107 protein-coding genes and 2 pseudogenes are annotated in these 107,531 nt (G+C 71.9%); 42 read left to right on the top strand and 67 right to left on the bottom strand.

Annotated elements, in window-relative coordinates; translation table 11 throughout:
- Positions 1-40: 40 nt before the first annotated feature.
- The 3 genes from ACFZAX_RS29560 (at position 41) to ACFZAX_RS29550 (ending at position 1,157) form a co-directional block, all read left to right on the top strand.
- The gene (locus ACFZAX_RS29560; RefSeq protein WP_390965396.1) at positions 41-244 is read left to right on the top strand and encodes a DUF397 domain-containing protein; all 204 of its coding nucleotides are present in this window, start codon (positions 41-43) and stop codon (positions 242-244) included.
- The gene (locus ACFZAX_RS29555) at positions 241-438 is read left to right on the top strand and encodes a DUF397 domain-containing protein (RefSeq protein WP_390965355.1); all 198 of its coding nucleotides are present in this window, start codon (positions 241-243) and stop codon (positions 436-438) included. The genes ACFZAX_RS29560 and ACFZAX_RS29555 overlap by 4 nt, the downstream gene beginning before the upstream one ends.
- Before the next feature lie 203 nt (positions 439-641).
- On the top strand, positions 642-1,157 hold the full coding sequence (locus ACFZAX_RS29550) for a DUF664 domain-containing protein (RefSeq protein WP_390965354.1): 516 nt from the start codon (positions 642-644) through the stop codon (positions 1,155-1,157).
- 217 nt (positions 1,158-1,374) lie between these two features.
- Here the strand turns inward: ACFZAX_RS29550 and ACFZAX_RS29545 are convergent, their stop codons facing one another.
- The 6 genes and pseudogenes from ACFZAX_RS29545 to ACFZAX_RS29520 form a co-directional block, all read right to left on the bottom strand.
- On the bottom strand, positions 1,375-2,376 hold the full coding sequence (locus tag ACFZAX_RS29545; protein WP_390965353.1) for a GDSL-type esterase/lipase family protein: 1,002 nt from the start codon (positions 2,374-2,376) through the stop codon (positions 1,375-1,377).
- Positions 2,377-3,326: 950 nt separating this feature from the next.
- Positions 3,327-3,719, bottom strand: a complete 393-nt coding sequence (locus tag ACFZAX_RS29540) for a peptidase inhibitor family I36 protein (protein WP_390965352.1) — start codon at positions 3,717-3,719, stop codon at positions 3,327-3,329.
- Between the two features lie 151 nt (positions 3,720-3,870).
- Positions 3,871-4,224 carry an anti-sigma factor antagonist gene (locus ACFZAX_RS29535; protein ID WP_390965351.1) on the bottom strand — a complete coding sequence of 118 codons (354 nt, stop codon included), beginning with the start codon at positions 4,222-4,224 and terminating at the stop codon, positions 3,871-3,873.
- The gene (locus ACFZAX_RS29530; RefSeq protein WP_390965395.1) at positions 4,221-5,582 is read right to left on the bottom strand and encodes a SpoIIE family protein phosphatase; all 1,362 of its coding nucleotides are present in this window, start codon (positions 5,580-5,582) and stop codon (positions 4,221-4,223) included. Before ACFZAX_RS29530 ends, ACFZAX_RS29535 begins: the two co-directional genes overlap by 4 nt.
- Positions 5,582-6,385 (bottom strand): alpha/beta fold hydrolase, encoded by an 804-nt coding sequence (locus ACFZAX_RS29525; protein ID WP_390965350.1) that lies wholly within the window; start codon positions 6,383-6,385, stop codon positions 5,582-5,584. Before ACFZAX_RS29525 ends, ACFZAX_RS29530 begins: the two co-directional genes overlap by 1 nt.
- 79 nt (positions 6,386-6,464) lie before the next feature.
- A pseudogene (locus ACFZAX_RS29520) lies at positions 6,465-7,491 on the bottom strand (alkene reductase).
- 186 nt (positions 7,492-7,677) lie between these two features.
- On the opposite strand from ACFZAX_RS29520, the gene ACFZAX_RS29515 reads away from it, so the two are divergent.
- Positions 7,678-8,070: a MerR family DNA-binding transcriptional regulator gene (locus ACFZAX_RS29515; RefSeq protein ID WP_390965349.1), complete on the top strand. Its 393-nt coding sequence runs from the start codon at positions 7,678-7,680 to the stop codon at positions 8,068-8,070.
- A gap of 8 nt (positions 8,071-8,078) precedes the next feature.
- Here the strand turns inward: ACFZAX_RS29515 and ACFZAX_RS29510 are convergent, their stop codons facing one another.
- Together ACFZAX_RS29510 and ACFZAX_RS29505 are read right to left on the bottom strand one after the other, a co-directional pair.
- Complete coding sequence (locus ACFZAX_RS29510) at positions 8,079-8,276, bottom strand: hypothetical protein (protein ID WP_390965348.1); 198 nt, start codon at positions 8,274-8,276, stop codon at positions 8,079-8,081.
- 186 nt (positions 8,277-8,462) lie between these two features.
- Positions 8,463-9,359 (bottom strand): helix-turn-helix domain-containing protein, encoded by an 897-nt coding sequence (locus ACFZAX_RS29505; RefSeq protein WP_390965347.1) that lies wholly within the window; start codon positions 9,357-9,359, stop codon positions 8,463-8,465.
- 101 nt (positions 9,360-9,460) lie between these two features.
- Between ACFZAX_RS29505 and ACFZAX_RS29500 the strand changes: the two genes are divergently transcribed.
- Complete coding sequence (locus ACFZAX_RS29500) at positions 9,461-11,026, top strand: MFS transporter (protein ID WP_390965346.1); 1,566 nt, start codon at positions 9,461-9,463, stop codon at positions 11,024-11,026.
- A gap of 101 nt (positions 11,027-11,127) precedes the next feature.
- Here ACFZAX_RS29500 and ACFZAX_RS29495 read toward each other — a convergent pair whose 3' ends face one another.
- From ACFZAX_RS29495 to ACFZAX_RS29485, 3 genes are all read right to left on the bottom strand, one after another.
- Positions 11,128-11,367 (bottom strand): hypothetical protein, encoded by a 240-nt coding sequence (locus tag ACFZAX_RS29495; protein WP_390965345.1) that lies wholly within the window; start codon positions 11,365-11,367, stop codon positions 11,128-11,130.
- A gap of 42 nt (positions 11,368-11,409) precedes the next feature.
- Positions 11,410-12,414, bottom strand: a complete 1,005-nt coding sequence (locus tag ACFZAX_RS29490; protein ID WP_390965344.1) for a zinc-binding dehydrogenase — start codon at positions 12,412-12,414, stop codon at positions 11,410-11,412.
- 127 nt (positions 12,415-12,541) lie between these two features.
- A complete protein-coding gene (locus ACFZAX_RS29485; RefSeq protein ID WP_390965343.1) occupies positions 12,542-13,252 on the bottom strand; it encodes an SDR family oxidoreductase in 711 nt (236 codons plus the stop codon).
- A gap of 118 nt (positions 13,253-13,370) precedes the next feature.
- Here ACFZAX_RS29485 and ACFZAX_RS29480 point away from each other — a divergent pair, with 118 nt between their 5' ends.
- Together ACFZAX_RS29480 and ACFZAX_RS29475 are read left to right on the top strand one after the other, a co-directional pair.
- Entirely contained in the window at positions 13,371-13,931 is a 561-nt protein-coding gene (locus ACFZAX_RS29480; protein WP_390965342.1) for a TetR family transcriptional regulator, read from the top strand.
- Between the two features lie 193 nt (positions 13,932-14,124).
- Positions 14,125-15,384 (top strand): aminotransferase class I/II-fold pyridoxal phosphate-dependent enzyme, encoded by a 1,260-nt coding sequence (locus ACFZAX_RS29475; protein WP_390965341.1) that lies wholly within the window; start codon positions 14,125-14,127, stop codon positions 15,382-15,384.
- Positions 15,385-15,441: 57 nt separating this feature from the next.
- Here the strand turns inward: ACFZAX_RS29475 and ACFZAX_RS29470 are convergent, their stop codons facing one another.
- Complete coding sequence (locus ACFZAX_RS29470; protein WP_390965340.1) at positions 15,442-18,036, bottom strand: bifunctional FO biosynthesis protein CofGH; 2,595 nt, start codon at positions 18,034-18,036, stop codon at positions 15,442-15,444.
- Between the two features lie 171 nt (positions 18,037-18,207).
- On the opposite strand from ACFZAX_RS29470, the gene ACFZAX_RS29465 reads away from it, so the two are divergent.
- Positions 18,208-18,972, top strand: coding sequence for an HAD-IA family hydrolase (locus tag ACFZAX_RS29465; protein ID WP_390965394.1), 765 nt, complete (start codon positions 18,208-18,210; stop codon positions 18,970-18,972).
- 145 nt (positions 18,973-19,117) lie between these two features.
- Here ACFZAX_RS29465 and ACFZAX_RS29460 read toward each other — a convergent pair whose 3' ends face one another.
- Entirely contained in the window at positions 19,118-20,548 is a 1,431-nt protein-coding gene (locus tag ACFZAX_RS29460) for an MFS transporter (RefSeq protein WP_390965339.1), read from the bottom strand.
- 63 nt (positions 20,549-20,611) lie between these two features.
- Positions 20,612-21,808 carry an amidohydrolase gene (locus tag ACFZAX_RS29455; protein ID WP_390965338.1) on the bottom strand — a complete coding sequence of 399 codons (1,197 nt, stop codon included), beginning with the start codon at positions 21,806-21,808 and terminating at the stop codon, positions 20,612-20,614.
- Positions 21,809-21,867: 59 nt separating this feature from the next.
- Between ACFZAX_RS29455 and ACFZAX_RS29450 the strand changes: the two genes are divergently transcribed.
- Positions 21,868-23,013, top strand: coding sequence for an AsnC family transcriptional regulator (locus tag ACFZAX_RS29450; RefSeq protein WP_390965337.1), 1,146 nt, complete (start codon positions 21,868-21,870; stop codon positions 23,011-23,013).
- A 114-nt stretch (positions 23,014-23,127) separates the two neighbouring features.
- Here ACFZAX_RS29450 and ACFZAX_RS29445 read toward each other — a convergent pair whose 3' ends face one another.
- The gene (locus ACFZAX_RS29445; RefSeq protein ID WP_390965336.1) at positions 23,128-23,511 is read right to left on the bottom strand and encodes a hypothetical protein; all 384 of its coding nucleotides are present in this window, start codon (positions 23,509-23,511) and stop codon (positions 23,128-23,130) included.
- A gap of 411 nt (positions 23,512-23,922) precedes the next feature.
- On the opposite strand from ACFZAX_RS29445, the gene ACFZAX_RS29440 reads away from it, so the two are divergent.
- The gene (locus ACFZAX_RS29440) at positions 23,923-24,369 is read left to right on the top strand and encodes a sel1 repeat family protein (RefSeq protein ID WP_390965335.1); all 447 of its coding nucleotides are present in this window, start codon (positions 23,923-23,925) and stop codon (positions 24,367-24,369) included.
- Between the two features lie 34 nt (positions 24,370-24,403).
- Positions 24,404-24,856: a hypothetical protein gene (locus ACFZAX_RS29435; RefSeq protein ID WP_390965334.1), complete on the top strand. Its 453-nt coding sequence runs from the start codon at positions 24,404-24,406 to the stop codon at positions 24,854-24,856.
- 31 nt (positions 24,857-24,887) lie between these two features.
- Here the strand turns inward: ACFZAX_RS29435 and ACFZAX_RS29430 are convergent, their stop codons facing one another.
- Together ACFZAX_RS29430 and ACFZAX_RS29425 are read right to left on the bottom strand one after the other, a co-directional pair.
- Positions 24,888-26,825: an AMP-binding protein gene (locus ACFZAX_RS29430; protein WP_390965333.1), complete on the bottom strand. Its 1,938-nt coding sequence runs from the start codon at positions 26,823-26,825 to the stop codon at positions 24,888-24,890.
- Between the two features lie 73 nt (positions 26,826-26,898).
- Positions 26,899-28,161 (bottom strand): acetyl-CoA C-acetyltransferase, encoded by a 1,263-nt coding sequence (locus ACFZAX_RS29425; RefSeq protein ID WP_390965331.1) that lies wholly within the window; start codon positions 28,159-28,161, stop codon positions 26,899-26,901.
- Between the two features lie 184 nt (positions 28,162-28,345).
- Here ACFZAX_RS29425 and ACFZAX_RS29420 point away from each other — a divergent pair, with 184 nt between their 5' ends.
- The 3 genes from ACFZAX_RS29420 (at position 28,346) to ACFZAX_RS29410 (ending at position 31,019) form a co-directional block, all read left to right on the top strand.
- Complete coding sequence (locus tag ACFZAX_RS29420) at positions 28,346-29,665, top strand: 3-oxoacyl-ACP reductase (protein ID WP_390965330.1); 1,320 nt, start codon at positions 28,346-28,348, stop codon at positions 29,663-29,665.
- Between the two features lie 4 nt (positions 29,666-29,669).
- On the top strand, positions 29,670-30,515 hold the full coding sequence (locus ACFZAX_RS29415) for a MaoC/PaaZ C-terminal domain-containing protein (protein WP_390965328.1): 846 nt from the start codon (positions 29,670-29,672) through the stop codon (positions 30,513-30,515).
- A gap of 78 nt (positions 30,516-30,593) precedes the next feature.
- Positions 30,594-31,019 (top strand): nuclear transport factor 2 family protein, encoded by a 426-nt coding sequence (locus ACFZAX_RS29410; protein ID WP_390965327.1) that lies wholly within the window; start codon positions 30,594-30,596, stop codon positions 31,017-31,019.
- A 39-nt stretch (positions 31,020-31,058) separates the two neighbouring features.
- Here ACFZAX_RS29410 and ACFZAX_RS29405 read toward each other — a convergent pair whose 3' ends face one another.
- The 7 genes from ACFZAX_RS29405 to ACFZAX_RS29375 all read right to left on the bottom strand — a co-directional run bounded on the left by ACFZAX_RS29405 (position 31,059) and on the right by ACFZAX_RS29375 (position 37,434).
- The gene (locus ACFZAX_RS29405; RefSeq protein WP_390965326.1) at positions 31,059-31,700 is read right to left on the bottom strand and encodes a TetR family transcriptional regulator; all 642 of its coding nucleotides are present in this window, start codon (positions 31,698-31,700) and stop codon (positions 31,059-31,061) included.
- 161 nt (positions 31,701-31,861) lie between these two features.
- Entirely contained in the window at positions 31,862-33,211 is a 1,350-nt protein-coding gene (locus tag ACFZAX_RS29400) for a cation:dicarboxylate symporter family transporter (RefSeq protein ID WP_390965325.1), read from the bottom strand.
- Positions 33,212-33,646: 435 nt separating this feature from the next.
- Complete coding sequence (locus ACFZAX_RS29395; RefSeq protein ID WP_390965324.1) at positions 33,647-33,940, bottom strand: DUF4229 domain-containing protein; 294 nt, start codon at positions 33,938-33,940, stop codon at positions 33,647-33,649.
- Between the two features lie 149 nt (positions 33,941-34,089).
- Entirely contained in the window at positions 34,090-34,614 is a 525-nt protein-coding gene (locus ACFZAX_RS29390) for a GNAT family N-acetyltransferase (RefSeq protein WP_390965323.1), read from the bottom strand.
- 153 nt (positions 34,615-34,767) lie between these two features.
- Positions 34,768-35,931 carry an aminofutalosine synthase MqnE gene (gene mqnE / locus ACFZAX_RS29385; protein ID WP_390965393.1) on the bottom strand — a complete coding sequence of 388 codons (1,164 nt, stop codon included), beginning with the start codon at positions 35,929-35,931 and terminating at the stop codon, positions 34,768-34,770.
- A gap of 83 nt (positions 35,932-36,014) precedes the next feature.
- Positions 36,015-36,470 (bottom strand): Lrp/AsnC ligand binding domain-containing protein, encoded by a 456-nt coding sequence (locus ACFZAX_RS29380; RefSeq protein WP_390965322.1) that lies wholly within the window; start codon positions 36,468-36,470, stop codon positions 36,015-36,017.
- A gap of 295 nt (positions 36,471-36,765) precedes the next feature.
- A complete protein-coding gene (locus ACFZAX_RS29375; RefSeq protein WP_390965392.1) occupies positions 36,766-37,434 on the bottom strand; it encodes a UbiX family flavin prenyltransferase in 669 nt (222 codons plus the stop codon).
- 133 nt (positions 37,435-37,567) lie between these two features.
- On the opposite strand from ACFZAX_RS29375, the pseudogene ACFZAX_RS29370 reads away from it, so the two are divergent.
- Positions 37,568-37,666: pseudogene (locus tag ACFZAX_RS29370) on the top strand (rhomboid family intramembrane serine protease); the annotation flags it as partial.
- A gap of 29 nt (positions 37,667-37,695) precedes the next feature.
- Here the strand turns inward: ACFZAX_RS29370 and mqnP are convergent.
- Both mqnP and ACFZAX_RS29360 read right to left on the bottom strand, forming a co-directional pair.
- On the bottom strand, positions 37,696-38,613 hold the full coding sequence (gene mqnP / locus ACFZAX_RS29365; RefSeq protein WP_390965320.1) for a menaquinone biosynthesis prenyltransferase MqnP: 918 nt from the start codon (positions 38,611-38,613) through the stop codon (positions 37,696-37,698).
- Entirely contained in the window at positions 38,610-40,067 is a 1,458-nt protein-coding gene (locus ACFZAX_RS29360; RefSeq protein ID WP_390965319.1) for a menaquinone biosynthesis decarboxylase, read from the bottom strand. The genes mqnP and ACFZAX_RS29360 overlap by 4 nt, the downstream gene beginning before the upstream one ends.
- A 147-nt stretch (positions 40,068-40,214) precedes the next feature.
- On the opposite strand from ACFZAX_RS29360, the gene ACFZAX_RS29355 reads away from it, so the two are divergent.
- Together ACFZAX_RS29355 and ACFZAX_RS29350 are read left to right on the top strand one after the other, a co-directional pair.
- Positions 40,215-41,027 carry a methyltransferase domain-containing protein gene (locus ACFZAX_RS29355; RefSeq protein WP_390965318.1) on the top strand — a complete coding sequence of 271 codons (813 nt, stop codon included), beginning with the start codon at positions 40,215-40,217 and terminating at the stop codon, positions 41,025-41,027.
- Positions 41,028-41,094: 67 nt separating this feature from the next.
- Positions 41,095-41,511, top strand: a complete 417-nt coding sequence (locus ACFZAX_RS29350; RefSeq protein ID WP_390965317.1) for a PLDc N-terminal domain-containing protein — start codon at positions 41,095-41,097, stop codon at positions 41,509-41,511.
- Positions 41,512-41,573: 62 nt separating this feature from the next.
- Here ACFZAX_RS29350 and ACFZAX_RS29345 read toward each other — a convergent pair whose 3' ends face one another.
- Positions 41,574-42,023 carry a MarR family transcriptional regulator gene (locus ACFZAX_RS29345; protein WP_390965316.1) on the bottom strand — a complete coding sequence of 150 codons (450 nt, stop codon included), beginning with the start codon at positions 42,021-42,023 and terminating at the stop codon, positions 41,574-41,576.
- 196 nt (positions 42,024-42,219) lie between these two features.
- On the opposite strand from ACFZAX_RS29345, the gene ACFZAX_RS29340 reads away from it, so the two are divergent.
- A complete protein-coding gene (locus ACFZAX_RS29340) occupies positions 42,220-43,536 on the top strand; it encodes an aldehyde dehydrogenase family protein (RefSeq protein WP_390965315.1) in 1,317 nt (438 codons plus the stop codon).
- An 87-nt stretch (positions 43,537-43,623) separates the two neighbouring features.
- Here ACFZAX_RS29340 and ccsB read toward each other — a convergent pair whose 3' ends face one another.
- The 5 genes from ccsB to ACFZAX_RS29315 form a co-directional block, all read right to left on the bottom strand.
- A complete protein-coding gene (ccsB, locus tag ACFZAX_RS29335; RefSeq protein ID WP_390965314.1) occupies positions 43,624-44,706 on the bottom strand; it encodes a c-type cytochrome biogenesis protein CcsB in 1,083 nt (360 codons plus the stop codon).
- A complete protein-coding gene (locus tag ACFZAX_RS29330) occupies positions 44,703-46,487 on the bottom strand; it encodes a cytochrome c biogenesis protein ResB (protein ID WP_390965313.1) in 1,785 nt (594 codons plus the stop codon). Before ACFZAX_RS29330 ends, ccsB begins: the two co-directional genes overlap by 4 nt.
- A 6-nt stretch (positions 46,488-46,493) precedes the next feature.
- Positions 46,494-47,255, bottom strand: a complete 762-nt coding sequence (locus ACFZAX_RS29325) for a cytochrome c biogenesis protein CcdA (RefSeq protein ID WP_390965312.1) — start codon at positions 47,253-47,255, stop codon at positions 46,494-46,496.
- A gap of 4 nt (positions 47,256-47,259) precedes the next feature.
- A complete protein-coding gene (locus ACFZAX_RS29320; protein WP_390965311.1) occupies positions 47,260-47,871 on the bottom strand; it encodes a redoxin domain-containing protein in 612 nt (203 codons plus the stop codon).
- A 67-nt stretch (positions 47,872-47,938) separates the two neighbouring features.
- Positions 47,939-49,240 carry a hypothetical protein gene (locus ACFZAX_RS29315; RefSeq protein ID WP_390965310.1) on the bottom strand — a complete coding sequence of 434 codons (1,302 nt, stop codon included), beginning with the start codon at positions 49,238-49,240 and terminating at the stop codon, positions 47,939-47,941.
- Between the two features lie 234 nt (positions 49,241-49,474).
- Between ACFZAX_RS29315 and ACFZAX_RS29310 the strand changes: the two genes are divergently transcribed.
- From ACFZAX_RS29310 to ACFZAX_RS29300, 3 genes are all read left to right on the top strand, one after another.
- Positions 49,475-49,978 carry a MarR family transcriptional regulator gene (locus tag ACFZAX_RS29310; RefSeq protein WP_390965309.1) on the top strand — a complete coding sequence of 168 codons (504 nt, stop codon included), beginning with the start codon at positions 49,475-49,477 and terminating at the stop codon, positions 49,976-49,978.
- A gap of 233 nt (positions 49,979-50,211) precedes the next feature.
- Entirely contained in the window at positions 50,212-51,519 is a 1,308-nt protein-coding gene (locus ACFZAX_RS29305; RefSeq protein ID WP_390965308.1) for a SpoIIE family protein phosphatase, read from the top strand.
- 192 nt (positions 51,520-51,711) lie between these two features.
- A complete protein-coding gene (locus tag ACFZAX_RS29300; protein WP_390965307.1) occupies positions 51,712-52,893 on the top strand; it encodes a SpoIIE family protein phosphatase in 1,182 nt (393 codons plus the stop codon).
- Positions 52,894-52,980: 87 nt separating this feature from the next.
- Here ACFZAX_RS29300 and ACFZAX_RS29295 read toward each other — a convergent pair whose 3' ends face one another.
- Complete coding sequence (locus tag ACFZAX_RS29295) at positions 52,981-53,673, bottom strand: histidine phosphatase family protein (RefSeq protein WP_390965306.1); 693 nt, start codon at positions 53,671-53,673, stop codon at positions 52,981-52,983.
- Entirely contained in the window at positions 53,670-54,977 is a 1,308-nt protein-coding gene (gene hemL / locus ACFZAX_RS29290; protein WP_390965305.1) for a glutamate-1-semialdehyde 2,1-aminomutase, read from the bottom strand. The genes ACFZAX_RS29295 and hemL overlap by 4 nt, the downstream gene beginning before the upstream one ends.
- A gap of 273 nt (positions 54,978-55,250) precedes the next feature.
- Here hemL and ACFZAX_RS29285 point away from each other — a divergent pair, with 273 nt between their 5' ends.
- From ACFZAX_RS29285 to ACFZAX_RS29265, 5 genes are all read left to right on the top strand, one after another.
- A complete protein-coding gene (locus ACFZAX_RS29285; protein ID WP_390965399.1) occupies positions 55,251-55,424 on the top strand; it encodes a hypothetical protein in 174 nt (57 codons plus the stop codon).
- Positions 55,397-55,852, top strand: coding sequence for a hypothetical protein (locus tag ACFZAX_RS29280; RefSeq protein ID WP_390965391.1), 456 nt, complete (start codon positions 55,397-55,399; stop codon positions 55,850-55,852). Before ACFZAX_RS29285 ends, ACFZAX_RS29280 begins: the two co-directional genes overlap by 28 nt.
- A 310-nt stretch (positions 55,853-56,162) precedes the next feature.
- Positions 56,163-56,459: a hypothetical protein gene (locus ACFZAX_RS29275; protein ID WP_390965304.1), complete on the top strand. Its 297-nt coding sequence runs from the start codon at positions 56,163-56,165 to the stop codon at positions 56,457-56,459.
- A gap of 60 nt (positions 56,460-56,519) precedes the next feature.
- Complete coding sequence (locus ACFZAX_RS29270; protein WP_390965303.1) at positions 56,520-57,287, top strand: Mut7-C RNAse domain-containing protein; 768 nt, start codon at positions 56,520-56,522, stop codon at positions 57,285-57,287.
- Positions 57,288-57,445: 158 nt separating this feature from the next.
- Positions 57,446-58,204 (top strand): SDR family NAD(P)-dependent oxidoreductase, encoded by a 759-nt coding sequence (locus ACFZAX_RS29265; RefSeq protein WP_390965301.1) that lies wholly within the window; start codon positions 57,446-57,448, stop codon positions 58,202-58,204.
- A gap of 53 nt (positions 58,205-58,257) precedes the next feature.
- Here ACFZAX_RS29265 and ACFZAX_RS29260 read toward each other — a convergent pair whose 3' ends face one another.
- Entirely contained in the window at positions 58,258-59,451 is a 1,194-nt protein-coding gene (locus ACFZAX_RS29260) for an RtcB family protein (protein ID WP_390965300.1), read from the bottom strand.
- Between the two features lie 279 nt (positions 59,452-59,730).
- On the opposite strand from ACFZAX_RS29260, the gene ACFZAX_RS29255 reads away from it, so the two are divergent.
- Both ACFZAX_RS29255 and ACFZAX_RS29250 read left to right on the top strand, forming a co-directional pair.
- Positions 59,731-60,612, top strand: a complete 882-nt coding sequence (locus ACFZAX_RS29255) for a DUF3558 domain-containing protein (RefSeq protein ID WP_390965299.1) — start codon at positions 59,731-59,733, stop codon at positions 60,610-60,612.
- A 250-nt stretch (positions 60,613-60,862) separates the two neighbouring features.
- Positions 60,863-61,792 (top strand): DUF3558 domain-containing protein, encoded by a 930-nt coding sequence (locus ACFZAX_RS29250; RefSeq protein ID WP_390965298.1) that lies wholly within the window; start codon positions 60,863-60,865, stop codon positions 61,790-61,792.
- A gap of 37 nt (positions 61,793-61,829) precedes the next feature.
- On the opposite strand, the gene ACFZAX_RS29245 is transcribed toward ACFZAX_RS29250, so the two are convergent.
- Positions 61,830-62,363 (bottom strand): hypothetical protein, encoded by a 534-nt coding sequence (locus tag ACFZAX_RS29245; protein WP_390965297.1) that lies wholly within the window; start codon positions 62,361-62,363, stop codon positions 61,830-61,832.
- Positions 62,364-62,685: 322 nt separating this feature from the next.
- On the opposite strand from ACFZAX_RS29245, the gene ACFZAX_RS29240 reads away from it, so the two are divergent.
- Positions 62,686-64,371 carry a DUF2637 domain-containing protein gene (locus tag ACFZAX_RS29240; protein WP_390965296.1) on the top strand — a complete coding sequence of 562 codons (1,686 nt, stop codon included), beginning with the start codon at positions 62,686-62,688 and terminating at the stop codon, positions 64,369-64,371.
- Positions 64,372-64,617: 246 nt separating this feature from the next.
- On the opposite strand, the gene lysS is transcribed toward ACFZAX_RS29240, so the two are convergent.
- Positions 64,618-66,372 carry a lysine--tRNA ligase gene (gene lysS / locus ACFZAX_RS29235; protein WP_390965295.1) on the bottom strand — a complete coding sequence of 585 codons (1,755 nt, stop codon included), beginning with the start codon at positions 66,370-66,372 and terminating at the stop codon, positions 64,618-64,620.
- A gap of 169 nt (positions 66,373-66,541) precedes the next feature.
- Between lysS and argS the strand changes: the two genes are divergently transcribed.
- Positions 66,542-68,320 carry an arginine--tRNA ligase gene (gene argS / locus ACFZAX_RS29230; RefSeq protein ID WP_390965294.1) on the top strand — a complete coding sequence of 593 codons (1,779 nt, stop codon included), beginning with the start codon at positions 66,542-66,544 and terminating at the stop codon, positions 68,318-68,320.
- A gap of 97 nt (positions 68,321-68,417) precedes the next feature.
- Here the strand turns inward: argS and ACFZAX_RS29225 are convergent, their stop codons facing one another.
- The 3 genes from ACFZAX_RS29225 to ACFZAX_RS29215 all read right to left on the bottom strand — a co-directional run bounded on the left by ACFZAX_RS29225 (position 68,418) and on the right by ACFZAX_RS29215 (position 70,720).
- Positions 68,418-68,849: a hypothetical protein gene (locus ACFZAX_RS29225; RefSeq protein WP_390965293.1), complete on the bottom strand. Its 432-nt coding sequence runs from the start codon at positions 68,847-68,849 to the stop codon at positions 68,418-68,420.
- A gap of 127 nt (positions 68,850-68,976) precedes the next feature.
- Complete coding sequence (locus ACFZAX_RS29220; RefSeq protein WP_390965292.1) at positions 68,977-70,212, bottom strand: phospholipase D-like domain-containing protein; 1,236 nt, start codon at positions 70,210-70,212, stop codon at positions 68,977-68,979.
- Positions 70,213-70,369: 157 nt separating this feature from the next.
- Positions 70,370-70,720 carry a DoxX family protein gene (locus tag ACFZAX_RS29215; protein ID WP_390965291.1) on the bottom strand — a complete coding sequence of 117 codons (351 nt, stop codon included), beginning with the start codon at positions 70,718-70,720 and terminating at the stop codon, positions 70,370-70,372.
- A gap of 147 nt (positions 70,721-70,867) precedes the next feature.
- Here ACFZAX_RS29215 and ACFZAX_RS29210 point away from each other — a divergent pair, with 147 nt between their 5' ends.
- Positions 70,868-71,179 carry a winged helix-turn-helix transcriptional regulator gene (locus ACFZAX_RS29210; RefSeq protein WP_390965390.1) on the top strand — a complete coding sequence of 104 codons (312 nt, stop codon included), beginning with the start codon at positions 70,868-70,870 and terminating at the stop codon, positions 71,177-71,179.
- Positions 71,180-71,294: 115 nt separating this feature from the next.
- Here the strand turns inward: ACFZAX_RS29210 and ACFZAX_RS29205 are convergent, their stop codons facing one another.
- From ACFZAX_RS29205 to ACFZAX_RS29190, 4 genes are all read right to left on the bottom strand, one after another.
- The gene (locus tag ACFZAX_RS29205; protein WP_390965290.1) at positions 71,295-72,116 is read right to left on the bottom strand and encodes an inositol monophosphatase family protein; all 822 of its coding nucleotides are present in this window, start codon (positions 72,114-72,116) and stop codon (positions 71,295-71,297) included.
- 72 nt (positions 72,117-72,188) lie between these two features.
- On the bottom strand, positions 72,189-73,100 hold the full coding sequence (locus ACFZAX_RS29200; RefSeq protein ID WP_390965389.1) for an RNA polymerase sigma-70 factor: 912 nt from the start codon (positions 73,098-73,100) through the stop codon (positions 72,189-72,191).
- 62 nt (positions 73,101-73,162) lie between these two features.
- Entirely contained in the window at positions 73,163-74,356 is a 1,194-nt protein-coding gene (locus ACFZAX_RS29195; RefSeq protein ID WP_390965289.1) for an FAD-dependent oxidoreductase, read from the bottom strand.
- Between the two features lie 154 nt (positions 74,357-74,510).
- Positions 74,511-76,067 (bottom strand): helix-turn-helix domain-containing protein, encoded by a 1,557-nt coding sequence (locus ACFZAX_RS29190; protein ID WP_390965288.1) that lies wholly within the window; start codon positions 76,065-76,067, stop codon positions 74,511-74,513.
- Positions 76,068-76,464: 397 nt separating this feature from the next.
- Here ACFZAX_RS29190 and ACFZAX_RS29185 point away from each other — a divergent pair, with 397 nt between their 5' ends.
- Positions 76,465-77,268 (top strand): DUF4232 domain-containing protein, encoded by an 804-nt coding sequence (locus ACFZAX_RS29185; protein WP_390965287.1) that lies wholly within the window; start codon positions 76,465-76,467, stop codon positions 77,266-77,268.
- Positions 77,269-77,391: 123 nt separating this feature from the next.
- Here the strand turns inward: ACFZAX_RS29185 and ACFZAX_RS29180 are convergent, their stop codons facing one another.
- The gene (locus ACFZAX_RS29180; RefSeq protein ID WP_390965286.1) at positions 77,392-77,832 is read right to left on the bottom strand and encodes an ATP-binding protein; all 441 of its coding nucleotides are present in this window, start codon (positions 77,830-77,832) and stop codon (positions 77,392-77,394) included.
- Between the two features lie 202 nt (positions 77,833-78,034).
- On the opposite strand from ACFZAX_RS29180, the gene ACFZAX_RS29175 reads away from it, so the two are divergent.
- Both ACFZAX_RS29175 and ACFZAX_RS29170 read left to right on the top strand, forming a co-directional pair.
- Complete coding sequence (locus ACFZAX_RS29175; protein WP_390965388.1) at positions 78,035-78,820, top strand: Scr1 family TA system antitoxin-like transcriptional regulator; 786 nt, start codon at positions 78,035-78,037, stop codon at positions 78,818-78,820.
- Complete coding sequence (locus ACFZAX_RS29170; RefSeq protein WP_390965285.1) at positions 78,817-79,059, top strand: DUF397 domain-containing protein; 243 nt, start codon at positions 78,817-78,819, stop codon at positions 79,057-79,059. The genes ACFZAX_RS29175 and ACFZAX_RS29170 overlap by 4 nt, the downstream gene beginning before the upstream one ends.
- A gap of 127 nt (positions 79,060-79,186) precedes the next feature.
- On the opposite strand, the gene ACFZAX_RS29165 is transcribed toward ACFZAX_RS29170, so the two are convergent.
- The 5 genes from ACFZAX_RS29165 to ACFZAX_RS29145 form a co-directional block, all read right to left on the bottom strand.
- Positions 79,187-80,284 carry a methyltransferase domain-containing protein gene (locus ACFZAX_RS29165; RefSeq protein ID WP_390965387.1) on the bottom strand — a complete coding sequence of 366 codons (1,098 nt, stop codon included), beginning with the start codon at positions 80,282-80,284 and terminating at the stop codon, positions 79,187-79,189.
- 63 nt (positions 80,285-80,347) lie between these two features.
- A complete protein-coding gene (locus ACFZAX_RS29160; protein WP_390965284.1) occupies positions 80,348-80,935 on the bottom strand; it encodes a 2'-5' RNA ligase family protein in 588 nt (195 codons plus the stop codon).
- Between the two features lie 17 nt (positions 80,936-80,952).
- On the bottom strand, positions 80,953-81,534 hold the full coding sequence (locus tag ACFZAX_RS29155; RefSeq protein ID WP_390965283.1) for a dihydrofolate reductase family protein: 582 nt from the start codon (positions 81,532-81,534) through the stop codon (positions 80,953-80,955).
- A gap of 145 nt (positions 81,535-81,679) precedes the next feature.
- Positions 81,680-82,294 carry a DUF4865 family protein gene (locus tag ACFZAX_RS29150; protein ID WP_390965282.1) on the bottom strand — a complete coding sequence of 205 codons (615 nt, stop codon included), beginning with the start codon at positions 82,292-82,294 and terminating at the stop codon, positions 81,680-81,682.
- A gap of 93 nt (positions 82,295-82,387) precedes the next feature.
- Positions 82,388-82,777, bottom strand: a complete 390-nt coding sequence (locus tag ACFZAX_RS29145; RefSeq protein ID WP_390965281.1) for a MerR family transcriptional regulator — start codon at positions 82,775-82,777, stop codon at positions 82,388-82,390.
- Between the two features lie 85 nt (positions 82,778-82,862).
- Here ACFZAX_RS29145 and ACFZAX_RS29140 point away from each other — a divergent pair, with 85 nt between their 5' ends.
- Together ACFZAX_RS29140 and ACFZAX_RS29135 are read left to right on the top strand one after the other, a co-directional pair.
- A complete protein-coding gene (locus ACFZAX_RS29140; protein WP_390965280.1) occupies positions 82,863-84,047 on the top strand; it encodes an MFS transporter in 1,185 nt (394 codons plus the stop codon).
- A gap of 236 nt (positions 84,048-84,283) precedes the next feature.
- A complete protein-coding gene (locus ACFZAX_RS29135; RefSeq protein ID WP_390965279.1) occupies positions 84,284-84,829 on the top strand; it encodes a hypothetical protein in 546 nt (181 codons plus the stop codon).
- A gap of 22 nt (positions 84,830-84,851) precedes the next feature.
- Here ACFZAX_RS29135 and ACFZAX_RS29130 read toward each other — a convergent pair whose 3' ends face one another.
- Positions 84,852-85,241: a hypothetical protein gene (locus tag ACFZAX_RS29130; protein WP_390965278.1), complete on the bottom strand. Its 390-nt coding sequence runs from the start codon at positions 85,239-85,241 to the stop codon at positions 84,852-84,854.
- 175 nt (positions 85,242-85,416) lie between these two features.
- Between ACFZAX_RS29130 and ACFZAX_RS29125 the strand changes: the two genes are divergently transcribed.
- Positions 85,417-86,319, top strand: a complete 903-nt coding sequence (locus tag ACFZAX_RS29125) for a DUF4253 domain-containing protein (protein WP_390965277.1) — start codon at positions 85,417-85,419, stop codon at positions 86,317-86,319.
- A gap of 279 nt (positions 86,320-86,598) precedes the next feature.
- Positions 86,599-87,129: a HEAT repeat domain-containing protein gene (locus tag ACFZAX_RS29120; protein ID WP_390965276.1), complete on the top strand. Its 531-nt coding sequence runs from the start codon at positions 86,599-86,601 to the stop codon at positions 87,127-87,129.
- Positions 87,130-87,165: 36 nt separating this feature from the next.
- Here ACFZAX_RS29120 and ACFZAX_RS29115 read toward each other — a convergent pair whose 3' ends face one another.
- Positions 87,166-88,137 (bottom strand): oxidoreductase, encoded by a 972-nt coding sequence (locus ACFZAX_RS29115; protein WP_390965275.1) that lies wholly within the window; start codon positions 88,135-88,137, stop codon positions 87,166-87,168.
- A 77-nt stretch (positions 88,138-88,214) separates the two neighbouring features.
- On the opposite strand from ACFZAX_RS29115, the gene ACFZAX_RS29110 reads away from it, so the two are divergent.
- Positions 88,215-88,640 (top strand): MerR family transcriptional regulator, encoded by a 426-nt coding sequence (locus tag ACFZAX_RS29110; protein ID WP_390965274.1) that lies wholly within the window; start codon positions 88,215-88,217, stop codon positions 88,638-88,640.
- 15 nt (positions 88,641-88,655) lie between these two features.
- Here the strand turns inward: ACFZAX_RS29110 and ACFZAX_RS29105 are convergent, their stop codons facing one another.
- The 7 genes from ACFZAX_RS29105 to ACFZAX_RS29075 all read right to left on the bottom strand — a co-directional run bounded on the left by ACFZAX_RS29105 (position 88,656) and on the right by ACFZAX_RS29075 (position 96,094).
- Complete coding sequence (locus ACFZAX_RS29105) at positions 88,656-89,198, bottom strand: hypothetical protein (RefSeq protein WP_390965273.1); 543 nt, start codon at positions 89,196-89,198, stop codon at positions 88,656-88,658.
- A gap of 193 nt (positions 89,199-89,391) precedes the next feature.
- The gene (gene hemB, locus ACFZAX_RS29100; RefSeq protein WP_390965272.1) at positions 89,392-90,396 is read right to left on the bottom strand and encodes a porphobilinogen synthase; all 1,005 of its coding nucleotides are present in this window, start codon (positions 90,394-90,396) and stop codon (positions 89,392-89,394) included.
- A 162-nt stretch (positions 90,397-90,558) separates the two neighbouring features.
- The gene (locus ACFZAX_RS29095) at positions 90,559-92,229 is read right to left on the bottom strand and encodes a uroporphyrinogen-III synthase (RefSeq protein WP_390965271.1); all 1,671 of its coding nucleotides are present in this window, start codon (positions 92,227-92,229) and stop codon (positions 90,559-90,561) included.
- Positions 92,226-93,212, bottom strand: a complete 987-nt coding sequence (gene hemC / locus ACFZAX_RS29090; protein WP_390965270.1) for a hydroxymethylbilane synthase — start codon at positions 93,210-93,212, stop codon at positions 92,226-92,228. The genes ACFZAX_RS29095 and hemC overlap by 4 nt, the downstream gene beginning before the upstream one ends.
- A complete protein-coding gene (locus ACFZAX_RS29085) occupies positions 93,209-94,723 on the bottom strand; it encodes a glutamyl-tRNA reductase (RefSeq protein WP_390965269.1) in 1,515 nt (504 codons plus the stop codon). Before ACFZAX_RS29085 ends, hemC begins: the two co-directional genes overlap by 4 nt.
- Entirely contained in the window at positions 94,720-95,487 is a 768-nt protein-coding gene (locus ACFZAX_RS29080) for a redox-sensing transcriptional repressor Rex (RefSeq protein WP_390965268.1), read from the bottom strand. Before ACFZAX_RS29080 ends, ACFZAX_RS29085 begins: the two co-directional genes overlap by 4 nt.
- Positions 95,488-95,818: 331 nt before the next feature.
- Positions 95,819-96,094, bottom strand: a complete 276-nt coding sequence (locus ACFZAX_RS29075; RefSeq protein ID WP_390965267.1) for a glutaredoxin family protein — start codon at positions 96,092-96,094, stop codon at positions 95,819-95,821.
- Between the two features lie 223 nt (positions 96,095-96,317).
- On the opposite strand from ACFZAX_RS29075, the gene ACFZAX_RS29070 reads away from it, so the two are divergent.
- From ACFZAX_RS29070 to ACFZAX_RS29060, 3 genes are all read left to right on the top strand, one after another.
- Positions 96,318-97,262 carry an HAD-IB family hydrolase gene (locus ACFZAX_RS29070; RefSeq protein WP_390965266.1) on the top strand — a complete coding sequence of 315 codons (945 nt, stop codon included), beginning with the start codon at positions 96,318-96,320 and terminating at the stop codon, positions 97,260-97,262.
- 694 nt (positions 97,263-97,956) lie between these two features.
- Positions 97,957-98,799: an ECF subfamily RNA polymerase sigma factor, BldN family gene (locus ACFZAX_RS29065; protein ID WP_390965265.1), complete on the top strand. Its 843-nt coding sequence runs from the start codon at positions 97,957-97,959 to the stop codon at positions 98,797-98,799.
- 251 nt (positions 98,800-99,050) lie between these two features.
- Positions 99,051-100,271: a DUF5667 domain-containing protein gene (locus tag ACFZAX_RS29060; RefSeq protein WP_390965264.1), complete on the top strand. Its 1,221-nt coding sequence runs from the start codon at positions 99,051-99,053 to the stop codon at positions 100,269-100,271.
- 128 nt (positions 100,272-100,399) lie between these two features.
- Here ACFZAX_RS29060 and ACFZAX_RS29055 read toward each other — a convergent pair whose 3' ends face one another.
- The 8 genes from ACFZAX_RS29055 to ACFZAX_RS29020 all read right to left on the bottom strand — a co-directional run bounded on the left by ACFZAX_RS29055 (position 100,400) and on the right by ACFZAX_RS29020 (position 107,416).
- A complete protein-coding gene (locus ACFZAX_RS29055; RefSeq protein ID WP_390965263.1) occupies positions 100,400-101,509 on the bottom strand; it encodes a 1-acyl-sn-glycerol-3-phosphate acyltransferase in 1,110 nt (369 codons plus the stop codon).
- A 15-nt stretch (positions 101,510-101,524) separates the two neighbouring features.
- Positions 101,525-102,631: an NAD-dependent epimerase/dehydratase family protein gene (locus ACFZAX_RS29050; protein ID WP_390965262.1), complete on the bottom strand. Its 1,107-nt coding sequence runs from the start codon at positions 102,629-102,631 to the stop codon at positions 101,525-101,527.
- A 253-nt stretch (positions 102,632-102,884) separates the two neighbouring features.
- Positions 102,885-102,983, bottom strand: a complete 99-nt coding sequence (locus ACFZAX_RS29045) for a 30S ribosomal protein bS22 (RefSeq protein WP_003948845.1) — start codon at positions 102,981-102,983, stop codon at positions 102,885-102,887.
- Between the two features lie 110 nt (positions 102,984-103,093).
- Complete coding sequence (locus ACFZAX_RS29040) at positions 103,094-103,306, bottom strand: helix-turn-helix domain-containing protein (protein ID WP_014046653.1); 213 nt, start codon at positions 103,304-103,306, stop codon at positions 103,094-103,096.
- A gap of 128 nt (positions 103,307-103,434) precedes the next feature.
- Positions 103,435-104,250, bottom strand: coding sequence for a phosphatase (locus ACFZAX_RS29035; RefSeq protein ID WP_390965386.1), 816 nt, complete (start codon positions 104,248-104,250; stop codon positions 103,435-103,437).
- 124 nt (positions 104,251-104,374) lie between these two features.
- Positions 104,375-105,547, bottom strand: coding sequence for an acetoin utilization protein AcuC (locus tag ACFZAX_RS29030; protein ID WP_390965261.1), 1,173 nt, complete (start codon positions 105,545-105,547; stop codon positions 104,375-104,377).
- The gene (locus tag ACFZAX_RS29025) at positions 105,516-106,730 is read right to left on the bottom strand and encodes an MFS transporter (protein ID WP_390965260.1); all 1,215 of its coding nucleotides are present in this window, start codon (positions 106,728-106,730) and stop codon (positions 105,516-105,518) included. Before ACFZAX_RS29025 ends, ACFZAX_RS29030 begins: the two co-directional genes overlap by 32 nt.
- A gap of 41 nt (positions 106,731-106,771) precedes the next feature.
- Positions 106,772-107,416 carry an HAD-IA family hydrolase gene (locus tag ACFZAX_RS29020; protein ID WP_390965259.1) on the bottom strand — a complete coding sequence of 215 codons (645 nt, stop codon included), beginning with the start codon at positions 107,414-107,416 and terminating at the stop codon, positions 106,772-106,774.
- Between the last annotated feature and the right edge of the window lie 115 nt (positions 107,417-107,531).

Genomic DNA, 107,531 nt, shown 5'->3' with positions numbered 1-107,531 from the left:
CGTGGGCCGCCTTCATCAACAGCGTCCGACGGAGCGACCGGTGATCACGGTCGATCTCCGCCGTGCTGTCTGGCGCAAGTCCACCTACAGCGACGGTGGTGACAATAACTGCCTCGAAGTCGCCGACAACTTCCCCGGCCTCGTCCCCGTCCGCGACAGCAAGAACCCCACCGGGCCCGCGCTCGTCATCAACGCCCCTGCGTGGGCCGCCTTCATCAACAGCGTCCGACGGAGCGACCGGTGATCACGGTCGATCTCCGCCGTGCTGTCTGGCGCAAGTCCACCTACAGCGACGGCGGGGCCAACAACTGCCTCGAAGTCGCCGACGACATCCCCGGCCTCGTCCCCGTCCGCGACAGCAAGAACCCCACCGGGCCCGCGCTCCTCATCAGCGCCACCGCCTGGACCGAGTTCGTCGCCTTCGCTGCCCGACGATGAGGCGCCGGGGCGCAGGACATGGCCTCGTACTCGTCTCTCCGCATGCGGCCCCGGGCCATGGACCGGCTCGGGGCTGCGGTTGTCCGGGAGGCTCGGGGCGTTCCACGACCCGGGGCCGACCCGCGCAGGCGTCACCGTGTGCGCGCACCCCGGAGCCGGAAATCCGATTGCGCTTCCCAGCCGCCCCGGTAGCGTGCGCCGTCATGACACGGGAACTGAAGCGCCCCCCGCTCCAAGCGGACGAACGAACCTCGCTGGTCGGCTGGTTGGACCTGCAGCGGCAGATTCTGCGCTGGAAGTGCGAGGGGATCGGCGAGGAGGACGCGCACCGTTCGGTCGTCCCGACCTCACCGCTCATGACGATGGCCGGTCTCGTCTCCCACATGCGCTGGACCGAGCACATGTGGCTGGAGGTGCTGTTCCTCGGCGGGGACGAGAAGCAGAACCCGGCGTTCGACGAGTCGGTCGAGGCCGCCGACTGGGCCACCGAAGGCCGCTCCCTCGCTGAACTCCTCGCGGAGTACGAGGCCCAGTGCGCGCGCAGCAACGAGATCGTCGCCGCGGCCTCCCTGGACGACGTCGGCCGGCACTCCGGCTTCTACTCCGGCGGCGCCAACCTCCGCTGGATGCTGATCCACCTCGTCGAGGAGACCGGGCGCCACGCGGGGCACGCGGACATCGTCCGGGAGCTCCTCGACGGCACCAAGGGCTATTACTGAGACGCATGAGGGCTTCCCTCGCGCGTGGACCCGGCTCCGACTCACCGAAGCACGCAGTGCGTGCGCCCGGCGCGGCGCGCACGCCGTCGGCCAGGTCCAGCAGCGCTCTCTCCTCAGCCCCGCTCAACTGTCACCTGTCCGAACCAACCCCCAGTCGCTTCCGGCGCCCCCGCACAGGTTCACCGGGTTCGACGGCCGGGGGGCGATCGAGCCCCGCTCACCATCCCGTCGGCAGGCTCCTGAGGAACGAGGCAAGTCGGTCGGCGATCACCCGGTCGTCGCGAGCGGAGGTGTGCCCGTCGCATCCGAGGAAGTCCAGGCCCGTCTGATCGAGGAACCAGTAGTGGACCCCGCTGTCGCCGGCGTCGTTGCACGTCTCGACGACCTGCCGCACATGCTCGGCGTTTCTGTCGAAGCCGACGGCCACGAGGGTGGTGCCGGGACCGTAGCGTGTCCGCAGTTTCCGCAGGAACACGCCGTAGGCGGTGCGGTAGGCGGCCGCGAGGCTGTCGGGCGTCCACGGTTCACCGGGGGTGAGGTCGGTGAAGTCGTTGGAGCCGAGGTTGACCACCACGATCTGGGGGCGCCACGTCCCCGGGTTCTGCCAGACATCGCCCTCCACGTTCAGCAGGGCGCGGTCGTAGTAGGTCCGGTACGTGAGGTCCGGGCAGATGCCGGCGACGTTGCGCACCATGCCGAGGCCGGAAAGGCCGTTGATCTGGTAATCGGCGTCCAGCTGCTGAGCGGTGAGGGCGCCGTGGCTCACGTCGGTGTTGGTGTTCCGCTTGAGCTGCTCCGGATCGCAGTCGAGAGTGCCCGAGACATTGCCGTAGCCCACCGTGATGGAGTCTCCGATGAACTCGATCTGGCGGTCCCGGGGCGCCGGCTTGCTCAGTACGGCACCCCCGGGGGCGGCGAGGAAGCCTCCGAACGTGCTGGTGTCCCCCGGGGTGTCGTTGCGTTTGACGACCCGGACCGTGTGTTCGCCTTCCCGCAGGCCGTCGATCCAGTGCGTGGTGTCGCCGGGTGCGACGAGGGTGGCGACGGTGGCCCCGTCGACCTGGACGTCATAGTCGGCGGCCGCGCAGTCGAGTACCACCCCGAGGCCTGTCCCGCGGAAGCGGGCCTCGAAGTACACCCCGGGCCAACTGAACTGCAGCGTCTCCCCCAAATCCTTGACCCGACCCGCCGTGTGCACCTGCTCCGAGACGCTCTTCACGGGGAGCAGTTGCCTCAGCTCGTGCCGCGAGCCTGCGTCCGTCGCCGCAGGCTCCGCCGGACGCCTCCCGCACTCTCGCTCCGTGTCTCCTCCTCTGAAGGCCATCTGCGTGCCATCTCTCCGTCCGTGTGGCGCATCGGTGGGTCACAGTTGAACGTCCGATGTTCCACCCTTGACTCCCTTGACCGTCAACCGATTTGAAGGGTGGGAACGGATCAACAGGCGCCCCGTGCACAAGACGTGTGGGGCTGTCATTGATCGGTGCGCATGCGGGGCACCGCCCGACAGGCGGTACTTTCGAAACGGCCTGGCGGTCGGAGCGGCGAGGACCGGCCTCCTGACTTCGCCGAACAACTGGATCGTGAGGGCGGCGAGGACGCCGTCCCTGCCGATGGCCCGCCCGTCTCCCGTAAGGGTGGACAGAGCCAGGACGGACTCCGGCACCGACTCCGGCACGGACTCCGAAATGGACGAGCGCGGGTCGGACGGCTTGACCGGCGTCATCGGCGCGACCGCACCGAACCGTTTGTTCCCGCCCTCCCGGACGGCCATGGCCGCGTCCCGGGAAAGATCCGTCAGGAACACACTCGCGGTCCCGTCCAGCTCACGGACCAACGCCGGGACGGCTACCGGACCCCGTTCGCGCAGCCGACTCCCACCTCCAGCTCGAACACCGCTGTGGCGAGGGATGGTTCGAGCTCCGGTACGTCCATGTCCGCGACGTGCACTGTTCCTCGCTCAGAAAGTTCGCGGGCACCGTCCGCTCCTTGGTCGTCGGCGTGCTTCGCGCGCGACAGTGCCGGGCTGTCCGGCGGAGCGGGCGGTGGTTCCCCGAGTGCAGCACGGAACATCGTCCCTGAGGCGCGCGTACGGCGGGCCGTGCAGCAGCCGAACGGCCGCCGTCCTCCCTCGTACGGCGGGAGGACGGCGGGACCGGTCGACCCGTCGGCTCAGCCCCCGCAGCCGTAGCCGGAGTGGGCCTCGATGCTGGTCACCGAATTGTCGTAGAGAGCCCAGAGTTCCTGCTTGTTACCCGGCTCGATGATCCAGTTGAGGCCGCGGAAGTCGGCATCGGTCCAGATGCACACGTTGAGGCTGCTGCGGTTCCACACCGAGCCCGCCCGGTCGTTCCACGCCGAGCCGATGTTGCGGTTGTCCACCGGATCGAGCTGCAGGACGTCCCCGGTGAGGCTGGGGCCGTCGAAGAGGCAGACCTTCCCGTCCGAACAGCGGGCCACGCCCCCGTCCTTGGGGTCATCGGCCAATGCGGTTCCCGGAGCCACCAGTACCGCGGTGGCCGCGATGACCGCCCCCAGAGCCGCGGTCCTGAATGCCAGTTTCATGAATGTCCATTCCCGTCGTTCCGGTGGATGCGGACAGGGTCGCCGCGTCCGGCCTTCACCACGTGGAGGTCATCCGACCGGGAGACGGTTCCCCCACGCTCTCGCGGGTCGGGTTTCCAGCGGCCCGGAACCGGTCCGTCGGGGCCGGGACTCAGCCCGCGAGCGGATCACGCTCGGCGGCCTCCCCGCCGTCCGAGCCGATCGCGAAGACCTGGTTGAGGCCCAGGACGCCCAGGATGCGCGCGGTGTTGGCGGGGACCGCGATCAGCGCTACGCGGCCGCCCCGGTCGGCGGCCAGGCTTCTGGCCGACAGCAGGGCACTGATCCCGCTGGAGTCGCAGAAGGCCAGGCCGGCCAGATCCAGGACCAGCAGTTGCCCCACTGCGAGGGCGAGGCCGTCCAGGGCCTCGCGCAGTTCGGGCGCGGTGGCGTAGTCGAGGTCACCGATGATCCCCAGTACCGGGCCGGTGGCTGCGTCGCGGGTGGTGATCGTCAGTGGGCTCATGTCAGGTGGTCACTCGCGGTGGTGGGAAGCGGGACGGGGGCGCCGGGGGCGGGGACACCGAGGGCGAGGAGCGCGGTGTCGTCGTCGAGACCGTCGCCGAAGGAGTCGAGCAGCCCTCCCAGGGCGGCGATCAGGGCTTTCGGGCCCTGGGCGGGCTGGGCGGCGGTGAAGGCGCGCAGGGCTTCGTCGCCGTACAGCCGGCGGTCGGGTCCGATACGGGCCTCGGTCAGACCGTCGGTGTACAGGAGCAGAGTGTCGCCGGGGAGCAGCCGGGTGCGGGCGGCGGTGAACGGGGCCTGGGGCATGACGCCCACGAGCAGCCCGCCAGGGGTGGGGAGGTAGTCGGCGCTGCCGTCGGCGCGCTGGATCAGGGCGGAGGGGTGGCCGCCCGAGGCCAGGTGCACGTCGACGTGGCCGTCGCCGGGTTCCAGGGTGCCGAACACGACGGTGCAGAAACGCCCTTCGCCGCTGGCGTACCGCTCGTGCAGGACCGTGTTCAGAGTGGTGAGCGCGGTGACGGGGTCGGCGTCGTGGAGGGCGGCGGCGCGCAGGGTGTAGCGGGCCAGCGACGTGACCGCGGCGGCCTGGGGGCCCTTGCCGCACACGTCGCCGAGGAAGAACGCCCACCGGTCGCAGTCCAGGGGGAAGAGGTCGTAGAAGTCTCCGCCCAGGAGGTCCGGGGAGGCCGTGTGGTAGTACGAGTCGGCCTCCAGACCCGGAATCTCGGGCAACTGGGAGGGCAGCAGGCTCTGCTGGAGGGCGGCGAGTGCCTCCTGGAGCCGGACGCGGTCGGCCTCGGACTGCCTTCGGGCTTCCTCGGCCGCCTGGCGGGCTTCCTCGGACTGCCGACGGGCCTCCTCGGCCACTCGGCGGGCTTCCTCGGCCGCCTGGCGGCCACGGAGCAGCTCCGTCTCGTAGGCACGGCGGTCGCGGGCGTCGAAGACGGTGGTACGGATCAGTAGCGGCTCGTCGTTCTCGCTGGTCTTCACCTTGGAGGTGACCAGCACCGGCATCCGCCGGCCGGTAGCGGCCTTTATGTCGATGGCGACGCCGCTGACCTCGCCCTTCATCTGCAGCATCGGCGCGAAGTGCGTCTCGTGGTACAGCTTGCCGCCCACGGTCAGCAGGTCGGCGAACCGCATCCGTCCCACCACCCGGGACCGTTCCAGGCCCAGCCAGTCCAACAGGGTGCTGTTGATCTTCGCGATGGTGCCGTCCATCAGCGTCGACAGGTAGCCGCACGGGGCCTGCTCGTAGAGTTCCTCGGCACTGTCCTCCAGCAGCGAGGTGAACACCGTGTTCGTGGCGTCCACGTCCTGCCCGTCGCCCGGTTCCGGGGACTGACCGGTGCGGCACATCATGAGGCGGCTCCGAGGAAGTCGGCGATCGCTCCGGCCGTGGCCTGCGGTGCGCTCAGCTGCGGACAGTGCCCTGTCGCCTCCAGGGTGACCAGCCGGCTGCCGGGTATCGCGTCGCGGACGTAGGCGCCGACCTCGCGGGGGGCGATCACGTCGTGCCTGCACTCGATGATCAGGGTCGGTGCCGTGACCGTCCGGAGGTCCTCCCGGCTGTCGGACAGGAACGTCGTGCGGGCGAAGACGCGGGCCATGTCCGGGTCGGTCGCGCAGAACGAGGCGGTCAGCTCCTGGCCGAGTTCGGGCCGGTCGTCGTTGCCCATGATGACGGGGGCCATCGCCGCCGACCAGCCCAGATAGTTCGATTCGAGCGACTCCAGCAGCTCGTCGATGTCCTCCGCGCTGAACCCGCCGCGGTAGCCGTCCTCGTCGATGTAGCGGGGTGAGGGAGCGACCATCACCAGCCGGGAGATGCGCTCCGGTGCCTTCGCCGCCGCGAGTACCCCCACCATCGCGCTGACCGAGTGCCCCACGAACGTCACCTCCCGCAGGTCCAGCTCCTCGACCACGTCCAGCACGTCCCTCGCGTAGCCGTCCAGAGAGCTGTAGCGCTGCTCGTCCCAGGCCGCGGGGACCGCCCGGCCCGAGCCCACGTAGTCGAAGAGCACGACTTGGTGGCTCTCCGCCAGCGCCGGCACGACCAGGCGCCACATGTTCTGATCGCAGCCGAATCCGTGCGCCAGCAGAAGCACCGGTCCATCGGCACGGCCGGTGACGGTCACGTTGTTCCTGCGGCGCACATCCATACCGGCCAGTCTGCCACTGCCCCGGTCCCACCTGGGAAAGGGTCCGGGCACCCCGGTGTCCCACCGGCTCCCGGCTGCCTCAACCGCCGGTCCGCACGGCCGGGTAGTCCGTGTAGCCCGTCGCCCCGCCGACGTACATCATGTACGCGTCCCGCACCTGGTTCACCGGCGCTCCGGTACGCAGACGGTGGACGAGGTCCGGGTTGGCGAGGAACGGGCGGCCGAGGGCGACGAGGTCGGCTCCGGCGGCGAGGAGGCGCTCGCTCGCGGCGAGGCCGCCCGTCCTCGGGGATGCGGTCCTTCGGAAGGACCGGGTTGGCGATCAGGGTGCCGGGCCAGTCCTTGCGGATGCGCTGGAAGACGGGCTGGTCCGGGTCCGCGTACCCGATGTGCAGGTAGGCGATCCGGCTGCCCGCCAGGGCGGCGACGAGGGCGGGGTAGATCTCCTCGGTGTCGCCCTCCTCGATGCTGTTGACCGTGTTGCCGGGAGAGACCCGCAGCCCCACCCGCTCGGGGCCGATCCCGTCGGCGACGGCCCGGACCACTTCGGCGACGAACCGGACCCGGTTGCCGACCGGGCCGCCGTAGGCGTCGGTGCGGCGGTTGGTGTTCTGCGACAGGAACTGGTGGAGCAAGTGGCCGTTGGCGCTGTGCACTTCCACCCCTTCGAAGCCCGCCTCGATCGCGCGGCGCGCGGCGGAGGCGAAGTCGGCGACGTGGTCCTCGATGTCCTGGAGGTTCATCTCGCGTGGCACGGGTGCCTGTTGCTTTCCCATGGGCGTGTGCAGCGTCTCCGGGAGCGCCACCGGCGAGGGGGCGACCGGGGTCAGGCCGCTGGTGTCGGGGTGGCCGACGCGTCCGCCGTGCTGGAGCTGGAGGAACATCCGCCCGCCGGCCGCGCGTACCGCGTCGGTGACCAGGCGCCATCCGGCGACGTGGTCGGATCGGTGGATGGCGGTGATGTTGGGGTAGGTCTGGCCGACCGCGTTGGGGGTGGACGCCTCGGCGATGATCAGGCCGGCCGTGGCGCGCTGGGCGTAGTAGGTGGCCATGAGCGGGGTGGGGACGCCGTCGGCGGTGGCGCGGTTACGGGTCAGCGGAGCCATCACGAGACGGTTCGGGAGGCGGAGCGGGCCGAGGTCCGCGGGGTCGAAGACCGTACGGGGGGCGGGTCCGGCAGGCCGGGACACAGCGGGTCCGGACGGCTGGGCGGAGGCGGGTGCGTTCGTCATGCCGGGAGGGTAGGAATTGACACCGGTGTCAGGTTCAAGTCGCAAAGGAGCTGGAGCGTCATGCGCATCGGTGAACTGGCCCGGCGTACGGGCGTGAGCGAGCGTTCCCTGCGCTACTACGAGCAGCAGGGCCTGCTGGCCTCGGACCGTACGCCCGGCGGGCACCGCGAGTACCCCGAGGGCGCGGTCGACCGGGTCATCCGTATCCAGGAGTTCTACGCGGCGGGCCTGCGCAGCTCGAAGATCTACGAACTCCTGCCCTGTGTACGGGACTCGGACGGCGGACCATCCGCCGTCGCCACGCCCCGGCTGGTCGGCGACCTCGGCGCGGAACGCGACCGGATCGACCGGAAGATCGCCGAACTCCTGCGTTCCCGCGAGGTGTTGGACGAGGTGATCGCCACGGCGAAGGAGCAGTCGCCGCCGTCGGCCGCCGGTGACGCCGTCGCGTAGAGCTCTCGTCAGGGCGGGGCGAGTACCAGCCGGGCCGCGAGTCCGACGATCACCGCGCCGGAGATCAGCGAGGTGATCGACCGGCCGAGCGGGCCCGTGAGTACGCGCCCCAGCAGCACGAGGGCCACCAGGTAGGTCGCGACCGCCCCGACCGGTACGGCGATGCCGTAACCGGCCAGCAGCCCCGCGACCCACGCCGCGCTCACGCGCGGTGCGGAGTAGGCCTCCCCGGACCGCCGGTCCGCTGCTGGAGGCCCAGTGTCATGGCGGCGGGGGACGACAGCGGCAGCGCGGAGGGAGTCATGGTCATGGGCGGATTCTCGAAGGGCACCGCTACCCGGGCAACCCGTTTCCGGCGCGGCCCGCCCTCCGCGGACTGCGGCAGCCCGCGCTCAGGCCCCCGCGACCGACCCGTCCGCGGCGGCGCCGTCTCCCAGGGAGGTCCACGCCGGTGCGGCACCGACCAGCGAGTCGAGGCGATCCAGGCGCTGGGCGGTGGCGGCGTCGTCGGGGGTCATGACGATGATCCGCTCGCCCCGCGCCCGGTCCAGCCACAGGCTCTGGAACTGGACGTCGAGGGCGCCGACGCGCGGGGAACGGTAGTGGCGCAACTGGGTCCGGTCGGCGCCGACCTCGTACGACTCCCAGTGCCGCACGAAGTCCGGCGACTCCTGGCGCAGCCGGGTGATCAGCGCGTTCCAGCGGGGGTCGTCGCGGTGTTCCGGCTGGCGGGCGCGGAGCCTCGCGGTGATGTCGCGGAGGACGGTGTCCTCGTCCACCAGGCTGTCGCGCCAGCTCGGTTCGGTGAACATCAGCCACGCGCAGTTGCGTTCCTCGACCGGGTACGCGTCGAGGTCGGCGAAGAGATAACGGTAGGTGCGGTTGGCCGCGACCAGGTCGTAGCAGTCGGTTTGCACGGCGGCCGGGTAGGGCAGCAACTTCGCCAGGACGGCGGTGTGTTCGGGGCGCAGGTCCATCGGCGGTCCCGGCTCGGCGGGTGCCCCCCGGCCCGCGAGCACCATCAGGTGCCGGTGCTCGGCGGCGTCCAGGCGCAGGACGCGCGCCACCGCGTCCAGGACCTGGTCGGAGGCGTTCCTGGCCCTCCCCTGTTCCAGCCACGTGTACCAGGTGACCCCGACACCGGCGAGCTGCGCGACCTCCTCGCGCCGCAGACCGGGCGTGCGGCGCCGGCCGCCCGCGGGCAGTCCCACGTCGGCGGGGGCCACGCGGGCGCGGCGGGCGCGCAGGAAGGCGCCGAGGGCGTCGCGGTCGGGCGTCGAAGAGGTCACCACCCCAGTGTCGGGCCTCCGGGCCGGTGGATCCAGGTAGTACTGGTACCCCTATAAGTTGGCTCCTGGTACCAGGATGACGCCAGGCGCACAGTCCGGTCATGACCCTCACGACCGCACCGCCCGTACCCGGCACCTCCACCCCACCGGCCGTTCCCGGCACCTCCACCCCACCGGCCGTTCCCGGCACCCCCACCCCGCCGGCCGTCCCCGTCCCCGCCGCCGCCGCCGTCCCGCACCCTGTGGCTCCGGCCCCGTCGCGTGCTCTCACCGGCGCCGGGCTCGCCGCCCTGCTCGTCGCCTTCCTGCCCGTGAACATGACGTTCGGTTCGGTCAACCTGCTGGAGCCCGCGATCACCGGAGATCTCGGTGTGACCGCTTCGGGCGGACAGCTCGTACTGTCCGCGTACACCACGGCGTTCGCCGCGACGCTCGTCGTCGCGGGGCGCCTGGGCGACCGGTTCGGACGGCGCCGGCTGCTCGCGTCCGGCGTCGGCGCCTTCGGCGTGGCCTCCGTCCTCGCCGCCCTCGCGCCGAACCTGGTCACCCTCGTCGTACTGCGGGCCGTGCTGGGCGTGGCCGCCGGCCTGTTCACCCCGCAGGTCCTCTCCACCATCCAGTCCACCGCGCCCGCGAAGCTGCGGGCGCTGGGCGTCACGCTCTTCGCCGCCGTCGGCGGCATCGCGACCGTCGCCGGGCAGCTCCTCGCGGGAGCCGTGTCCCAGGCCGCCGGTGACCACTGGGGCTGGCGGCTCGTGCAGATACTCACCGGAGCGATCGGCGCGACCGCGCTGCTCGCGCTGCGCACCGTGCCCGAGTCGCGCTCGACGGCACCGCTCACGCTCGACCTGCGCGGCGCCGCACTCCTCGGCACCGGACTGCTCCTGATCGTGGTGCCCCTGACCCTCGGCACCTCGGCGGGCGGCCCGGTCCCGGTGCTCGCGATGCTGGCCGCGGCCGGCGCGGTGCTCACCGCCTTCGCCCGCTCGCAGCGTGCCGCCGAACGCCGCGGCGAACTGCCCGTCGTCCCGCCGAGCGTGCTGCGCACCCCGGCCGTGCGTCAGGGCCTGATCATGTCGCTGCTGTTCTTCACCGGTTACGGCGCGTTCCTCTACGAGTTCTCGGCGCTCGCCCAGGGCGCGTTCGGCGTGGACGCCTGGGGCACCGTCGTGCTGCTGCTCGGGTTCGGCGCGGGGTTCGTCGTCGTCGCCCTCGCCCTGCCGGCCGTGGAACGCCGCACCGGACGCTGGACGATGACCGGCGCGGCCATCGCGCAGGCGGCGGTGCTCGTGGCTCTCGCCGTCACCGTCAGCGGCACCCGCGGCGAAGCCCCGTGGGCCCTGCAGCCGCTGCTGATCCTGCTCGGTGTCACCCAGGCCCTGATGTACGGGCCGGTCCTGCGCACGGTCCTCTCCCGCACCCCGACCTGGGCGGCGGGTGTCGCCGGCGGGCTCTTCACCACCTTGCAGCAGCTCGGTCTCGGCCTGGGCGTGGCACTCCTGGGCGGCCTCTTCCACGCCGTGGCCGACGCGACGGCGGACGGTTCCGCCGCCGCCGGGCTGCCCCGCGGTTTCGCCGCAGCCGTGGCCGTACAGGCCGCTCTGGCCCTGGCCTTCGCCTTCTTCGCCACCCGTATCGCCCGCGCCGGGGCGCCGGAACCGCGCTGATCGGTGCTACGGCCGCCCGGCGCCCAGTGCGAACCGCGCCCGCTCCCCCGCCACGACCCGGTCCAGGTCGCCCAGCATTCCCTCCGCCGCGCGGGCGGCGGTCAGACCACGGCGGCGGCGGTGGCCGTGTTGGCCTCCACGTCCCCGGCCACGGCCCGCGCCTGCGCGGCACCCGGAGCGGGCTCGACGGGACGGGATACGTACGGGGCGGGGCGGTGCGTGCGGCGTCTGCGCTGCTTGCGGTCACGGAAGCCCAGGATACCGGTGGGTTCCCAGGCGATCGGACCGAGCAGGCAGCGCCGCCGGAGCCCCGGGACCGGGCGCCCCGGGACGGACGGCACGTCGAACAGCGGGAGAAGCCCGGTGTCCGGTCGCGCCTGCCCTCAGGCCATGTCGACGACGACCTTGCCGACCCTCGCCCGCCCCTTCTCGACGTACTCGATGGCTTCCAGGGTCTCGTCGAACGGAAAGACCCGGTCGACGACCGGGCGGATCTTCCCGGCGTCGATGAGGGGGGTGAGCCGGCGCAGTTGGTCGCCACTCGCCTTCATGAACAGGAACGAGTAGGTCACGCCGTGGCGCTCGGCAACGCGCCGGGTCCTGAAGCTCAGCGCGGTCATGGCGAGGCGGAGGAGGGGGTTGACGCCGAGTTCGCGCGCGAAGGCGGGGTCGGGCGGGCCCGCGACGCTGACGGCCACGCCGCCGCGCTTGAGCACGCGCAGGGACTTGGCGAGGTTCACGCCGCCGAGACTGTCGAGGACGACGTCGTACCCGTCGAGCAGTTCTTCGAAGTCCTGCGTGCGGTAGTCGATCACGACGTCCGCACCGAGTTCCTTCGCCGACTCGGCCTTCGCGGTGCTGACGGTGGTGGCCACGTGCGCGCCCAACGCCTTGGCCAACTGGACGGCGACGGAACCGAGGCCACCGGCGCCCGCGTGAATGAGGACCTTCTGGCCCGGCCGCACCTGGGCCCGCTCGACCAGTGCCTGCCACGCGGTCAGGGCGACCAGCGGCAGGGAGGCGGCCTCGGTCATGGTGAGGGTGGCCGGTTTGGGTGCCAGGTCGTCCTGGTGGACGGCGAGGAGTTCGGCGAAGGTGCCGATGCGGCCCTTGTCGGGCCGGCCGTAGACACGGTCGCCCACCGCGAACCGGGTGACGGACGGGCCGGTGCGGACGACCGTCCCCGCGAGGTCGTTGCCGAGGACGAGCGGGAGACGGTAGGGCAGGAACGCCTTGAAGTCGCCGTTGCGGATCCTGACGTCCAGCGGATTGACGCCGGCCGCGTCGATCCTGACCAGTACGTCCTCGGCGCCCACCTCGGGGTCGGGCACCTCGGCGGCCCGCGTGCCGGCTCGGTCACCGTACTTCTCCACCACGAAGGCCTTCATCGTCTTCTCCGTTCCGCGCGTCGCCCGTGGGAGGGCAGGGGCTTGGTTCGCCCCAGCCTCGTGCCGGGGTAGAGATGGTTCGGGTGGGGCGTGGCACCAGCGCCCAGGGGTCGGCCCGCAGCGCTGTTCACGCGGTCGATCGGGGGCCGGCCCATGAGGGCGATGGGGCGGCGGCCAGGTTCCGCTTGACCTGCCGGGTCACCTCGTCGGCGAGGATCTCGGGCAGGCCCGCCTCGATGCCGTCGAGGGCGAGTGCGGCGACGTCGGCGGCGGCGGTCTTCCGGTCGGCGGGTACGGCCGCGGCCATGTCGGTGTCCATATAACCGACGTGCAGCGCGGAGACGGCGATACCGCGAGGTGCCAGCTCGTCCCGGGCCGCACCGGTCAGGGCCCAGGCGGCCGCCTTGGAAGCGGCGTACGAGCCCGCTCCACCCGGGTGCGTCCAGGACAGGACGGACAGGACGTTGAGTACGGCACCGCCGCCGTTGCCCTCGATGACCGGAGCGAACGCCCGGGTCGTGAACAGCGGGCCGAAGAAGTTGGTCTCCATCTCCCGGCGCACCTCGTCCAGGTCGCCCCCGACGAGGGTCGCACCGGTGGCCACACCCGCGTTGTTGACGAGCAGCGTTGCGTCGGACGCGATGCGGGCGGCCTCCCGGACCGACGTGTGGTCCGTGACGTCCAGCCGCAAGCGGGTGACACCGGGTAGGTCGATCAGCTCGGGGCGCCGGGCCGCCGCGTACACCTTCGCGCCGCGCTCCACGAGCTGGGCGGCCAGGTGCCGACCCAGGCCCCGGTTGGCGCCGGTGACGACCGCGACCGCGTTCTTGAGTTCCATGTGTCCGCTCCCGGCCCTTGCGGGCGCCTTCCGGCCACCCACCCCATTTGGATTATGGCCATAATCTAAACACCGTTCTATGATAGATGCCAGTCGACATCCAAAAAGGGAGGCAGTCATGGGCCGCGTGTCGCAGGCGCAGGCGGAGGAGAACCGCAGCCGGGTGGTGGACACCGCCTCCCGGCTCTTCCGGGAGCAGGGCACGCAGGTCAGCGTCGCCGACCTGATGAAGGCGGCCGGTCTCACCCACGGCGCTTTCTACAAGCAGTTCGCCTCCAAGGAGGCGCTCGTCGACGAGGCCACCGCCCATGCCTTCACCCGACTCGCCGGCCACCACGCCGCCGGGCTCGAAGAGCACGACGGTCAGCGCGACGCCACCCAGCGGGCGCTGATCGACACCTATCTCTCCGTCGACCACCGCGACAACCCGGCGGACGGCTGCCCGGTCGCCGCGCTCGCCACCGACATCGCGCGGGAAGGCGGCGGGAGTGGAGCCAGGCGCGTCTACACCGAGGGTGTCTCCGACTTTGCGGATTTCCTCGCCAACGACGACCAGGACGGCATCGCCCGGCTGTGCACACTGTTCGGCGCACTGGTCCTGTCACGGGCCACCAAGGGCTCCCCGCTCTCCGAAAAGATCCTCACCACCGCACACGCGGCCCTGACGGAGAACGGCTGATCCACGGTGTGGCAGGGCACTACGGCCGGTCTCCCTGCCCGGCGACGGAGCGCCCACAGCCCGGTACAACTGCCAGGCGCCGCAGGGCACACCGCCACGGCCGCCCGGTTACGCCCGGCAAATTCTGCCCTCTTGATGCTTTACCCCCGACGACGCCTTCAAGAGAAGGCGCAGTTGTCCGTAGGCTTCGCGCATGACGACCCGAGCCGCCACCCCCGCCCTCGCCGCACGCGCTTCCGCGGTCGACGCCTCGCCCGTACGCGAGATCCTCGCGCTGACCGCGCGCCCCGAGATAATCTCGTTCGCGGGCGGACTCCCGGCGCCGGAGTTGTTCGACACCGAGGGGATCCGGGCCGCCTACGACCACGTGCTGGCCGAGGACGCGGCGCGGGCGCTCCAGTACTCGGTGACCGACGGCGATCCAAGGCTGCGGGCGGCCGTCGCCGCCCGGTACTCCGCCCGGGGGCTGCCGACCGGGGCCGAGGACCTGCTGGTGACCACCGGATCGCAGCAGGCGCTGACCCTGCTCACCACCGCACTGCTGGAGCCCGGCGACACCGTCCTCGTCGAAGACCCCACGTATCTCGCGGCGTTGCAGTGCTTCGGCTTCGCGGGGGCGCGGGTCCTGCCGGTGCCGTGCGACGAGGAGGGCATCGACCCGGTGGCGCTCGCGGAACTCGTCGAGCGGGAGCGGCCCAAGCTGCTCTACACGATCCCCACCTTCCAGAACCCGACCGGACGCACCCTCCCGCTCGCGCGCCGGCAGGCCGTCGCCGAGGTCGCGCAGCGGCTCGGCCTGTGGATCGTCGAGGACGACCCGTACGGCGAGCTGCGCTACGAGGGCGAGCGCGTGCCGTGGATCGCCTCGCTGGACGCCGCCGCCGACCGCACGGTCCTGCTCGGCACCTTCTCCAAGGTGATGTCCCCCGGTATGCGCCTCGGTCATCTCCGTGCGCCCGCCGCGCTGCGCCGGGCCTGCGTGATCGTCAAGCAGGCCGCCGACCTGCACTGCTCCGCCGTGGACCAGGCTGCCGCCGCGCGCTATCTGGAGGTCTCGGACCTCGACGCCCATGTGGGCCGGGTCCGCGCCGCGTACGGCGAGCGCCGGAACGCCCTGCTCGACGGCCTGCCCGCCGCCCTCCCGCAGGGCAGCACCTGGAACCGGCCCGACGGCGGGATGTTCGTCTGGGTCCGGCTGCCCGACGGCCACGACGCGACCGCCCTGCTGCCGAAGGCGATCGCCCACGAGGTGGCGTACGTGCCCGGCGCCCCCTTCTACACCGGGACCGCCGACCCGGCGGCCCTGCGGATGTCCTTCACCACCCACACCCCCGAGGAGATCACCGAGGGGCTGCTGCGGCTGGGCAAGGCGCTGGCCTCGACGGGATCACCGGCGACCACGGCATCAACAACGGCAACGGCAACGGCAACGCAGCCCGTCACGCGCGCCTGAGCGGGCCGCCGTCCCCGTCCGCCGACGTGGAGGTACGGGGACGGCGGGGCGCACCGGTCACCCCGGCAGGACCGGCAGCAGCTCCGGAAGGTGGCCGTCCGAGGCGGTCGCGGCGGTGACGCGCTCCTCGGGGACCTCGCCGTACAGGGTGGTGCGCGGCTTCGCCGGGCGGCCCGCGAGTTCGGCGATGGCGACCAGGTCCTGGATGGAGCGGTACGAGCCGTAACTCGACCCGGCCATCCGGGAGATGGTCTCCTCCATCAGGGTGCCGCCGAGGTCGTTGGCGCCCGAGCGGAGCATCTCGGCGGCGCCCTCGGTGCCGAGCTTCACCCAGCTGGTCTGGATGTTGGTGATGTGCGGGTGGAGCAGCAGCCGGGCCATGGCGGTGACGGCCCTGTTGTCGCGGTCGGTGGGACCGGGGCGGGCGATACCGGCCAGGTAGACCGGGGCGTTGGTGTGGATGAAGGGAAGGGTCACGAACTCGGTGAACCCGCCCGTCTCCTGCTGGAGTCGGGCGAGCGTGCGGAGGTGGCCCAGCCAGTGGCGGGGCTGGTCGACATGGCCGTACATCATGGTGGACGAGGACCGCAGGCCGACCTCGTGGGCGGTCTTCACGACCTCCAGCCAGGTGGCGGTGGGGAGTTTTCCCTTGGTGAGGACCCAGCGGACCTCGTCGTCCAGGATCTCCGCCGCCGTGCCGGGAATGGAGCCGAGGCCGGCCTCCTTCGCGGCGATCAGCCAGTCACGGATCGAAAGCCCGGTACGGGTAGCCCCGTTGACGACCTCCATCGGCGAGAAGGCGTGCACGTGCATGCCGGGGACGCGGTCCTTCACGGCCCGCGCGATGTCGAAGTAGGCGGTGCCGGGCAGGTCCGGGTGGATGCCGCCCTGCATGCAGACCTCCACCGCGCCGACGTCCCACGCCTGGGCCGCCCGGTCGGCGACCTGGTCGAGGGAGAGGGTGTACGCGTCGGCGTCGGTACGGCGCTGCGCGAAGGCGCAGAACCGGCAGCCGGTGTAGCAGACGTTGGTGAAGTTGATGTTCCGGGTGACGATGTAGGTGACCTCGTCGCCGACCGTGTCGCGGCGCAGCGTGTCCGCGATCCGGCAGAGCTCGTCGAGTGCCGGGCCCTCCGCGTGGAGCAGGGCGAGGGCCTGGGCGTCGGTGAGCTTCGTCGGGTCGTCGGCGGCCTGGCTCAGCGCCTCGCGCACGTCGGTGTCGATGCGGGACGGGACCATGCCGGGGGCGGCGGCCTCGCGGAGCGCCTCCCAGTCCCCGTACACCTCGTCGAAGTCCTCGCGGCGGTCGCCGGTGCGGCCCTCGGTGTCGATGGTGCGGTGCAGGTCGGTGCGCCCGCTCGCGCCGAACTGCTCGTCCGGTTCCTGCCAGGGCAGACCGACGGGGATCGCGCCCTCCTTCGCCATGCCCGTCTCCGGGTCGGCGAGCGCGCGCACGTGCGGGAGCAGCCGCGGGTCGAGCCACGGTTCGCCGCGCCGGATGAACTCCGGGTAGATGGTCAGGCGTTCACGCAAGGAGAAGCCCGACTCGGCGGTACGGGCGGCGAGTTCGTCGATGTGCGGCCAGGGGCGTTCGGGGTTCACGTGGTCGGGGGTGAGCGGCGAGACCCCGCCCCAGTCGTCGATGCCCGCGCCGACGATCAGCGCGTACTCCGAGTCCACCAGGTTCGGCGGGGCCTGGATGCGGGCTGAGGGGCCGAGGATGTGCCGGGCGACGGCGATCGTCGCGGCCAGTTCCTCCAGCTCCGCGTCGGGCATCGCACGCATCGCGGTGTCCGGTTTGGCGCGGAAGTTCTGGATGATGACTTCCTGGATGCCGTGGTAGGCGCGGGCGGTGCGGCGGATCTCGAAGAGGGAGTCGGCGCGCTCCTCGTAGTTCTCGCCGATGCCGATCAGGATGCCGGTGGTGAAGGGGACGTTGGAGCGGCCGGCGTCCTCCAGGACGCGCAGCCGGACGGCCGGTTCCTTGTCCGGGGAGCCGTGGTGCGGGCCGCCCTTCTCGGACCACAGGCGGGTCGCGGTGGTCTCCAGCATCATCCCCATCGACGGGGCGACCGGCTTGAGGCGCTGGAGGTCGGTCCAGCCGAGCACTCCGGGGTTGAGGTGCGGGAGCAGGCCCGTCTCCTCCAGGACCCGGATCGCCATGGCGCGTACGTACGCCAGGGTGTCGTCGTACCCCTCGGCCTCCAGCCACTCCCGCGCCTCGGGCCAGCGGTCCTCGGGGCGGTCGCCGAGCGTGAAGAGCGCTTCCTTGCAGCCGAGCGCCGCGCCCTCGCGGGCGATGCCGAGGACCTCGTCGGGGGAGAGGAACATCCCGTGACCCTCGCGGCGGAGCTTGCCGGGGACGGTGACGAAGGTGCAGTAGTGACAGATGTCGCGGCAGAGGCGGGTGAGCGGGATGAACACCTTGCGGGAGTACGTGATGACGCCCGGCCGTCCCGCCGCCTCCAGGCCCGCGTCGCGCACCCGGGCGGCGGACGCGGTGAGATCCGTCAGATCGTCACCGCGCGCCTGGAGGAGTACGGCGGCCTCGGTCGCGTCGAGGGCCACACCGTCACGTGCCCGTTTGAGTGCGCGCCGCATGGCGTTGGTCGTGGGGCGTCCGCTCTGAGGATCGGTCATGGGATCGAGCATACGAGCGGCACCGGGGCCCGGGTCGGCCGGTCGCCACACGTTCGCGCACACCTCGTCGCACGATCGCGCACACCTCACCGCACCCGACCGCACCCGGCGGAACCCGCCCCGCGCGTCCGGGCGCGGATGTCGGCGGTGCGGCGGGGTCCGCCCCGTAGGGTCGGCACGGTGATGGAAACGATCGTGTTCGACATCGGTGAGACCCTCGTACGCGACGACCGCCACTGGGCGTCCTGGGCCGACTGGCTGGGTGTGCCCGTGCACACGGTGAGCGCTCTGGTCGGCGCCGCCGTCGTCGGGGGCCAGAACGCCACGGACGCGCTGGCGCTGCTCCGCCCCGGCATGGACGTGGCGGAGGCGGAGCTGGCCCGCGAGGCGGCGGGGCGCGGCGAGCACCTGGGCGAGCGGGACCTCTACCCGGACGTACGCCCGGCGCTCGCCGGACTCCGCTCGCTCGGGTTCCGGGTGGTGGTGGCGGGGCACCGGTCGGCACGCGCCACCGAGCAGTTGCGGGCCCTGGACCTCCCGGCGGACCTCGTCGTCAGCTCGGCGGAGTGGGGCGTCACCAAGCCGGACCCGGAGTTCTACGCGCGGGTGCTCAAGGCGTCGGACGCCGACCCGCGCACCACGGTCTACGTCGGCGACCACCCGGCCGAGGACCTCTTCCCGGCGAAGGCCGCCGGTCTGCGCACCGCCCACCTGCGGCGGGGCCCGTTCGGGCACTGGTGGGCGGATCACCCGGACGTGGTGGAGTCGGCCGACTGGCGTGTGGACGCGCTCACCGAGGTGGCCACGCTGCCGGGACTGGTACGGGAGCGGGGGGCCGGCGACGGCGGGGCGGGCGGTGGCGGGGCGGGGCCCGTACGGGAGGACCCGGAACGGCCGGCGGAACGGGGCGCGACGCCCACGCTCCGCGCGCTGCGGTCGGTGCGGTGACCGGAGTGTCCGGGCCGGACGGCACGGTGACCGGAGTGTCCGGGCCGGACAGCGCGGCCGGGCAGGTCGTCGACGGGCGCACATCGTGGAGGCGGCCCGCCGACTGGTGCCCCTTGAGGCGGACTGACCCTTCGCGGGGCGCGCCTCACTCCTCCCCGCGCCGGGACAGCGCGCTCATCGCGACCGCCGCGAGGGCAGCCGCCGCGCCGACCAGCCACACCGCCGTGTAGCCGCCCTCGCCCGGCTCGCCGGTGAGGTCCGGGCGGAACGCGCCGAGCAGGGAGGCGAACACCCCGCCCGCCACGGCCCCGCCGAGCGTCTTCACGTTGTTGTAGAGGGCGGCGGCGATCCCCGTACGGGCGGGCTCGGTCGCCTCCACGATGACGGTGGGCATGGCGCCCAGCGCCAGTCCGACACCGAGGCCGAGGAAGGCCGATCCGGCCGCCATCTGCCACATCTCCGCGTGGAAGAACGCGAATTGGGTGAAGGTGAGCGCGACCAGACCGAAGGCGGCCATCAGCGTCGACCGGTAGCCGATCCGCTTCGCCAGCGCGGCCGTGGAGAGGGAGCCGACGACGCTGCCGACCGCGCCGGGCAGCGACACCAGCGAGATGGCGAGGGCGCCGAGCCCGAAGCCGTACCCGTCGGTCGCCGGATCGGCCGCGTAGAAAGTCGAGTTGGGGGTCTGACTGCCGAAGTAGAAGACCCCGAAGAGGAAGGCCGCGCAGAAGAAGGGGGCGGTGGTCCGTGCCGCCAACGCGCGTATGTCCACGAGCGGTTCGCCGCTGCGCAGCTCGACCCGCACCCAGAGGGCGAGCAGCGCGAGCCCCAGGGTCACCGGACCGAGCACCCGCACCGAGCCCCAGGAGCCGTCCTCCGCGCCCGACACCCCGGCGAGCAGGGCGATCATCGCGGCGCCGAGGAGCACCACCCCGGCCCGGTCGACGCGCCCGCCGGCCCTGGTGCGCGACTCCGGTACGGCGACGAAGGAGACCGGTACGCAGGCCACCGCGAGAACGGCCGGGACCAGCAGGGTCAGCCGCAGCGAGCCGAACGCGGAGTCGACCAGCCCCATCACCACCCCGCCCGCCATCGCGCCGAGCGTCAGCGCCCCGACGAGCCGGGCGATGGCCCGGCGCGCTTCGGCGACCGGCAGCCGGTCCCGTACGAGGGCGATCTCCAGCGGCAGCAGCGCCGCGATCGGCCCCTGGAGCACCCGTCCGGCCAGCAGCACCGGGTAGTCGGGCGCGAGGGCGACGGTCAGCGTTCCGGCGGCGATCAGCGCGAGCGCGATCCGGAGCATCCGGCGGTGGCCGTGCAGATCGCCGAGCCGCCCGAACAGCGGGACGCACACCGCCGCCGCCAGCAGCTGCACGGAGACCACCCAGTTGAGGGAGGCCGAACCGATCGAGAGGTGGTCGGCGAGGTCGGGCAGCAGCGGGGCCAGCCCGACCTGGAGAAAGCCGCTGGTCGCCTCGAAGAACACGAGGAGTCCCACGACCGCCGTCACGGACGCGGCGGGTGGTGGTCCGGCCGGGGGCCGGGCGGACGGGGTGGGCGGGGCGGTGGCGGTCATGGGCGGGCTCCAGCGGGTTCGGGACGGCGGTGGCACCGGAAGGCCGAGCGGGAGGGCGGGCCCCTACACGTCGTGGCCGAGGCGGCGCAGGGCCAGCCCGGCGAGCAGCGCGGCGGCGAGCGGCAGGGCGCCGTCGTCGTACACCGCCTGGGCGGAGTGGTTCATCGGGGCGGTTGCGGGATCGACGCCGGGCGGGCAGGCGCCGAGTCCGACGAACGCGCCGGGCACCTCGCGCAGCACGAAGGAGAAGTCCTCCGCCCCGGCCATCGGCTTGGGCGCCTCGAAGGCGTGCTCCGGGCCGAGGATCCGCCGCGCGGTCTCCAGCGCGAACGACGCCTCCTCGGCGTGGTTGACGGTCGGCGGGTACTGGTCGGCGTGGTCGACGGTCGCGGTGACCCCGTGGGCGGCGGCCACCCCGTGCACGGTCCGCTCGAAGCCGGCGCGGACGGTGGCGCGGGCGGCGTCGGAGAACGTCCGTACGGTGGCGGAGAAGCGCGCGTCCTCCGGGATGACATTGGGCGCCGTTCCGGCCTCGATCCGGCCCACGGTGACGACCGCCGGATCGAAGATGTCCGCCTCACGGGTGACCAGGGTCTGGAGCGCGGTGACCATCGCGCACATCGCGGGTACCGGATCGGCCGCGAGGTGCGGGGACGAACCGTGCCCGCCCCGGCCGTGCACGGTGACGTGGACCTCGTCCGAGGCGGCGAGCATCGGGCCGGGCCGGGTGGCGGCGAAGCCGGTCGGCGCCCCGGTGGAGACCACGTGCAGGGCGTACGCGGCGACGACCCGCTCCCCCGCCGCGTCGAGCACCCCCTCCTCGATCATGATCTTCGCGCCGCCCCGGCCCTCCTCGCCGGGCTGGAACATGAGGACCACGTCCCCGGCCAGCTCCGCGCGCCGCTCCGCGAGCAGCCGGGCCGCGCCGACCAGCCCGGTGACGTGCAGATCGTGGCCGCAGGCGTGCATCCGGCCGTCGAGCACGGAGGCGTACGGGAGGCCGGTGTCCTCCTGGACGGGGAGCCCGTCCATGTCGCCGCGGAGCAGCACCGCGGGACCGGGCAGCCCGCCGCGCAGCACGGCGGTGACGGAGCTGAGCCCCTTTCCCAGGGTGATCTCCAGCCCGAGGCCCGCCAGGGCCTCCACGATCCTGCGCTGGGTGAGCGGGAGGTCGAGGCCGAGTTCGGGTTCCCGGTGCAGGGCGTGGCGGAGTTCGGTCAGCGCGGGGGCGAGGGCGTGGGCATCCTGGAGCAGAGACATGGGCGTATGGTGCGGACCCGAGCACTCCACTGATGATCATCCGCAGGAAAGCGGCGCCGATGAGGTCCTCCACGCAGAAATCCGCCACAGCCCCGGCGCCTGCCCGCGGTCCCCGGACCACCGCCCCCGACGACGCCCCTCTCGACGAGCTGGACTATCTCCTGATCACCGCGTTGCAGACCTCGCCCCGGGCGGAGTGGGCGCAGATCGGCAAGGCGCTCGGGGTGGACGCCTCGACGGCCGCGCGCCGCTGGAACCGCCTCACCGAGGCCGGACACGCCTGGCTGAGCTGCTACACGGTGGCGTCCGGGGTGACGCTGCCGATCATCGCGTTCATCGAGGTGGACTGCGCGGCGGGCGCCCTGCACGAGGTGGCGGCCCGGATCGCGGACGACCCGCACCTGATCACCATCGAGCACGTCACCGGCTCCCGGGACCTGGTCCTCACCGCCGCCTTCCCCGACCAGGCGATGCTGGCCCGGTACGTCGGTTTCCGGCTCGGCACCCTGCCCGGTGTCGCCGCCACCCGCTCGCAGATCGCCACCGCCGTCCACACCGAGGGCAGCCGCTGGCGGCTGGACCGGCTCGCCCCGGACAGCCAGGACACCCTCACCAGGGACCGGGGCCCTTCCCTGCCGCGCCGGGGCCTGACCACCCCGGACGACCTGGACAACCGGCTCTACCTGCTGCTCAGCGAGGACTTCCGCCAGCCCGCCGCCCGGCTCGCGGAGCGCCTGGGCGTGAGTCCCAGCACCGTACGCCGACGGCTGGGCCGGATGCACCGCGAGGACGCCCTCGTCTACCGCTGCGAAGTGGCGCGTTGCCTCTCCGGCTGGCCGATCTCGGTGACCCTGTGGGGCGTCGCCCCGGCAGCCGACACCGCACGGATCGCTGCCCAGCTCATCGGGATGCGCGAAACCCGCCTCTGCGCCTCGCTGTCGGGGCCGCACAACCTGATGCTCGCGGTCTGGCTGCGCTCGGCCGAGGAAATCGGCGCCTTCGAGGCCCGGTTGGCCGCCCGGTTCCCCGAACTGGTCGTCGCCGACCGGGCGGTGACCCTCTGGCCGCTCAAGCTGGCCGGCCACCTCCTGGACCCGCACGGCCGCCACCTCCGGGGCGTCCCCGTCACCTTCTGGGAGGACCCGGGCGCCCACCGGGCCGAGAGCGCGCTGCTGGAACGACTGCGGGGCGGACGCACGGGGTGAGCGGGGCGGGCCGAGAGGACCGGCGGGTTGAGCGGGGAGGCGCGGGCTGGACGGGGAGGCGGTCCGGCACCCGGCGGCCGGGCGCCGCCCCGCTCAGCCCGCCCCGCCCGCGCGTCAGCCGAACACCGGGCCGAAGAGCACGGCACCGGCGGCCGCGAACAGCGCGGAAGCACCCTTCGCCCGCCCCCGCAGGCGCCGCTGGGTCACGTACGTGAGCGCCGACGCGGCGAACACGGGCCACCAGATGCTCTGCGAGGCGTCTCCCAGACTGATGCGCCGCACGATCACCGCCTCGACGGCGTACCCGACGGCCGCCGCGACCAAGGGCCAGGTGCACTCCGGCCCGAACGGAGCCCAGGGCGCGCGTGCGCCGGTTCCGTCCGCGTCGGCCCTGCGCCTGATCCGGAAGGTCCGGACGGTCGCGGTGATCACCGACACGGCGGCGGCCACGACCCACAGGGCGCCGGAAACGACGACAAGGGGGCTGGGGTCACTCATGGCAGTCCTCCGGTAGGGCCCGCTCCGGCGGCGCGGGTTCCCGCCGTGGCGGGCCGTCGGTCGGAGCGGGCGGGCCCCGCCGCTCGGGGGCGGCGGTACGGGGCAACGCTTCGTGGCCCCGTACGCATTGTTCCGTACACATTGTTCCGTACACATTGTTCCGTACGCGTCGTTCCGTACGCATTGTTCTGTACGGAGCATGGTCCGAGGACAGCGGTCCCCCGGGCGATCACCCACGGCCGCCGGGCGGTTGGCTGTCTCCGGCTGTTCCCGTCGGGCGGACGGCGCGGACGGCGCGGGCGGCCGGACAGACCCCCTGGGCCGGGGCCGAGCATTCCCGCCCTCCCGGGGTTGCGGGGGCGCACACCGGGAAGAGTGCGGGTGGGCAGTGCACAACCCGGGGGGGTACGCATGGCATTCCTGCTGTTCGTCGTGGCGGCGGTCCTGAGCGTGATCGGGATGGCGACCGACAACGACACGCTGTTCGACGCCAGTTGGGCGGCCTGGCTGCTGGGTCTCCTCCTCGCGCTGCGCGCCTGGCACCTGCACCGGAAGTACGGCACCCCGCAGAAGCTGGCCGCCGCCGCCGAGGGCGGCGACCTGCGGGCCCTGCGATCGATCGCGCTGCTCGCGAAGATCCAGGGAGACCTGGACGAGGCCGAGCGCGTGTTCCGGCTGGGGGTGGAGCGGAAGGACCCCGAGTCGATGTGGGAGATGGGCCGCCTGGTGGAGCAGCGCGACGGGCTGGCGGCGTCGGAGCCGTGGTTCCGGATGGCGGCCGAGCACGGCCACTTCGCCGCCAGGCGCTTCTTCCGGCCGGGCCACGCCCTCAACATGAAGGGCGACAACCCGCTGTGATGCCCTGACCCGCGCGGGGAGTAGGTTCGGCGCCATGAGAGGCGGGGGCGGTACGGAGAGGTGGCCGACGGCGGTCCTGTGGGGACTGCTGACGGCGCTCTGCGCGGGAGCGACGGTCCTCGCCGTGCTGGTCGGCCTGGCGTACGTGGCGCCGGGCGGCCCGGCCGTGCGGGTGGCCGTCACCGCCTGCACGACCCGGGACACCGGCAAGAACAGCTACGTCCGCTGCGAGGGCGTACGGCCCGACGGCACCACGGTCGTGCTGCCGGGCCGGCAGCACCCCGGCCGTACCGTCGAGGCAGTACGCGCCCCCTGGGGCGACTACATCGCCCCGCGCACGAGTCCCCTGGCGCGGTCCGCCGCGTTCGCGGCTCCGCTGCTCCTGCTCCTCGCGGCCGTGGCCTGCGGGCTCGCCACGCTCAGGAGCGTCCGCCGGGCCCGCAGGCGGTCGACGGCCGGACTCCTGGCGCCGGTCCGGCTCGGCTGACGGGCCAGGACGCCCGCACCGCCGGTCGCGCTCACTTGCGGTACAGCTCCTCGATCTCCGCCGCGAAGTCCCGTGCCACCACGTCCCGTTTGAGCTTCAGCGAGGGCGTGAGGTGGCCGCTCGCCTCGGTGAAGTCGACGGGCAGCACGGTGAACTTGCGGATCGACTCGGCGCGTGAGACGGAGCCGTTGGCCTCGTCCACCGCGTGCTGGATCGTCTCGCGGAGTTCCGGGTCGTCGACCAGTTCACGGAGCGGAACGCCCTGCTTCTTCTTCATCTGCCGCCAGTGCGCGAGCCCGTCCTCCTCCAGGGTGATCAGCGCCGTGATGAAGGAGCGGTTGTCGCCGACGACCATGCACTGGCCGACCAGCGGGTGGGCGCGCAGCCAGTCCTCCAGCGGGGCCGGGATGACGTTCTTGCCGCCCGAGGTGATGATGACGTCCTTCTTGCGGCCGGTGATGGTGAGGTAGCCGTCGTCGTCGAGGGCGCCGAGGTCACCGGTGGCGAACCAGCCGTCCTGCACCACCGGTACGGACGTGCCGGTCTCCGCGTCCCAGTAGCCGTGGAAGACCTGGCCGCCCCGGAGCAGCACCTCGCCGTCGTCCGCGATCCGTACCGAGGTCCCGGGCAGCGGCCAGCCGACCGTGCCCAGGCGGGGTTTGAGGGGCGGGGTCACCGTGTGGGCGGCGGTGGTCTCGGTGAGGCCGTACCCCTCGAAGATCTCGATCCCGGCGCCCGCGTAGAAGGAGGCGAGCCGGCCGCCCAGCGGGGAGCCGCCGCAGATGACGTACCGGACATGGCCGCCGAGGGCCGCGCGGATGCGGCGGTAGACCAGCGGGTCGTAGAGCTTGCGGGCCATCTTCAGGGCGGTACCGGGACCGGGGCCCGTGCCGTGTTCGGCGGCCTCGACGGCCCGCCCGTACCGCTGGGCGATGCGGGCGGCCCGGTCGAAGGAGGAGGCGCGGCCCATCTTCTCGGCGGTGGCGCGACCGGTGTTGAAGACCTTCTCCAGGACGTACGGGATCGCCAGCAGGAACGACGGCTGGAACCCCGCCAGGTCCTCCAGCAGGTCCTCGGTGCGGATGGAGGGGGCGTGTCCGATGCGGACCCGGGCGCGCAGGCAGCCGATCGCGACCATCCGGCCGAAGACATGGCTGAGCGGCAGGAACAGCAGGGTCGAAGCCGGGTACGTGGAGACGGACTTGAAGACCGGGTGCAGCAGCTCGATGGCGTTGTCGACCTCGGCGAAGAAGTTGCCGTGGGTGAGGACGCACCCCTTGGGGCGGCCGGTGGTGCCGGAGGTGTAGATGAGGGTGGCGGCGGTGTCCGGGGTCAGCAGGGCGCGGCGTTCGTCCACCGCCGCGTCGGGCACGTGCCGGCCGGCCGTCCTGAGCCGGCCGAGCGCCCCGGTGTCGAACTGCCACAGGTGGGCCAGGCCGTCGAGTCCCCTGCGCTCCTGACTGACGATCCGCGCCTGCTCCTTGGTCTCGACCGCGCAGGCCCGCGCGCCGGAGTCCTGGAGGATCCACCGCACCTGGTACGCCGAGGACGTCGGGTAGATCGGGACGGTGACGAGCCCGGCGGCCCAGGCGGCGAAGTCGAGCAGCGTCCACTCGTACGTCGTACGGGCCATGATCGCGATCCGGGCGCCGGGCTGGAACCCCTCCGCGATCAGGCCCTTGGCGAGGGCGCGTACCTCCTCGGCGAACGCGAGGGCGGTCACGTCCCCCCAGCTGCCGTCCTCCCGCTTGCGGCTGAGGACGGCGTCCGAGGGCGCCTCGCGCGCGTTGTCGAAGGGGATCTCGGCGAGCGAGCCGTGCCGTACGGGCGGCGCGAACGCGGGTACGGAGGCCTCCCGCACACGGCCGTCCGCGCCGCGCAGGAGCAGCGGGGGAATCAGGACGGGCGGCGCGGCGGCGGACGCGGTGCCGTCGGCCGGGGATGCGGGCGGGGCGGGGGGCGTGGACACGTGCGGCTCCTCGGATGCGGGGACGGTGGCGGGACGGTGGCAGGTCGGGTCCGGCGGCGGACGAGGTTCCCCGTCAGGGCCGTTCGAGGATCGCGGTCACCCCCAGGCCACCGGCCGCGCAGACCGAGATCAGCCCGCGCCCCGGCCCCTCGCGCTCCGCGAGCAGCTTGGCGAGGGTGGCGACGATCCGGGCGCCGGTCGCGGCGAAGGGGTGGCCGGTGGCGAGCGAGGAACCGGCCACGTTGAGCTTCTCCCGGTCGACGGGGCCGAGGCCCTGCTTCCGCCAGGCGGCGAGCGTGGCGAGCACCTGTGAGGCGAACGCCTCGTGCACCTCGAACAGGTCGAAGTCCTCGAAGGTCAGGCCCGCCCGTTCCAGCAGCCGGGGCACCGCGTACGCCGGGGCCATCAGCAGGCCGTCCTCGCCGTGCACGTAGTCCACGGCGGCGGTCTCGTACAGCGTGAGGTACGCCAGTGGCGTGAGGCCGCGTTCGCGCGCCCACTCCTCGCTCGCCAGCAGCACGGTGGCGGCGCCGTCGGTGAGCGGGGTGGAGTTCCCGGCGGTCATCGTCGCGTCGGGGTGGCCGGCGCCGAACACCGGCTTCAGCGTGGCGAGTTTCCCGACCGTGGAGCCGGGCCGCAGGTTCTGGTCCCGCTCCAGGCCGAGGTACGGGACGACGAGGTCGTCCAGGAACCCGCGGTCGTAGGCGGCGGCCAGCCGCTGGTGGCTGGTCGCCGCCAGCAGGTCCTGGTCCTCGCGCGGGACGCCCCAGCGGCGGGCGGTGATCGCGGCGTGCTCGCCCATCGAGAGCCCGGTGCGCGGCTCGGCGTTGCGCGGGATGTCGGGGACGAGGTGACGCGGGCGGACGGCTGCGAGCGCCCGCAGCCGGGCGGCGTTGCCCTGGGCACGGCGGGCGTTCAGCAGGATGCGGCGGAGTTCGTCGTTGACGCCGAGCGGCGCGTCGCTCGTGGTGTCCGCGCCGCCCGCGATGCCCGAGTCGATCGCTCCGAGGGTGATCTTGTTCGCGACGCCGATGACGGCCTGGAGGCCGGTGCCGCAGGCCTGCTGGACGTCGTACGCCGGGGTGCGGGGGTCGAGGCGGGAGCCGAGCACCGTCTCGCGGGCGAGGTTGAAGTCGCGGCTGTGCTTGAGCACGGCACCGGCGGCGAACTCCCCCACCCGCTGCCCGGCCAGACCGAACCGCTCGACGAGCCCGTCGAGCGCGGCCGTCAGCATCTGCTGGTTGGACGCCTCGGCGTAGGGGCCGTCGGAGCGGGCGAAGGGGATGCGGCTGCCCCCGAGGACGGCGACCCGGCGCGGCTGCGGCAGCGGGATCATCGCGGCCCTCTCGTCCCGGCCGTCGCGGCCCTCACGATCGCCTCGGCCGTCGCGACCCCCGCGATCGCCCCGAGCGGTGCTGTGGGCCCGCGCCCTGTCCGCGTGCGGTTCATCTCGACCAGCTCCTGACTCTTGAGTAACCTTACTCCGGAGTAAATCTACGACCGAGCAGGGAGTCTGGACAATGGCCGACCGCTATCTGCACCTGACCGGCACAGCCCCCGGCCGCTTCCTCACCCGGAGCCTGGGCCTCCCCCAGCCCTCGCCGCTGCGCCGCTGGTCCCTGGGGACGCCCACCCTCGACGGGCCGTTGCTGCACCTCACGGCGGGTGAGGCGGCCGTCCGGGGCGAGGTCGGCGAGGTGCTCGCCCGCCTCGGGCTGCCGGTGGTGGAGCGCGCCGACCGGCCCGCCGGAATCGTCGTGGACGCGACGGGCATCACCTCCGCGGCGGGCCTCGCCGCCCTCCACGCGGCCCTGCACCCCGTCGTCCGCTCGGTCGCCCGCAACGGCCGGATCGTCGTCCTCGGTACGGCCCCGTCCCCCGAGGACCACCACCAGGCCGCCGCCCAGCAGGCGTTGGAGGGTTTCGTCCGCTCGCTGGGCAAGGAGATCGGCCGGGGCGCCACCGTGCAGCTGGTGCGGGTCGTGCCGGGCGCCGCCGCGTCCGCCGAGTCCACCCTGCGCTTCCTCCTCTCGCCACGGTCCGCGTACGTCAGCGGCCAGGTCGTCGAAGTCTCCGGCGCGGCTCCCGACCCGGTCGCCGACTGGTTCGCCCCGCTGACCGGCCGCACCGCGCTGGTCACCGGCTCCGCCCGGGGCATCGGCGAGGCGGTGGCCTCCACGCTGGCCCGCGACGGCGCCCGGGTGGTCTGCCTCGACGTCCCCCGGGCCGAGGAGGACCTGGTGCGTACGGCGGACCGGCTCGGCGCCACCGCGCTGCCGCTGGACATCACCGCACCGGACGCCGCCGAGCGGATCGCGGCGGCCTTCCCGGACGGGCTCGACGTCCTCGTGCACAACGCGGGCATCACCCGCGACCGCCGGCTCGCCAACATGGCGGCCGACCGCTGGGCCTCCGTGATCGACGTCAACCTCGACTCGGTGCTGCGGACCACGGACGCGCTGCTCAAGGCGGGCACCCTCAACCGGGGCGGCCGGATCGTCGCCACCGCCTCCATCGCGGGCATCGCGGGGAACACCGGGCAGACCAACTACGCGGCGAGCAAGGCCGGCATCATCGGCCTGGTCCGCTCGCTCGCCCCGCGCGCCGTCGCCGACCACGGGGTCACGGTCAACGCGGTCGCCCCCGGCTTCATCGAGACGAAGATGACCGCCGCCGTGCCGCTCCTCATCCGCGAGGCGGGCCGCCGCATGAACTCCCTCTCCCAGGGCGGACTTCCGGTGGACGTGGCCGAGACCACCGCGTGGTTCGCGCAGCCCGCGTCCACCGCCGTCAACGGCCAGGTGGTACGCGTCTGCGGCCAGAGCCTGCTGGGAGCGTGAGCCGATGCCCGGACTCGGACTCCTCCTGCTGCGCGGCGCGTTGACCTCGCCACTGAAACACCCCGGCCGCCCGGGAGCCGCACTCCCGGCCACCCGCGTCACCGGCCCCGCGGCCCCCGCGCCGGCCGAACTCCTCGCCCGCTACCGCCGGATCTGCCACTTCCCCGCCACCGGCCCGCTCCCCCCGACCTATCCGCACGTGCTGGCGTTCCCGCTCGCGATGCGGCTGATGACGGCACGGGCGTTCCCGCTGCCGGTGCTGGGACTCGTCCACACCTGGATCGAGATCACCTCCCACCGGCCCGTACGGCCGGCGGAGCCACTGCGACTCACCGTGTACGCGGAAGCGTTGACACCGCACCGCCGGGGAACCGAGGCCACCGTGGTGACGGAGGCCCGGGTGGCGGACGAGCTGGTGTGGGAGTCCCGCAGCGGGTACCTCGCCCGCCACTCCGTACGGACCGCCCCCGCCACGCCGACCGCGGCCGGCGCCACGCATGAGGCCCCCGGCCTGCCCGCCGTCACCGAGTGGCGGCTCACCGGCGACCTGGGGCGGCGGTACGGTGCCGCCTCGGGCGACCGCAACCCGATCCACCTCCACCCGCTCACCGCCCGCCTGTTCGGCTTTCCCCGGGCCATCGCGCACGGCATGTGGACCGTCGCCCGCTGCCTCGCCGAGGTGGAGGGCGCCGACCACGTCCGCACCGTACGGGCGGAGTTCCGGTCCCCGGTGCTGCTGCCGGGCACGGTGACGTACGCGGCGGACGGCTCGGGCACGACGTTCCAGCTGCGCGGCGGCACGGACGGCGCGCGCGTCCACCTCACCGGCACGGTGACCCGGGACCTGTGAGCCCGTACGGTACGACCGGCACGGCACGGCACGGCACGGCACCGCCCCGTGCCGCACGCACACCAGGAGGAATGCGCCATGGAGACCGCCGAACGCTTCCGCGCCGCCGTGGAGAAGGGCGAACTCGACACCGTCGAAGCCCTGTTCACCGACGACGTCCGCCTCTACAGCCCGGTGAAGTTCACCCCCTTCGACGGCAGGCCCCAGGTGCTGGGACTCCTCGGGGTGCTGCTCCAGGTCTTCGAGGACTTCCACTACGTCGGCCGGTACGAGGGCACCGCCGAGACCAGCGCCGACGGCGAGGAGGCCCCCTCGGAGATCCTGGTCTTCCGCGCCACCGTGAACGGCGTCCAGATCCACGGCATCGACCTGCTGCACTTCGACGGGGCCGGGCTGATCAAGGAGTTCACCGTGATGGTTCGCCCCCAGTCCGCCGTACAGGCACTGGGCCAGGCGGTCCACGCGGCCCTGGTCGCCGCCGGACTGGCGCCCGAGAACCCCTGAGAACCGCCGTGTCGGCCTGTACCGGCGGCAGCCACCGGATCAGACGGGCGGCTGCCAGGGCCGCCCGTTCATGAGGTTCTCCAGGCCCGCCCAGGAGAAGTTCATCAGCGTCGCCGCCGCCTCCCGGGCCGAGACCCCCGGGGTGTCGTTGGCCCACCCCGCCAGCGCCTCGGCGGCCCCCACCAGCGCCTGGGCGAGCCCGGCCACGTCCCGGTCGGGCAGCGCGGGGTCGTGGTGGGCCTCCCGGGCGGCGGCGCCGATCAGACCGGTCACGAACGCGACGATCTCGTCCCGCATGGTGGTGATCTCCGAGGCGAACGGCTCCCCGTGCGTCCGCGCCTGGCGGTGCAGCACCGCCCAGCCGTCCGGGTTCTCCGCGGTGTGCAGGAAGAACGCGCGCAGCCCCTCCCAGAGCTGCCGGTCGGCGGGCAGCCCCGGCTCCACTCCCGCCTGGACCGCGTCCACCAGCGCCTTCGCCTCCCGGCGGATGCACGCGGTGAAGAGCTCCTCCTTGGAGTTCAGGTACAGGTAGACCAGCGGCTTCGACACGCCGGCGAGCTCCGCGATCTCGTCCATCGAGGCCGCGCGGTAGCCGCGCTGCCCGAAGATCTGGACCGCCGCGTCCATCATCTGCTGCTCACGCACGGCGCGTGGCATCCGCTTGCTCTTCACCGCATCCATGTCGGACTTCCTTCCGCCCCCGCAGCCTTACTCCCGAGTAAGGGTACGGGGAGCGGGAGCGGAACCCGTCGGCGCGACGGCGCACGCGGGCCCGGGAACACCACAGGGGCGCCCCGGTCCCGAAGGACCCGGGCGCCCCTGGAGACGCGGTACGAAAGGGATCAGGCGGCGACGGGGACCCGTACGGGCTCCTCGTCGGCGACCTCGATCTCGTCCACCGGCGAGGCCGAGGCGGAGTTGTACTTGCCGAGGTCGAGGATCTTCTCGCGGGCCGAGACGATCACCGGGACCAGCGCCTGGCCGGCCACGTTGGTGGCGGTGCGCATCATGTCCAGGATCGGGTCGATCGCCATGAGCAGGCCGACGCCCTCCAGCGGGAGGCCCAGCGTCGAGAGGGTCAGGGTCAGCATGACCGTCGCGCCGGTGAGACCGGCGGTCGCGGCGGAGCCGATGACCGAGACGAACGCGATCAGGACGTAGTCACCGACGCCGAGCTGCACGTCGAAGATCTGCGCGATGAAGATCGCGGCCAGCGACGGGTAGATCGCGGCGCAGCCGTCCATCTTGGTCGTGGCGCCGAACGGCACGGCGAAGGAGGCGTACTCCTTCGGGACGCCGAGGCGCTCGGTGACCTTCTGGGTGACGGGCATGGTGCCCACCGAGGAGCGGGAGACGAACGCCAGCTGGATCGCGGGCCAGGCGCCCTTGAAGAACTGGATCGGGCTGACCTTGGCGACGGTGGCGAGGAGCAGCGGGTAGACGCCGAAGAGCACCAGGGCGCAGCCGACGTAGACGTCGGCGGTGAAGGTGGCGTACTTGCCGATGAGGTCCCAGCCGTAGTCGGCGATGGCGTAGCCGATGAGGCCGACGGTGCCGAGCGGGGCGAGGCGGATGACCCACCACAGGGCCTTCTGGAGCAGCTCCAGGATCGACTCGCTGAGGGTGAGGATCGGCTGGGCCTTCTCGCCGAGCTTCAGGGCGGCGATGCCGGCGACGGCGGCCATGAAGACGATCTGGAGGACGTTCAGCTCGGTGAACGGCGTGATCACGTCGGTCGGGACGATGCCGGTGAGGAAGTCCAGCCAGGAGCCGGCGTGCTCGGGCTTGAGGCCGTCCTTCGGCGTGAGGCCGGTGCCGGAGCCCGGGTTGGTGATCAGGCCGATGGCGAGGCCGATGGCCACCGCGATCAGCGAGGTGATCATGAACCAGAGCAGGGTGCGGGTGGCGAGCCGGGCCGCGTTGTTGACCTTGCGGAGGTTGGTGATCGACACCAGGATCGCGAAGAAGACGAGCGGCGCGACGGCCAGCTTCAGCAGCTGGACGAAGATGTGGCCGATCTTGTCGAGCGTGGTGTAGAGCCACGCGACGTCGTACGAGCGGGTGATCCAGCCGAGGACGACACCGAGGACCAGACCGGCGACGATCTGGGCCCAGAAGGGCACCTTCGGTATGCGGAAACCGGAGCTCTTGGGCTCGGTGGTCTCCGTGGTGGACGCGGAGTTCGCGGACACGGACACACTCCAGACAGGACGCGGCGTACGCAGGGGAAGGCATGCGTACGCGAGAAGGGGAAGGGGACGGAGGCGGCGTCCTCGCCGGGAGGCGGCGCCGCTGCATGCTGCCGGGTCAGAGGCGACAACAGGCCGCGGTCGTGCAGCGGCAGAGATCGACGTGCAGGCGCGCCACGAGCGGGACGCCCGGGGCGTAGCGGATTCGCACTGCTGTCTTCATGTCATTCACGTTAACACCGCGACTTTGAGGTGCTCAAAGCTTTTCTATGAGCGGGTATCGGGCGAACCGCGCCCCGTAAGCAGCGGATAAGAACGCCAAGGGCCCCGGTTCCGGAGCGACTTGCTCCGGGCCGGGGCCCGAGGTGCGGCACACCCCGAAGGGCGCGGATGTGACGAAGGTTACGTGCCGGGTTCCGCAGGGACGAGAACCACGCCCTACTGGACGGCGTCCTCGCGCGTGCGGTTCGCCTCCAGGCGGGCCTTGGCGCGGTCCACCTTCTCGACGACCTGGACGGACATCTCGTCGCGCTGCTTGCGCAGCAGGACGTAGCTCAGCGGGGCGGACAGCACCAGCCCGAGCAGGACGACCCAGACGACGTTGGAGCCGCCGACGCCGGAGGGGATCACACCGAAGTGGACCGCCACCCCCGCGACGAAGAAGCAGGCGACGAAAATCAACAGTCGCAGCGCGGAGTACCGGATCATTGCGCTCGGCTTGGCAGCGGACACGGCCGACCTCTCTCTACGTACGACGGTGATGCGATCCTGCCCGACCAGTGAAGCATGCCCCGAAATCGTTCGGTTCACGGGGTTGCCGCGGCCCCCCGCGCTCCTCGTACGCCCCCGCCTGAACTGCGGGAACACTCGCCCGGGACCGGTCAGGCGAGCGGGAGCAGCATGGTGATGTCGTCCCGGTCGTCGCCCTCGGCGACCCGGATCGCCCCCGGCACCCGGCCCACTTCCTTGTAGCCGCAGCTCGCGTAGAAGCGGTCCACGCCGGTGCCGCCCCGGCAGGTGAGCCGGATGTACTCCATGCCGTCGATGGTGCGCGCCGCGTCGGCCGCCGCCGCCATGAGGTCGCGCCCGTATCCCTTGCCCTGGTGGGAGGGGTGGACCATCACCGTGTAGAGCCAGAGCCAGTGGCGCATCAACCGGTGGGTGTTGAGGGTGAGGAAGACGGTCGCCGCGACCGCGCCGCCCTCGTCCCGCCCGACGAGCAGCCGGGTACGCCCCTCGGCCATCGCGGTGAGGTGCTTGAGCAGCTCGGGGCGGACGTCCTCGGTGGTGACCGGCGGCACGAAGCCGACCGCGCCACCCGCGTTGGAGACGTCGGTCCAGAGTGCGAGGAGGCCGTCGCGCAGCTCGGGACCGAACGCGGGGTCCAGGGTGAAGGTAAGAGGCATGGAGCAAGATTAGCCATTACACCTCGGTGACCCCAACCGCCTTTCCGGCATGCGGGACGGGCCGGAGGAAGCCCGGTACGGACCGGTGACGCGGAGGGGCCCCGGTCGCGGGCGGCGTACCTGCGACCGGGGCCCCTCGGCGAACACGTGGTGTCAGACCCGCATCGCCTGCGGCGTCTCGCGCCGGTCGGCGTCCGGGCCCGGGTACTCGCGGATGATCTCGTACCGGGTGTTGCGCTCGACGGGCTGGAAGCCCGCGTCCCGGATGAGCTCCAGCAGATCGTCACGGCCGAGCTTGTTCGGCGTGCCGTAGTTGTCCGCGTCGTGCGTGATCTTGTACTCGACGACCGAGCCGTCCATGTCGTCCGCGCCGTGCTGGAGCGCCAGCTGGGCCGTCTGCACGCCGTGCATCACCCAGAACACCTTGACGTGCGGCACGTTGTCGAACAGCAGCCGGGAGACGGCGAAGGTCTTCAGCGCCTCGGCGCCGGTGGCCATCGTGGTCCGCGCCTGGAGCTTGTTGCGGATCTTGCCGTCCTTCATGTCCACGAAGTCGTGCTGGTAGCGCAGCGGGATGAAGACCTGGAAGCCTCCGGTCTCGTCCTGCATCTCGCGCAGCCGCAGCACGTGGTCGACGCGGTGACGGGGCTCCTCGATGTGCCCGTACAGCATCGTCGCCGGGGTCTTGAGACCCTTCTCGTGCGCGAGGCGGTGGATGCGCGACCAGTCCTCCCAGTGGGTGTTGTGGTCGACGATGTGCTGGCGGACCTCCCAGTCGAAGATCTCCGCGCCGCCGCCGGTCAGCGACTCCAGCCCGGCTTCGATCAGCTCGTCGAGGATCTCGGAGGCGCTGAGGCCGGAGATCGTCTCGAAGTGGTGGATCTCCGTCGCCGTGAACGCCTTCAGCGCCACGTTCGGCAGCGCCTCCTTGAGGGCGCTGAGCGAGCGCGGGTAGTACCGCCACGGCAGGGTGGGGTGGAGCCCGTTGACGATGTGCAGCTCGGTGAGGTTGTCGTTCTCCATCGCCTTGGCGAGGCGGACGGCCTCCTCGATGCGCATCGTGTACGCGTCCTTCTCGCCCGGCTTGCGCTGGAACGAGCAGTACGCGCACGAGGCGGTGCACACGTTCGTCATGTTGAGGTGCCGGTTGACGTTGAAGTGCACGACGTCACCGTTCTTGACGGTGCGCACTTCATGGGCCAGACCGCCGAGCCAGGCCAGGTCGTCGGACTCGTAGAGAGCGATCCCGTCCTCGCGGCTCAGCCGCTCGCCGGCCCGGACCTTCTCCTCCAGCTCGCGCTTGAGTCCCGCGTCCACTAGAACGCCTCCCATTTTCTCTACGTAACAGACTTTCCGTAACCGTACGCCCCGAGGTTGCCCGGCCGTCCCCGGGGACACCCTCAACGCTCTTCGGGAAGCTCCCCGACCCGGTTCTCCCACTTCGTGGAGAGCACGATCGTCGTCCGGGTGCGGGAAACGCCCTTCGTTCCGCTCAGCCGGCGGATCGTCTTCTCCAGGCCGTCCACGTCACCGACCCGCACCTTGAGCATGTAGGAGTCGTCGCCCGCGATGAACCAGGCATCCTCGATCTCCTCCAGGTCGCGCAGCCGGCGCGCCACGTCCTCGTGGTCGGCCGCGTCGGAGAGCGAGATGCCGATCAGCGCGGTGACGCCGAGGCCGAGGGCCGCCGCGTCGACCGTGGCGCGGTAGCCGGTGATGACTCCGGCCGACTCCAGCCGGTTGATCCGGTCGGTGACGCTGGGACCCGAGAGGCCGACGAGCCGGCCCAGCTCGGCGTACGACGCCCTGCCGTTCTCCCGGAGGGCTTGGATGAGCTGCCTGTCCACCGCGTCCATATGACAGAACCTTCCATTGTTCAGCAGTATCGCAAGTCTACGTGTGGAATTTAAGGTTGACAGGGGCTGTGCCCTGCGAATCTTTCATCTGGTTCGCGAAGCGCGTGCGAACCTTCAGGAGCGCATACCGTGCTTCCGTGCGAGGCGGCGGCCTCGATCGAGAGGGTCTCCGCCCGCGTGCGCGAGCTGCGGGACCAGGCGAACCGCTCGCGGAACGGACAGCCCGCCGCCGCACGGCGCGTCGCGGAGAGCCGCACCCCGCGCCACCGCAAGCGCCGACCGGGCCGGCCCGCCCTCAGGCGGTACGTGAGCCGCCACCGAGCTCCCCCTCCCACCGGCGGTACAGACCGTGCGGCACCCCCGCCGCGTCCAGCACCCGCCCCGCGACGAAGTCCACCAGGTCCTGGATGTGCGTGGCGCCCGCGTAGAACGCCGGGGAGGCGGGCAGCACCACGGCCCCCGCCTCGTCCAGGGCCACCATCTGCTTCAGCGTCGCCCCGCTCAGGGGTGTCTCCCGTACCGCGACGACGAGGGTGCGCCGCTCCTTGAGCGTGACGCTCGCGGCCCGCTGGAGCAGGTCCTTCGACAGCCCGAGCGCGACCCCGGCCACGCAGGCCGTCGAGGCAGGGACGATCAGCATCCCCTTCGCCGGGTACGAGCCCGAGGACGGCCCCGCCGCGAGGTCACCGGCGGGCCAGTGGCGCACCCCGGAGAGGTCCGGGGCGAAGGTGTCCGGCTTGCCGTCCGCCCCCCGCGCCAGCCAGCTCGCGAGGTCGTCCCGCCAGTGCGCGTCGCGGAAGGCGATCCCGGTCTCGTCCAGCAGCGTGAGTCGCGAGGCACGGCTCACCACCAGGTCCACGTCCTCACCGGCGGCGAGCAGCCCACGCACCACCGAAGCGGCGAACGGGGTCCCCGAAGCGCCCGACACCCCGACAATCCAAGGCCGACGCGGCTGCTGACTCACTGAAGTCGTGGATTCCACACGCCGAGAGTAGCTGCCCCCCGCGCACCGGCCGAACCCGGAACCGGCCGGGGGCTTCTGGGCGTTGTTCCTCGTGCCGTCCAGCGGCCGTCCCGTGGCCACCCCCTGCCGGGGCCATCTCGCCTCCGACACCGTCCCGCTGCTGGTCCTCGGCCGGACTGCGGCGCTCGCGGGCATCCGCCGGTTCCCCGGCGGGGTGGGCGCGGCCCTCCTGTTCCGCCGGCCGCGCCCCGTATCCGGCCGTCACGGCGTGAGGCCGCGCACCACCAGGTCGAGCAGGGTGCAGGCGAAGAGCGCCATGCCGATGAAGCCGTTGACCGAGAAGAACGCCCGGTTGAGGCGGGACAGGTCGTGCGGGCGGACCACCCGGTGCTCGTACACGAAGGCCACGGCGACGATCACCATGCCGATCCAGTAGAAGAGCTCCGCGCCGGTGGCCAGGCCGAACCAGACGAGCAGCCCGGTCGTGATCACGTGGCAGACCCGGGCGCCCCAGAGCGCGGCCGGGATGCCGAAGCGGGCGGGCACCGAGTGCACGCCGTGCGCGCGGTCGGCGCGGACGTCCTGGCAGGCGAAGATCAGGTCGAAGCCGCCGATCCAGATGCCGACGGCGAGCCCGAGGACGACCGCGTCCCACGACCAGCTGCCGGTCACCGCGAGCCAGGCGCCGATCGGGCCCATGGCCTGCGCGATGCCGAGGATGGCGTGCGGGAAGTTCGTGAACCGCTTGCCGTACGGATAGACCACCATCGGCACGACCGCGATCGGGGCGAGCGCGAGGCAGAGCGGATTCAGGAGCGCCGCCGCGCCCAGGAAGAAGACCAGCGCGACCACGGCGCCCGTCCACGCGGAGCGCACGGAGACCGCGCCGGTGACGATCTCGCGGGTCGCGGTGCGCGGATTGCGCGCGTCGATCTCCCGGTCGATGATCCGGTTCGCGGCCATCGCGAAGGTCCGCAGGCCGACCATCGCCACCGTGACGAGCAGCAGCTCGACCCAGTGGATCGACTCGCTGACCCGGAACATCGCGGTCAGCGCGGCGATGTACGCGAAGGGCAGCGCGAACACCGAGTGCTCGATCATCACCAGCCGCAGGAACGCCTTCACTTTGCTGTTGGGCTGCGCCGGGCCGTGGCCCAGCGCTGCTTCTGCGGCAGTCACAGTCCGTATTCCTTCCAGCGGCGGTCGACCTTCGCCGCCGTCTCCGGGTCGGACTCGACCATCTCCGGCCAGCCTCCGTCCCGCGTGTACCCCTCCTCGGGCCACTTCCGCGTCGCGTCGATGCCCGCCTTGCCACCCCAGAACTGCTGGTAGGAGGCGTGGTCGAGGTGATCGACCGGCCCCTCGGCGACGGTCAGGTCCCGGGCGTAGTCGGTGTTGCCGAGCGCCCGCCAGGCCACCTCGTGCAGATCGTGGACGTCGCAGTCGGAGTCCACGACGACGATCAGCTTGGTCAGCGACATCATGTGGGCACCCCAGATGGCACTCATCACCTTCTGGGCGTGCTTGGGGTACTTCTTGTCGATCGAAACGATCGCACAGTTGTGGAAGCCGCCGGCCTCGGGGAGGTGGTAGTCCACGATGTCCGGGACGATGATCTTCAGCAGCGGCAGGAAGAACCGTTCGGTGGCGCGGCCCAGCGGCCCGTCCTCGGTGGGCGGGCGGCCGACCACGATCGACTGGAGCAGCGGACGCTTCCGCATGGTCACGCAGTCGATGGTCAGCGCGGGGAACGGTTCCTGCGGGGTGTAGAACCCGGTGTGGTCGCCGAAGGGCCCCTCGGGGAGCATCCTGCCCGGCTCCAGCCAGCCCTCGATGACGACCTCGGCGTTGGCCGGGACCTGGAGCGGCACGGTCCTGCAGTCGACCATCTCGATCCGCTTGCCCTGGACGAACCCGGCGAAGAGGTACTCGTCGATGTCCCCGGGCAGCGGTGCGGTCGACGCGTACGTCACGGCGGGCGGCGCCCCGAAGGCGATGGCCACCGGCAGCCGCTCGCCGCGCTTGGCGGCGACCTGGTAGTGGTTGCGGCTGTCCTTGTGGATCTGCCAGTGCATGCCGATGGTGCGGCGGTCGTGGCGCTGGAGGCGGTAGAGCCCGAGGTTGCGGACGCCGGTCTCGGGGTGCTTGGTGTGGGTCAGCCCCAGGTTGAAGAAGGAGCCCCCGTCCTCGGGCCAGGTGAAGAGCGCGGGGAGCTGGTCCAGGTCGACGTCGTCGCCGGTGAGGACGACCTCCTGGACGGGGGCGCTCTCCCCCTTCACCTTCTTCGGCGGCACGTGGATCATCGAGCCGAGCTTCCCGAACGCCTCGCGCACACCGATGAACCCGTGCGGCAGCTCCGGCTTCAGCAGCCCGCCGATCTTGTCGCTGATGTCCGAGTACGCCTTCAGCCCGAGCGCCTTCAGCAGCCGCCGGTCGGTGCCGTACACGTTCATGGCCAGGGGCATCGAGGACCCCTTGACGTTCTCAAAGAGCAGCGCGGGCCCGCCGGCCTTGTTGACGCGGTCGACGATCTCGCCGACTTCGAGGTACGGATCGACCTCGGCCTTGATGCGCTTGAGATCGCCCTCACGTTCCAAGGCCCGGAGCAGGGAGCGAAGATCGTCGTAAGCCATGCCCACCAGTTTGTCATCCTCCCCGCACTCCCCCTCGGGCGCTCCCCCGCCGCCGCGCCGGGGGCGGGCAGCCGGGAAAACGGGTGCCCACCGCACGGACGGCCCGTAGCGTGGCCCGGGAATCCGCCCCGCCCGCAGGAGAAGAGCATGGCGCCGCACCAGGTACCGCCCGGGATCATCGACTTCTACGCTTCCGGATACGACGAGGGCGGCCGGCTGAGCAGGAGCGCCGACGGCGTGCTGGAGCTGGTGCGGACCCAGGAACTGCTGCGCCGGCACCTGCCGCCCGCCCCCGCGAAGGTGCTCGACGTGGGCGGTGGCCCGGGGGCGCACGCGCGGTGGCTGGTGGAGGAGGGGTACGAGGTCCACCTCGTCGACCCGGTCGAGCGGCACGTCCGGGAGGCCCTGGAGACCGGGGCCACCGCCGAGCGGGGGGACGCCCGGTCGCTCCCGGCCGGGGACGCGACGTACGACGCGGTGCTGCTGCTCGGCCCGCTCTACCACCTGCCCGACCCGGCCGACCGGAGGGCGGCGCTCGCGGAGGCCGTGCGGGTGGTCCGGCCGGGCGGTCCGGTCGCGGCGGCTGGCATCAACCGGTACGCCCCGCTCTTCGAGCACACCGCGTACGCCCACCTGCACCGCCCGGAGCTTCAGCGGAGTGTCGCGGAGGACCTGGTGACGGGGGTGTACGACGGCCGGCGCGGGTTCACCGAGGCGTACTTCCACTCCGCGGCGGAACTGACGGCCGAACTGTGCGACTCCGGGTGCGAGGACACGGTGGTGTACGGGATCGAGGGACCGGCCTGGTCGCTGCTGAAGGCGACGGAACATCACACCGGGGAGTCGCTCGTGGGCTCGCCGCTGTTCGAGTCCGCGCTCGTCGCGGCCCGCCTGGCGGAGGCTCATCCGGAGCTTCTCGCCGCCAGTTCACATCTGCTCGCCGTGGGGTGTCGTCCGTAGCCGGTACCCTGTCGGCTCACCGGGGGCCTTCACGCCCCACCGCCGTTCCCGGGGGGAATCCTCACCCATGTTCAGGGCCCTGATCTATCTCCTGCCGCTGGCGCTGACGATCTACGCCTTCATCGACTGCCTCAACACCCCGGAGGACGAGGCCAAGCACCTGCCGAAGGTGGCCTGGGTCTTCATCATCCTGCTGTTCTGGATCGTCGGTCCGATCGTCTGGCTGGCCGCGGGCAAGCTGCGGCACGCACCCGCCGGAGGCCGTACGCCCTCCGAATGGCACCGCAACCACCGCACCCAGTGGGTGGCGCCGGACGACAACCCGGAGTTCCTCCAGAGCCTCCGCGCGGAGAACAGGAGGGACGAGTCGCTCCTGAAGGACTGGGAGGCGGACCTGCGCCGCCGCGAGGACGAGCTCAAGCGCCGCGAGCGCGGTACCGGCCCCGACGAAGCCCCGGGCACGCCGCCGCCGGCGACCGCCTGACCGTACGAAGCAGCACGAAGCCCGCGCGGGCCGGGGGACCGGACCGGGCGGGCTTCACGCGTTCACGGGCTCAGCAGCGCCCCGAGCCGGTTCAGCAGGGGGAGCAGCGCGGCGCGTTCCTGAGGGGTGAGCGCCTCCAGCGCGCCGTGCACCACGCGCATCTCGGCGCGTATCCGGTGCGCCAGCTCGGTGCCCTCGGGGGTGCGGGAGGCGACCTTGGAGCGGCGGTCGCCGGGTGCGGGGGTGCGGACGAGCAGGCCCCGGGTCTCCATGCGGCCGACGAGCCCGGTGGCGTTGGAGGCGTCGCAGACCAGGTGACGGGCGAGGGCGCTCATCGGCATCGGCGCGTCGAGCGCGATGAGGGCGCGGGCCTGCGCGCTGCTCAGGCCGTGGCGGGCGGCGACGGCGGTGAGGTCGTCGGAGTGTCCGCGGACGACGCCGGCCAGGGGCTCCAGCAGGTCGTCCGGGGTGGGGACGGCGCGGTCGGGGCGGGGTGCCGGTTCCGGGGGCATGGGGTGGTCATCCTTGGGCAGAGGCGCGGGAGCGAGCGGCGGGAAGGGCGCGGGGACGGGCGGTGCGGACATCCACCGTACGCCGCGTTCCGATTATTTGACTTACTCAACTTCCGGCAGTTACATGAAATGCGTTGCTTGATGATGTCAACTTCCTGATGTCGAGACGCCACGCAGTAGCAGTAGGGAGCCCCCCATGCCCTCCGAGTCCCCGGCCGACGTCGTCGCCCGCCTCCGCACCACCTTCCGCACCGGCCGTACGAAGGACCTGGCCTGGCGCACCCACCAGCTGGAGCGGCTGCGCGCCCTGCTCACCGAGCACGGTGACGAGCTGGCCGACGCGCTCCGCGCCGACCTCGGCAAGAGCCGCGCGGAGTCCTACCGGACCGAGATCGACTTCACCGTCCGCGAGATCGACCACACCCTGGAGCACCTCGCCGGCTGGCTGCGCCCCGAGCCCGCCCCCGTACACGCCGGGCTCGCCGCCCTCGGGGCCACCGCGCTCACGGTGCGCGACCCGCTCGGAGTCGTCCTGATCATCGCGCCCTGGAACTACCCGGCGCAGCTGCTGCTCGCCCCGCTCGCGGGCGCGCTGGCGGGCGGCAACTGCGTGGTGGCCAAGCCGAGCGAGCTGGCCCCGGCGACCTCCGCCGCCGTCGCCCGGCTGCTCCCCCGCTTCCTGGACACCGACGCGGTGGCCGTCGTCGAGGGCGGCGTGGAGGAGACGACGGCGCTGCTGGAGGAGCGGTTCGACCACATCTTCTACACCGGCAACGGCACGGTCGGCCGGATCGTGATGGCCGCCGCGGCGAAGCACCTCACCCCGGTGACGCTGGAGCTGGGCGGCAAGTCCCCGGTCTTCGTGGACCGGGACACCGACGTGAAGGCGGTCGCGGCGCGCCTCGCCTCGGGGAAGTTCCTCAACGCCGGCCAGACCTGCGTCGCCCCGGACTACGTCCTCACCGACCCGGAGACCGGCGCCGCCCTCGCGGACGCGCTCGCCGCCGCCGTCGAGACGCAGTTCGGCAGCGACCCCTCGGCCTCCCCCGACTACGGCCGCATCATCAACGAGCGCCACTTCGACCGCCTGGTACGCCTGCTGGACTCCGGCCGTACGGTCACCGGCGGCGTCCACGACCGGGCGGCGAAGTACATCGCGCCGACCGTCCTCGCCGATGTCGCCCCGGACGCACCGGTGATGGGCGAGGAGATCTTCGGCCCGGTGCTGCCGATCCTCACCGTGTCCGGCCTGGACGAGGCGATCGACTTCATCAACGACCGGGACAAGCCGCTGGCGCTCTACGCGTTCACCGAGTCCGCCGAGACCCGCGAGCGGCTGCTGAACGAGACCTCCTCGGGCGGAGTCGGCATCGGCCTGCCGCTCGCCCACCTGACCGTCTCCGACCTGCCCTTCGGCGGAGTCGGTGAGAGCGGCATGGGCAGCTACCACGGGCAGTACTCCATGGACACCTTCAGCCACCGCAAGGCGGTCCTGGACACCCCGCTCGGCTGACCGGCGCTGCGCCACCACGCGCAACGGCTGCCCGCTCCCCCCCGGTACGTACGGGAGGGGTGGGCAGCCGTTGCGCGTGGTGGCGCGTCAGACCCCGGCGTAGGAGTGCTTGCCGGTGATGAAGATGTTGACGCCGTAGTAGTTGAACAGCCAGCAGCCGAAGGCGATGAGCGCCAGGTAGGCGGCCTTGCGGCCCTTCCACCCGGCGGTCGCGCGGGCGTGCAGGTAGCAGGCGTAGGCGACCCAGGTGATGAACGACCAGGTCTCCTTGGCGTCCCAGCCCCAGTAGCGGCCCCACGCCTCGCCGGCCCAGATCGCCCCCGCGATGATCGTGAACGTCCAGAGCGGGAAGACGGCCGCGTTGGCGCGGTACGAGAACTTGTCGAGCGTCGCCGCCGAGGGCAGCCGGTCCAGCACGGACTGGGCGAACCGGCCCGGCGTCTCGCCGTTCTCGACCTTGCGCTCGTAGCTGTCGCGGAAGAGGTAGAGCAGCGTGGCGACGGCGCCGAGGAAGAAGACCGCGCCGCAGATGATGGCGGTGGAGACGTGGATCCACAGCCAGTACGAGTGGAGCGCCGGCACCAGCTGGTCGCTGTCCGTGTAGAGCACGGTGGTGGCGATGCCGAGGTCCAGCAGGACCACGGTGACCAGCAGCAGCCCCATCCAGCGGACGTTCTTCCGGAGCAGCAGCAGGATCAGGTAGGCCGCGACGGCGACCGTGGAGAAGGTGATCGAGAACTCGTACATGTTGCCCCAGGGGGCGCGCTCCACGGAGAGCGCGCGGGCGACGACGCCGCCCGCCTGCACGAGGAAGGCGAGCACGGTCATCGAGACCGCGATCCGGCCCCACAGGTCGCCCTGGAAGGTGCCGCCGGAGGCACCGGGGCCGTCCGGGACGTCCCGGGTCCCGGCGGCGGACCGGGTGACCACCTTCGGGCGTTCCAGCACGGCGGTCGTACCGCCGGCCTGGGTGACCTGGACCTTCACCGAGGACTGGGTGGCGGCTCCGGCGTCGAGCGCGGCGGCCGTGCGGCCGACCTTGCTGCGGCTGCCGAACACCCATTCCGCGATGTGCGCGAGGAAGGCCAGGGTGTAGACGGCCATCGACGAATAGATCAGCACATTGCTGGTGTGCGCCAGATTCTCGTTGGCGGCGGCGGCGAGATTCACTTCTCAGCCCCTTCGGCAGTTTCTGCGGCAGGTACGTCGGGACCGGGGCCGGGTTCGGCCGCGGAGTCGGTCTCCGGCCCCTGTTCGGGGTCGGGCTGCGGATCGGGTGCGGTCGGCGCCACGTCGTTCAGCGCCACCGCCAGGCCGAGCAGTTCCTCGGGCAGCTTCGCGGACTCGCTGCGGCCGAGGCCGGCCATCTCGACGACGGTCACCCCGTCGGCCCCGCGCACGGCCCGCACCCAGAAGCGGCGGCGCTGGATGAAGAGCGAACCGGCCAGTCCGGCGATGGCGGCGATGGCCCCGCCGAGCGCCCAGCCGGCGGCGGGCCGCTCGGAGATCTGGAAGCTGGCCCACTCCTCGACGCCGTCGAAGGTGATGGAGCCGGCGCCGTCCGGAAGCTGCATGGTCTCGCCGGGCGCGAGCCGCTGCTTCAGGTTGGCGCCGGAGGCGTCCTTGAAGGGCTTCAGCTTGTCCGTGTCGAGCTGGTAGACGTTCTGCGGGAGGCCGGAGTCGACGCCGAGGCTGCCGTGCAGCGCGTTGAGCGCCAGCACCGGGTTCTCCGCGCCGGGGAACTGCGAGAGCATCGTCCCGCTGCCCGCACCGGCGAAGGTCGGCACGAAGAACGCCTGGAAACCGAGCTGGTCCCGCTTGCCGTTCTTGTCCTTGTATCCGTCCATGACCTTGATGGCACCGGACGAGGTGATGTTGGCGTCGCGCGGCAGCAGCGGCACGGCGGCCTTGAAGATCTGCTTGCCCCTGCCGTCCCGGACGGTGACGACCGGGGCGTAGCCGTGCGAGATCAGGAAGATCTTGGTGCCGTCGATCACCAAGGGCTCGTTGACCTTGATGACACCCTTCTTCTCCTTGCCGTACGCGCCCTCGGCGTACGTCACCCGCGCCTCGAAGGTACGGGCCGTGCCCCGCTGGGGACCGGTCTTCTCGTACGTGCCGACGAAGTCGTCGAGGGTGAAGCTGAACGGCGCGAGCGAATCGCTGTCGTACAGCGAACCGCTGTCGAAGTCGTCGTACTGCGTCATCGTGTTGGCGAAACCGTCGCCCTCGGTGACGAGCTTGCCGCCCTGGAAGTGGAAGAGCGCGCCGACCGCGAAGGCCACCAGCATCACGATGAGCGCGACGTGGAAGACCAGGTTGCCGGCCTCGCGCAGGTAGCCCTTCTCCGCGGCGACCGCGTCCCCGACCGCATGGGAGCGGAACCGCCGCTTGCGCAGCAGGGCGAGCGCCGCCTCGCGGACCTGCTCCGGCTCGGCCTCCGTGCGCCAGGTCGTGTACGCGGGCAGCCGGGTCAGGCGCTTCGGGGCGTGCGGCGGGCGGCTGCGCAGCTGGCCCACGAACTGGGCGCTGCGCGGCAGGATGCAGCCGATGAGCGAGACGAACAGCAGGATGTAGATCGCGGAGAACCACACCGAGCTGTAGACGTCGAAGAGCTGGAGCTTCTCGTAGATCGGGGTGACGGTGGTGTGCGCGTTCTTGAACGTCAGCACCTTCAGCTCGTCCACGCTGTTCTGCGGGATCAGCGAGCCGGGGATGGCGCCGAGCGACAGCAGGAAGAGCAGGATCAGCGCGATCCGCATCGAGGTGAGCTGGCGCCAGAACCAGCGGATCCAGCCGATGAAGCCCATGGCGGGCAGCCCGGCCTCGCGGTCGGCGCGTTCCTCCACCGGTGCGGTGGAGAGCTGCGCCCCGGCCTCACCGAGCTCCCGGGTGTCCTGCTCGTCGGCGCGCGCGGCGTCGCGCTCGTCAGTGGTGTTCAGCTTGCTCAATGGAACTCAGATCCCCACAGTGAAACCGTTGGACCAGCCCTGCACGTCCTGCATGAACGAGGCCCACAGCCCCGTCAGCAGCAGGATGCCGGTCGCGATCATCATGACGCCCCCGATGCGCATGACCCATGCGTAGTGGCGCTTGACCCAGCCGAACGCACCGAGCGCCTTGCGGAAGGCGACGGCGGCGAGGACGAACGGGACACCGAGTCCCAGACAGTACGCGACGGTCAGAAGTGCCCCGCGTTCGGCGGTGCCCTGGTCGAAGGCGAGCATGGACACCGCGCTCAGCGTCGGGCCGAGGCAGGGGGTCCACCCGATCCCGAAGAGGGCGCCCAGCAGCGGGGCTCCCAGCAGCCCGGTGACCGGTCTGCGGTGGATGCGGAACTCGCGCTGGGTCATCCACGGCATCAGCCCCATGAAGAAGACGCCCATGAGGATCATCAGCACGCCGAGGACCCGCTGGAGGGCCTCGCTGTGTTCCTGGAGGTTGCCGCCGAAGTAGCCGAAGAGCGCCCCGCCCGACACGAACACGGCGGTGAAGCCGAGCACGAAGAGGGAGGCGCCGCCGACGATCCGGCCCCGCCGGGCGTTCGCCAGGTCGGTGCCGCTGATGCCGGTGACGTAGCTCAGGTAGCCGGGGACCAGCGGCAGGACGCAGGGCGAGAAGAACGACACGAGACCGCCGAGGAGCGCGATCGGCACGGCGGCCAGCAGCGCACCGTTGACGACCGTCTCGTTGTACGTGGCGGCGGCGAGGGTGGTCACCGGGTCACTTCTCCGCGATCAGCGGGTCGATCATCTTGTGCAGCTGTTCCGCGTCGAGCGCCTGGAGGGTGCGGGCGGCGATGCGTCCCTCGCGGTCGATGACCACGGTCGACGGGATGGTCTGCGGGTTCAGGGTGCCCTTGGGGAAGCGGAGGATGAGCTTGCCCACCGGGTCGTAGAGGCTCGGATAGGCGATGCCCGCGTCCGCCTCGAAGTTCAGGGCGGCGTCCTTCTGCGTGTCGCGGGTGTTGATCCCGACGAACTGGACGCCCTGGCCCGCGGTCTCCTTGGAGACGGCGGCGAAGTGCTTCGCCTCCGCGCGGCAGGGGCCGCACCACGATCCCCAGACGTTGACGACGACGACCTTGCCCTTGTAGGCGGCGACGTCGAGCTTCTTGCCCTCCAGCGTGCTGCCTTCGAGCTCCGGGGCGGCCCGGCGGTCCTTCAGGGCCACGGTCGAGATGCCGCCGCCGCCGGTGACGAAGTTGGTGTCACCGCCCCCGCCCGACTTGATGTCGTCCCCGCCGCACGCGGACAGGGTCAGGGCACCGGCCACGACGGCGGTCGTGGCGGCGAGCAGGGTGAAGCGGCGTCGGGGTGCGCGGCCATGGCTCATGTGAAAAGTTTCGCATGGCAGATCCGGGGATCTTGGGCACCCCCCTCGGTGCCCGTAAAGCCCCTTGTCAGGCCTGCTTAAAGAAAGCGTTCCAGCCACCGGCGGGGGCCTGACCGACCTCCAGTGTACGGAGCTTCGCCAGAACTTCCGGGTCCTGGACGTCCAGCCAGTCCACGAACTGGCGGAACGAGACGAGCCGTACGTCCGGCTGTCCGGCCACCTCCTTGATCACTTCCTCCACGGCGTCCATGTAGATACCGCCGTTCCACTCCTCGAAGTGATTGCCGATGAAGAACGGTGCGCGATTCGATGCGTACGCCCTGTGGAATCCGGCGAGATAGGAGCCGGTCGCCTGTTCACGCCAGTCCGGATAGCGCGAGGGCATGCCCCGGGTCGAGTTCTGCGACTGGTTGGCGAGGATGTTGTAGTCCATGGAGAGAACTTCGAAGGTGTGGCCGGGGAACGGCATTCCCTGGAGCGGGAGATCCCACACGCCGAGTCGCTTCTCCGGCCACCTCTGCACCCCGCCCGGCGAACTCGCGTCGTAGCGCCAGCCGAGCCTGCTCGCGGTCGGCAGCAGGTTCTCCTGCCCGAGAAGGCAGGGGGTACGTCCGCCGGTGAGTTCCTTCCGGTAGTCGAAAGGCAGCGGTTCGACGTTCTCCCAGCCACTGTTGGTGCGCCATTGCGTCACGAAGGAGACGGCCTGATTGATCTCGCTGTGCCACTGCGCGGGGGTCCAGTTCTCCACCGACCCTCCACCGGCGCAGAAATGACCGTTGAAGTGGGTGCCGATCTCGTGGCCGTCGAGCCACGCCTCGCGCACGTAGCGCAGCGTCTGCCTGACGTGGTCGTCGGTGAGGTAACCGATGTCCGAGGCCCCGCGCGGATTGTTGGGCGGCTGGTAGAGCGATTTCTTCGACTCGGGCAGCAGGTAGATACCGGAGAGGAAGAAGGTCATCGCGGCGTCGTGTTCCCGGGCGAGTTCCAGAAAGCGCGGGAAAAGGCCGTTGCCGACCTCGCCCGCCCCGTCCCAGGAGAAAATCACGAACTGCGGGGGCGTCTGGCCCGGTTCGAGCGGGACGGGTGCGTCCGGCTGTTTCGGCTGCTTTCCGGTGTCGGAGGTGGAACCGTCCCCGATCAGGCGTACACCGCTGTTCGCGGGCCCCTTGCCGTGCTCCTTCCCTCCGCCGTGCGCGCCGTGGTCGGGAGCTGTACCGGCGGCACCCCCGGAGCTCCCCCCGGGGCCCCGGTGCGCCCCGCTCCCGGAACCGAGTGAGCCGCAGCCCGCGATTCCCGCGGCGGCTGCGGCTCCCAGACCCGCTCCCAGCAGTCCCCTCCGGTTGATGTTGTTCGCATGCTTCTGGTTCACGTCCACGTCCCCATCGGCGGTCGTTTTGTCTCATGCTCATACAAACTGCCCATGGCTGAGATGAAAGGAGCGACGCGATGGTTCCTACGATTATCTGATTTTCACCACACGACCGGACCCTCACCGGTTCTCCACAAGCGCTCCGCTTTCACGGGACGGCCCTGACGTCTTTCGGCCATCCGCCCGGGGGCGCGCGGGCTGACAACCGCGCCACAGGGGTGGCACAGTGGAGCGATGTTCCCGCGCCGGCCGTCGTCCCCCCAAGAAGTGGCCCGTACCGCGTCCGAGGTGACGAATCTGCTCGCGGTCCTCTGGGGAAGAGCCCAGGCCAACACCCCGACGGGCCCCACCTCCCCGTCCCAGCTGCGCGCACTGCTGGCGATCGAGCGCCGGGAGGGTGGCAACATGCGGGCCCTGGGCGAGGCGCTGGGGTCGACCCCGCCCGCGACGAGCCGACTCTGCGACCGGCTGGAAGCCGCGGGCCTCGTCGAGCGCCGCCTCAGCCCGGCCAGCCGCCGGGAGATAGAACTCCACCTCAGCCGGCCCGGCCGGGCCCTGCTGGACGAGATCAGGGCCGGCCAGGTGCGGGAGGTGTCCCTGGTGCTCGCGGCGATGGAGCCCGAGGCGGCCGAAGCACTGCGCGAGGGCCTCGCGGCGTTCCGGGACGCCGCGACCGAGGTCATCGACGGGGAGAGATACGAGCCCGACGAACCCGCCTGGCTGGCCAGCCTCGCCTGAGACCACCGGGGCCGCCCGACCCGGTCCGGCACACCCTCCCCGCCCGTCGCGAGAGCGCAGCGAGCCCGCGACCAGCACGCAGAGAATGCGCCGATTCACCCCACACCGTCCCAGCCTGGGATGTTTCCTTCCTGCAATTGTTGTCAGTGAACAACTATTACCTCTAGTCTCGTCGCGGTCGCATCGTGCGGCCCCATGGCCGGCCGGTCCATGGTGAGAGGAGGCACAGCGCCTTGGGCACCCTGCCCCCCACCGTCCTCGCACCCCGTGACGGCAGTTCCTCCGAGCCGTCGCGCACCGGCACCGCCGCGCCCCGTACCGCGGCCGTCCCCGCCGGCCGTACCGGCGAGGCCCCGGGCTTCGACCTGTGGAGTGGCGACGGGCCCAGCGTCCTGCTGATCGAGGACGACGCCGGGGACGCCCTGCTGGTCGAGGAGATGGTCGCCGACAGCGGCGTGGCCATCGACCTGTCCTGGGCGCGGACTCTCGCGGAGGCGCTCGACTCCCTCGACCGGGACACCCCCCAGTGCGTCCTGCTCGACCTCCACCTGCCCGACTCCCAGGGACTCGGCGCCCTGGAGACGATCCTCTCCCGCTCGCCGGACACGGCCGTCGTCGTCCTGACCGGGCTCGCCCAGGAGGACTCCGGGCTCGCCGCGGTCTCCGGCGGCGCCCAGGACTACCTGATCAAGGGCCGCCTCGACGGCGAGCTCTTCGTACGGGCCATCCGCTACGCGATCCAGCGCAAGCGCGCCGAGCGCGCCGCCGCCGACCTGCGGGAGAGCCGGCTGCTGGCCGCGGAGAACAGCCGGGTCGAACGCGGCCTGCTGCCCACCCCGCTGCTCATCGACGACACCGCCCAGGTCTGCTCCCGCTACCGCCCCGGGCGCGCGCAGACCCTGCTCGGCGGCGACTTCTACGACGTCGTCCAGACACCCGACGGCACCACGCACGCGGTCGTCGGCGACGTCTCCGGCCACGGCCCCGACGAGGCCGCCCTCGGGGTGTGCCTGCGGGTCGCGTGGCGCTCCTTCATCCTCTCCGGAGCGCGCGGCCAACGGCTGCTGGACCTGCTCGAACAGATGCTGGTCGCCGAGCGTTCCGGGCCCGAGATCTTCGCTACCCTCACCACGCTCAGCCGGGCGGTCGGCACTCCGCACGTGGAGGTCATGCGCGCCGGGCACCCGGGGCTCCTGGTGCGTCCGCCGGACGGCCCGGTCCGCCTGGAGGAGGTGCCGGGCGGCCCCGTGCTGGGCCTGCTGCCCGGCCGCGCGCACTGGCCGGTGACCGTGCTGGAGGCGCCCCGGGGGACGCGGCTCGCGCTCTTCACCGACGGGCTCATCGAGGGCCGCACCGGCACGGGGTACGAACGCCTCGGTGAGGAGGGCCTCGTGAAGATCGCACGGGAGTACGCCCACCACCTCCCGGCCGACGACTTCGTGGACGCGGTCATCCAGCGGTGCGAGGACCTCGCCGCCGACAGCGGCGGACTCGCCGACGACGTGGCCGTACTCCACCTCGGCTGGACGGACACCGTGTGAGGGCGGCGCCCGTACCGGCAACGCTCCGCCCCGCCCGTACCCGCTGACGCCGGCTCCGGCCGCCACTCCCTCCCCGCTCCGCCGTCGGAGGGGCGCGGCGCGAAGGGCCCGGCACCGGCCCGTCGGGCACCCCCCGGTCCCGTTACCCTGCTCGCCCCCGAGCAGCATCCTGGTGAAGAAAGCCGACCAACTGTGACGAACTACCTGGCCGTGGAACGCGCTCTGCGTACCGCCGCGCCGCACGCCCTGGTGGAGGCCGCGCGCGTCGCACTCGCCGAGCACTACGGCGCCACGGACGTCGAGCTGCTGATGGCCGACTACAGCCTGACGGTGCTCCAGCCGGTCGACGCCCCGGCCCGCCCGGAGGGCCCGGTGCCGGTGAACGGCAGCCCCGAGGGCCGCGCCTTCGGCAGCCAGACGCCGTACGAGCGCACCGCGCCGGGGCCGGACGACGCGGTCGTGCTGCACCTGCCGGTGGCCGTCCGGGGCGACCGCCTCGGCGTCCTCGACGTGACGCTCCCCCGGCACCGGCGCACGACCGGCGCCGTCCACGACCTCACCGAGATCGCCCAGCTTCTCGGCCACGAGATCATCGTCGCCGAGCGGGACACCGACCTCTATCTGCGGGCCCGCCGGGTCAACCGGCTGACCCTCGCCGCCGAGATGCAGTGGCAGCTGCTGCCCGCCCGGGCGTGTGCGCGGCCCGAGTACGCCATAGGCGCCCAGCTGGAACCGGCGTACGCCATCCACGGCGACAACTTCGACTGGTCCACCACCGCCGACACCCTCACCCTCACCGTCACCAACGGCATGGGCGAGGGCATCGAGGCGTCGCTCCTCACCAACCTGGCCGTGAACGCCCTGCGCAACGCCCGCCGGGCCGGGATCGGCATGGCGGACCAGGCGGCCCTCGCGGACCAGGCGCTGTACGCGCAGTACCGGGGCGCGTCCCACGTGTCGACGCTGCTGCTCACCTTCGATCTCACCACCGGCAACGCCCAGGTGGTGGACGCCGGTTCGCCGCAGCTCTGGCGCCGGCGCGGCCGGACCGTCGAACGCATCGATCTGGAGGCGCAGCTCCCGCTCGGCATGTTCGACGAGACCGCCTACGTCGTCCAGGAGTTCCAGGTGCTGCCGGGCGACCGCCTGGTCTTCGTCAGCGACGGGGTCTACGCGGCGGGCAACCGTGCCGGAGAGCCGTACGGCGAACGGGCGCTGACCCGGGCCATCCAAGCCGCCGGTCTGCTGCACGCCCCGTCCGTACCGAGGGCCATCCTGCGGGCCCTGGCCGAACACCGCGACGCGGAGCCGGAGGACGACGCACTGGTCGTCTGCCTCGACTGGTTCGGCGCGAAGGGCGGCCCCGAGGGCTGACCGGCTCCGCCAGGAACGAACGATCCCGGGGGCGGGCCACCTGCCGTGGCCCGCCCCCGGGATCAGCGCTCTCAGGTGCGTACGTCCTCAGGCGCCGAACGCCTTCGACTTGCCCTTCACCGGCTTCGCCCCGGCGCGCAGGTGCGCGGGCACCAGATCGCGGGCGGGCTCGGAGTAGCCGACCGAGACGATCTTGTCGCCCTGGTAGGTGAAGCTGGTCAGCGAGGCGAGGGTGCACTGCCGCTTGCGCGGGTCGTGCCAGAGCCGGCGGCGCTCCACGAAGCTGCGCACGATCCAGATCGGCAGCTGGTGGCTGACGCAGACCGCCTCGTGCCCCCGTGCCGCGTCGCGCGCGGCGTCCAGGGCCCCCATCATCCGTACGACCTGCTCGACGTACGGCTCGCCCCAGGAGGGCTTGAACGGGTTGGTGAGGTGCTTCCAGTTGTCCGGGTTGCGCAGCGCGCCGTCACCGACGCCGAAGGTCTTGCCCTCGAAGACGTTGGCGGCCTCGATCAGCCGCGCGTCGGTGGCGAGGTCGAGCCCGTGCGCCTTGGCGATCGGGGTCGCGGTCTCCTGGGCGCGCTCCAGCGGGGAGGCGACGACGTGGCGGACGTCGCGCCGCTCCAGGTGCTCGGCGACCCGGTCGGCCATCTTCCGGCCCAGTTCGGAGAGGTGGTACCCGGACTTGCGCCCGTAGAGCACGCCCTCCGGGTTGTGCACCTCGCCGTGGCGCATCAGGTGGACGACGGTGATGTCCTGGGCGGAACCGTTCTCGCTCATGCGGTGGCCTCCGAGGCGGCGCGGGCGGCGGCGGGCAGGGCGTCGGCGACGCGCTCGACGGCCCGGGAGTCGTGGGCGGTGGAGACGAACCAGGACTCGAACGCCGAGGGGGGCAGGTAGACGCCCTGGGACAGCATCGAGTGGAAGAAGGCGGTGTAGCGGAACGCCTCCTGCTTCTTCGCGTCCGCGTAGTTCCGGACCGGCCCGTCGGTGAAGAACACGGAGAACATGTTGCTCGCCGTGGACACGTGGTGCGCCACGCCCTCCTTGCTGAGCGCGCCGCTGACCAGGCCCTGGAGCTCGGCGGAGACCGCGTCCACCTTCGCGTACGCGGCGTCGTCGAGCAGCCGCAGCTGCGCGAGGCCGGCGGCGGTGGCGATCGGGTTCCCGGAGAGGGTGCCCGCCTGGTAGACCGGACCGGCCGGGGCGAGGTACGCCATGACGTCGGCGCGTCCGCCGAAGGCCGCGGCCGGGAAGCCGCCGCCCATGACCTTGCCGAAGGTCATCAGGTCGGGGCGGACGCCGTCGATGCCGTACCAGCCGGCCTTCGAGGTGCGGAACCCGGTCATGACCTCGTCGGAGATGAAGAGGGCACCCTCGGCGGCGCACAGCTCCTTCAGCCCGGCGTTGAAGCCGTCCACCGGCCGGACGACGCCCATGTTGCCCGCGGCGGCCTCGGTGATCACACAGGCGATCTCGCCGGGGTGCGCGGCGAAGGCGGCGCGGACGGCCTCCAGGTCGTTGTACGGCAGCACCAGGGTGTCTCCGGCCTGCGCGCCGGTCACCCCAGGGGTGTCGGGCAGCGCGAAGGTGGCGACACCGGAGCCGGCGGCGGCCAGCAGCGCGTCGACGTGGCCGTGGTAGCAGCCGGCGAACTTCACGACCTTGGCCCGGCCGGTGAAGCCGCGCGCCAGCCGGATCGCGGACATGGTCGCCTCGGTGCCGGACGAGACCAGGCGCACCTGCTCGACGGGCTCGACGCGGTCCACCATCGCCTCGGCGAGCGCGACCTCGCCCTCACCCGGCGTACCGAAGGAGGTGCCGCGGGCGACCGCCGCCTGCACGGCGCCGATGACCTCGGGGTGAGCGTGGCCGAGAATCATCGGCCCCCACGAGCAGACGAGGTCGACGTACTCGCGGCCGTCGGCGTCGGTGAGGTACGGACCGGTGCCGGACACCATGAACCGGGGCGTACCGCCTACGGCGTTGAAGGCGCGCACCGGCGAGTTCACGCCACCGGGCGTCACGACGGACGCGCGGTCGAAGAGCGACTGTGAAACTGGGGCTTCGTATGAATACGCCACTTTGGTCCTGATCTGCGATTCGGGGGGTCGGAGGGCTGGTGGGGACATCGCGGCCACCGGTGAGCAAGGAGCGCGCACTCCTCGTATCACGAAAGGGCGTCAGCCCCCTCGCGTCTGCGAAACTGGGGCGTCATGGGGAAAGCTCACACATGCCATGGTGTCAGAGGCGCGCGCGGACTCGCAGGCAGGTGTTTCGCCGCACGCCTGGTGGGGAGGTCACTGACACGATGATCGGGTTGCGCGGTGGGGCTGTGTCTCCTAAGAAGTAGTCGGGTGGATGAAATATGCATCGCGGTGGCGGAGTGGGCGAAGGCACTGACGGCCTGGGGCCCGAGCCTGCCCGGCGTGGGCGTCACCGGCGTGATGCTGAACGCGTACAGGGCAGCAGACCGGCACCGGATGCCGGCAGCGGTCCCGGGATCAGGAGCGGTGGCCGGGTGGGGGTGACCTACAAGTACTTCGGCGCCCCGGACGGGGCGACCGCCGCACGCGTGCCCATCTCGATGCGCCCGGAGGAGCTGGGCGGCGACGAGCTGGGCATGGGGGGCATGTTCACCAAGATCAAGCCGGAGACGGTGGCCGCCATGGTCCTCACCGGTATACAGGGGATCCCACTGCACCAGGTCCCGCCGCTGGAGCTCGTCGTCCTCCACCCCGACTACGCCGTGGTGAAGCTGCCGATGACGGTGGTCGACCCCCTGCGTGAGGTGGGCGAGGAGACGGTGGGCGCGGCGGCCTTCATATGGTCGACCGTCCCCGACCGGGGCGGCCCGCGCGACGCCTTCAACGTCTACCGGCTCCTCCACGAGTGGCAGGACTTCTCCGTCCGCCTGCACGACGCGGGCCACCAGGCGTACTGCCTGGTGTGGCCCTGACGCACGAGACGCACCGCACGCACGCACCGCACGCGCGCACGAGAAGTACGAGGCGCACGCACGAAGCGCACCGCACGCACGCACGAGGCGCCCCGCACGCCGGAAGCCCGCACGCACGCACCACCATCGCGCCGAGCGACCTGCCGGACGCATGCGACGCTCACGCGCACGCCGGGGTACACCGGAGCGCGGCCGCGTGCCCTGCGCATCCATCAGTAGTCATCCGGCCATTCATTGGCCGAAGAACGATCTCCAGTCGGGCCCCGGAACCTGCCGACACAAGAGGACATCCGCTGTAGGAGGTCCCGCCGTGGGCGCTGTGCTGCCGATCCTGTCCGTCCCCGCCGTGGCCCTCGCCAGTGGCGCGTACGCCGTCGCCGCGAGCTGGTGGCGCCGACGCCACCCGGCCCCGCCCTCCCCGTACACCCGCCAGGCGCTCCGGCTCGCCGAGGAGCGGATGCTGGTCACGGCGGAGGAGATCCTCGCCGACGCGTACGCCGCGTTCGGGCCGCTCTACACCCCGTACGTCCCGGGCGCGGACACCCACGGGGCCGACCCGGGCGCGCGGACCTCGGCCCGCAGCTCCGGCTCGGCCCCGCAGGTCTGACGTCGGCACCCGAACGGAAACGCCTCGCTCCACCGCCCTCCCCGGTGACATCCTGAGCCCGTGACCAAGCCTTCCGCGCCCAGGCCGCCCGTGGCCAAGCAGCAGATCACCGTCGAAGTCGCCCCCGAGCTGCGGTTGTTCGTCGCGCACGAGCGGCGGAAGGGGGTGACCGCGCTGGTGACGGACGGGGTGTCGACCCTCGGGCACGTCGTGGAGTCGCTCGGCGTGCCGCTCACCGAGGCGGGGGCGCTGGTGGTGGACGGGGCGGAGGTGGCGGTGTCGCACGTTCCGCGGTCCGGGGAGCACCTGGCCGTCGGCGCGGTGGAGCGTCCGCAGCGGGTGCCGGGGGCGCCGTTGCGCTTCCTGCTGGACGTCCATCTGGGCACGCTGGCCCGGCGGTTGCGGCTGCTGGGCGTCGACGCGGCGTACGAGAGCGAGGACATCGGCGATCCCGCCCTGGCGGCGCTCTCCGCGCGTGAGCGGCGGGTGATGCTCTCGCGGGACCGGGGGCTGCTGCGGAGGCGGGAGCTGTGGGCGGGGGCGTACGTCTACAGCGACCGGCCCGAGGAGCAGCTCCGGGACGTGCTGGGGCGCTTCGCGCCGGTCCTGGTGCCGTGGTCGCGCTGCACCGCGTGCAACGGGACGCTGCGGGAGGCCGACAAGGACGCGGTGGCCGACCGGCTGAAGCACGGTACGCAGGCGGCGTACGACGTGTTCGCGCAGTGCACGGTGTGCGAGCGGGTGTACTGGCGGGGCGCGCACCACGGGCATCTGGAGACGGTGGTCGCCGACGCGCTGCGCGAGTTCGGCGGGCCGGACGCCGCCTGAGGGCCCGGGCCCTTCGATCCGGCCCGGTCCAGCCGCGGGCCCGGGGTCCTGCCCGGTCCAGCCGCGGGCCCGGGGTCCTGCCCGGTCCAGCCGCAGGCCCGGGGTCCGCGTCTGCCTATCCTGGCCCGGTACCGGTCACCTGTCCGAGGGAGTTCGTCATGGCCGCCACCCCGATCGCCGTCATCACCGGTGCGAGCAGCGGCATCGGTGCCGCGACCGCCCGCCGGCTCGCCGCCGAGGGCTACCGCGTGGTGCTCACCGCGCGCCGCAAGGACCGCATCGAGGCGCTGGCCGAGGAGATCAACGCGGCGGGTCACCAGGCCGCCGCGTACGCCCTTGACGTCACCGACCGCGCGGCGGTCGACGAGTTCGCCACCGCGTTCCGCTCGCTCGCGGTCCTGGTCAACAACGCGGGCGGCGCGCTCGGCGCGGACCCGGTCGCCACCGGGGACCCGGCGGACTGGCGCCAGATGTTCGAGACGAACGTCGTCGGCACGCTCAACATCACCCAGGCCCTGCTGCCGGCCCTCACCGCGAGCGGCGACGGCACGGTCGTGGTGCTGACCTCGACGGCGGGCCACGGGACGTACGAGGGCGGCGCGGGCTATGTCGCGGCCAAGCACGGTGAGCACGTGCTCGCCGAGACGCTGCGGCTGGAGATCGTCGGGACGCCGGTCCGGGTCATCGAGATCGCGCCCGGCATGGTGAAGACCGACGAGTTCGCCACCAACCGGTTCCGGGGCGACAAGGAGAAGGCCGCCAAGGTGTACGCGGGCGTCGACGCGCCGCTCACCGCCGAGGACGTGGCCGACACCGTCGGCTGGGCCGTGACGCGCCCCAGCCACGTCAACGTCGACCTTCTCGTGGTCCGTCCGCGCGCCCAGGCGTCCAACACCAAGGTCCACCGCACGCTCTGAGCGGCGCCCGCGCGCCCACAGGCCCGGTCCGGCCCGTGGGCGCGTTTCCCGTCTCAGCCCTTCACGCAGACCAGCTGCTTCAGCTTGGCGACGACTTCCACCAGGTCCCGCTGCTGGTCGATGACCTTCTCGATCGGCTTGTACGCGCCCGGGATCTCGTCCACCACGCCGGAGTCCTTGCGGCACTCGACGCCACGCGTCTGCTCCTCCAGGTCCTTGGTGGTGAACCGGCGCTTCGCGGCCATCCGGCTCATCCGGCGGCCCGCACCGTGCGAGGCGGAGTTGAAGGACTTCTCGTTGCCGAGGCCCTTCACGATGTACGAGCCGGTGCCCATGGACCCGGGGATGATCCCGTACTCGCCGGAGCCTGCCCGGATCGCGCCCTTCCGGGTGACCAGCAGGTCCATGCCGTCGTACCGCTCCTCGGACACGTAGTTGTGGTGGCAGGAGATGACCGGCTCGAAGGTGACCTTCGCCTTCCGGAACTCCTTGCGGACCACGTCCTGGAAGAGCCCCATCATGACCGCCCGGTTGAACTTGGCGTACTCCTGCGCCCAGAACAGGTCGTTGCGGTAGGCGGCCATCTGCGGGGTGTCCGCGACGAAGACCGCGAGGTCGCGGTCGACGAGGCCCTGGTTGTGCGGGAGGCTCTGGGCGATGCCGATGTGGTGGTCGGCCAGTTCGTTGCCGATGTTGCGCGAACCGGAGTGCAGCATCAGCCAGACCGAGCCCGCCTCGTCGAGGCAGAACTCGATGAAGTGATTGCCGCCGCCGAGCGTGCCCATCTGCCGCACCGCCCGCTGCTGGCGGAACTTGACCTCTTCGGCGATCCCGCCGAACCGGGTCCAGAAGTCGTCCCAGCCGGCCGCACCCGTCCCCGGAAGCCGGGCCGGGTCCACCAGCTCCTCGTGCATCCCGCGCCCGACCGGAATGGCCTCCTCGATGCGCGAACGCAGCCGGGAGAGGTCGCCGGGCAGGTCGTTCGCGGTGAGAGAGGTCCTGACGGCGGACATGCCGCAGCCGATGTCCACCCCGACGGCGGCGGGGCAGACCGCGCCGTGCATGGCGATCACCGAGCCGACCGTCGCCCCCTTGCCGAAGTGGACGTCGGGCATCACGGCGAGGCCCTTGATCCACGGCAGGGTCGCGACGTTGCGCAGCTGCTGCATCGCGACGTCCTCGACCGACGCGGGGTCGGTCCACATCCGGATCGGTACCTGCGCTCCTGGCATCTCGACGTACGACATGGACCCTCGATTTCCCCCGACAAGAATGTGCAGGACGGACAGCTGGACAGACAACGACTGGACAAACAACAGGACGGCAACAGGACGGGCGACAGGACAGACAGCCGAAGAGGCCCGAAAGGACCCAAAAGACTTAAAGCGCAAAACCGGTGCCAAGGTCGGCAAACGTCTCGGCCGACCGGCATTCACCGCCGCACGTGCGATACACATTGTGTCCACCGGCCGCCGTAGTGCGGCAACTCGTTTTCGTACCGAAGGGGGCCTGGGACCTTGCGACCCATGGCGTACGTTCCCGGCATCGCGCTTCTCGCGGCGCTCGTCGCCGGCTGCACCGGGGGCTCGGGCACCGAGGACGCCACCGCCGACGCGAAGCCCGGCGCCCCGACCGTCTCCGTCGCACCCCCGGGCAAGTACCAGACCCTGCCGGAAGCCTGCCGGTCCGTGAGCGTGAACACGCTCAAGCAGCTCCTGCCGGGCGTGGCGGACCTCCCGGAGGACCAGCGGGAGCGGGCGTACGAGGGCCGGGCGTCGGTCACGTACGACACCGACCGCAAGGTGGGGTGCACCTGGCAGGCGCGGACCTCCGATTCGACCCGCACCCTGGTGGTCGACTTCGAGCGGGTCGTCTCCTACGACCCCTCCGTGAGCGACGAGGACAGCGCCGCCACCGTGTACGGGAAGAAGGCGGAGGCGGCCGGGCTGCCCGCGCCCTCCCTCTCCTCGTCCCCTTCGACGGACGACTCGGCGGACCCCTCGGCGGACCCCTCCGCCGACGCCTCGGCGGATCCCTCGGCGGATCCGGCCGCGTCCGACGGGACGGGGGTGGCCCCGCAGGGCTCCACGTCCCCGGCGGCAACCGCGTCACCGGCCCCGAACGGGAGCGACAGCGATGGCGACGACGGCACGAACGCCTCCGCCGAACGTGCGCCCCGGACGCTGAACAACATCGGAAATGCCGCATTCCTGAATGATTCGCTCGAAAGCGGAGATTCAGCGGCGCAGCGTCGCACCGTCAGCGTGGTCTTCCGCACATCGAACGTGGTCGTGACCGTCCGGTACGCCGAGCAGGCGGCCGACGCCGACGACGTGCCCGAGAGTGCGGAACTCCAGGAGAAGGCCCAGGCACTGGCGCGCGGGCTGGACGAGAACATCAACGAATAGACCGCTGCGACGGGCGCCGGCAGGACCCTCACCGGGGCCGTCACGGGTCGCCGCCGCGACCACGCGGGTTCCGCGTCCGTCGTACGGTGGCTCCTCGGAACACGCACCCGCACCACCGCCCGCCCGACCGACCGCCGCACGGCGCCCGCCCGAAAGCCGAGCACGAACGCCCGCACGGCTGAACACCGGCCCGACCGCACGACCGCGATCGCCGTCCCGTCCCGTCCCGTCCCGTCCGAGTGAAGGAACCATGCACCGATCAGCTCCGCGACTGTCCCGCATACTCCTCTGCGCCGCCGTCCCGGTGATGCTCGTCGCCGCCGGCTGCTCGTCGGACTCCGGCGACGACGCGAAGGAGAAGGGCGCCGGCTCCACCGCCTCCGGCTCGTCGAGCGCCGGCGCCTCCGCCTCACCGACCCCCACCGTGGAGCCGGCGAAGTTCGCCGGGCTGCCCGACCCGTGCAAGGCGCTCTCCGCGAAGACGGTCAAGAAGCTCGTCCCGTCCGTGAAGAAGGCCGGCGGCACCGTGGGCAAGTCCTCCGACGACGACGCCCGGGGCAGCTGCTCCTGGAACGGCCTGGACGACAAGGGCGTCAAGGGCTCCGTCTACCACTGGCTGGACCTCGGCTTCGTCCGGTACGACTCCGACGAGGCCCTCGGCAGCGGCGCCGACCGGGCGACCACCGACTTCACCAAGTCGGTCGCCAAGGCGCAGGCGGTCGACGGCGCCAAGAAGCTGGAGACCTCGCCCGTCTCCGGCGTCGGCGACCAGGCGACCGCCGTCACGTACACCCTGAACAAGACGAGCGAGGACTTCTCCTACGCCGCGGTCGTCGTGCGTACGGCCAACGTCGTCGTCTCGGTGAACTACAACGGCACCGGCTACGCGGGTGCCAAGGCCCCGTCCGCCGCGGACATCCTGGCGGGCGCGCAGACCGCGGCGAAGGAGGCCGTGGCGGCCGTCGGCGGTGCGGGCGGCACCACCACGGACGGTTCGCCGAGCCCGAGCGCCACCACGAGCTCCAGCCCGAAGACCAGCAGCAGCAAGAGCAGCAGCGACGAGAGCGACAGCCCGAAGACGAGCAGCAGCAAGAGCGCCGCCTCGGACTCCGGTTCCGACTCGGATTCCGACTCGGGCGCCACCGCGAAGGCGACGCCCAAGGCGACGAAGAAGTCCTGACGCGACGAAGAAGTCCTGACGCCCGGACGGCGTCCGGTCAGGACATCTCGCGGGTCCCACTCCGGGGTCCGGCTGCTTTCCGAGGGCCGGGCCCCGGAGGTGTGTCCGGGCGCCCACCGGCGAGCATGGTGCGCATCGGCTCGTCCCACCGCACCACGTGCGGCGCCGTGCGCTCCGTGAGGGCGGCGACCAGGCGTCGCCGGTCGCCCGGGGAGACGAACGCCATGCTGAACGACGTACGGGTCGCGCCGATGCCCTCGAACCTCAGCACCTCCACGGCACGCTTCTTGCCCGGCGGACGCCCGCCGGACACCGAACGCAGCCGGTTGAGACGGAAGGAGACGGTCCGCAGGGGCTGCCGCACGGTGACGGTGGAGGAGGTGACGGTGACGGCGCTTCTGCGGACGGCCATCAGGACGGCGGGGAACAGCACCGCCCCGCCGCCGAAAAGCCACCAGTGCAACGCCTCGCCGCTCACGAACGCCTTGAACGCCTCGATCACGACGGGGACGACGGTGGGGGCCATCGCGCGGCGGGTATGGGGGCGTACGGAGACGATGTCCGAGGTCATGGGTCATCACCAGGCTTGCTCGTAGGGGCCGAACCCGGCCAGGAGGGGCGCCGAGAGGGCCACGGGCGCCCTGTCGCGGGCTCAGCGTAGAAGCGGGAAGGGCCGATCCCGTCGGCCGGTCCCAAGTCGTGACCGAAAATCGCCCCCGGGCCAACGTCCCAGCCCAGTGCCCCCTTTGCGGAATCCATGACTCCCCTCGGAACCCCCTCCGGGCGGTCCTCCCGGCCTCCCCGCGCATCACGACTCGTACACATGTGCCAGGCTGACCCCTGCCGGATGTCGGAAGCCGGGCGGAGAACAGAGGTCGGGGAGGGGATCGCGGGTGGCCGCGATGCAGCTCACACGCACGCACCGGGTACTCATCGGGCTCGTCGTCGCAGGAGCGGTGGTCATCGCCGCGATCGGGTTCGCGGGCTCGTACGCAGCCGTGCGCGAACTGGCCCTGGAGAAGGGTTTCGGGAACTTCTCCCTGGTGTTCCCGATCGGCATCGACGCGGGCATCTGCGTACTGCTGGCGCTGGACCTGTTGTTGACGTGGATGCGCATCCCGTTCCCGCTGCTGCGCCAGACCGCGTGGCTGCTGACGGCCGCGACCATCGCGTTCAACGGCGCCGCCGCCTGGCCCGATCCGCTCGGCACCGGCATGCACGCGGTGATCCCGATTCTCTTCGTCGTCGCCGTCGAGGCCGCCCGCCACGCGGTGGGCCGGATCGCCGACATCACCGCCGACAAGCACATGGAGGGCGTGCGCCTCACGCGCTGGCTGCTCTCCCCCGTACCGACGTTCAAGCTGTGGCGGCGCATGAAGCTCTGGGAGCTGCGCAGCTACGAGCAGGTCATCAAGCTCGAACAGGACCGGCTGGTCTACCAGGCCCGGCTGCAGGCCCGCTTCGGCCGGAGCTGGCGGCGCAAGGCCCCGGTCGAGGCGCTGATGCCGCTGCGGCTCGCCAAGTTCGGGGTACCGCTCGCCGAGACCGCCCCGGCCGGGCTCGCGGCGGCCGGGATCGAGCCCGTGCTGCTGCCGCCCGCGCCGAAGCCCGAACTCGCCCCCTACCAGGGGGAGCAGGACCGCCGGCAGCAGGGCGACCAGGACCGCCGGGGTGCGGAGCACGCGCAGGACGTGGAGCACCGGCAGGGCGGGGCACCCCACCCGCAGCAGCGCGACTTCCCGCCGCGCGCGTCCCTCCCCCAGCAGCGGCGGCGGAACTCCGGTGCCCAGGACGGGCCCACCCGGAACGGGTACGCACCGGACGGGTACGCACAGAACGGGTACGCACAGAACGGGTACGCACAGAACGGATTCGCACCGGACGGGTACGCCCCCGAGGACGTCCCGCCGGACGCGTATCCGCAGGACCCGTACCCCCAGGGGCCGTACCCGCAGGATACCCAGCAGCAGGATCGCGGCGACTGGGCACCGGAGGACCCCGACCCGGACGCGCGGATCAGCCCGTGGTTCGCGGGGGCGGGGCAGTCGGCGGACCAGCCGTACCAGGGCGACTACGACCCCTTCTACGAGGACACCTTCGAGCGCACGCCCGCCCAGGTGCCTTCGGGCGCCGGTGGCCGTACCCGCCCGCTCGGCAACGTGGGCACCATCGGCGCCGTCCCGCACCCGCGCGCCGGGCAGCAGGAGCCCGGACAGCAGCCGGAGGCCGGTCCGCAGGGCGGCTCGCAGGCCGACGAGGACGCGCGGGAGGCGGTCCAGGAGGCCGAGGAGACCGTGCGGGAGGCCGAGCGCGAGGCCAACGAGCAGGCGGAGCGGGCCGCACGCGTCACCACCGAGGCGGAGAACGCGGAGGACGCCGAGTACGCCGAGATCGCGTACCAGGTCTTCCGGACGTTCGTGCAGACCAACAGCGGTTACCCGAGCGTCGACGTCCTCGGCATCCACCTCGCCGACGGCCACAACGTCCAGCACCCGCGCAGCGCAGCCCTGTTGCGTCGCCTGATGCCGGAGTTCAAGCAGCGGTTCGACGCGGAGCTCGCGGCGGACCACATCGCCTGAGCCGAAACTGACGTCGGGCGTCGGGCGTCGGGCGTCGGGCGTCGGTCTCAGCCTCTGCGGCGCCGGGCGAACGTCGCACCGCGCGTGCGCTCCGCCCTCTCCGTGGCAGACGCCCGCGGTGATCACCGTGCCAACGGGGGTCCCGCACCCGAATCCGTAAAAAACACGCGCACCCGTAAGAAAAAGGGGCCGCCGCCCGGATCTCTCCGGACGGCGGCCCCTCTTTTCGCGTCCCGCTCCGTGCGCCTACGCCCCGAGCAGCGCCCGCACCCGGTCCGCGCCGACGGCGAGGAGCAGGGTGGGCAGGCGCGGGCCGGTGTCCCGGCTGACGAGCAGCCGGTAGAGCAGCGCGAAGAACGACCGCTGGGCCACCTTGAGTTCGGGCGTCGGCTTGGCCTCCGGCTCAAGACCGGCGAGCACCTTCGGCACGCCGTAGACGAGCGTGGTGAGCCCGTCCAGCGACCAGTGGCTGTCCAGGCCCTCGACCAGCAGGCGCAGCGACTCGCGACCCTGCTCGTCGAGGGAGCCGAGGAGTTCGGCGTCCGGCTCGGTGCGGACGACGGTGCGGGCCTCGGCCGGGACCTGGGTGGTGATCCAGTTCTCGGCGCGGTCCAGGCGGGGGCGCACCGCGTCGAGCGAGGTGAGCGGGTTCTCCGGGTCGAGCTCGCCGAGGATGCGCAGCGTCTGGTCGTCGGCGCCGGCGGTGATGTCGGCGACGGAGGCCAGCGTGCGGTACGGCAGCGGGCGCGGGGTGCTCGGCAGCTCACCGGCGGCCGTGCGGACGGCCCGGCCGTGGGCGGCGACGTCCGCCGGGAGCGCGGTGCCCTCGGCGACCTTGCGCTCCAGGGAGTCCCACTCGTCGTAGAGCCGGTTGATCTCCTGGTCGAAGGCGATCTTGAAGGACTGGTTGGGCCTGCGGCGCGCGTACAGCCAGCGCAGCAGCGGAGCTTCCATGATCTTCAGGGCGTCGGCCGGGGTCGGCACCCCACCCTTGGAGGAGGACATCTTCGCCATGCCGGAGATGCCGACGAAGGCGTACATCGGGCCGATCGGCTGGACGCCGTCGAAGACCTCGCGAACGATCTGGCCGCCGACGACGAACGACGAGCCCGGCGAGGAGTGGTCCACACCGCTGGGCTCGAAGATCACACCCTCGTAGGCCCAGCGCATCGGCCAGTCGACCTTCCAGACCAGCTTGCCGCGGTTGAACTCGTTGAGCCGCACGGTCTCGGCGAAGCCGCACTCCGAGCAGGTGTAGTTCAGCTCGGTGGTGTCGTCGTCGTAGGAGGTGACGACGGTGAAGTCCTTGCCGCAGTTGCCGCAGTACGGCTTGTACGGGAAGTACCCGGCGGAGCTGCCGCCGCCGTCGTCCTCGTCCGCCGCGCCGGAGCCCTCGGCGGCCTCCAGCTCGGCCTCGTCGACCTTCTTCTGCTGCTGCTTGCCCTTGCCCGCGGCGGCCGGGTCCTTCTTCGTCCGGTAGCGGTCGAGGACGGCGTCGATGTCCGCGCGGTGCTTCATCGCGTGCAGGACCTGCTCGCGGTAGACGCCCGCGGTGTACTGCTCGGTCTGGCTGATCGGGTCGTACTCGACGCCCAGCTCGGCCAGCGCCTCGGTCATGGCGGCCTTGAAGTGCTCGGCCCAGTTCGGGTACGCGGATCCGGCGGGGGCGGGCACCGAGGTCAGCGGCTTGCCGATGTGCTCGGCCCAGGACGCGTCGATGCCGGGGACGCCGTTCGGGACCTTGCGGTACCGGTCGTAGTCGTCCCACGAGATCAGGTGGCGGACCTCGTACCCGCGGCGGCGGATCTCGTCGGCGACCAGGTGCGGGGTCATGACCTCGCGGAGGTTGCCGAGGTGGATCGGGCCGGACGGGGACAGGCCGGACGCGACGACGACCGGTTTGCCAGGCGCACGACGCTCCGATTCGGCGATGACATCGTCCGCGAAGCGGGAGACCCAGTCGGTCTCGGTGCTTGTCTGACTCTCGGCCACGGTCGGCACGCCCTTCTCTCGTACAGGAATCTTTCGGGGGCCCTGTCATTCTCCCAGGTACAGGGCGGAGCGCGAAAATGGCTTGGTGAGCACGCTCGAAATGGCTTTGCGAACGCGCTCACCGCCCGTGGGATACTTGGGGAAACCCATTACCCCCTACGGAAACGGCAGCCGGCACATGGCCTCGGTCCCTTCCCTCGCTTCCACACTCCAGCAGCAGCTGGCGGACGCCCTGACGGCAGCTCTGCCGGACGCCGGCGCCGCCGACCCGCTGCTGCGACGAAGCGACCGGGCCGACTTCCAGGCCAACGGCATCCTGGCGCTGGCCAAGAAGCTCAAGGGCAACCCCCGTGAGCTGGCCTCGCAGGTCACGGCCGCGATCCCGGCGGGCGAGCTGATCAAGGAGATCGAGGTCTCCGGACCCGGCTTCCTCAACATCACCCTCACCGACCGGGCGATCCTCCGGACGCTCGCCGAGCGGGCCGCCGACACGGAGGGCCGCCTGGGCGTGCCGTCCGCGCCGGACGCGGGGACGACGGTCGTCGACTACGCCCAGCCGAACGTCGCCAAGGAGATGCACGTCGGCCACCTGCGGTCGGCGGTCATCGGCGACGCGATGGTGCGCATCCTGGAGTTCACCGGCGAGTCCGTGGTGCGGCGCCACCACATCGGCGACTGGGGCACCCAGTTCGGCATGCTCATCCAGTACCTCGTCGAGCACCCGGACCAGCTGGGCCACGAGAGCGCCGACGCCGCCTCGGCGGGCGAGGCCGCGATGTCCTCGCTGAACCGGCTCTACAAGGCGTCCCGCGCGCTCTTCGACTCCGACGAGGAGTTCAAGGCCCGCGCCCGGGACCGGGTGGTCGCGCTCCAGGCCGGTGACCCGGAGACGCTCGCCATGTGGCAGCGGTTCGTGGACGAGTCGAAGGTCTACTTCTACTCCGTCTTCGACAAGCTCGACATGGAGATCTCCGACCCGGACATCGTCGGCGAGTCGGGCTACAACGACATGCTGGAGGAGACCTGCCGCATCCTGGAGGAGACCGGCGTCGCCGTGCGCTCCGAGGGCGCGCTCTGCGTCTTCTTCGAGGACGTGAAGGGCCCGGACGGCAACCAGGTCCCGCTGATCGTCAAGAAGACCAACGGCGGTTACGGCTACGCGGCGACCGACCTCTCCGCGATCCGCGACCGGGTGCAGAACCTCAAGGCGAACACCCTGCTGTACGTGGTGGACGCCCGGCAGTCGCTGCACTTCAAGATGGTCTTCGAGACCGCCCGCCGGGCCGGCTGGCTCGGCGAGGACGTCAAGGCGCACCAGCTGGCCTTCGGCACGGTCCTCGGCAAGGACGGCAAGCCGTTCAAGACCCGTGAGGGCGTCACCGTCCGGCTGGAGGACCTCCTCGACGAGGCGGTCTCCCGGGCGACGGCCGTGGTGCGGGAGAAGGCCGAGAAGGTGGGCCTCTCCGAGGAGGAGATCGTCGAGAACGGCCGGTACGTCGGCATCGGCGCGGTGAAGTACGCCGACCTGTCCACGTCCGCCGTGCGCGACTACAAGTTCGACCTGGACCAGATGGTCTCGCTCAACGGCGACACCTCGGTCTACCTCCAGTACGCCTACGCCCGTATCCGCTCGATCCTCCGCAAGGCCGGCGACGCGAAGCCCGCCGCCCACCCGGAGCTGGAGCTGGCCCCGGCGGAGCGCGCGCTCGGCCTGCACCTGGACCGGTTCGGCGAGACCCTGGACGAGGTCGCGGCGGGGTACGAGCCCCACAAGCTGGCCGCGTACCTCTACCAGCTCGCCTCGCACCTGACGACCTTCTACGACCAGTGCCAGGTCCTCAGCGACGACAACGCCCCCGAGGTCGTCGAGAACCGGCTCTTCCTCGTGGAGCTGACCGCCCGCACCCTGCACACGGGCATGGAGCTGCTGGGCATCCGGACGCCCGAGCGCCTCTGACGGCGGTGCGCGCCTGACGCAGGGAGTAGGCCCGGCGGATCTTCCCGATCCGTCGGGCCTACTCCCTGCGCGCGTCCGTACGCGTACGGCCTGGCGGCTACTGCGGCCGCCCCAGCGCCCACCCCGACACGTCGGCGAGCCGCCCGCGCCAGAGCGGCAGCAGCACCGGGCTGACCCCGCCGACGCTCAGGGTGACGTCCCGCAGGTGGATCCAGCGCGGCAGCCCGGGGTCCTCCTCGGCGCCGAACTCGCTCAGCCCCTGGTCGACGGATTCCGGGAACTCCGCGAGGAGGTTCGCCCCCTCGCCCTCCACCTGGCGCAGGCTCCGCGCCCACTCCGCCTTCCACTCCTCGTGGCCGATCAGGTCCCCGTGCAGGACCCCGCCGGAGAGGGTGAGGGTCAGCGGCAGGCTGGAGCGGAGTTCGCGGTCGAGGAGCTGGATCAGCAGCTGGAGCTGGAGATCGGGCACGGGTTCGGTGATCACCGCCGCCGTCGTCGTTTCCCGTGAAGTGTCGGCGAACGCGCTCATGGGCCTCTCCCTTCAGGTGACGTACGGCCCGGGGGCGGGGCGGGCAGTGCCCCGGTCGGACCCGGCCGTACGGCGGCTGGGGCCTTTCATGTGCCCCGCGCGGCCCACGCCACACCTCGGGGCGGGCTCAGAGGAATCGGCGGATCGGGTACACCGAGGCCTCGCGGGCCCTCTGCATCAGCGAGCGGCGGCGCCAGCGGCGGCCGTCGATCAGCACGCTCGCCGCGCGGTCCTGCTCGAAGTGGCCGTCGAGCACGGCGGTGAACTCCGGGTCCAGCACGGCGAGCATCACCTCCTCGTCGTGGTCGAGGGAGCGCCGGTTGAAGTTGGTGGAGCCGATGAGGGCGGCGACCCGGTCCACGGTGAGGGTCTTGGTGTGCATCATCGTCGGCTGGTACTGGTGGATCTTCACCCCGCACGCCGTGAGGTCCTCGTAGAACCGCTGCCCCGCGAGCTGGCAGACCCGCTTGTCGGTGTACGGGCCGGGGAGCAGGATCTCCACCTCGACGCCCCGGCGGGCGGTGGCGCAGAGCAGCTCGGTGAAGAACTCGTCGGGTGCGAAGTACGCGGTGGTGAGGCGGACGCGCTCCTCGGCGGACTCCAGGACCACACGGATCAGGGTCTGCATGTCCTGCCAGCCGAAGCTGGCGGAGCCGCGTACCACCTGCACGATCGCGTCGCCCTCGGGAGCGCCCGGTACGAACCGGTCCTCGGCGTCGAAGAGCTCCTCGTGGCACTCGGCCCAGTTCTGCGCGAACGCGGCGGCCAGCCCGTCGACGGCGGGCCCGCGCAGCCGCACGTGGGTGTCGCGCCACTCGTGCTCGTTGCGGGCGTCGCCGCACCACTCCTCGGCTATCCCGACCCCGCCGGTGAAGGCGGTGCGCTCGTCCACGATGAGCACCTTGCGGTGGCAGCGGTGGTTCTGCTTGAGCGGCGAGAGGTAGAGCGGCTTGCGGAACCAGGCGACGTGCACGCCCGCGTCGCTCATCATCGCCAGCTGGTCCTTCTCGATGAGCCGGCTGCCGAACCCGTCGAGCAGCAGCCGCACCCGCACCCCGGCCCGCGCGCGTTCGGAGAGCGCCTCGGCGAACTTCTCGGCGATCTCCCCCCGCCAGTACACGAAGGTCATCATGTCCACGGTGTGCTCGGCCGCCCGTATCGCCCCGAGCATCGCGCCGAATATCTCGTCGCCGTTGCGGAGCGGTACCAGCTCGTTCCCCTCGGTGGCGGCGATCCCGATGAGCCGTTCCAGCCGCCGTCTGAGGCGCTGGACGCGCTCTGCGGAGAGCTCTGGGTCGATCGTGCCGACGGGGTCGGCCGCGCCGCTGCCGGAGGGCGCGGCGTCGAGCGTGCTGCTGGTCATGGATCACCTTCCGGAGGGCGGGAGCGGCGGGGGCGGCAGGGTTACGGTGCCGGGCCGCCGTCGGGCGGTCGGCCGTCGTTCCGGATGCCCGGGATGGGGCGGGTCACTCCCGAATTCCCGAACGGCTCGGGGAGGCCCGCAGGACCGACGCGGCGGGTCAGAGGGTCGCGGCGCGCAGCAGGATCAGGGCGACGGAGGCCACGGTGAGGACGGCCGCAGGAAGCGCCCCCTTGTGGTCGCCGACCCGCAGGTGGAAGGCGACGGCCCCGGCGAAGTAGAGCGTCAGGCCGATGGCGGCGGCGATTCCGAGAGGTGCCCACCAAAGTCCGGCGATCGCACCGGCCGCGCCCGCCACCTGGGCGGCGATCAGGAACGTCATCAGGCCCATCGGCACTCCGAGAGTGGTCATCTGCTCGGTGATGTGGCGCGTTCGCAGGGATTTGGCTCCGGCCGATATCAGAAGTACCGCCGACATGAGCGCAGTTGTGACGACCAGGGAGATGAACACGGGAAACCTCGATCATGCGGGAGGCGAACAGGAGGCGTGCGCACCTCACCGACGATAGGCAGCCGTCAGGAACCTCCGGGTAACCTTCGAGACGTGAGCCTGCGCCCCGGAAACATCTTCCTCGCCGACTGCCCCGCTCTCCTTGCGATGGAGATCATCGCGAGCAAGTGGTCCATGGTCACGCTCTTCGCGCTGACCGACGGCCCTCTGCGCCACGGCGAATTGGTCGAACTGAGCGGTGGGATCTCGCGCAAGGTACTGACCCAGACGCTTCGCCGCCTCCAGGCGAACGGACTCGTCGAACGCCACGCGTACGCCGAGGCTCCGCCGCGCGTGGAGTACAGCCTGACCGATCTCGGGCGGACTCTGGAGGAGCCCATCAGAATGCTCACCGCATGGGCGCGGGAGAACGGCGAGGCGGTCGTCGCCCATCGGGAAGCGGGCGAGGCCACCGAGTAGGTCCGTGGCCCGCGCCTGCGGGCTCGAGGCGGGCCATGTGCACCACTCCCGGGGGGGGGCATGATGTCCGGGCACTGCCGCCCGTGCGCGCTCCGCATCCGTCGTCCGAACCCGCTCAGCCCCTGATCATCGCGATCAGCCGCCCGTGCGTCTCCGCGTCGGCGGCCACCACGAGCCCCCGGGCCCCCGGGCCGAGCGGGGCGCCGTCGAGGTCGGTGACCACGCAGCCGGCGGCACGGCAGAGGGCGATCCCGGCGGCGAAGTGGACGCTCCCGGTCAGGTCGCCGCCGTCGGTGACGTACGCGGCGCGCCTGCCGGCCGCGACCCAGGCCACCGCCAGCGTGGAGGACACCACTCTGGGCCGGAACTCCCGGGCGAAATCGGGGTGAGCCAGCAGGTCAACCCCCCGGAATCCGGGCGCGTTCGGGAACGGCGGGTCCAGGTTGACGTCCACCAGCCGGGTGGCCGAAGACGGTTGCAGCGGGGTGTCGGCACCGTCGCGCCGCCCCCAGGCGCTCCGGCCGTCGGTGTGGAACAGCTCTTCGCCGAACGGGTCCGCCACCGCCGCCACCCAGCCGGACGGAGCCGCACCGCCCGAATTTCCGCCCGACATCGCCACGTTGACGGCCACCACCAGGGTCCCGGCCGCGTAGTTGAGCGTGCCGCACAGGGGGTCCACCAGCCACCGGCGTACGGCGTCGGCCGCGCCCTGCTGCCCGCCCTCCTCACCGAGCACCGCGTCGTGGGGCCGGGCGGTACGGATCACGTCGAGGATCGCGCGTTCCGCCTCCAGGTCTGCGGTGGTCGCGAAGTCCCCGCCGCCCTTGTCGACACGGGCGAGGCGGCGGCCGTACAGGGCGCGCACGACCCGCGCACCGGCCTCCGCCCCGGCTGCGGCGATCCCGGCGTCCTCGGATGCTGCGTACGAGTCGGTCATGCCGGGCAGGTTAACGGGCCGGTTGCGGCCGTCGCCCGTACGGGCTCAGGGAGAGTGCAACAGCCGTGCACATCAAGAGGTTTCGTGTCGGACACCCTCCGCGACGGCGTGCAGCTTGTCCGGGTTGGCCACGTTGTGGATGGTCGAGATACGGCCCTCCGGATCGAAATCGAAGGTCAGCGTGGCGATCACGCGGTCCGGGCCGCGGAAGACCACGCCCGGACCGCCGTTGACCGGGGTGAGCTCCGCCCGCATCTGTCCGGGTTCGACGCCCTGGTAGGACACGGTGCCGAGCGCGGCGAACCAACGGGCGACGATCTCCCTGCCGTTGACCGGCTTGAGGGCCTGACGGACCTTGCCGCCGCCGTCCGTCCAGAGCGTCACGTCCGGCGAGAGCAGTTCCATCAGGGTGTTGATGTCGCCGCCCGTCGCCGCCGCGAAGAAGCGCTCGGTGACGTCGCGGCGGCGGGCCGGGTCCGCGGTGAAGCGGGGCCTGCGGGCCTGTACGTGTTCGCGGGCGCGGTGCGCGGCCTGACGTACCGCCGGTTCCGTACGTTCCACAGCCTGGGCGATCTCCGCGTAGCTGAAGGCGAAAGCCTCCTTCAGCACGAACACCGCACGTTCCAGGGGGCTCAGCGTCTCCAGGACCACGAGGAGGGCCGTGGAGACCGAGTCCGCGGCGGCGACGCCCTCGGCGGTGTCGGGGGCGGTGAGGATCGGCTCGGGCAGCCACGGCCCGACGTAGGTCTCGCGCTGATGGCGGGTGGAACGGAGCCGGTCCATCGCCAGGTGGGAGATGATCCGGGTGAGGTACGCCTTGGGGTCGGCCACCTGGGAACGGTCCGACGCCGACCACTTGAGCCAGGCGTCCTGGACCGCGTCCTCCGCGTCGGCGGCCGAACCGAGGATCCGGTAGGCGACGGAGAACAGCAGCGTCCGGTACTCCTGGAACGCGATCTGGTCGGGGCCCACCGACGGAGACAGGGCCTGCCGAGACGGGGCCTGCCGAGGCCCGGTGTGCTGTGGCTGGGCGGGCTGCGGCTGGGTCACTTGGCGCTCCTGATCCGGGTGTGGCGGCCGCCGTGCGGCCAGAACGCGCCCGAGGCGGGCATCTTCTTCATGCGGGCGAAGGTCGCCCACGGTGCGGCGGAGACCGTCTCCTTGTACTTCGCCGCCCGCTTGCCGGTCAGCACGATCCGGCGCGGGCTGTCGTCGGGGTGGGTGAACTGCACGACGGCATCATCCCGGCCCAGGCTGACGGGCGTGTGGTAATAACCGAAACGGAAGGGCTTCGGCTCCTTGCCGGCCAGCGTCCGCAGGATCGACAGGGCCGCGTGCACCCCCGTGGGCATGCCACCCTGGCAGGTCCCGTGCATCACGCCGTACCCCTGACCGATCGCGGCCGCGTCGCCCACCGCCCAGACGTCCGGGTGGGAGACCGAGCGCAGCGCCCGGTCGGTGACCACCCGGCCACGCTCGTCGACGGCCAGCCCGGCGACGGCCGCCAGCGGCGAGACGCGGGTACCGCTGGTCCACAGCACCGCGTCCGCCGGTACGACGGTGCCGTCCGCGAGCTCGACGCCGTCCGGCAGCACCTCGACCACGTCGACGCCACCGCGCACCCGCACCCCGAGCCGGGCGAGCGCGGCATCCACATGTGCCTTGGCCCTGGGGTGCATGCCCGCTCCCGGCTCCCGTCGGCCCAGCAGCACCACCTGGAGCTCCGGGTGGCGCTCGGCGATCTCCGCGGCGGCTTCGACTCCGGTCAGGCCGCTGCCGGCGACCACGACGGTCCCGCCGCCGAGCCGGGCCAGCCGGTCGGCGAGAAGGGCCGCGTTCTCCGGGCCGTCGAGCGTGTAGGCGTGGTCCTCCACCCCGGGGACGGCACCGGCGTCCGCGACGCTGCCCAGCCCGTAGACGAGGGTGTCGTAGTGCAGGACCCGGTCGTCGTCGATCCTCACGGTCTTCGCCGCGGCGTCCACGGTGGTGACCCACCCGCGGACGAACCCGGCGCCGGTACCGTCCAGCAGTTCCGGGATGCTCATCCTGGCCGTCTCCTGACCGGTGGCGGTCATGTGCAACCGCAGCCGCTCGGTGAAGGTGTCGTAGGGGTTGACGAGCGTCACCCGCAGGTTCCCGCGCTTCCTGTCGCGTGCCGCGAGCTGGATCGCGGCGGAAAGCCCCGCGTACCCCGCGCCGAGGACCAGGACTTCGTGCTGCTGCGCTGCTGTCGCGTTCATGGCTCTTGCGTCTCCGTCGTGTCGTCGTTCCCGCCGTGCGGACGACCACCAGACGCAAGCAGCTCTTCCGTTCGTGACATCGGGCGAACGTGACCTGCGTCACCCCACGGCGGAGCGAGCCGGGCCGGCGGGACCAGCACCCCGCCCGGGGGTGTCATTCCCCCTCGTCCGCCATGGACGGGTCCGCGTAGTCCTTGTCCATCCACTGCGCCCGGTCCTGCCAGTAGATGTACTCGGGCCGGGCCTTGATGCTGCTCGTACGGAACGGCTCGCCGTGGTCGTCCACGCGCAGAGTGCCGCTCCGGTCCCCGCTGGCCCAGTCGAGCTCCAGGTACCAGGACACGTCGTGCCCCTCCACATGGGCGTCGAGGTCGAGGACCTGGACGTCGGTGGAGCTCGTACGGAACGGGAAGTCCTGCGCGGGGACGACGGCGTCCCCCTGCTGCCCTGCGACCGGCTTGGTGCGCGGCTGGTCGTCGTCCAGGTCGATGTCGAAGCTCTGCGGGATGATGGCGCTGCCGCATCCGTCGGCCATCGAGAAGGCGTTCCAGGCGAGCGGCGCCTTCCGCGTCACGACCCGCACGTGGAGGCCGCTGACGACGACCGCCTCGGACGAGGAGCCCTGGAGCGTCAGTTCCAGCAGCTGCGAGCCGCCGTCCACACCGCCCAGCGACTTCGCCCAGCCCCGGCTGCTCTGCGGGGACGGTGGCGGCGGTACGTCGTTCGGATCGTCGTCCAGCAGGGTGTACTGCCCGCAGGGCGAATCCCAGTTGTACGAGGTGATGGTGGCGCGCAGCGGAACCCCGTCCGACGGCACCGCCCCCGCCCCCTTCTTCGCCGGGCCCGCTGTGGCGGTCGGCCCGGCCGCGGTGGCGGACGCGGACGGCGACGCCGACGCGGACGCCGAGGCGCTCGCCGAGGGCTTGGCGGACGGCTTGCGGGACGGGCTCGGCGAGGCGTTCCGTACGGCGGTGGCGGTGGCCCCGACCGCGTCGGCGTTCCGGCCGTCGCCGGAGCCGCCCGCGACGTTACGGGCGATGAGCACGGACGGCACGCTGAGGGCGATCACGACGGCGGCGGCCAGCAGGACGCGCGTACGCCGGGACCACGGACGACCGGGACCACCGGGGCCGGTGGATCCGCCGGGCCCACCCGGCTCTCCCTGGCGTCCCGTCACCAGCGGCTCATCGGCGTCAGGTGCGGCCGGGGCCGGAATCGAGGCCATGGCCGGGGCCGGGGCCGGAGTCGGGGCCGGGGCCGGAGTCGGAGTCGGAGTCGGGGCCGGGGTCGGAATCGGAGCCACGGCCGAGGTCGGGGTCGGGGCCGGCTCCGCGACCGGTTCCGCTTCCTCGCCCGCCACGGATTCCGCTTCCGCGTCGTCCGGCCGGGCCCAGGAGGGGGTGGTGGGAGCGGCGGGTGCGGCGGGTACGGGCGGCGCCGCCTGTTCCTTCCGCGCGCCGCCCTGCTTCTTCGCCTGGTCCGCCAGAATCCACTGCCGGTGCAGCTCGACCATCTCGTCCGGTGCCGCCCGGCACAGCCTGGCCAGTCGCTCGACCGGTGCGAACTCGTGCGGAACCGCGTCGCCGTTGCAGTAGCGGTGCACCGTGGACGTACTCATGTGGAGCCGCTTGGCCAGCGCCCCGTAACTCATGCCGGACCGCTCCTTCAGCGCGGCCAGCGCTGCGGCGAAGTCCTGGATTTCCGTGCCCACCCGACAGTTCCCCCCTCGTTCCCGTCCCGGAAGAGCGTTCCAGGCACCTCATATATCCGCAGGTCAGAGGCCGTTCCAGCGTTCCGGCGTCCCAGGTCGGCCGTGATCCATTGCCGCTGGGACGAGGAGCCGGACAACATGTGGCCATGCCGGGTCGCCGACCGCGAACGGCAGACACCCACCCACCTCACACACGGAGTCGTCATGCCCGAATCCGGCCGAGCAGGCCTCATCGGAGCCGTGGCCACACGGGTACTGATCACCGTCTCCGCGGCGGCTCTCCCACTCCTGTGGCACTGACGACCACGTCATTGTCCAGCACACCGGTTCACCCTCGGGACGCCCAAGCGGCGCGCCCCGTTCCGCCCAAGCCATTCACGGAAAAAGGAAACTCACCATGCGTCAGCTCCGCACCCGCCGCATCACCCGTACCTCCGTCTTCGGCGTCGCCGCCCTGATCGGCGCGCTCTCCCTGACGGCGTGCAGCGAGGAGGACCGGGCCACCATCGACCGGGCCATCGCCTCGACCCCGGCCGTCGCCGACAACGGCGCCCCGCTGCCGGACCCGGCCGCCACCGGTGCCGCCACGACGGACGGCACGACCGCCACCCAGGCGAACTCCTCGGCCTCTGCCGGCTCCTCGGGCTCCTCGGGCTCCTCGGGTTCGAAGTCCTCGGGTTCCACTTCCGGATCGGGCAAGTCCTCCGGTTCGGGCACCTCGGGCTCCGGCAGCTCCTCCACGGGATCGTCCGGCAGCTCCTCGGACGACGACGCACCCAGCTACCCGAGCTGCGACGGCACGAACAGCAAGGTGAAGGGCAGCATCCTGAGCCGCCCGATCAACCACGTCCTGCTGACGGTGACCAACACCGGATCGACGGCCTGCAACGCGGTCGGCTACCCGGGCATCGGCTACGAGGGCGCCCAGGCGGTCATGGCCTACGACGAGAACAGCGTGCCGCAGGCGGTCATCGTCCTGGAGCCCGGCCAGTCCGCCTACGCCTCCGTCCGCACCTCGGCCGCCGACGGCAGCGGTGAAGGCGGCTTCAACGTGAAGGCGCTGCGGGTCTCCTTCCAGGACAACCTCGGCGGCTTCAACGACGGCCAGGTGACCGTCCCCCTCGGCAAGGCGGTCTGGATCGACAGCTCGGCGCAGGTCACTTACTGGCAGTCCGACTTCGAGACCGCCACCTCGTTCTGACCGGTCCTGACGCGCGCCTCCGCACCTGACCCCCTTTTCCATGCGCGACCCCGAAACGGCGGGTGCCGGGCGCGAGCCGGCACCCGCCGGGCCGTATCCGGCCGCGTACAGGGGGGCAAGCCGTCACCGAAGAGGCGCACCCTCCGAGAACTCGCACCAGACGATCTTCCCGGGCCTCCGCACCGCCGCCCCCCAGCGGTCGGCGAGCGCGTTGACGATGATCAGCCCACGCCCGGACTCCGCACCCGGGTCGGCCTCGGCCGGGCATCCCCGGCCGGACACCGGAACCGATTCCCGGCCGTCACCGCTGTCGTGGAACTCGATCCGCAGCCCGGCCTCCGCGCTCAGGCGCTCGATCCGTACGAGATACCCCCGCCCGACCGGCACCCCGTGCAGCACCGCGTTGGCCGCCAACTCGCTCGCGCACAGCACAACATCGTCAACGCGGTCGCCGAGCCCCCATTCCTGGGCGGCGCGCCGCACGAACTCGCGTACGGCGGCTACCGAATTCCGGCGCCGCCAGAAGAAAAGCTCACGGGCAGTAACCGCCGGCTTGGGGCGCACGGGGAGGACAGGACGTGCGAGGTGGGGGGTGGTCCCTTTTGTTTCATTCACCTGCCAAGAGTCACCCTCAGTGACTATGCTGATGCAGTGCGCGCACCCGTACAGATCTTTTGTACGGGTCGCCCGCGCGTGACGTACGGAGCTGGATGGGGATAGGCAGGCCATGCATTCCAAGAAGCCGCAGCGCAAGAACGCATCAGCCATGAAGCTCGTCGGCAAACTGGTGGCCCTGTTCCGCGTTGCGGCCGGCCTCACCCAGGCCCAGTTGGCGGCCGAGGCAGGCGTACAGGTCGAAACGATCGCCTCGATCGAACAGGGCAGGCGCGCTCTCCTGCCGGACTTGGCCGAGCAAATGGACGAACTTCTGTCCACCAAGGGCGCCTTGACGACGGCGGTGAACAACCTGCCGGAGGTGGACCTGATTCCGGCCTGGGCGGCGCAGTACATCGAGCTGGAGCGCGAAGCGCTGGCCCTCTCCTGGTTCGACAATCAGGTTCTTCCAGGGCTGCTCCAGACGGAAAGTTATGCGGAGGCAGTCTTCAAGAACCGGGTTCCGGTGTTCAGCGCGGACGAGATCTCCACGCAGACGGCGATCCGACTGAAGAGACAGGAGATCCTGTGGCGTCCCGTCCCGCCCACGATCAGCATGGTGGTCTGGGAGCCAGTCCTCATGCTCAGACTGGGGCCGACCGAAGAGCACGCCAAGCAGCTACGCCACCTGCTGACGTGCGCACAATCCCCGGGCATCTGCCTGCAAGTACTCTCCCTCAGCAGCACATCCCACGCGGGCCTCAATGGCCCCTTCACCTTGCTGGAGACCCCGGACCACCAGCATGTCGCGTACTCCGAAACTCAGCGCGGCAGTCAGCTCGTTTCCGACCCCACCGACGTCAGTATCCTGACCCAGAAGTATGCGATGCTGCGAGCTCAGGCGCTCAGCCCTGAGCAGACCCTGCGTCTGTTGGAACACTTGCTGGGAGAGCAATGAACACCGAACTGCACTGGTTCAAGTCCAGCCACAGCGGCAGTGAGGGCGGTCAATGCCTCGAGGTCGCCCTCGACTGGTTCAAGTCCAGCTACAGCGGTGACGAGGGCGGCCAGTGCATCGAGGTCTCGGCCCACCCCAACGCCATCCACATCCGCGACTCCAAGGACCCCGAGGGCCCGGTCCTCACCGTCACCACCAGCACGTGGAGCGCCTTCGCCGCCTACGCGGCCACCGCTTAGGGCAGAGGCCGACCGGCCCATCACGAAGCCCGCCGAGTCCGCATCCCGCAACGTCGGCACGCGGCCACGCACACCGCCCCCACCGGTACGAACCGACCGGGTGGCACTGGTCCGGACCGAAGCCCACTCAAGCGACAAGCAGCCGCAGCCCGAGATCCACCGCGTCGAGTCCGGCGAGTCCCCCGTTGCGCTCGGCCCACCGCCCGGAGCGGAGGTCGGCGCCGAGGCTGCGTACCGCCCGCTGCTCGGCCTCCGGCCCGACCCTCGTCCATACCGACATCGCCCGGCGCACGTGTTCCTCCAGGTACGCGTCCGGTCGGCGCCAGTACGCCTCGAACAGGCCGTCGGCGCAGTCCCACGGGACGGGCACCGGCTCGACGCGGGCGCCGATCGCGTCGGCCATCTCGGCGAGCGAGGGGAACTCCGCGAGGACGTCGGCGAACTCGGGGAGGTAATCGCGGGTGAGCCAGAAGCGGTCCTGCCAGCCGGGCTCGTCGGTGTCGAAGGTGAGGACCACCACGCGGCGGGCCACGCGCCGCATCTCGCGCAGCCCCGCGATCGGGTCACCCCAGTGGTGGACGGTGGAGACGGCCATCGCGACGTCGAAGGAGTGGTCCCCGAACGGCAGGTTCTCCGCGCTGGCGGCCACGCACGGTGCCGAACCGGCGGGCCGCTGCCCCCGCATGACCGCCGACGGCTCCACCGCGGTGACCTCGCGATCGGCGGGCTCGTAGGAGCCGGTACCGGCACCGACGTTCAGTACCGTGCGCGCCTCCCCGAGCGCGTCCCGGATCTGCGCGGCGAACCGCGGCTCGGTACGCCGTGTCGCCGGGTAGGCGCCGCCGATCGCGTCGTACAACCGCGCCCCGAGCAAACCCAGTTGCTCCTCCGGTGTCACCATCAGCCCCTTCGCCCGCGTGACGAGTTCCCTGTCGATGGCCGCCACCATGGCGTCGGCGCGGTCACGCCGGTCCAGCAGCAGGCCGCGCAGTCGGCGCAGGTGCGCGACCGCGTCGGTGGACGCGTCGCCGACCAACTCCGCGACCTCCCGCAGGCCGAAGCCCAGCCGCCGGTAGGCCAGTACCTCCCTGAGCCGCTCCACGTCCCCCGCCGAGTAGGCCCGGTATCCGGCGGGGGTCCGCCCCGACGGACGTACGAGCCCGACCTCGTCGTAGTGATGCAGCGTACGGACGCTCACCTCGGCCAGCGCGGCCACGCGTCCCACGGTCCAGTGATCCTCCACGGCACCGACCATGCGGCCTGACGTCGCGTGAGGGTCAAGGGGCCACTACGCGAACCCGCGCCCACTGACGGGGGATTGACCGGCGTGCCGCTCTCGCTCTCCGAGTGCGAACGACGCCCGTCCCTGCCACGTCGTGCCGTCGTGCACGATGAGTTCGACCGACGAGACGTGGGCGGTGAACGGGAGCCTGTCGGAGAGGTCTGCCTCGATCTCCTCGAAAACGGCTTCTTCCTGGCCCTGGGCGACGGTCAGGTGCGGCACGATCTCGGTGAACCGGCCCCCGTACGGCGGGGCTTCGGGCCAGCGGTCGGCGATCGCCTCCGTGAGCCGTATCAACGGCGTGTCGGGCTCGGGGACGAGACAGAGCACGCCCGGAAGCCGTCCGCACCTCTCGAACCGCAGGTCGAAGGCCGGGTGGCTGCCGAGCACGTCCGCGAGTGCGGCGTGGACGGACGCATCCGTCCGGCTCTCGTCGAGGAACGGGAAGAGCACGGTGATGTGGGCAGGTACCCCGGCCCGGGCCGAGGGATCGAGCCGTCCACGCCAAGTGCCGACGGCGGGTTCCGCCTCCGGGATCCGGACGATGAGGCCCGTCTGGCCCGCGCTGAACCCACGGGTGCTGTCGTCTGCCATGACCGGATGGTGTCAGCTCAGCCTCCGTTCCCGCTCCCGTCCCCCGCCTCGTACCGCAGCAGCACCACGCCGCTGCCGAAGCGCCGGGTCTCCACGAGGCTCAGGTCCGTACGGGTGTCGGTGTCGCGGAAGAGCGGAGTGCCCCGCCCGATCAGGACCGGGTGGACGTAGATCCGGTACTCGTCGATGAGCCCGTGCCGCCGGAACGCGTCGGCCAGCATCGGCCCGCCGACCACCAGGTCACCGCCCGGCTCCGCCTTCAGCGCGCGGATCGCGTCGGGGTCGACCTCGCGCACGATCGTGGAGCCCCAGCCGGCCTCGGTGAGGGTCCGGGAGTAGACGTACTTCGGCATGTCCCGCCAGATCACGGCGAATTCGGCCACCGTCCCCGCGTTCGCCGGGTCGGCGTCCGCCGTGGGCCAGAACTCGGCCATCAGCTCGTACGTCACCCGCCCGTGGATGAACGCGCCCATCCTCCCCAGCTCGTCGTTGAAGTGCTGGTGCAACTCCTCGTCCACGAAGTGCCAGTCGATGTCGTGGTCCGGCCCTTCGAAGAACCCGTCGAGGGACATGGAGATGGAGAGGATGAGCTTGCGCATCGATGGCCTCGCGGAGCGGGTGGGGTACGCGGCACGGGTGGCCGCGCACCGGGTTCGGGTGGCCCGAGACACTACGCGCGCGAGGCCGCCCGCCCCGTGATCCGTACCCCGTCCGGCATGTCGCCGTCGCCGGCCCTCCCGCCGACTACCAGGTGCGCCCCTCCGGCAGGTCGGCCAGGCCGGGAGCGGAGAGGTGGAGTACCTCATAGTGCTCGGTGGCCTCCTCGGCCGGCGCCACGGCGTCCGCCCACAGTACGAACCGCACCAGCTGCCAGGAGTGCGGGTCGAAGGCGAGGGCGGCGGTGTGCACGCCTTCGCGGCGGGCGAGCGCGCGCAGTTCCTCGGCCTCCCGCTCGACCAGCGCGGCCAGGCCGAGGCCGTCGGCCCGGAGATCGGGGTCTGCGGGGATCGGGGTGAGGCGGCGCGAGGCCGCCCGGACGGGCGCCTCGCGGGCGGGCCCCGCGTGGCAGGCGATACCGGTCCAGTGGAGCGCCGCGGGGCGCCCGAAGTCACGGACGATGTTCTGGAACCCGCCCCCACCGACGAGGAACTGGGCCATCGCGCCCGCGTCGTTCCACAGGTAGAAGGGCGCGTACTCGTTGACCGGCGAACCGTTCACCCCGCGCTCACGGATCACGAAGGCCTTCAGGCCGAGTCCGGCACGGTCGTCCATGGTCGGGCCGCCCACGGCCACCCGCTTCCGGATGATCTCCATGTCGTAGTCGGCGGGCAGAGTGATCTCGTACTGCTTGGCGTACATGAAGTGCTGCCTCTCGGTGCTGACACGGCGAGTATCGGTGCCGACCCGGCGAGTATCGGTGCTGACGCGATGGTCTCCCGGTCGGCGTTCCGTTCAGGCGTTGAGCGTGGAGAGCGCCCGTCGGGTGACGTCGGCCGGGGCGGCGCCGATGACTCCGTCGAGCGCCGCCATGGAGGCCTGCAGGTCGCCGATGGCTCGCGCGATGCGGTCGCGCTCGCGGTGGAGGTCGGCGACCAGATCCGAGCAGGTCGGGACGAGCCATTCGCCGTCGTCCCGCAGACACGGCAGGACCGTACGGATCGTCGAGGTGTTCAGACCTGCGGCGAGGAGGCTCCGGATACGGCGGACGACGGCGACGTCCTCGTCGACGTACTCCCGGTAGCCGCTGGGGCGGCGCTCGGGATGCAGCAGGTCCTGTTCCTCGTAGTAGCGCAGCAGGTGCACGCCCACGCCGGTCCGCCGGGACAGTTCACCGATCCGCACAGGGACCTCCCGATGACCGCGACCCCGGTCGCGATCGCCTCAGCACTTGACTCTCCTACCGATGTGAGACTTTAGCGTCGGCGCCATGACCGTGAACAAGGATTTCGCGATCCTCGCGTCGCTGTGCGCGAGTGTCTTCGTCGTGGGTACCTCCGAGTACCTGGTCGCCGGGCTGCTCCCCGAGGTCGGCTCCGATCTGCACGTCTCCGTGGGGACCGCCGGGCAGGCGGTGACGGCCTATGCGCTCGGTGTGGTGATCGGCGGGCCGCTCATGGCGCTGCTGACCTCGCGTCTGGCGCGCAAGGGGCTCGCCGTCGGGCTGCTGCTGCTGTTCGCGGCGGGCAGCGCGATCTGCGCCGTGGCACCGTCCTTCGGGCTGCTCCTGGTGGGCCGGGTCGTGTCCTCCCTCAGTCACGCGGCCTTCGTGGCGCTGGCGCTGGTGACGGCGACCAAGGTGGTCCCGGCCGAGAAGGCGGGCTCGGCCATCGCCACCGTCGCTTCCGGCTTCACCGTGGCCACGCTCCTCGGGGTGCCGCTGGGGGCGCTGCTGGGGCAGAGCGCAGGCTGGCGCGCTCCGTTCGTCCTGCTGACCGCCCTCGCCCTGGGGAGCGCCGCGCTACTGACCGTCGTACTGCCCTGGCAGAAGGCGCCGCCCACTCGCCTGCGGGACGAGCTGCGGGTGGTGACGCGACGGCCCGTACTGCTCGCCATCGCCACCACCGCAGTGGGCTTCTCCGGCGTGTCCACGGTGTTCACCTACATCTCCCCGCTGCTGACCCGCGTCTCCGGCTTCTCCGCCTCGGCGGTCTCCGGGCTCCTGCTCGCCTACGGCGCGGGCAGCTTTCTCGGCAACCTCGCCGCCGGGAAACTCACCGACAGGTCGATGAGCGCGACCGTACGCGGGGTCTTCGGCGGCCTGGCCGGGACCCTCCTGCTCGTCCCCTTCGCCGCGGTGTGGCAGCCCACGGCCGTGGTCGCGGTCCTGGTCCTCGGCCTGTTCGCCACCGCGACCATCGCCCCGCTGCAAGGACTGATCCTGCGCCACGCGGGATCAGCCCCCACCCTGGCCGTCTCCGTCAACGTGGGCGCCTTCAACCTCGGCGCCGCCGCGGGCTCCGCCGTCGGCGGTGCGATCGTCGCCGCCGGAGGGCTGCGCTGGACCGGCCTCGCGGGCGCGGCGCTGAGCCTGCTGGGGCTGGCTCTGGCCCGTCTCGTACTCCCCCGGAAACAGCCCCGGGTCTCAGAGGCCGAAGCCCCCCTGACAGCGTGACGCGTCCTGAACCGGCACCCGCTGCCCGACGAACGCGGCGGAGAGGCCGCGCGAGCGCATCGCGAAGCCGCGCGAGCGCGCCGCCCTGCGCCCCCGCGCCTCGCGCACACCTCGCCGCGCCTCGAACGCTCCTCGAACTCGCCCCGCCCCGCCACGATTCGCGGCGATCCCGCCAGGGAAGCCTCTTCTGACATCCGCACACCCGCCCCACCGCACCCTCGTGAGGTTGCCTGCGCATGACCGTGATCGTCGGGCTCGTCCACAAGAACCGTGTCCACCTCGGCGGCGACTCGGCAGGGGTCGCCGGGCTCTCGATCACCGTGCGCCGGGACCTCAAGGTGTTCCGCAACGGCCCCTACGTCATGGGGTTCACCTCGTCGTTCCGCATGGGCCAGCTCCTGCGGTACGCCTTCGAGGTGCCGCATCCGAGCGGCGACCTGGACCGGTTCATGGTCACCAATTTCATCGACGCACTGCGCTCCTGCCTGAAGGAAGGGGGCTGGGCGCGCAAGGAGTCGGAGCAGGAGCAGGCCGGTACGTTTCTCGTCGGCATAGCGGGACGGCTCTACACCATCCACTCGGACTACCAGGTCGGCGAGCCCTCGGACCGGTACGCGGCGGTCGGCTGCGGAGACGACATCGCCCTCGGCGCGCTCCACGCCACCGCCGCGCTCGACCTGAATCCGCGCCGGCGGATCACCGCCGCGCTCGAAGCGGCGGCCCATCACAGTGCGGGCGTCGTCGGCCCGTTCACGTACGCGACGACACCGAAGGCCGACTGAACGGACCGCCCGAGCACCCGGTTCACCCCCCGGCGGCGGCTTCCCCCTCAGCGCCTCCGTCCACGGGCGCAGCCTCCCCGGCCCCGTCGGCGGGCCCGCCGGCCTTCGCCGGTACGCCGGCCCTGGACCGGGCGGGCGGGAGGTTGATGTCGGCGGTACGCAGGGCCCGTTGAAGCGGGCTCCGGCCCGGGGGGAGCTCAAGATCGATGTCCGCGATGAGCAGCCGGCCGTCGGCGAGACGCGAAGTCTTCGTCCGCTTGCCCCGGTTGGGGTGGCTGCTGCCGGGACTGCCCTGCTCGCTTCCACGCCTCCGGTCGCCCTGCTGGGCCGGTCCGGGCCGCTGCGGACGTCCGGACCTCTCGGGTCGCTCCGGCTGCTCGGGGCGCTCGGGTTGTTTCGGTTGAGGGGCCATGTCTCCTCTTCGGCGGCGAGGGCCCTGCGGATGCCCCGAAGACGAATTCTGGCGCGAACCGGAGCCGGATTCAGGGGTGTTCGAGCACTTCAGGCCGTTCTGGACCGCGCTGTCAGTGACCGTCTCAACGGCGCCACCGGAGGCGTTGTCAGTGGATCCCCTTAGTGTCAACGGCATGGCGACGCTTCCGAATCCCCTTCCGTCCCTTACCTCGCACGGGCTGGATCTGCCGCCCGGTTCACTCGTGGACACCACCGCCGACGGCCCCTGGCACGAACCCCTGTTCTGGTACGGGAACACGGCGGCGGCCCCGGGCGACTTCGCGGCCCTGCGCGCCACCGGCCGGCCGGTCGGGCTGCTGCCCGTGTTGATCGACGAGGGCCCGCGCCAGGAGCCGCCGAGCGCCTGGGATCTCGCCCCCGAGCACGTTTCGTACCCGGGTGACCACGACGCCGAAGAGGTGCTCCTGAGCTACTGGGAGCCGTACGCCGACGACGAACTCGGAGACGAGGGCGCCGCGTCCGACGCCACCGCCTGGTCCGAAGTCGCGTCCGGGTCCGAAGGCATGTCCGGGTCCGACGACACGTCCGAGGCCGGTGTCCCGGCCGGCTCCCGCAGCACCCCCGAGTGGCCCGGACTCGCCCCTGTCCCCGTCGCCTGCCTCGGCGATCCCGACCGACTGGCCGCCGGACTCGCGGACGTCATCGGCAGCGCCTACCTCGAAGAGGACGGAACCGGTCTGCGTCCTGCCCTCGTACCCGCCCGGCGCAGCGCGGACATCCCCGCCGCCATCGGCTGGTCGGGCCCGGTCAATCACGAGAACGACGTCGCCCGCCTCTGCGCGGTGCTCCGCTCCTGGGAGGACCGTTTCGACATCCGGATCGTCATGCTCGGCTTCGACACCCTGACCGTGTCGGTCGGCCGCCCGCCGACCACCCTCGCCGAGGCCCGGGCGGTCGCGGCCGAGCACTACGCCTTCTGTCCGGACAACATCGACCAGAACCCGCCGTACAACCTCGACGGGTACGCGGAGAAGCACCTGATGAACCGCGACTGCTGGACCTTCTGGTGGGACTGAGGGACTGACCGCCCGCCCGGACACCCCGGCCCGGCCACCCGACCCGAGACGGTCCCGAACGGCCGGGGACCGAAGGGCCGGGACCGACCCGGCCAGGGACCGGCCGCCCCGACCGCGCGGTCCGGCTTCCACGAGGGGAGAAGCCGGGCCGCGCCCCACTCGTACGCCCGGTACGCCCGGTACGCCCCGTAGCGCCTCCGGGCCGTACGACGCGTGCTCCCGGCGGCCCGGAAACTGGCCGGATGCGTGGAACTTCCCGTCGGGGGAAACGCATACCCCATGAACCGGACGGAAAAGCTGATCACGGAGTACGGGACGCTGCCCCAGGAGAGCGACCGCAGGCGCGAAATCGTCTACGACCTCGGCGGCCTGCTCTCCACCGAGCCGGATCACCCGGGCATCATGTCGTTCCTCATCGAGGTCGTCGCCGACTACGAGGCGTTCGACCTCGCGCGCGTCGAGGCGACGAAGGTACTGCGGCTCTGGCCCCCGTCCGACCCGGAGACCTGGCGTCTCGCGGGCGCCGTCCTGGTGTCGGCCGTCGAACACCCGGACGAGGACCTGGTCCGCCAGTACGCGGTGATGGCGCTGGGCTCGTACGCCGACGACTCCGTCGTCCTCGCGGCCCTGGCCGCCGCCGTGCTGAGCGACCCCGACCCGCTCGTACGGGACAACGCCCTGGCGGCACTCAGCGAGGCGGGTCCGAGCGAGGGCCGGGCCGAGGTGCTCCGTCGGCTGTCCGACGACGCCCACCTCGGCCACGAGGCCGCCCGCATCCTCACGGGGTGGGAGCAGCAGGCGGCCGATTGAGGGCTGTCCCGTCCGCTGGCCCCGCGGCCCGGAGCGTCACCGGCCGATCGGGGCGGCCCCGGTCGCCGTGACGGACAGGTCCCACAGCCGTGCGGCCGCATCCGGATCGACGGCGTACCCGCGGACCCCACCGTCGTCCATGGCCTCGTCCGGGGCCGAGACGCGCGCGACCTCACAGTCTTCGAGGTAGAGCCCGCCGTGTCCGTCGAGGAGCGGGGACGTGGCGGCCCACAGGCCGGTGGCGGCCCCCTGCGAAGGGGACTTGAAACCGGCTCCGACGACGTTCCCGTGCTCGTCCACCCACCCGAGGTCGATCTGCTCCTGGAGCTCCATCTCCCGCTGGAGCCCCGTGATGATCTTGCCGGGGTGCAGGGAGAACGCCCGGACGCCGTCCTCGCGTCCGAGGGCGTCGAGGTGCACGGCGAACAGGGCGTTGGCGGTCTTGGACTGGCCGTAGGCCAGCCACTTGTCGTAGCCGGTGCGGAAGTGCGGGTCGTGCCGTCGGAAGTCGGTCAGGGTGTGCCCGGCGGAACTGTTGACGACGACCCGCGCGCCACCGGCCGCGGCAAGCAGCGGGTAGAGCTCGCAGGCGAGGGTGAAGTGCCCGAAGTGGTTGGCGGCCAACTGGCTCTCCCAGCCGGGCCCGACACGCCGTTCCGGGGTGGCCATGACGCCGGCCACCGCCATCAGGAGGTCGAGCCGGGTGACGGAGGCGCTGATGTGCGCGGCGGCCGTCCGTACGCTGTCGAGGTCGGCCAGGTCCATGGGGACGACCTCGCACCCCTTCACGTCGGCGAGGGCCGCCTCGGCGACTCCCGGCCGACGGGCGGGGACGATCACCCGGGCTCCGGCGGCCGCCAGGGCGCGGGAGGTCTCCAGGCCGAGCCCGGAGTAGCCCCCGGTCACGACGGCGGTCTTCCCGGAAAGGTCGGCACCGGCCAGGACGTCATCGGCGGAACTGGCGGCGGAGAAGGGCGAGCCGAGCGGCTGCTGTTCACTGATGGTCATGCAGAGGACGCTACGAGCTCGACCTCGGTCTAGGTCAACTCCCGCAACGGACGTCGACAGCGCCTAGATTGAAGGGCATGACGACGACTACCGAGACCCGCACGGAGCCGCTGGGCATCGGCGAGGTGGCCGGGCGGACCGGCCTCAGCGTGCACGCCCTGCGCCTGTACGAACGTGAGGGCCTGCTGGTCGGACCGGTGGGACGGGACGCGGGCGGCCGACGCCGCTACACCGAGGCGGACGTGGAGTGGCTGATGGTCTGCGTGAAACTGCGGGAGTCCGGGATGCCTCTCGCCGAACTCAGGCGGTTCGCGGAGCTCGTACGGAACGGGCCCGGCAACGAGGCCGACCGCCTCCGGCTCCTCGACGCCCACCAGCGGCGCGTCGAGGAGCAGATCCGGGCCCTGGAGGAGTGCCGCTCCGTCATCGTCTGGAAGGTCGGCGTCTACTCCGACCATCTCGCCCGGGGCGAGGCCGGCGGGCTCTGGGACCCGAACCGCTGAACGCGGGCGCACCCGTCAACGGGCTTCCCGTGCAGCCCACTTCGGACGCCCGGAGCCCAACTCGCCCACCGACGCGGCATCGTGACACGAACCGTCCGGACCGCCACCGCACCACCACACCGGCGGGCCCACCGGATCCGGATCGTCCGGGTGGGGCCAACCGCCGCTGGTCCCCGCGGCCTGGACGTGCATGCCGGTCCCGTGCGTCGGACAGACGGGCCAGACCTGCCACAGCAGCTCCATGAGGGTGTCCTGCGCGGCCTCCGCGACGACGGCCAGGACCGTGTGCGGGTCGTCCGGCTCCGGCGGGTCGCCCTCCTCCAGGTCCGACGCGTTGACCGCGTTGCCCTGCCAACAGCCGTCGGACATCGCCACGTAGACCTGCTCCTCGCCGGTGAACGCCCGGGACGCGGGCTCGTACGACGGGACACCCATCAGCACCAACGCGTCCTGGCCCGGCAGGGTCGCCCGCAGGTCGCGGTTGACCACGGCGAGCGCCGCCTCCAGCTTCGGCCACCGGCCGGGCTCGGTCGGCACGGGTTCCGGGGGCTCTCGCATCCCGCTACTACCGGGGCTGGGACCTTTGGCGAAGCGCGAGAAGTGGTTCACCCGGGCATCGTGCCACCACCCCGGGCGGCGGGCACCCGTGCACCGGACCCGCACGCCGGAGGCCGAAGTCGAGCGGGTGCGGCGGGGCCCGCCGGGCCATCCGCACGGACGCGCCCGCCGGGCCCCGCCGGTACGGTGACGGCTACGCCGAGCGCCCGCCCAGCCGCTGCGCGACCTCCGTCGCCCAGTACGTCAGGATCATCGACGCACCCGCGCGCCGGATGCCGGTCAGGCTCTCCAGGATCGCCGCGTCGCGGTCGATCCAGCCCTTCTCGGCGGCGGCCTCGATCATCGAGTACTCGCCGCTGATCTGGTACGCCGCGACCGGCACGTTCACGGAGTCGGCGACCTTGGCGAGGATGTCGAGGTACGGGCCGGCCGGCTTGACCATCACCATGTCGGCGCCCTCCTCCAGGTCGAGCGCCAGCTCGCGCAGGGACTCGCGGACGTTCGCCGGGTCCTGCTGGTACGTCTTGCGGTCGCCCCGGAGCGAGGAGCCGACGGCCTCCCGGAAGGGGCCGTAGAAGGCGGAGGAGTACTTCGCGGTGTACGCGAGGATCGACACGTCCTCGTACCCGGTCTGGTCCAGGGCGTCGCGGATCACACCGATCTGGCCGTCCATCATGCCGCTCGGGCCGACCGTGTGGGCGCCCGCGTCGGCCTGGACCTGGGCCATCTCGGCGTACCGCTCCAGGGTGGCGTCGTTGTCGACGCGGCCGTCCTCGGTCAGCACACCGCAGTGGCCGTGGTCGGTGTACTCGTCCAGGCAGAGGTCCGACATGACGACGAGGTCGTCGCCGACCTCCTTGCGCACCGCGCGCAGGCCCTGCTGGAGGATGCCGTCCGGGTCCGTCCCCGCCGTGCCCCGGGCGTCCTTCTTCTCGTCGGCCGGAACGCCGAAGAGCATGATCCCGGAGACCCCGGCCTCGACCGCGTCGACGGCGGCCTTCCGCAGGGTGTCCAGGGTGTGCTGCCGCACGCCCGGCATCGCCGAGATCTCGACCGGCGCGTCGATGCCCTCGCGGACGAACGCGGGCAGGATCAGGTTGGCGGGGTGGAGGCGGGTCTCGGCGACCATCCGTCGCATCGTCGGGGTCGTCCGCAGCCGCCGGGGGCGGGAGCCGGGGAAGTTTCCGTACGCAGTCATTCTTTGACCATAGACCCGCCCACATCGGTCTCTTACCGACACCCCTGCCGGAAAAACGGGCCCCGCGCCCGCGCTCCGGAACCACCACCGGGCACGAGCGCGGAAAGGGCCCGGCAGCTCCACCAGGGAGCCGCCGGGCCCGTACGTCCGCTCCGACCGGTGTCAGGTCGTCGTACGCCTCCGCCGCGCACCGGGGCGCCGCTCGCTCGGGCGGGTCACCGGGTCGCCGGCCTCCTTGGCCGCGTCCCGGCGCCGCGCGCCGAACTCCGCCAGCGCCTCGGCCAGCTTGTGCACCGAGGGCTCCGGCGCGAGGACGTCGACCCGCAGGCCGTGCTCCTCGGCGGTCTTCGCGGTGGCCGGGCCGATGCAGGCGATGACCGTCACGTTGTGCGGCTTGCCCGCGATGCCGACCAGGTTGCGGACGGTCGAGGACGAGGTGAAGAGCACCGCGTCGAAACCGCCGCCCTTGATCGCCTCCCGGGTGTCCGCCGGGGGCGGCGAGGCGCGGACCGTGCGGTACGCGGTCACGTCGTCGACCTCCCAGCCCAGGTCGATCAGGCCCGCCACCAGGGTCTCGGTGGCGATGTCGGCGCGGGGCAGGAAGACACGGTCGATCGGGTCGAAGACCGGGTCGTACGGCGGCCAGTCCTCCAGGAGACCCGCGGCGGACTGCTCGCCCGACGGCACCAGGTCCGGCTTCACACCGAAATCGACCAGCGCGGCGGCGGTCTGCTCGCCGACGGCCGCGACCTTGATCCCGGCGAAGGCGCGGGCGTCGAGGCCGTACTCCTCGAACTTCTCCCGTACGGCCTTCACGGCGTTCACCGAGGTGAACGCGATCCACTCGTACCGGCCGGTGACCAGGCCCTTGACCGCGCGCTCCATCTGCTGCGGCGTACGCGGCGGCTCGACGGCGATCGTCGGCACCTCGTGCGGCACGGCACCGTAGGAGCGCAGCTGGTCGGAGAGGGAGGCCGACTGCTCCTTCGTCCGCGGGACGAGCACCTTCCAGCCGAAGAGCTGCTTGGACTCGAACCAGGCGAGCTGGTCGCGCTGGGCGGCGGAGGTACGGTCCCCGACCACGGCTATGACCGGCTGGTGCCCGTCCGGCGACGGGAGCACCTTCGTCTGCTTGAAGAGCTGCGCGACGGTGCCCAGCGTCGCCGTCCACGTCCGCTGGCGGGTGGTGGTGCCCGCGACGGTGACGGTCAGCGGGGTGTCGGGCTTGCGGCCCGCCGAGACCAGCTCGCCCGCCGCCGCCGCGACGGCGTCCAGCGTGGTCGAGACGACTGCGGTCGCGTCGCTCGCGCCGACCTCGCTCCAGCAGCGGTCGGTCGCGGTACGGGCGTCCACGAAACGCACGTCCGCACCCTGCGCGTCGCGCAGCGGCACACCGGCGTACGCGGGCACGCCGACGACGTTCGCGACACCCGGGACGACCTCGAAGGGCACCCCGGCCGCGGCGCACGCGAGCATCTCCGCCCCCGCGCCACCGTCCAGCCCCGGGTCACCGGCGACAGCACGGACGACCCGCCTGCCGCCCTTCGCGGCCTCCATGACAATATTGGCCGCGTCCCTGAGTACAGGCACTCCGGCGGCTGTTGACGTGATGTCAACGACGGTCAGCTCAGGGGTGCTCACGCCTGCCCGCGCATGTGTGCGCACGACGTCGAGCACCTCGGGCTCTGCGACAAGAACGTCGGCGCTCGCGAGCGCCTCGACGGCGCGCAGCGTCAGCAGACCAGGGTCGCCGGGACCGGCGCCGAGGAAGGTGACGTGTCCCTGCGCGGACAACAGCGGAAAGTCGGACACGGCGGGGCCGGTGGGGCTCAAAGTGCTCGCTCCCCCATAAGACCGGCCGCACCCTTGGCGAGCATCTCCGACGCGAGTTCGCGTCCGAGAGCCGCCGCGTCGTCCTGCGACGTGGGAACGGGACCGGTGATGGACAGCTGCACGAGCGAGGAACCGTCGGTGGAACCGACGACACCGCGCAGGCGCAGTTCGTTGACAGCCTGACCGTCGACCAGGAGGTCGGCCAACGCACCCACGGGTGCGGAGCAGCCGGCCTCCAGGGCGGCGAGCAGGGAACGCTCGGCGGTGACCGCGACCCGGGTGTACGGGTCGTCGAGCTCCGCGAGCGCGGCGGCGAGGTCGGTGCTCGTCGTCGCGCACTCGATCGCCAGTGCTCCCTGACCGGGAGCGGGCAGAACGGTGTCGGGCGACAGGAAGTCGGTCACCTCGTCCGTCCGGCCCAGACGGCTGAGACCGGCCGCGGCGAGAACCACCGCGTCCAGCTCTCCGTTCCGTACAAATCCGATGCGCGTATCCACGTTGCCGCGGATCGGCACGGTCTCCACGGAGAGGCCGTGCGACTTCGCGTACGCGTTCAGCTGGGCCATGCGGCGCGGCGAACCGGTACCGACACGGGCACCGGCCGGCAGCTCCTCGAAGGTCAGCCCGTCGCGTGCCACCAGCACGTCGCGCGGGTCCTCGCGGAGCGGCACGGCGGCCAGCACCAGGCCCTCGGGTTGCGCGGTCGGCAGGTCCTTGAGGCTGTGGACCGCGAAGTCCACCTCGCCCCGCAGCAGCGCCTCGCGCAGCGCGGCGACGAACACTCCGGTGCCGCCGATCTGCGCCAGGTCCTCGCGCGAGACGTCGCCGTACGTGGTGATCTCGACGAGCTCGACGGCGCGCCCGGTCACCTCGCTGACCGCCTCGGCGACCAGGCCCGACTGGGCCATGGCGAGTTTGCTGCGCCGGGTGCCGAGCCGCAGCGGCGTGTTGTTGGCCCCACCCTGGGGTGAGCTGTCGGTCATGACCGCCCTCTATTCGGGTCGTTCAGGTCTGCCCGGGAGACGGCGGCCACCGTCTGCGGGTCGAGGTCGAAGAGTTCTCGCAGCGCGTCCGCGTACCCGGCGCCGCCGGGCTCGCTCGCCAGCTGCTTGACCCGCACGGTCGGCGCGTGCAGGAGCTTGTCGACGACACGGCGCACGGTCTGCGTGATCTCCGCGCGCTGCTTCTCGTCGAGGTCGGGCAGCCGTCCGTCGAGCCGGGCGATCTCGCCGGCCACCACGTCGGCGGCCATCGTGCGCAGGGCGACGACGGTCGGGGTGATGTGTGCGGCGCGCTGGGCGGCGCCGAAGGCGGCCACCTCGTCGGAGACGATGCCCCGCACCCGGTCGACGTCGGCGGCCATCGGGGCGTCCGCGGACGCCTCGGCGAGCGACTCGATGTCGACGAGGCGTACGCCGGCGACGCGGTGCGCGGCGCTGTCCACGTCCCTCGGCATCGCGAGGTCGAGGATCGCGAGCCGTACGGGTCCGTTGTTCTGCGCGGGAACGGTGACGCGGCGCGGCGCGGCCGGGGTGCCGTCCTGGGCGGGGAGGCCGTTGCCGGACCCGTTCTCCACCCAGGCGGCGTGCTGGTCCAGCGCGTCCACGGCGGCAGCGGTACCGGCCTTCCCGGCGGGCACGGCCGCGGCGTCGTACTCCGCGCCGACGGCCTTCGCGATCGCCTCGGCGGTCAGGACCAGCCCGGTCGAACCGGTGCAGGACACCACGATGTCGGCACGTGTCAGTTCCTCGCCGACGGCGGTCATCTCCACGGCGCGGGCACGCAGTCCGGGCCCGGTCGCCTGGCCGAGGATCTCCACCAGGCGGTCGGCGCGGGCCCGGGTCCGGTTGGCGACGACGATCTCGCCGACTCCGGTACGGGCCAGGGTGGCGGCGGCCAGCGAGGACATCGAACCGGCCCCGATGACCAGGGCGCGCTTGCCCCGGGCCCAGGCGTCGACGTCCTGTCCGGCGGCGAGCTGTTCCAGTCCGAAGGTGACCAGCGACTGTCCGGCGCGGTCGATCCCGGTCTCGCTGTGGGCGCGCTTGCCCACCCGCAAAGCCTGCTGGAACAGGTCGTTCAGCAGCCGCCCCGCCGTGTGGAGCTCCTGCCCCAGGGCGAGCGCGTCCTTGATCTGGCCGAGGATCTGCCCCTCGCCCACGACCATCGAGTCCAGCCCGCAGGCCACCGACAGGAGGTGGTGGACGGCGCGGTCCTCGTAGTGCACGTAGAGATGGGGAGTGAGTTCGTCCAGCCCGACCTGGCTGTGCTGCGCGAGCAGCGTCGACAGCTCGGCGACGCCCGCGTGGAACTTGTCCACGTCGGCGTAGAGCTCGATGCGGTTGCAGGTGGCCAGCACGGTGGCCTCGGCCGCGGGCTCCGCGGCGAGGGTGTCCTGCAACAGCTTGACCTGGGCGTCCTGGGCGAGCGAGGCCCGTTCCAGTACGGAGACGGGGGCGCTGCGGTGGCTCAGTCCGACGACGAGAAGGCTCATGCGGGCATCACGGCGGGCATGTCCCCGTCGGGTCCCTTCCGGTTCACCGGGGTCGCGCGCATCGGCGGCGCGGCCTCGTCGGTCTCGTCGGCGTTGCCGTCCTCGCCGGCCTTGCGCTGCTCGTGGAACGCGAGGATCTGCAGCTCGATCGAGAGGTCGACCTTGCGCACGTCGACGCCCTCGGGAACGGAGAGGACGGTCGGCGCGAAGTTGAGGATCGAGGTGACACCGGCCGCCACGAGACGGTCGCAGACCTGCTGGGCCGCGCCGGGCGGGGTGGTGATCACGCCGATGGACACACCGTTGTCGGTGAGGATGCGGTCCATGTCGTCGGTGTGCTGGACGGGGATCCCGGCGACCGGCGTGCCGGCCATCGCGGGGTCGGCGTCGATCAGCGCGGCGACCCGGAAACCGCGGGAGGCGAACCCGCCGTAGTTGGCGAGGGCGGCGCCGAGGTTTCCGATGCCGACGATGGCGACCGGCCAGTCCTGGGTGAGGCCGAGCTCACGGGAGATCTGGTAGACGAGGTACTCGACGTCGTACCCGACGCCCCGGGTGCCGTAGGACCCCAGGTAGCTGAAGTCCTTGCGGAGCTTCGCGGAATTGACCCCCGCGGCCGTGGCGAGTTCCTCGGAGGAAACCGTCGGAACGGAACGCTCGGACAGCGCGGTGAGTGCGCGCAGATACAGGGGGAGTCGGGCGACAGTGGCCTCGGGAATTCCTCGGCTTCGGGTCGCCGGTCGGTGAGTTCGGCCAGTTGCCACGGTGCTCCTGCGGGATGAGCGGGGCTGTAGGCGGCCGTATGTCCCAAGACCGCCCCGTCGAATGCAGGCTATGTCTTTGTGAACACGTGCACAAAGATTGTGTCCGTTTTGTCCGGTCAAAGTGACCGGGGTCACGCGAATTCGCCGCCCGATCCCGGAACCACGGATCGCATCAACCCGTTGCGGGTTCGAAGGGGGCAAAACCGAACACACTCCTCAAGACCGGGCCCCCGAGACCACTCAAAACGCCCATGATGGTACGCGAAAATCGTTGACTCAGGCACCCAGTGCCGTGTCCGGCCCCGCGCGGCGCCCGACCCGCGGAAACGGTTCAGGCACCCAGCGCCGTGCGCAGCCGCTTCGGGTCGACCCGCCAGAAGGTGTGCTGCTCCCCGTCGATCAGCACCACCGGGATCTGCTCCCAGTACCGCGCGTACAGCGCCTCGTCCCGCGTGATGTCCTTCTCCTCCAGCGCCGCGCCGGTCTCCGCGCACACCGCGTCCACCACGGCCCTCGCGTCCTCGCAGAGGTGGCAGCCCGGCTTCCCGAGGAGCGTGACGACCCGGTCGGCGGGCTTCTTCTTCGTACGACGCAGCAGGGCACTCATGGCCCCATTCTCCGCCCGGCGGGCCCCGCACCGACACCACCGCGCACCGTTTCCGCGCGGCCGGGACACGGCCGCGGCGGTGCGGGGACGCCGGGGGAGCACGGCCGCGGCACGACCGGAACCGCCGCCCGGCACGTCCGCGTCACGGCCGGGCCCCGGAGAGTTCACGCCCACGGAACCCGGCGGGACCAGAAGTGCCCGGCGACATGGTTATGCTCGCCGCATGGCCTCTCTTGGATGGCTCACACCTCGCAGGCGCCCCGCCACCGCACGGAGCGTGCTGGCGGGCGAGGCTGCGGCCGAGGCCGCCCGCAAGGCGACGCTGGGCGGGGACGGCGGCACCCTCCTCGAAGCGGACCGGGGCGCACCCGAGGAACCCGCGTTCCCGGTGGCCGGCGACGACCGCGCCGCCGCCTTCTTCGACCTCGACAACACCGTGATGCAGGGCGCCGCCCTCTTCCACTTCGGCCGGGGCCTCTACAAGCGGAAGTTCTTCCAGCGGCGCGAACTGACCCGCTTCGCCTGGCAGCAGGCGTGGTTCCGGCTGGCCGGCGTGGAAGACCCGGAACACATGCAGGACGCCCGCGACAGCGCGCTCTCCATCGTCAAGGGACACCGCGTCTCCGAGCTGATGTCCATCGGCGAGGAGATCTACGACGAGTACATGGCCGACCGCATCTGGCCCGGCACCCGTGCCCTCGCCCAGGCGCACCTCGACGCCGGCCAGAAGGTCTGGCTGGTCACCGCCGCCCCGGTGGAGACCGCCACGATCATCGCCCGCCGGCTCGGCCTCACCGGCGCGCTCGGCACGGTCGCCGAGTCCGTCGACGGCGTCTACACCGGCCGCCTGGTCGGCGAACCGCTGCACGGCCCCGCCAAGGCCGAGGCGGTACGCGCCCTGGCGGCGGGCGAGGGCCTGGACCTCCGGCGCTGTGCCGCGTACAGCGACTCGCACAACGACATCCCGATGCTCTCGCTGGTCGGCCACCCCTACGCGATCAACCCCGACGCCAAGCTCCGCAAGCACGCCCGCGCCCACGACTGGCGGCTGCGCGACTACCGCACCGGGCGCAAGGCCGCGCAGGTCGCGCTCCCGGCCGCCGCCGGGGTCGGCGCGCTGGCCGGCGGCACCGTCGCCGCCGTCGCCCTGCACCGCCGCCGCCGCTGACCCGCTGACCCGTCGGCATCGGCCCGCCGCCGCCCGCCGCCCCCGCGGCCCACCACCCCGTCCGACCGCTCCGCCCGCGCCCACCCGCCGTTCGCCCCGCCGAACGCCCGTGCGCGCGGGCGTCCGCGCGTCCGCACCACCTCGCGTCCGCATCCCAGCACCTCCGCACCTCCGCACCTCCGCACATACGCACGGCCTCCGGGCACACCTCCGTCGACGGCTGTCGGGAACGGCCCTCGGCACGGACACCTGTGCGCCTGGCCAGCCCCCTCCGAACACTCCGCCCGCGCGCCCTCGTGCGCCCCGCGCTCCCCCTCGGCGCGGACGCGATCGAGCCGGGCCACGCCCGGGACCGCCGGGGAGGGCCGCCCCGGGGGGAAGGCCGGCGGAACCCCCGCGCCGCCCGCCCCGCCCCGCCCGCCCCGCGACGGGCCGACGGACGGCGAGCGACCACAACCGGTACCGAGCAGGGACAGAACGCGAAGCAATTCGATCAATAACCGGTCACCATCTGCGATCGCAATAGTCACCGAGCGATACGAGAACTGACGCAACCGGTGATTTTAGCAACTCGGTGTAGTGCCGCCTGTACGAAGCGTTATTCTCCTCAAACGCATGATGGAGCCCGCCACCCCCTACAAAAGGTGACGGCTTTCGAACTGCTCGTGATGGAAGCTCTGCCTCTGGGAGTCCCGTGTACCCACACGTCGGGGTTGACGCCTCGGGCCTGGCTACGCTGCGTGCAACGGTCCTCGACCGCTTGCGCGGCTTCGTCCCCACCGCGTACGCCGTACCCGCGCTCGCCACCCCTGCACCCGCACCTGCCGGTCCTTGCTATGCCCTGGCGGAACGCGGTGCGGTGGTCGGAAGACGCGGCAACCGCGCCGTCTCGGCCGCGTCCTCCACCCCGCCCGCGTCGTCGTCGGCATCGTCGGCGTCGTCACCATCGGCGTCGGCCTCCACCGTGCGCCGCCCGACCGCCGACAGCGACAGCGCGCGCATGATGGACCTCGTCGAACGCGCACAGGCCGGCGAGGCCGACGCCTTCGGACGCCTCTACGACCAGTACAGCGACACCGTGTACCGCTACATCTACTACCGCGTGGGCGGCAAGGCCACGGCGGAGGACCTCACCAGCGAGACCTTCCTCCGCGCGCTGCGCCGCATCTCCACCTTCACCTGGCAGGGCCGCGACTTCGGCGCCTGGCTGGTCACCATCGCGCGCAACCTCGTCGCCGACCACTTCAAGTCCAGCCGCTTCCGGCTGGAGGTGACCACCGGCGAGATGCTCGACGCCAACGAGGTCGAGCGCTCCCCCGAGGACTCCGTGCTGGAATCCCTCTCCAACGCCGCGCTGCTCCAGGCGGTGCGGCGCCTCAACCCGCAGCAGCAGGAGTGCGTCACGCTCCGGTTCCTGCAAGGGCTCTCGGTCGCCGAGACGGCCCGGGTGATGGGCAAGAACGAGGGCGCGATCAAGACCCTCCAGTACCGGGCCGTGCGCACGCTCGCCCGTCTCTTGCCGGACGACGTCCGCTGACGCGGCCCCGTCGCCGGACGGCCCCCGCAGGGCGCGGTTCCGCCGTCCGACCTGTCACGTTCATGACGCACTGGTCCGATCATCTTTCGTCCGTAACCCAAGTGCCGCGCCGCTCGTTGTGCCGGATGCAGGCCCCCTGTAGCTACACCTCGACCGGCGTCGCTCACTCCATCGAGTGGCATCGACTCCGGGTGTACAACCTTCCGGACCCCCAGGGGAGTCGACCGTCATGACGAGAGGAGGTGCCGCCAGTGATCGCAAACGTTTCGGCACACCGGCGGGCGAACGCCTTCGCCCAGGCCCTGGAGGAGCAGTCCCCCCAGGGTGCGGCGGCCGTACAGCCCGAGGAGCCGGCCGAGCAGGCCGACCACGGAGCACTGTTGGCCCTGGCGAACGGCCTCGGTGAACTGCCGTCGCCGCAGTTCGATCCCGAAGTCAAAGTGGTGCAGCGAGCCCAGCTCGTCGCCGCCATGGAGGCGATGTTCGCCGAGGGCGGTGCGTCCACGGGCCCTACGGTGCCCGAGCAACGCCCCGGGGGAGCCCACCGGGCCTCCCCGCTCCGCAAGCTCCGCCCCCGCTCCCGCTGGGCGAAGGGGCTCACGGCCGGCGGGCTGACCGTGGGTGTCGCGGCGGGCGCGTTCGGTGGCGTGGCCGCCGCCAGCTCCGACGCCCTCCCCGGTGACTCGCTGTACGGCCTCAAGCGGGGCATGGAGGACATCCAGCGCTCCATGGCCGACAGCGACACCGACCGCGGCGAGGCCTTCCTCGACCAGGCCTCGACCCGGCTCAACGAGGCGCGCCGCCTGATGGAGCGCGGCCGTTCCGGCCACCTGGACCACGAGTCGCTGGGCGAGATCCGGCGGGCCCTCAGCGGGATGTCGCACGACGCCTCCGAGGGGCACCGGCTGCTCCACGCCGCGTACGAACGCGAGGGCACTCTGGGGCCCATCCAGACCCTGGACTCGTTCTCCCGTTCGCACCGCGACAGCTGGAGCAGCCTGCGTGACAAGCTGCCCGTCCAGCTCACCGACGTCGGGGACAAGGTCAGCTCGGTGCTGGCGGCCATAGACGAAGAGGTCGCGCCGCTGGAGTCGCTGCTGCCGCGCACGCCGGACAGGAGCGTCGGGGGCACCTCGGAGCGGTCCGGGGTTCCCCGGCGTGACGGCGGTTCCTCGCGGACCTCCCCCTCCACCGCACCCTCGTCGGCGCCCTCCTCCGCGGCCTCGGCCAAGGGCGGCTCCCCCGCGCCCTCGGGTTCGGCGTCGCCGGAGTCGTCGGAGGGTCTCCTCGGCGGTGGGACGAGCGGCCTGCTCGACGGCCTGCCGACGGACGGCGGTACGCCGTCGAGCTCGGACGGCTCCGACACCCCGGGTGGTGCCGACAGCTCGGCCACGCCGGACGTCACCCTGCCGCCGCTGCTGCCGGGCCTCCTCCCCGGCCTGGGCATCAGCGCGGAGGACGCCGACGAGTAGAGCGTGTCCCGACACCCGTGAGGGTGTGGGGCGACAGCGGCGCCGTCCGTCCGGCAGACGGGAGAGGGCATCCGGATCGACACCGGCCGCCCGCTCCCCCGGCTGCGACCGGCCGCCTTCGGGACGGCTCAGAAGAACACCGAGCGGCGCTGCACCAGCAGTTTGTAGAGCGTGTGCTGGATCTGTTCGCGTACCTGGTCGGTGAGGTTGAACATCAGCATCGGGTCCTCGGCCGCCTCCGGCGGGTAGCCGTCCGTCGGGATGGGCTCGCCGAACTGGATGGTCCACTTCGTCGGCAGCGGCACCAAGCCGAGCGGGCCGAGCCAGGGGAAGGTCGGGGTGACCGGGAAGTACGGGAAGCCGAGCAGCCGGGCGACGGTCTTCGCGTTGCCGAGCATGGGGTAGATCTCCTCGGCGCCGACGATCGAGCACGGCACGATCGGCACCCCGGCGCGCAGCGCGGTGGAGACGAACCCGCCCCGGCCGAAACGCTGGAGCTTGTACCGGTCGCCGAAGGGTTTGCCGAGTCCCTTGAAGCCCTCCGGCATCACCCCGACGATCTCGCCGAGTTCGAGGAGCCGCTGGGCGTCCTCCGCGCAGGCCAGGGTGTGCCCGGCCTTCCTGGCGAGTTCGTTGACGACCGGCAGCCGGAAGACGAGGTCGGCGGCGAGCAGCCGCAGGTGGCGTTCGGCCGGGTGGTGGTCGTGCACGGCGACCTGGAGCATCAGCCCGTCGAGCGGCAGGGTCCCGGAGTGGTTGGCGACGACGAGCGCGCCGCCGTCCGCCGGGATGTTCTCGATGCCCTTCACCTCGACGCGGAAGTATGTGTCGGCGAGGGGCCGCAGCAGCGACATCAGGACCTGGTCGGTGAGCTCCTCGTCGTAGCCGAACTCGTCCACTTCGTAATCGCCTGTCACCCGCCGTCGCAGGAAGGCGAGTCCGCCCGCGATCCGCCGGTCCCAGTCGCCGCGCTCCGTACTCCCGCGCGTCTTCCGCTCCTCCCGCGCCGCCGCCCCCTCCTGAGGGCCACGCGCGTCCTGGGGCGGCTCGGCACCCGCGCGTCCCTGTCCGGGCACCTGGGCGCCCGGCAGGGCGCTCACGGGCGCCGCGGTGCCCTCGGCCCGCCCGGCGGCCGGGCCGTTGCCGGAGCCGGTACGGCGGCGCGCGGAGCGTGACCCGCCCGCGCCCGGGGACCGGGACCGGTCGTCGTCGAACGGAATGACCTTGGCGTCCGCCATCGTCGATGCGCTCCTCTACCTGGCGCCGTGCGTCGTCTGCGTGTGTGCCTTCAGGGCCGCCGTCGGGACGGCCGGCCGGCTCCGGCGGGCCGGACCTGCTAGCGGCAGCGTTGCGAGGCGGTCGACCGCGCGGCCCACCGCCTCCGGCGGCAGCAGCCCGGGGCCGCGGCTGCGGGCGTACTCCGCGAAGGTCTCCGCCGTGGTGAACCCGGGGCTGAAGCCCAGCGTCTCGTACATCTGCGTGGTGGAGACGACCCTGCCGTGGGTGAGCAGCCGGATCTGTTCCGGCGAGAAGTCCGTCATGCCGACCGCGCGGAGCGCCGAGCCGACCCAGGTGACGGCCGGCAGCAGCACCGGGACCGTCGGCCGGCCGAGGCGCCGCGCGCACTGCGAGAGCAGCAGCACCCCGTCGCCCGCGATGTTGAAGGTGCCGCTGTTGAGGGTGCCCCGCCGCGGTTCGCCCGCCGCGATGCCCAGCACGTCGACCACGTCGTCCTCGTGGACGAACTGGAGCCGGGGGTCGTAGCCGAGGACGGTCGGCAGTACGGGCAGCGCGAGGTAGTCCGCGAGCGGGGAGTCCGGCATCGGGCCGAGGATGTTGGCGAAGCGCAGCACGCAGACCGCGACGTCCGGGCGGCGCCGGGCGAAGCCGCGTACGTACCCCTCGACCTCGACCGCGTCCTTGGCGAAGCCGCCGCTCGGCAGCGACTTCGGCGGGGTCGTCTCGGTGAAGACGGCCGGGTCGCGCGGGGCGGAGCCGTAGACGCTGGTGCTGGACTTCACCACCAGGCGCTGGACGGTGGGCGACTTCTGGCAGGCACCGAGCAGCTGCATGGTGCCGATGACGTTGGTCTCCTTGATCACCGTCCGGCCGGTCGCGCCGAGCGCCTTGCCCGAGACGTTCAGGTGGACCACCGTGTCCACCGAGTGCTCCGCGAGCACCCGCGCGATGGCGGGCTGCCGGATGTCGGCGCGTACGAACACCGCGTCGCCGAGACTGTGCCCGGGCTCCGCGGCGTCGACGGCGATCACCCGGTCCACACCGGGCTCGCGCTGGACGCGCCGCACGAAGCGGCCTCCCAGCTGCCGGGCCGCTCCTGTGACGAGCACGACCTTCCCCAAGATCAGCGCCTTCCGTCGGTCCGCGAGGCGGGACGCCCGCGAAAAAGGGCCATCCTCTGCCGGTCACCGTAGCGGGTGGATGTTTCCCTGCGCGTTCCCCGGAGCGGGGTTTGACGAACTCGTCGCGCCCGGAGCCGGAAAACGGCACCGCAAAAACGGCACCGCACGCCCCCGGGAGGAAACCGGGCCGGAAAATACCGCAGCCCCTCCGCCATGACGGCGGAGGGGCTGCGGAGGCACGAACTGCGTTCGCTTACTTCTTGTTGCGACGCTGAACGCGCGTGCGCTTGAGCAGCTTGCGGTGCTTCTTCTTGGCCATCCGCTTGCGCCGCTTCTTGATAACAGAGCCCACGACTACCCTCGCTCACTTCTCATCCTGGTGCGGGGCGTCTGGGCCCACACGACCTACGTCGGCCTAGCCTACCCGTCACTTGGTGAGGGACGTAATCCGAGGGAAAGACGTCAGGCCGACTCGACCCCCACAAAGGATTCGCGGAGGTACTCGTGAACCGCTTGCTCGGGCACCCGGAACGACCTGCCCACCCGGATCGCCGGCAGATGACCGCTGTGCACCAAGCGGTACACGGTCATCTTCGACACTCTCATGACCGAGGCGACTTCCGCCACGGTCAGAAACTTGACCTCGTTCAGAGGTCTCTCGCTCCCAGCAGCCATGACCCACCTGTACCTTCCGCAGGCGACGCGCACCGGCTTCCCCTCCGGTGACTCTTCGTCGTTGTGCGCTCACTGCCCAGATTAGGGGCGGGTGATGCGAGTGGGGAAGAGGTGAGGCGATCGGGCGCCTACTGTGACAGACGGGCCCGATTGAGCACATAGCGCGTCAGCGGGAGGTAGTGCTCCGCCGCCACGGCGTCGTCCACGGGTACGGCGACCGAGACCCGGCCCTCCGCCTCACCGACGAAGAGCGCAGGGTCGTTCACATCGGCCGGCCCCATCGCCTCGATGCCCAGCTGACCTGCGCCGCACGCCCATCCGTGATCGCCGATCACCAGCTCCGGCAGCCCGTCCGCGCCCTCGGCCGCGCTCTCCAGAGCGGCCCGCACGGGCAGCGGGGAGTGGGTGTGCGCCCCCGGGCCCCCGGGTCCGCCGCGTGCGCCGGGTTCCCGCACGAACGCGACCCCGCGTACGTAATCGAGCCGGTGCGTACGTACGCCGAATCGAGTCGTCATGTCGATACTGCGGCCCCGTGCGGGAGTGAGGACCGTACAGCCGGCCGCCGACAGGGCGTCTGCGAGCCCGGCGTAGAACCCGGCCAGCCGCTCCGGGTGCCCCGTGCCGAACAGCACCGACGCCCGCCGCGCGGCGACCTCGGCGAGCCGCTCCGCGAACGCGTCGAGCCCCGCGAGAGTGCGCTCCGGGTCGATCGTGTCGGCCCCCGAAACGCGCCGGGGATCGCCCGAGACGCCGCACCGCTCGGCCATCAGCCCGAGCACCTCCCGCTCGCCCCAGACCCCCTCGGGGCGGACGCCCAGGGTCGCCCGGGGGTCCTGCGCCGCGAACAGCCGGTAGCTGCGCAGACTGTTCTCGCGCGAGGTGGCGACGGGCCCCGCCAACCGGGCCGCCAGCAGATGGGCGCGCAGCGCCCCGGTGCTCAACACCCCTGCCATGCTGCCGCACCGGCCCCCGGCGGGGGTCAAAACACTATGACTGACGCTCCGTTGGCGTAACGCCCGCACGCCGCACATCCGACGCGGCGTCACCCCCGTTGCCGCACAGCCCTGTTCAGGCGAGCAGTCCACGCAGCGGGTACGCGGCACGACGCGTCGCCAGCACCGCCTGGTCCAGTCGGTCCACCGGGTCGTAACCCGACTCCCAGGCCTGCCAGCGGGGTGTCCGGCCGTCCGTCATCCGCTCCGGTCCTGGCTGCCGGGTGCGCGCCTGGACCTCGTCCCGCCAGGACGCCGGGATCACCGACTCCGGGTCCACCGGCCGATGCGCGGCGATCCCCACGAGGTGGGTCCACGCGCGCGGCACCACGTCGACGACGGCGTACCCGCCACCGCCCAGCGCCACCCACCGCCCGCCTTCGGCGTGCGCGTGCGCGAGTGCGTGGCAGGCCTCCATGACCGCCCGCTGCGCGTCCAGCGTGACCGCCAGGTGGGCGAGGGGATCATCGAAGTGGGTGTCCGTCCCGTGCTGGCTCACCAGCACCTGGGGCCGGAAGTCGGCGATCAGCTCCGGCACCACCGCGTGGAAGGCCCGCAGCCACCCCGCGTCGCCCGTCCCGGCCGGCAGCGCCACGTTGACCGCCCCGCCCTCTCCCGCCGCACCGCCGGTCTCCTGCGGGAAGCCACTGTGCGGGAAGAGGGTGCGCGGGTGCTCGTGCAGCGACACGGTCAGCACCCGGGGGTCGTCCCAGAACGCCGCCTGGACCCCGTCGCCGTGGTGCACGTCCACGTCCACGTAGGCGATACGCTCGGCGCCGAGTTCCAGCAGCCGGGCGATGGCGAGCGCCGGGTCGTTGTAGACACAGAACCCGGCTGCCGCCCCGGGCATCGCGTGGTGCAGCCCGCCGGTGAAGTTGACCGCGTGCGCGGTCTCCCCCTGCCACACGGCCTCGGCGGCCCCCACGGAGAGCCCGGCGATGAGCGCGGAGACCTCGTGCATCCCCGCGAAGGCGGGGTCGTCGGTGGTCCCGAGCCCGTAGTTCCGGTCGGCGCCGGCGGGGTCGGCCGAGGCGGCCCGTACCGCCGCCACGTAGTCCGCCCGGTGCACGAGCCGCAGCGTGGAGTCCCCCGCGGCCTTCGCCGACCGCACGTCCACGGCCTCGTCCAGCCCGAACGCCCGCACCAGCCCCATCGTCAGGGCCAGCCGGACCGGGTCCATCGGATGGCCGTGCCCGAAGTCGTATCCCGTTACCGTGTCATCCCACATCAACCGTGCGCGCCCGCTCATGCCCGCCACCGTATCGGGCCCCGCCCCCGCCGAACGACCGGGCGTACACGAGCGTCACCAGCACCAGGACCATCGGCACCACCATCGCCCCGCGGTAGTTCCACGCGTCGCCGAGTGCCCCCACGAGCGGCGAACCGACCAGGAACCCGACGTAGTTGAAGATGTTCAGCCGGGCGACCGCGACATCGCTCGCGCCGGGGAACAGCCGCCCGGCCGCCGCGAAGGTCTGCGGCACGATCACACAGAGCCCGAACCCCAGGAGGGTGAATCCCGCCATCCCGGTCCACGGGTCGGGCGCCACCGCCACCACCCCGAACCCGACGGCCGCCACCACCGACCCCGCCCGCACCACGGCCGCCGCCCCGACCCGCCGCACCCCGATGTCGCCCACGGCCCGCCCCAGCAGCGTCGTCACCATGTAGACGTTGTACGGGACCGTCGACAGCTGCTCCGAACTCCCCAGCACGTCCTGCAGGTACTTGGCACTCCAGTTGGAGACCGTCGAGTCACCTATGTAGGCGAAGCACATCACCAGGCAGAGCGGCAGCAGCAACCGGAACGGTACGGAGACCGCGGCCTCCCCGTCGGCCGCTCCCTCCCCCGCGCCCTCTTTCCCCGCGGCCAGGCCCTCCGCGTACCACCGGCTGCCGATCAGCGCGGCGGGCAGCAGGACGACGACCGCCGGGAGGTACGAGACGAGGAGCGAGAGGTCCCAGTGCGCCCCGGCCCAGGAGAGCGAGGCCCCCACGATCCCGCCGAGGCTGAACACCGCGTGGAAGCCGAGCATGATGCTGCGGCCGTAGGCCCGCTGCAGGCTGACGCCCATCATGTTCATGGAGGCGTCGAGCGCCCCCACGGAGAGCCCGAAGAGAGCGAGCGCGACGGCCACGTGCCACACCGCGCCGCCCGCGCCGACCCCGAGCAGGGCCAGCATGACGAGGGGCTGCGCCCAGCGCAGGACGGTCCCGGGCCGCACCCGCGCGACCACCTTCTCGGTGACCACGCTGCCGACCCCCGCGAGGATCGGCACGGCGGCCAGGAAGACGGGCAGCAGCCCGTCGGATATCCCGTACTGGTCCTGAATGGCGGGGATACGCGTCACCAGCAGTGCGAAGGTCACCCCTTGCACGAAGAAGCTGAACGCCAACGAACCCCTGCCGTGCCGCAACCGCGCATCTGTCATGGCGGGAGCGTAGGGCCAGGATCTACCCGTGGGTAGACGGATCAGGCGAGCAATCCGGGGAGTTGGGCCATGTCGGAGAAGTGCCCGGTCACTCCGGTGAGCCGGTCCGCCGGCATCATCGAGGTGAATCCGTAGACGTCCATGCCCGCCGCCCTGGCCGCTTCGACGCCCAGCGGACTGTCCTCGACCACGACGCACCGCTCGGGGGCGACACCCATCGAGCGTGCCGCGTGGAGGAACAGGTCCGGGGCGGGCTTGCCGCGGCCCACGTCCTCCGCGCTGAAGATCCACTCCTCCTCGAACCACTGGTCCAGCCCGGCCTTGCGGAGGCTGACGCGAATCCGCTCGTGGCTGCTGGAGGAGGCGACGCAGTAGTCCACGCCCTCCGCGACGAGTGACTCCAGCACGTCTTCGACTCCGGGGACGACGACGAGTTCTTCCTGGAAGGCCGCGAACAGCCTGGCGTTGAGTGTCGTCTCGAAGTCGTCGGGCAATTTCCCGCCCGTACGCTCCAGGACCAGATCGTGCACCCGGTGCACGGCGGACCCCATGTAGTCGCGGAGGGATTCCTCGTACGTGGTGGGGTGACCGAGCTCGGTCAGGTACGCGGCGAGGATCGTGTTGGAGATCGGCTCACTGTCGACGAGCACGCCGTCGTTGTCGAAGATGACCAGTTCGTAGCGCATGGTTCGAGCCTAGACGCTCAGAACGCAGAAAACCCCCGTGCCACAAGGCACGGGGGTCTCCCGGAAAAATTGTTCGGCGGCGTCCTACTCTCCCACAGGGTCCCCCCTGCAGTAC

The organism is Streptomyces sp. NPDC008125 (assembly GCF_042957125.1).
Classification (GTDB): domain Bacteria; phylum Actinomycetota; class Actinomycetes; order Streptomycetales; family Streptomycetaceae; genus Streptomyces.
Note: the sequence above shows the minus strand (reverse complement) of the source record. Positions and strands in the feature narration are given on the sequence as shown.

Excerpts from the sequence above, each read along its gene's own strand:
- ACFZAX_RS29160 (WP_390965284.1), bottom strand. The coding sequence starts at position 80,935 with ATGGCAGACGACAGCACCCGTGGGTTCAGCGCGGGCCAGACGGGCCTC.
- ACFZAX_RS29535 (WP_390965351.1), bottom strand. The coding sequence starts at position 4,224 with ATGAGCCCACTGACGATCACCACCCGCGACGCAGCCACCGGCCCGGTA.
- ACFZAX_RS29530 (WP_390965395.1), bottom strand. The coding sequence starts at position 5,582 with ATGTGCCGCACCGGTCAGTCCCCGGAACCGGGCGACGGGCAGGACGTG.
- ACFZAX_RS29465 (WP_390965394.1), top strand. The coding sequence starts at position 18,208 with ATGGAAACGATCGTGTTCGACATCGGTGAGACCCTCGTACGCGACGAC.
- ACFZAX_RS29025 (WP_390965260.1), bottom strand. The coding sequence starts at position 106,730 with ATGACAGATGCGCGGTTGCGGCACGGCAGGGGTTCGTTGGCGTTCAGC.
- ACFZAX_RS29425 (WP_390965331.1), bottom strand. The coding sequence starts at position 28,161 with ATGATCCCGCTGCCGCAGCCGCGCCGGGTCGCCGTCCTCGGGGGCAGC.
- ACFZAX_RS29155 (WP_390965283.1), bottom strand. The coding sequence starts at position 81,534 with ATGCGCAAGCTCATCCTCTCCATCTCCATGTCCCTCGACGGGTTCTTC.
- ACFZAX_RS29450 (WP_390965337.1), top strand. The coding sequence starts at position 21,868 with ATGAGGTCCTCCACGCAGAAATCCGCCACAGCCCCGGCGCCTGCCCGC.
- ACFZAX_RS29130 (WP_390965278.1), bottom strand. The coding sequence starts at position 85,241 with ATGGCCCCTCAACCGAAACAACCCGAGCGCCCCGAGCAGCCGGAGCGA.
- ACFZAX_RS29345 (WP_390965316.1), bottom strand. The coding sequence starts at position 42,023 with ATGCCCCCGGAACCGGCACCCCGCCCCGACCGCGCCGTCCCCACCCCG.
- ACFZAX_RS29350 (WP_390965317.1), top strand. The coding sequence starts at position 41,095 with ATGTTCAGGGCCCTGATCTATCTCCTGCCGCTGGCGCTGACGATCTAC.
- ACFZAX_RS29030 (WP_390965261.1), bottom strand. The coding sequence starts at position 105,547 with ATGAGCGGGCGCGCACGGTTGATGTGGGATGACACGGTAACGGGATAC.
- ACFZAX_RS29140 (WP_390965280.1), top strand. The coding sequence starts at position 82,863 with ATGACCGTGAACAAGGATTTCGCGATCCTCGCGTCGCTGTGCGCGAGT.
- ACFZAX_RS29040 (WP_014046653.1), bottom strand. The coding sequence starts at position 103,306 with ATGGCTGCTGGGAGCGAGAGACCTCTGAACGAGGTCAAGTTTCTGACC.
- ACFZAX_RS29220 (WP_390965292.1), bottom strand. The coding sequence starts at position 70,212 with ATGACCAGCAGCACGCTCGACGCCGCGCCCTCCGGCAGCGGCGCGGCC.
- ACFZAX_RS29055 (WP_390965263.1), bottom strand. The coding sequence starts at position 101,509 with ATGGCGGACGCCAAGGTCATTCCGTTCGACGACGACCGGTCCCGGTCC.
- ACFZAX_RS29120 (WP_390965276.1), top strand. The coding sequence starts at position 86,599 with ATGAACCGGACGGAAAAGCTGATCACGGAGTACGGGACGCTGCCCCAG.
- ACFZAX_RS29255 (WP_390965299.1), top strand. The coding sequence starts at position 59,731 with ATGGCGTACGTTCCCGGCATCGCGCTTCTCGCGGCGCTCGTCGCCGGC.
- ACFZAX_RS29075 (WP_390965267.1), bottom strand. The coding sequence starts at position 96,094 with ATGAGTGCCCTGCTGCGTCGTACGAAGAAGAAGCCCGCCGACCGGGTC.
- ACFZAX_RS29445 (WP_390965336.1), bottom strand. The coding sequence starts at position 23,511 with ATGAGTGACCCCAGCCCCCTTGTCGTCGTTTCCGGCGCCCTGTGGGTC.
- ACFZAX_RS29500 (WP_390965346.1), top strand. The coding sequence starts at position 9,461 with ATGACCCTCACGACCGCACCGCCCGTACCCGGCACCTCCACCCCACCG.
- ACFZAX_RS29245 (WP_390965297.1), bottom strand. The coding sequence starts at position 62,363 with ATGACCTCGGACATCGTCTCCGTACGCCCCCATACCCGCCGCGCGATG.
- ACFZAX_RS29185 (WP_390965287.1), top strand. The coding sequence starts at position 76,465 with ATGCGTCAGCTCCGCACCCGCCGCATCACCCGTACCTCCGTCTTCGGC.
- ACFZAX_RS29070 (WP_390965266.1), top strand. The coding sequence starts at position 96,318 with ATGGCCTCTCTTGGATGGCTCACACCTCGCAGGCGCCCCGCCACCGCA.
- ACFZAX_RS29175 (WP_390965388.1), top strand. The coding sequence starts at position 78,035 with ATGAAGCTCGTCGGCAAACTGGTGGCCCTGTTCCGCGTTGCGGCCGGC.
- ACFZAX_RS29135 (WP_390965279.1), top strand. The coding sequence starts at position 84,284 with ATGACCGTGATCGTCGGGCTCGTCCACAAGAACCGTGTCCACCTCGGC.
- ACFZAX_RS29480 (WP_390965342.1), top strand. The coding sequence starts at position 13,371 with ATGGGCCGCGTGTCGCAGGCGCAGGCGGAGGAGAACCGCAGCCGGGTG.
- ACFZAX_RS29405 (WP_390965326.1), bottom strand. The coding sequence starts at position 31,700 with ATGGATGCGGTGAAGAGCAAGCGGATGCCACGCGCCGTGCGTGAGCAG.
- ACFZAX_RS29265 (WP_390965301.1), top strand. The coding sequence starts at position 57,446 with ATGGCCGCCACCCCGATCGCCGTCATCACCGGTGCGAGCAGCGGCATC.
- ACFZAX_RS29390 (WP_390965323.1), bottom strand. The coding sequence starts at position 34,614 with ATGCCTCTTACCTTCACCCTGGACCCCGCGTTCGGTCCCGAGCTGCGC.
- ACFZAX_RS29210 (WP_390965390.1), top strand. The coding sequence starts at position 70,868 with ATGGAGATCATCGCGAGCAAGTGGTCCATGGTCACGCTCTTCGCGCTG.
- ACFZAX_RS29195 (WP_390965289.1), bottom strand. The coding sequence starts at position 74,356 with ATGAACGCGACAGCAGCGCAGCAGCACGAAGTCCTGGTCCTCGGCGCG.
- ACFZAX_RS29260 (WP_390965300.1), bottom strand. The coding sequence starts at position 59,451 with ATGTCGTACGTCGAGATGCCAGGAGCGCAGGTACCGATCCGGATGTGG.
- ACFZAX_RS29525 (WP_390965350.1), bottom strand. The coding sequence starts at position 6,385 with ATGGATGTGCGCCGCAGGAACAACGTGACCGTCACCGGCCGTGCCGAT.
- ACFZAX_RS29150 (WP_390965282.1), bottom strand. The coding sequence starts at position 82,294 with ATGTACGCCAAGCAGTACGAGATCACTCTGCCCGCCGACTACGACATG.
- ACFZAX_RS29455 (WP_390965338.1), bottom strand. The coding sequence starts at position 21,808 with ATGTCTCTGCTCCAGGATGCCCACGCCCTCGCCCCCGCGCTGACCGAA.
- ACFZAX_RS29540 (WP_390965352.1), bottom strand. The coding sequence starts at position 3,719 with ATGAAACTGGCATTCAGGACCGCGGCTCTGGGGGCGGTCATCGCGGCC.
- ACFZAX_RS29490 (WP_390965344.1), bottom strand. The coding sequence starts at position 12,414 with ATGAAGGCCTTCGTGGTGGAGAAGTACGGTGACCGAGCCGGCACGCGG.
- ACFZAX_RS29380 (WP_390965322.1), bottom strand. The coding sequence starts at position 36,470 with ATGGACGCGGTGGACAGGCAGCTCATCCAAGCCCTCCGGGAGAACGGC.
- ACFZAX_RS29355 (WP_390965318.1), top strand. The coding sequence starts at position 40,215 with ATGGCGCCGCACCAGGTACCGCCCGGGATCATCGACTTCTACGCTTCC.
- ACFZAX_RS29420 (WP_390965330.1), top strand. The coding sequence starts at position 28,346 with ATGGCCGACCGCTATCTGCACCTGACCGGCACAGCCCCCGGCCGCTTC.
- ACFZAX_RS29470 (WP_390965340.1), bottom strand. The coding sequence starts at position 18,036 with ATGCTCGATCCCATGACCGATCCTCAGAGCGGACGCCCCACGACCAAC.
- ACFZAX_RS29020 (WP_390965259.1), bottom strand. The coding sequence starts at position 107,416 with ATGCGCTACGAACTGGTCATCTTCGACAACGACGGCGTGCTCGTCGAC.
- hemC (WP_390965270.1), bottom strand. The coding sequence starts at position 93,212 with ATGACCGACAGCTCACCCCAGGGTGGGGCCAACAACACGCCGCTGCGG.
- ACFZAX_RS29105 (WP_390965273.1), bottom strand. The coding sequence starts at position 89,198 with ATGCGAGAGCCCCCGGAACCCGTGCCGACCGAGCCCGGCCGGTGGCCG.
- argS (WP_390965294.1), top strand. The coding sequence starts at position 66,542 with ATGGCCTCGGTCCCTTCCCTCGCTTCCACACTCCAGCAGCAGCTGGCG.
- ACFZAX_RS29205 (WP_390965290.1), bottom strand. The coding sequence starts at position 72,116 with ATGACCGACTCGTACGCAGCATCCGAGGACGCCGGGATCGCCGCAGCC.
- ACFZAX_RS29340 (WP_390965315.1), top strand. The coding sequence starts at position 42,220 with ATGCCCTCCGAGTCCCCGGCCGACGTCGTCGCCCGCCTCCGCACCACC.
- ACFZAX_RS29515 (WP_390965349.1), top strand. The coding sequence starts at position 7,678 with ATGCGCATCGGTGAACTGGCCCGGCGTACGGGCGTGAGCGAGCGTTCC.
- ACFZAX_RS29250 (WP_390965298.1), top strand. The coding sequence starts at position 60,863 with ATGCACCGATCAGCTCCGCGACTGTCCCGCATACTCCTCTGCGCCGCC.
- ACFZAX_RS29085 (WP_390965269.1), bottom strand. The coding sequence starts at position 94,723 with ATGAGCCTTCTCGTCGTCGGACTGAGCCACCGCAGCGCCCCCGTCTCC.
- ACFZAX_RS29460 (WP_390965339.1), bottom strand. The coding sequence starts at position 20,548 with ATGACCGCCACCGCCCCGCCCACCCCGTCCGCCCGGCCCCCGGCCGGA.
- ACFZAX_RS29110 (WP_390965274.1), top strand. The coding sequence starts at position 88,215 with ATGACGACGACTACCGAGACCCGCACGGAGCCGCTGGGCATCGGCGAG.
- ACFZAX_RS29295 (WP_390965306.1), bottom strand. The coding sequence starts at position 53,673 with ATGAGCGAGAACGGTTCCGCCCAGGACATCACCGTCGTCCACCTGATG.
- ACFZAX_RS29320 (WP_390965311.1), bottom strand. The coding sequence starts at position 47,871 with ATGAGCCATGGCCGCGCACCCCGACGCCGCTTCACCCTGCTCGCCGCC.
- ACFZAX_RS29415 (WP_390965328.1), top strand. The coding sequence starts at position 29,670 with ATGCCCGGACTCGGACTCCTCCTGCTGCGCGGCGCGTTGACCTCGCCA.
- ACFZAX_RS29360 (WP_390965319.1), bottom strand. The coding sequence starts at position 40,067 with ATGGCTTACGACGATCTTCGCTCCCTGCTCCGGGCCTTGGAACGTGAG.
- ACFZAX_RS29485 (WP_390965343.1), bottom strand. The coding sequence starts at position 13,252 with ATGGAACTCAAGAACGCGGTCGCGGTCGTCACCGGCGCCAACCGGGGC.
- ACFZAX_RS29225 (WP_390965293.1), bottom strand. The coding sequence starts at position 68,849 with ATGAGCGCGTTCGCCGACACTTCACGGGAAACGACGACGGCGGCGGTG.
- ACFZAX_RS29475 (WP_390965341.1), top strand. The coding sequence starts at position 14,125 with ATGACGACCCGAGCCGCCACCCCCGCCCTCGCCGCACGCGCTTCCGCG.
- ACFZAX_RS29440 (WP_390965335.1), top strand. The coding sequence starts at position 23,923 with ATGGCATTCCTGCTGTTCGTCGTGGCGGCGGTCCTGAGCGTGATCGGG.
- ACFZAX_RS29170 (WP_390965285.1), top strand. The coding sequence starts at position 78,817 with ATGAACACCGAACTGCACTGGTTCAAGTCCAGCCACAGCGGCAGTGAG.
- ACFZAX_RS29115 (WP_390965275.1), bottom strand. The coding sequence starts at position 88,137 with ATGACCATCAGTGAACAGCAGCCGCTCGGCTCGCCCTTCTCCGCCGCC.
- ACFZAX_RS29550 (WP_390965354.1), top strand. The coding sequence starts at position 642 with ATGACACGGGAACTGAAGCGCCCCCCGCTCCAAGCGGACGAACGAACC.
- ACFZAX_RS29435 (WP_390965334.1), top strand. The coding sequence starts at position 24,404 with ATGAGAGGCGGGGGCGGTACGGAGAGGTGGCCGACGGCGGTCCTGTGG.
- hemB (WP_390965272.1), bottom strand. The coding sequence starts at position 90,396 with ATGACTGCGTACGGAAACTTCCCCGGCTCCCGCCCCCGGCGGCTGCGG.
- ACFZAX_RS29410 (WP_390965327.1), top strand. The coding sequence starts at position 30,594 with ATGGAGACCGCCGAACGCTTCCGCGCCGCCGTGGAGAAGGGCGAACTC.
- ACFZAX_RS29310 (WP_390965309.1), top strand. The coding sequence starts at position 49,475 with ATGTTCCCGCGCCGGCCGTCGTCCCCCCAAGAAGTGGCCCGTACCGCG.
- ACFZAX_RS29125 (WP_390965277.1), top strand. The coding sequence starts at position 85,417 with ATGGCGACGCTTCCGAATCCCCTTCCGTCCCTTACCTCGCACGGGCTG.